The organism is Marinococcus luteus (genome assembly GCF_900106595.1).
In the GTDB taxonomy this organism is placed as follows: Bacteria; Bacillota; Bacilli; order Bacillales; family Marinococcaceae; genus Marinococcus; species Marinococcus luteus.
Genome location: NZ_FNNC01000002.1, coordinates 1 through 114624 on the forward strand (window position 1 = coordinate 1; position 114624 = coordinate 114624).

Genomic DNA, 114624 nt, shown 5'->3' on the forward strand with positions numbered 1-114624 from the left:
GCACGCCGCCAGCGTTCGTCCTGAGCCAGGATCAAACTCTCCGTAAAAAGTTTGATGCTGTGGCATCAGTGATGCCCTAAATAAATGGTTCTTTTGATTGGGGCTCTGGCTTGTCTTTCCTTTTCAAAGAACGATCTGCCGCTCAAAAAAGCAGCTTAAACAATTTAACATGGTGCGTTTAAACTGTCAATGCCTTTTAAAGAGACACGTAAATTATAACCTATGATCAACGAAATGTCAATGGAAATAATGGTGGGCCTGAGTGGACTTGAACCACCGACCTCACGCTTATCAGGCGTGCGCTCTGACCAACTGAGCTACAGGCCCACAGGCACAAAAAAATAACTTAAAGCAATTAATTTTTTTGTAATAATGGAGCGGGTGATGGGAATCGAACCCACGACATCAGCTTGGAAGGCTGAGGTTTTACCACTAAACTACACCCGCAAATAAATGGTCGGGAAGACAGGATTCGAACCTGCGACCCCTTGGTCCCAAACCAAGTGCTCTACCAAGCTGAGCTACTTCCCGCAGATGCTGCTGAAAAATATAAGTAAATGGTGCGCCTGAGAGGACTTGAACCCCTGGCCTTCTGATCCGTAGTCAGACGCTCTATCCAACTGAGCTACAGGCGCATATTATGGTGCGGTCGAGAGGACTTGAACCTCCACGGGATAAACTCCCACTAGGCCCTCAACCTAGCGCGTCTGCCGATTCCGCCACGACCGCGTACCGATAAATATATAATGGTGCGGGTGAAGGGACTTGAACCCCCACGTCACAAGGACACTAGATCCTAAATCTAGCGCGTCTGCCGATTCCGCCACACCCGCGTGTTGTTGGCTGGGCCAGCTGGATTCGAACCAGCGCATCACGGGACCAAAACCCGATGCCTTACCGCTTGGCTATGGCCCAATATATTGGGTAAAAAAATGGCGGGCCTGACGGGATTTGAACCCGCGATCTCCTGCGTGACAGGCAGGCATGTTAACCGCTACACCACAGGCCCTCAATTGTATAAAGAAAATGGTGGAGGATGACAGGATCGAACTGCCGACCCCCTGCTTGTAAGGCAGGTGCTCTCCCAGCTGAGCTAATCCTCCAGGTTGGTGACCCGTACGGGATTCGAACCCGTGTTACCGCCGTGAAAGGGCGGTGTCTTAACCACTTGACCAACGGGCCATAGTAAATGGCGGAGAAGGAGGGATTTGAACCCTCGCGCCGTTTACACGACCTACTCCCTTAGCAGGGGAGTCCCTTCAGCCACTTGGGTACTTCTCCAATGGCTCCGCAGGCAGGATTCGAACCTGCGACCAATCGGTTAACAGCCGATTGCTCTACCACTGAGCTACTGCGGAATGTAAGTATTTCTTTTTTGAGACAAAGAAAATTCTACAAGATCTATTATGTAATGTCAATACGCTTTTAAAAGGGAATTTACAGCTTTTTTTGCCGTTTTTTGAAGCGCCTCTCTCAAGCGACTTTTATAATGTATCACATCGAAAAAACACTGGTCAAGGTTTTTCTATATTTTTTTTAATCTACCTCTGCAGGCTGCACAAACATATTTTTGTGTGTCCAGCTGCCTTGTTCTTTTAAAAGAAATGCAGCAGCTTTCACAGGCATACTGATAACGTTTTTTCTGTTTTATCCGGTATTGTTCCAAAGAACTACAGTACATGGTGCCTTCCACCTGCTTCAGCAGCTCCTGAAATTCCCTGTCTTTATGTTTGTACCCTTTCCCTTCCAAATGTAAATGATAATGGCACAATTCATGATTTATAATATCAATGATTTCCTGATGCCCATAATTGTTCATCGACTTTGGGTTTACTTCGATGTTCCCTGTAGAAAGCACATACCTTCCCCCGGTGGTCCGCAGCCTTTGATTAAACGAGGCACGGTGTTTAAACACCTTTTGAAAATTTTCCATCGATATCTGCTGCGTCAATGCTGTTAATTCTTCATCAGTCATTTTTTTCTCCCTTAAAAAAACAGAAGGTACGGGCGCCCTCTGTTTTTTCATTTTCTATTTAGTTTACCATCGTCAGTGCTACCCGTCCCCGTTTTTGATCAATATCTTCCACCCATACCGTAACTATCTCCCCTACCGAAACTACCTCCATCGGATGTTTGATAAAACGGTTGGCGAGCTTTGATATGTGCACGAGACCGTCTTCTTTGACACCTACATCAATGAAGGCCCCAAAATCCACTACATTACGAACCGTCCCCTGAAGCTCCATTCCCTTTTCCAGGTCCTCAAGAGTCATGATGCCTTTTTTCAGGAGAGGCTTCGAAAACGTGTCACGGGGGTCCCGGTTCGGTCTTTTTAAATCCTCTATAATATCCTGGAGTGTAGGAACACCTACCTCAAGGGCTTCAGCAAGCTGACGCACCTCCTGGTCTTTCAGGACCTCCTTCATTTCTTTCGTGCCGGCCTGTGCTGCTTCAAGCTCCAGATGGCTGAGCAGACGTTCCGCCGTCTGATAACTTTCCGGGTGAATAGCCGTTCGGTCGAATGGATTCGAAGACTCCGGCACCCGTAAAAAGCCTGCTGCCTGCTCATACGTTTTCGCTCCCAGTCTCGGTACCTTCTGCAGTTCTTTACGGCTCGTAAAGCCTTCGAGCGCTTCTCTTTGTTTTATCACATTGTTTGCCACCGCTTTAGAGAGACCGGCCACATATTGAAGCAGACTGCTCGAGGCACTGTTCACATCTACCCCCACCTGGTTCACCGCTGTCTCTACGACAAATGTCAGTGACTCATTCAGCCTCGTCTGCGAGACGTCATGCTGATACTGCCCCACCCCAATGGATTTAGGGTCTATTTTCACAAGTTCCGCCAGCGGATCCTGGAGCCTTCTTGCAATGGAAGCTGCGCTTCGTTCTTCCACCTGAAGATCCGGAAATTCTTCGCGGGCAACTTCCGAAGCAGAATACACGCTCGCCCCGGCTTCGTTTACAATAATATACGAAACGTCTTCTTCCGCTTCTTCAACCACCCCTGCAATAAATTCTTCTGTTTCCCTCGAAGCCGTACCGTTGCCGATGGCTATAACCTGTATATTGTACTTTTCAATTAAAGCAAATACCTCTTTTTTCGCTTCGGTTACTTTATTTCTAGGCGGAACCGGATAGATCACCCCCACCTCAAGCAATCTTCCATTACCATCTACGACCGACAATTTACAGCCGGTGCGGTATGCCGGGTCGACGCCAAGTACTGTTTTTCCCTTCATTGGCGGCTGCAGCAGGAGGTTTCGAAGATTTTCGGAGAATACAGAAATCGCCTGCGTTTCCGCTTCTTCTGTTTTGACTTTCCGAAGCTCCCGCTCGACTGCCGGACCAATCAAACGTTTGTAGCTGTCTTCGATCGCTTCGTGCAGCTGCGACACAGCAGGCGATCCGAAGCGTTTCACCACTTTCTTTTCCATAGCCGAAAGAATTCTGTCTTCCGGTGCCTGCAGGGAAATTTTCAGTACTCCTTCACTCTCTCCACGGTTCATGGCTAACACGCGGTGCGAAGGGGCCTTTGCCAGTGCTTCTTCATGGTCGTAGTACATGCTGTAAATACCACGTTCATCTTTGGTTTCATCTTTAGCTGCAGCCTGAAGCCTTCCCTGCTTGTAGCTGAGCTCGCGCACACTATGTCGGATGCCGGCATCATCGGCAACCTGTTCAGAGATAATATGCCTCGCGCCTTCAAGTGCCGCTGCGGTGTCTGCCACTCCGGCCTCTTCGTTCACATACGCCCGCGCCTGTTCTTCCGGCACACCTTCCTTTGGCTGTGACATGAGCCATTCCGCTAACGGCTCAAGCCCTTTCTCTTTCGCTGCCGTCGCCTTCGTTCTTCTTTTCTGTTTATAAGGGCGGTACAGATCTTCTACTTCCTGAAGCTGTACAGCTCCATTGATGGATTGCTTTAACTCCGGCGTTAATTTTTCCTGTTTATCAATCAGCCGCAGTACTTCTTCCTTTCGCTCGGCCAATTGATTTGCGTAATTCCAGGCCTGCTGAACATCCCGGATCACCATTTCATCCGAGGCACCGGTCTGTTCTTTACGGTAACGGGCAATGAAAGGAACCGTATTGCCCTCTTCAATCATATGTATAATGTTCGTGACATGCTTTTCCCTTATCTGAAGATTGGAAGCTATTTGGGACGTGACCCCGCTCATCTCTTTTTCCATTTATATTTCCTCCTATCCAGCATACAATCCATTGAAATCTACACTTATTATATTATAACGCACGCATGCATATGTAAGGGGCAAATTTATTATAATACCAAAACACCTGGTCTGCTTTCGCTCGTTATACACAAAAAACCCCTTCCATCACCGGTAGTGATGAAAGAGGTTTAACTTAATGCGCCAACCATTAAAGTGACATCATCGTTTTCATTTTCAGCTTTTTCAGCAAGCCTGTTTTTGTATTCCTCCACCGAACGCATGTACGGCAAGGTGCGTTGGTCTTCAGAGGATACAGTCATGCCGTCCGAGTGAAGAACAAAAGAGACCCCCTTATCAAAAGGAACATACTCGAGCCGATATTGAAATTTCCTGCCCGAAAGATACCCCTTTGTTGGAATCGGCCGAAAAATCTCTTCATTATCAGCACTGATATAGCACGTAATATTACCGATGCTTCCATAGGTCAATTCCCGCTCCCGGTAGCAGACTTTAATGATCGCAAGGACCACTCCCCGTTCAGAAACAAGCGCCCGGTTACAGCGCTCCAAGAGCATCGGAATGGAATCATGTTTATGGGCCCGGATAATATTCATGGCTATCTCTGCGGACTGCCTGGCACCTTCGCCGCTCCCCAGGCCGTCCGTCACAGAGCAAAGAAAAAAGTCCTCTGTTTCGATTACGAGATAGCTGTCCCCACACACACGGTTGCCCGGCTTCGTCTTTTGAAAGACCGCGGTATTCACTTGTATATTCGAGATGGAGTCCGTCATTACAGGCACTCCGAAGGCTCCACTCTTATGGATTCACGCAGCTTCTGCAGAGCCCTTCGCTGCAGCCTTGAAACGTGCATCTGAGAAATGCCCAGCTGCTCTCCCGTTTCTTTTTGGCTTAAGTTTTCAAAATACGTGCATCTCAGAATCTCTTTTTCTCTGTCCGTTAAAACCGCAAAAGCTTTTTGAAGCAGCAGCTGCTGATCTGTTTTTTCATATCCTTCTTCATTGGCACCAACAAGGTCCAGCAGCGTGACAGCACTGCCCTCCTGATCGGCTTCTATGGAACGGTCCACAGATAAAGCCTGATAGCTTTTGCCCATTTCCATGGTTTCGAGTACTTCTTCTTCGCTTACTTCGAGATACTCGGCAATTTCATCTACATATGGAGAACGCTGCAGACGGGTTGTCAGCTCTTCCACGGCTTTTTTAATTCTCGGTCCTAATTCCTTAATACGGCGCGGCACGTGCACACTCCACGTTTTGTCACGGATAAACCGTTTGATTTCCCCTACAATCGTTGGGACCGCGAACGACTCAAAACTCCTGTTAAAAGAGTCGTCAAAGCGGCGCAGAGCTGCCAGAAGCCCGATCATACCTACTTGATAAAGGTCATCATCGTGATCCTGTCCCCGTGAGAACTTTCTCGACAAAGACTGCACAAGCGGTTCATAATGCTGTACAAGCTTAGTCTGAATTTCTTCAGTCGGGTCTTCCTGGAACTGGCGGATCCATTCATAAACTTCTTCACTCGTGCCATTATTTTTGTTCTTGCGCGTTTGTTTCGGTTGAGACTCCGTCGACATTATTTTCCACCTCGTCTCTTTGCAGAAACTTTGTCATAGAAATAGCCACTCCGTTTTCGCCGCTGATTTCTACTTTATCCATCAATGTGTCTATGAGGAACAGTCCAAGTCCCCCCTCTTTCAGTTCATCGATCGGTTTCCTGCTGTCTACGGGCCCGAGGTTTTGATCCAGTTCTTCAAGAACAAAGCTTTGGCCTGTGTCTGCCACGACCATTTCCACCCGGTCTTCGAACACATTACAGGACAGGTGCATATTCCCGGTTTCTTCGTACGCATGGTTTACAACATTTGTGCACGCTTCTGCTATCGCAATTTTAATGTCCTCAATATCATCGTAGGAAAAACCGAGGCGGTTTGCGAGTCCTGAAACTGTCAGGCGGGCGATTCCAACATATTGAGGCTTGGCCGGAAGGGTCATTTCCAAATAATCTGACTGGCGTTCCATTATTTGGCCTCCTCTGTATTTTCATCATCAATAGTGATTACTTCATCAAGTCCGGTAATGGTAAACAAACGCTTCACACGTTCATTCAGTCCTGTCAGGCGAAGGGTAGCGTCATGATTTTCCGCTGACTTCAAGGCACCGATAAATATACCGAGGCCGGTGCTGTCGATATAGCTTACCTCTGTCAGGTCCACTACCACTTCTGCGCCTTCTTCTTCTGTCAGCGGGTTCAGGTTTGCTTTCAGTTCCGGAGCTGTATAAGCATCCACTTCTCCGGCTACTTTCAAAATTTTCTTTTTATCCGATTTCTCTATCACTTCTGTCGATAAATTCATTTAGTAAACCTCCTCATAACCATGCTGCTATATATAAATTACGATTTTTTAAATGTGCATCCTTTTCATGTTTCCCAAATTACAATCTGGTTAAACATTTCTGCGCAGTATAATCAATGTAAAGTCATCACGAAGCTGAAAGCCCTGGGCTCTTTCGAGTTCATAAAATACGTGATTTACAATCTCCTGGGCAGGCAGATGCTGATACGTGCGAATGAGGCGCGTAATAGCTTCACGCTCAATAAAGCCGTCATCTGTGCGGCATTCGGTGACACCGTCTGATAAGAGCACAACAAAATCTCCCGGCTCCACCGTGAGTTGATATTCCTTATAGTCAGTGTTCCGCTTAATTCCAAGAACGATGCCTTTAGCATGAAGCTCTTCAAACGTATCTTCAGCTGCCTTATAGTAGAAACCGGGTTCATGCCCCGCTCCTGCATAGTTAAATTGATGGGTTCGTGAATCATACGATCCGTACATCATCGTAATGAACATGTTCGAAGCAATGTTCTGCTCCACCACCCGGTTTACATTTTCAAGTAAAGCCCCGGGCTGCAGACGCTGCTCCGGATAACTGTCCATCGTGTACTTGATCATCGACATACATAAAGCGGCTGGGATTCCTTTACCGATAATATCAGCAATCGCAAGACCGACACAGTCGTGGTCGTCTTTAACGAAATGGTAATAATCACCGCTCATTTTCGACGCAGGGACACTTAGAACCCCTACATCCAAACCGTTCACGTGTGGAATTTCATCCGGAAGAAACGTCTGCTGCATATTCGCAGCCACGTTAATTTCTGCTTCCAGTTCCTTTGTTTTATCACGAAGGCTCTGGTGTTCCCGGTAGGCCAGCCCGTAGCCCATCATTACCTCGAGAAGAAGCTCAAATGATTCGTGGGCTCCTTTAGGGAGATCCGGAAAGAACTCTTCCAGCACCTCTAAATGAAGGCTGACCACTTCCTCCGGGGAAATCTGTTCCTCAAGCACTCTCTTACTGAACTGCTGGGCATAATAAAGCCCCTGTTCGCTCTGCTCTTCTAAATACGCCCGCAAAATATTCGCGTATTGGTCATGTAACAATTCTTTCGACTCAGCCAACGTTTTTCCTCCTTAACGGAGCCATTTGATTGCCGTTATCGTTGTACCCTCTTCCATCACGGAGTCAACGTCAAAATCATCCATTAGTCTTCTCACTCCTGGAAGCCCGGCTCCTAAACCACCCGAAGTAGTATATCCGTCTTCCATTACTTCTCTTATGTTCTTAATGCCGGGACCGCGGTCCTTGGCCGTAATCTTTATGCCCTTCTTTTTCTGGGTCCCCCGGGTTTCTTCCACCGCTTCAATAACGATTTCCCCTTTTTCAGCGTACAGGTAGATGTTTCTTGCCAGTTCTGAAATGGCTGTCGTTATCCGCGCCTGGTCCACACCGCCAAATCCTATTTCCTTAGCTAAATTCCGTCCGGCCTGCCTTGCTGATACGATTCCCCATTCGGTCTGCACTTCAACACTGGATTGGATACTCATGCTTACCCCTCCAATTCCTGTTGAAGTTTCTCAAGTCCCTGCTCAAGATCCAGCGCTGTTGGTACTTCTTCAAGCATAATGCCCATATCTATCAAAGTGATCGCCACCGCCGGCTGAATTCCCGTCAGAACAACTTTTGCTCCCATTAAATTGGACATTTCCACGACGTCGCCCAGCACTTTAGCGATAAATGAATCAATCATATCCACGGAGGTTAAATCAATCACTACGCCTGTAGAGCCTTCTTCGTGAATTTTGCTCAACAGGTCTTCCTGAAACTGAAGAGCTGTTTGATCATCTAGATCTACTTGCACTGAAATTAATAAATAATGACTTAGTTTTAAGATTGGAATCCGCATCGACTTATGCCCTCCATTCTGCTCCATTCTCTACCTGAACCATTTTGCGCTGCGTCAGCTCAAGCGCTGATTCAATGCCCTTGCGCAGGCTGCTCTTCGTCGGGAAGGTACTCAGATCAATACCCAGATTCACAATTGTCTGGGCAATTTCCGGGCGGATACCGACCAGAATGCACTCCGCCCCTACCAGCCTCACTGCTTTAGAGGCCTGAATAATATGGTTTGCCACCATCGTATCCACTACCGGCACACCGGTTATATCAATCAAAACCACCTGGGAACGATGCTGAATAATCCCGTCGAGCAAATTCTCCATAATAAGCTTTGCCCGCTCGGTGTCAATCGCCCCAATTAATGGCATGACACTGACTTTTTCAAAAACAGGAATAAGCGGAGCAGAAAGTTCGTTTAGAGCCATCTGCTGAAGTTCAAGTGTTTTTATCCACGAATCGGAATAGTCATCAACCAGCTGGTTCACGATCGCATCCACCCATTCTTCCACTTCTACACTCAAGCGCACACTGTCTTCCTCTGCATTATTAATATATGGAACAATGCAGGCAGTGACGATGCGCCGAAACGCCTGCATGCCCTGCGTAAAATAGCTCAGCGGCCAGTCGGTCTGGATAAGCCGTTCCGCAAAATGCTTAATTTTACCTTCGGCTTCCGACCGCTCTAAACGGACAGAACTGTACAGCACATCAATAAATTCTTCGTTGTTTGTGAATACTAAATCATCAGGAAGGGAGTTTTTAAAATACTCTTCCTGAACCCGGGCCATCTCCTCTTTCCATTTGGAAACCAGCTGTTCCTGATGGTCATTGATGGCCTGCACTACAGATGAATGCATCTTGAATTCCTCCATCTAGTCTGTCCATTTCCGTTTACGGGCGGGAATAATTTCATGTATTAATACCCGGACTGGTGCATACTTTATATTATTGTATTATTTGTTAACAGCACACCTGTACACTATCATACTCTATTTAGTATTATTCCATGTATAATACTTTAGCGCAAACAATTATGGCTGCAATAACATATATTCCTGAATAAAATTTATTACAATAAAAAAGCTGCCCGCCTTTCACAGACAGGCAAGCAGCTTTTTTATTCATCTCTGTTTCTTTAAAAGAAGAAATATAATTTCGAGTGTTTCAGATTCCGCTAAGCAATCGGCGATTCAAAGAGTGATCCACTTCTGTTTCTGCCTGAAATGACTCAGCAGCAATATTTAAATTGATACTGCTCATTTCTTCATACCCTTGCTTCATCGCTTCTTGAAACTCCAGACGTTGGCGTTCTTTTAAATACATCTCCGTAGCTTGATGAATAAATTCGTTGCGGTTTGAGCTCTGCTGCCCCTCTTCAATCATTCCATCAAGTTCGTCAAGAAGATAGTCAGGCAGGCTGACCTTAATCTGCTTAGTGCTTTTCTGATGCACTCCACACACCTCCAGGTTGACCCTTTTAGATTACCATCCCTTAATCATTACTTAATTCATCATAGCATTTCTAGATGCTGTTTGCAAAGCGCGTTTTTCATAAAATCAGGGTTCAAACCTGTTTTCGGGAGTATATACCCGGGGGACCCGTTTGCTGATGGTACAGGGAACTTCGTATGTAATCGTTCCAAGGCGGCTGGCCACTTCCGTGACGCTGATTGTTTCCTCTTTCTGGCTGCCGATCAGTGTCACTGCTGTATCCACCGGAAATTCATGCGGCAGCCGGACCATCATCTGATCCATGCAGATGCGGCCTACAATAGGTACACGATAGCCCCCTGCCAATACTTCCCCCTGATTGTCAGCATGCGCTCTCAGCCAGCCATCTGCATAACCGATAGGGACAGTACCGATCCATTCATTTCCTGTGGAGGTGTACGTTGCTCCGTAGCTGATACTCGTGCCCGGCGGCACTTCTTTCACCTGAGTCAGTCGGCTGTGAAGCGTGAATGCTTCCTTCAGTGTAAATGGAAGATGCCCGGTAATATCTGCTGCAGGAGTCAACCCATACATCGAAATACCGAAGCGGACCATATTAAAGCAGCGCTCCGGAAAACGCATAGCTGCGGCGCTGTTACCGCAGTGAATCAGCTGGGGGGCGTTCCCCATCTGCTGCACCAGAGCAACGACCCGGGAAAAACGGGCATACTGCTGTTCAAAATAAGTAGTCTCCAGTTCATCAGCAGTAGCGAAATGCGTGTACATTCCTTCCATTTCTATAGAGGGTATCCGGGTTACGGCGTTCAGAAAAGAAATAATTTCTTCGTCATTTATCAACCCTAACCGGCCCATACCGGTGTCCACTTTCATATGAATTAACAGCGGGTCTCCGGCTGTATACCGGGAAGCTTCTTTTAGCCATTCTTCCTGAAAGACCGTGAGCCGGATATCATGGCGGGCAGCCACCGGGGCGTCCTGCGGCCGCGTTCTGCCAAGCACGAGGATGGGCAGGTCTATGCCGGCCTCCCGCAGTTCGAGTGCTTCTTCAAGCAGCGCCACCCCAAAATAGGAGGCTCCCGCCTCCGCTGCCGCCACAGCAGTTGCCGCTGCTCCGTGTCCGTAGCCATCCGCTTTAACTACGGCCATCACAGCTACGTCCTCTGCATGAAGCTTCCTCACTTCACGGATGTTGTATTTAATATTTTCTGTGTTGATCTCCACCCACGTGTCCCGGTAGGATTCGCTGGAAAACGCCATGATGACTCCTCTTTTCTATCATTTCTTTTGTGCCTGAATGAAAGCCAGGGCTTTCGGCAGATAATCAATCAAATTGGAGGCAGTAAACGAATAATCCGATATGCCTTCTCTTATCGCAATTTCTGCAGCCAAACCGTGCGCGTAGACTGCATTACAAACTCCCTCTTCCAACGTTGGGCCCTGGAGCATCATGGCAAGCACAATACCGGTCAGTGCATCCCCCGATCCTCCCTTGGCAAGGGCACTGCTGCCACTAGTACTCACATACTGCCTGCCTTCAGGGGTGGTAATAATCGTATTTGGCCCTTTCAGCACGAGGTAGCAGCTGAACTTACGCGCATATTCGCGTGAAACTGTAAACCGCTCTGCGTTGATCTCCTTTGGTGAAAGGCCTGTCAAACGGCCCATTTCACCGGGGTGCGGGGTCAAAATCAGCGGGTGTTCTCTGTTTGCCATTTCCGCCTCCAGCTCCGGCAGAAAATAAAGTCCGTCGGCATCCAGCACGAGCGGCGTTTGTGTCTCTGTCAAAAGCCGCTTCGTTAATACTCTCGTACTTTCTGTCCGGCCAAGACCGGAGCCGGCTGCAACACCGTCCATCCCGTCCCACGGGAAAGGCGTTTCCTGTAAATCGGCCACTTGACCGTCCTCCGTTTCAGGCAATGGAAAGTAGGTTGCTTCGAGCACATGAGAAGCGACGGCGCTCAATGCAGACGCCGGTACGCTTGTGGTCAGAAGACCGATGCCGGCATGCAGGCAGGCGTTCGAAGCGATGGCCGGAGCGCCGGGCATATTATAGGCCCCTGCTATCAGCAGCCCTTTACCGTTATCACCCTTGTGCGACTCCTGTGTCCGTTCCGGAAGACTTTTGGCTGCATCGGTTAAATCCCACGTCTGCCTTTTCTGATCTAATGCGTTCCACGAAGCTCTTGGTACGCCGATCGGTACAATCCGAATTTCACCGTAATAGTGACTCGCCGGATACAGGTACGTGCTCAATGTAGGAGCTTCAAGAATTACCGTGGCATCTGCATTCACCGCCATGCCGGGAAGTTCTTCCTCATTCGCAGGGACTCCGGTGGGAATATCTACAGCTACAACCGGTGCGGTTACGCTGTTCAGCCACTTTGCGGCAGAATAAAAAGGCTCCTTCAGCTCTCCGTGAATCCCGGTACCAAGCATGGCATCAATATAAATGATCCCTTCTTCCGGCGATTCTGGTTCAGGAACGCCGGTACCTGCTGTCAGTGGAAGCCCGCAGGCACGGTACAAGTCTTTATGGTACAGCGCTCCTCCGGAAAGGGCATCCTCTTCCGCCAGCAGATATACATAAACATTCCATCCAAGAGACGAAAGTGTTCTGCCGATAACGAAACCGTCACCCCCGTTGTTTCCCTTCCCTGCAAAGATAACAGCTGTATGAGCTTCAGGATACATATCATAAATGTCACCTGCCGCTGCCCGTCCCGCGTTTTCCATTAGCAGCTCTTCTTTCATTCCAAGTGTTTCAATAGTGTATTGATCGAGCTGCTGCATCTCTTTACTTGTTACGACCTGCATCCTATTCGCCGCCCCTTTCTTCAATAATAACCTGTGCCACAGCACTGTCCCGCGAGTGACTGATGGAAACATGAATAGTATAAGCCTCGTAGCCTACGCAGCGGAGCAGCGGTTCCCCCCGCTTTCCATTGCTCACTGTAATATCGTGAAAACCTGTCTGCGAAGAAATGCCGGTGCCTGCTGCCTTTACAAACGCTTCTTTGGCAGCAAATCTTCCTGCTGTGAATTCTATCAGCCGTTTGCCGGAAAAACGCTCGCAGGCCTGTAATTCATCTTCATTTAAAATTCGCGGCAAAAATCTTTTCTGCTCTAAAGAGCGCTCAATCCGCTCTAATTCAATGATATCAATGCCGATTCCTTTAATCATTACTTTCTCCCTTCCCGCAACGCTTTTCGTGTATTCCTTTATTTATTCATGCTACACTGACCGTACATACTTATACACTTTAGTATACCCGTCACCAGAAAGGGGACTAACCCACTTGTTTATCCGCCACGAGACTTTTTCTACATTTTTAAGACGCTATCCTGTAATTTCAATTATATTAGCGGTCCACCTGCTGTTGTTTTTCTGGGTGAACCTTTCGGAATTGACGAACGGGCTGGTTCCGTTCGGGGAAGTTATTTATTATTTGATGGTCGGCAACAACTTCGCTATTCAGAGCGGGGACTACTGGCGCCTTCTCACTCCAGTGTTTTTACATACGTCTTTTGGGCACGTACTTTTTAACTCCTTTGCTCTGCTGCTTTTCGGGCCGCCGCTTGAATTCATGCTCGGCCGCCTCAAATTTCTAGCATTCTATTTAACAGCCGGAGTCATTGGAAATATTGCTACGCTGTTTTTCGGTTCACTTTACCTGTCCCACCTCGGTGCCTCCGGAGCTATTTACGGCCTGTTTGGCGCTTATGTATTTATTATGATGAACCGCCGGCACCTTATTGATCCTTCAAGCGCCCAGATAGTTGTCATTCTTCTTGTGATAGGCATGGTATTCACTTTACTGAATTCCGGAGTCAATATATGGGCGCACGTATTTGGATTTGTCGCCGGCTTCGGGCTGATTCCTTTGTTTTTAAAAAACGCAGTTCCTTTTTATTTCTCCCAGGGATTCGGACCTTCTTCCGACATTCGCAGGCCGCGCCGGAAAGTACGCGCGGTGACTGCCCAGAAAATAGGAAGACGCATCGCCCTAATTGCCGCCTACGTCATTGTCGGCGCCGTGCTTCTCCGGGTGATCCAGCTCGTCATCGCAGCATTAATGTAAAAAGAAAAGCGAAGCCCCGCGGAACAGGAGCCTTATCCGGCTGGCCTGGCCCTGGCTGGACTTGGCCAGAGCCAAGGAAGCCAGGGAGGCCAACGGAATAAGCGACTGCGGGGCGTAGCTGGACAAAGAAAAGCGGAAATGCCCTGGTAGCCGCGAAGGGTACTTCCCGACCGCGCAGAGCAGCCTGCTGCTCGAAGTCGGACGGAAAGTAATCCCGAGAGGCTGGGCATTGGAGCTGGACAAAGAAAAGCGCAAGAAGCCGGATAGTGACGCGGGATCTGGAAGCTCTTTTGACAAGTGGCTTTTTCACTTGAAAAAAGAGCTGAAGAGACCTGCCGTCACTGGCTTCTGGAGCTGGACAGAGAAAAGCGCAAGAAGCCCGGCAAAAACATGCTTCCATCTCTATATAATAACCGCTTTCCCCGGATAGAAAAGAGGCCCTTCCCGCAGAAGTGGCCTCTTTTTCGTTTATCTGCTTTTTACGAGCAGATTGATAGCTTCCTGGATAGATTCATTGGTGTCTTCCCCGCGCTCCATCTGTTCCCGCATGCATTGTTCCAGATTTTCACTGACAATGACGCCGATCGCACGGTCCATCGCAGAACGCGCAGCTGACATCTGTCCTACAGTATCCCGGCAGTCCTGTCCCTCTTCCATCATCCGAAGAACGCCACGCACCTGCCCTTCGACACGGCGAAGTCTGTTTTTAATATTTGCATCATATTCCATGAATTAAGCGGCCTCCAATGTATTCAAAATGTACATTGTCATTATACATGAAATAATTGGGAATTTCCTATACCCTCTAATAAATTTTCAATCAGCTTGCTTTCCACTCAATTGTATTTGGTGCTGCAGGGACTTCCCATCTTTGGTTGAGCGGCACTTCTCCAAGTGAATCACTGTTCTCAGAGATAAACTTTATCGATTCATATCCAAAATCAGCTGCTGCGAGCCCAACCGCATCAACCATCGCCTGCTGCCCCTCTACAGACGTATCTTCGAGAGAGCCAGCCAGACTGATAGTTACTGATTCACCTTCGCCTTCCACATTCCCTACAGTAAGAGAGCCGGGGATCGGAGCTCTCACTTCAGAAATTTCAGGTCCTTCAGTCATTTTCACCAGTGTTTCCTCTAAAGAAAGCAGATCCCCGTTTTCATTCGTAGTGGAAACACCGGCTCCTTCACCGGTCACTAAATAAGAAGCATCATTTACATCATATAAATAATAGCCTCGATTCTCATCAATATCCCGAAGATCTATTTCTTCTTCACTTTCATTGCTTTCATCAGGTGTATTTGATACTTCTATACCTTCTTCACCTAAATAACGGGCAAGTTCTTCGATGCCGCGCTCGATCCGGCCGGCTTCCACAGCCCTGGTTTCGGAAGACACTGCTGCTTCGAGACTGCCATTATCTGCATCTTCCCAGGATACCTTTTCGGTCACAGCAGGACCGAGTCCGAATTCATTGCCGTCTACTTCTTCAGTAATAAAGTTCAAAAGCTCTTTCAGGCTCGTTTCTGCTACAAATGTTAAAGGGACAATGACCGATCCCTGTGCACTCTCAAAAGGGATAGTCACAGCGTTCACACTGCCACTTCCTTTTTCCTGTGTAAGCGCGGATACATACCCGCCCGGCATTTCCGCGTTCTCTTCTGTACCTTCCTGAATCTCCGGAGGACTTTCTTCTTCGGTATCGCTTTCTGCCGGCTCAGATTCTCCAGATTCTGTGCTGTCTGAATCGTTTTCAGATGTATTTTCCGTTTTTTGCTGTTCGGCTGACTCTGAATCTCCGGCCTCATTCTCGTCTTCAGCGTTCTCTTCCTGAGAAGGGGAAGCCGTTTGATTCGAAGTCCACCATATTCCCGGAACGATAAGTATCGCGAGTAGGAGAACTGCCACCGAGGTAAAAACAGGAGCCGGCCAGCGCCGGTGCGCACGGTGTCTCTTTTTTGAGTCCAGCCGGTCCTGAATATTATGATAGATTTCATTTTTGGACCGTTTATCCTGCACCCGGGGCATTTGCTTTAATGAATGTTCAATCCGTTCCCTGGAACGATTATGCTTCTTCAATCTCCTGCCCTCCTTTCTTCTAATTTTTCCCTGCTTTCCATTAATTCCTGTATTTTTTTTACGGCCCGGTGCTGTGTCGTTTTCACCTTACTCTCCGACCACCCGAGCACTTCGGCTGCTTCTTTGATCGAGAGCGATTCCACATAACGCAGCATAAGCACCTGCCGCTGGTCCGGGGAGCACCCTTTCATGCATTCATAAATTTCACGCACATCGTCTTTCGCAGTGAGAATCTCGTCTGGAAGAGGCGCCGGGTCCCGCATTTCCTCTTTTGATAAAGGCCCCAGTACCCCCAGCCATTTCCGCTTCTTTCTATTCTGCTTGCGAATCCAGTCTATGCCAACATGTCTGGCGATAGAATAGAGCCAGGTTTTTTCACTGCTTTTACCTTCAAATGTTTCAAAGGAATGCAGCACTTTAATGTAAACTTCCTGGACCAGTTCCTCTGCTGTTTCCCGATCTCGGACCATATAAAATAAATATTGGAAAAGGGAGTGATGATATTGTTCATATAGCCTTTCAAACTCATCATGCATGATGAACACTTCCTTAATGTAGACGTTCCCTGTCTTTATTAGTTACACCGGTAATTTCATTACTAGAAAACGGAAAAAGAATTACGTTTCCATCCGTTTTCTGTTTATGTATATTCAAAGTTTAATTCTTCTGCCGATGTCTCATAAGATATTAGCAAAATACTTCGCACTATTATAGCACTTTCACGGTTTTTTCTGAAAAACCCCCCACGGCTTTCACATTCTGATTTAACATTAGTAAAGTCCTGTTTATGTTCATTTGAGGGATTTGAACCTTTCTTTATTTTGAAACATGGTATAATTATGTAACAACATTGTATTATTTGTAAACTAAATTTAATATTCGACCTGGGGGGATTCCATGAAAAGATTCTCATTTTTAGCAGTTGCTGCCACAGCCATTATTACTCTCAGCGCCTGCGGCACCGAAAATAGCGAAAACAAGGAAAACAGCGAAAAAGCAACTGAAACAGCATCTGTTGAAGCCAACGGAGAAGAAAAAGAAGAAACTGACAGTGCAAAGAATGACAAGCAGGAAGATAAAGATACGGCATCCGAAACTGATGAAGCGTCAGAAACCGACGCTTCCTCTGAAGAAAGCACCTCTATAGAAGAAACTGCCACAGAAAATGAAGAAGAGAGCACGGACTCCGCAGACACTGCCAGCGAAGATGCTTCCTCAGAAAATGCTTCACCGGAAGATGACGCGGCAGGAGAAAATGCTTCTGAAGACACAGCCGACAGCGAAGAAGAAGCAGCCTCCGAAGAGTCTACTGAGGCTGCTGAAACTACAGATACAGAAGCAAACAGCACCACAGCTTCCGAAGAAGAAGAGGCTGTAACAGAAAAAGTGACTGTTTACTACCTCGACGGCGATTTAATGAATACAATTTCTGAAACCCGAAGCCTCGAAGCAGCATCTGAAAATGATCTGCCGTTTGAAGCTGTGCAGGCATGGCTCGACGGTCCTGAAACCGAAGATGCTGTCAGTCCGCTTCCAGTGGAAACCGAAGTCCAGTTTGTCGAATTTAAAGACAACACTGCCTATGTTTCTTTTGAACCTTCCGTCCTTGACGCCACTACAGTTGGAAGCACTCTTGAGCTCGCATTTGTAGAACAGCTGGCGGTGTTAATGGACCAGTTTGGATACGGGCAGACCCAGATTCTTATTGACGGCGAAGTTGTCACAGACTTTTACGGACACCGTGAAATCGACCAGCCTATCGAAGCGACGGATCCTTCGGAGCTTTACGGCAGTAACTAACGCCAGGTATATAAAAAAGCGCCCGCACATGCGGACGCTTTTTTTGTATTCTATTAGTTGCTCAGCTTTTCTGCCACTTTTGCCACGCGGGCACCTAAACGGCCGCCCATTGTCAATTCGCCTTCGCTTGGCATCCGGGTGCCATCCGGACCAGCAAGCGTAGAAGCACCGTATGGCGTTCCGCCGACAAAGTCACGTTCAGTCATTTCCGGATTCTCTCCATAAGGAAGACCAACGAATATGAATCCGAAATGAAGAAGCGGTACAACCGACGTGATAATTGTTGTTTCCTGACCGCCGTGAGCTGTATTTGTGCTCGTAAAGATTCCTGCTACCTTGCCTTCAAGTGAACCGTTTGCCCACAGGCCGCCGGCAGCATCCATAAACTGCTTCACCTGAGCCGGCATGTTGCCAAAGCGTGTTGGGATACCCCAAACAACGCCGTCAGCCCATACGAGATCGTCTGTTGTAGCTTCAGGAATATCCGCCTGTTGATTTTGTGCCTCTACATACGCTTCCTGCGTAGACATACCTTCCTTAGCCATCTGCGATTCGGGGATTCTTACGATCCGCACTTCTGCTCCTGTTTCTTCCGCGCCTTTCGCTACTGCTTTTGCCATTTCGTGTATATGTCCATAAGAACTATAAAATGGTACCAATACTTTACTCAATTGAAAACACTCCTATTACTTATATTTATAAAGTTACTTACTTTTCGAAAGTACATGAAAATATTCGTACTGTCAACTCACCCTCCAAGCTATACCCCAGCCCCTCCTCTACGAAACAAGGATTTTGTGGTACTATGTTCATAAAGAGGTGAACTATTATGCAGAAGACTTCCATCTGCCCAAAATATGAATTTGCAGCGGAACTGCTCGGCAAAAAATGGACGGGCCTGTTAATCCTTGTGCTTCTCCAGGGACCGCTCCGCTTCAAAGATATAAAAAACGAAATCCCGGATATGAGCGACCGGCTGATTACAGAACGGCTGAAGGAGCTTGAAGAAAAAGGGATTGTCGAACGCAGCGTTTTTCCGGAAAAGCCCGTGCGTGTCCAGTACCAGCTGACGAGTAAGGGTAAGGATCTCGAGCCGGTCATTAATGCGATTCAGGATTGGGCTGAGGCATGGGTTTAATAAGAAGCAGGTACTTTTCATGCAGGAAAAGCCTGCTTTTTTCATGATTTAAACACAAAAAAAGCGCCTGCCTTCAAGCAGCCGCTTTTCCCTGATTATTTATTTTTCCAAAAACATCTGTGTCCAGTACTGACCATATTCTCCGCCTTCTTCATAGCCGATGGCGATATGCGTGAAGTCCGGATTGAGAATGTTATCACGGTGCCCCGGGGAATCCATCCACGCATCGACAACGTCCTGCGGCGTATCCTGTCCAGCTGCAATGTTTTCGCCGGCACCCTCATAACTCACGCCGAATTCTTTCATCATTTCAAAAGGACTGCCGTACGTCGGGCTCTCATGGGCAAAATAATCATTCTCAATCATGTCCTGGGACTTCGCGTCCGCTACGCTTTGCAGAGAACTTTCTGCTTCCACCGGCGCAAGTCCATTTTCTGCCCGCACTTCATTTGTCAGACGAACCACTTCCTGTTCAAACTCAGACTCACTCTGGGAAGAAACCGCATCTGAAGTTTCAGCTGAACTGCTTTCTGAAGAAGAATTGCTTTCGCTTCCCGGAATAGCAATACTCTCGCCTACGCTAATCATGTCTGGATTTTCAATGCTGCTGTTTTCTTCCATGAGCGCGTCCACACTTACGCCGTGATCTTCAGCAATCGTGTATAAAGTATCTCCTGACTCTACGGTGTATGTATCCTGCCCTAGAGCGGTCAATGGGAAAATAAGTGTTGCTGACAGAGCACCGACAACGGCTGTTCTTTTGAATCTCATGTCATTCACCTCTTATAAAAGATAGATAGATAATTAAATATATAAATGATAACGTTATATTAAAATTTTACCATTAATTTCTTGAAAATAAACATTTCAAAGGAATTTTACAAATTTTTGCGGCTATTGTCCTATATTTTACATTAATTAAATCTAAAACTTTACTTATCAAAATAATTACTATGGTACTTTACCCTCCTTGTTGTTGCCGAAAACAAAGATTATCTATTAAGATAGGAAGAGTGCTTACGAACGCGGGCAGATTATCAGCAAATTTAAACGAAGGATGGATATAACGAATGGCTACATGGAAAAACGAAATCGAATCCCGAAAGACGTTTGCCATTATTTCGCACCCGGACGCCGGGAAAACGACCTTAACGGAAAAGCTCTTGTACTTTGGAGGCGCGATCCGCGAAGCCGGAAGCGTTAAAGGAAAGAAAAACCAGCGTCACGCCACGAGTGACTGGATGGAAATCGAAAAGCAGCGCGGTATCTCTGTCACAAGCTCTGTCATGGAGTTCAATTACCAAGGACACCGCATCAATATTCTCGACACTCCCGGCCACGAAGACTTCAGTGAAGATACGTATCGTACGCTGACTGCAGCCGATTCGGCAACCATGCTTATTGACGCGGCCAAAGGGGTCGAGGCACAGACCAAAAAGCTGTTTAAAGTCTGCAGCATGAGAGGCATTCCTATCTTCACATTCATTAACAAACTGGACCGCCAGGGGAGGGACCCGTTCGAGCTGATGGAAGAAATGGAAGACATTTTAGGTATCCGTTCGTACCCGGTCAACTGGCCGATTGGCATGGGCCAGGATTTTCACGGCATCTATGACCGCCATGCCAAAAAAGTAGAGTGGTTCAACCCGGATTCCCCGTCCCAGACAGAAGTCGTTTACGTAAACGGCACCGATGATCCCAAGCTGAAAGAACGTATTGATCCGCAGCTCCTGGCTGCTTTTCAGGAGGAAATTGAACTTCTCGATGTAGCCGGGGATGCGTATGATGAAGAACGTATTAAAAGCGGTGAGCTCACCCCTGTCTTTTTCGGCAGCGCTGTTTCGAACTTCGGGGTACAGAATTTCCTCGAGTATTTCATGGAATGGGCACCGGCTCCTGTCGGCAGAGAAAGCGATCAGGGGTTCGTTTCCCCGCTCAGTGACAATTTTTCCGGATTTATTTTCAAGATTCAGGCTAACATGAATCCAAAACACCGCGACCGGATCGCCTTTATGAGAATTACTTCAGGTAAATATTCTCCGGGTATGCAGGTCAATCACGTCCGTATCGGCAAGAACATGAAGCTTCACCAGCCAACGCAGTTTCTTGCCAAGGACCGAAGCATCGTTCAGGAAGCATACGCCGGCGATATTATCGGCCTGTACGATCCGGGCACCTTCCGAATCGGCGACACGCTTGCAGAATCAGGCACATTTTCTTTTGAAGAAATGCCTCACTTTTCTCCTGAACATTTTGCTGCCATTTCTGTTAAAGATGCGATGAAACACAAATCATTTGAAAAAGGACTGCAGCAGTTAACCGAAGAAGGAGCCATCCAGCTGTTTAAAACCTATCAGCGGGTGCCGGAGCAGCAGATTGTCGGCGTTGTTGGGGTGCTTCAGTTTGAAGTACTCGAGCACCGGCTGAATAATGAGTATAATGCTCATATTAAAATGGAAAATCTTCCATTGTCAGTCGCCAGATGGGTCGACGGCCCAGCGGAGGCAATGAACACATTCACCAGAAAACAAAAGAATTTGGCTCTGGACCGAAATGACCGTTTAGTTGCTCTTTTTGAAAATGAATTCCAGTTAAACATGGCCAAAGATAAATATCCTGATATTTCCTTCCACGAAAATTCTTATTTCGTTTCCAGCCAGACGACGTAGGAAGATAGCAAAACGGACTGCCTGTTGAAAAGGCAGTCCGTTTTTTACGTTGTACAAAGGATTTTCATTTCATGCCTTCGGCGGGCATCTACGCTTTTCTTGATGTCCAGCTTCGTCCCGCAGTCGCTTATTCCGTTGGCCGCCCTGGCTTCCTTGGCTCTGGCCAAGTCCAGCCAGGGAACAGGCCAGCCGGATAAGTCTCCTGAAATGCGGGACTACGCTTTTCTTGATGGCTGTAGTTCTTTGATGAATTTTTTGTCGATCCGGTGCTTAATTTTAAACGGCGCTTTGCCTGCACGAGTTTTGTCACCGTAAATCATCAGCCCCTGCTTGCCTCCAAGATTCAGGATCGCCATATAATTTTTTTGCGGCGAATACTTGGTCAGCTTTTTGCCTTTCAGGGAACGCTTGATGTTTTCAAGAAGCACCGGAGCTTCTTTAACAGCTGATATTCCGTTTTTCGGAATGTCTTCATGTCCGGCGATGGTAACGCAGTCTCCCACTCCGAATATTTGCGGATATGCTACTGACTGCAGGTGTTCGTTTACGAGCAGATAGCCTTCGCTGTCGACCGGCAGCCGGGAGGCTTCAAACCAGGCCGGCGCTTTCGGTCCGGTCATCCACAACAGCTCTTCATACGGGAAGGACAGCGAATCAGTTTCCACCGTCCGGTCTGTCACCCGGTGCACCTCTTCGTTTTCAAAGTATTCAATCCCTCTCTTATCAAGAAGATCGTACACCTGCTGCCGTGTTTCTTCTGTGTCCTCCGGAAGCAGTTTACTTCCGGAAATAATTTTCACCGGAGACTGGAACTTGTTTTTACTTCTCCATGCCTGTGTGGTAAATGCCATCTCGACTCCAGCATAGCCGCCGCCGACAACAACCGGGTGATGGCTTGTCCGAACACTTTCCACCGCTTCGGAGAAGTTTTCGTTAGCTTTTAAGACCTCCGCATGCTTTTGCACATGCGGAATTTCAAGCCCTTTCGGCTGGGCGCCGATATCTACGGACAAATAGTCAAAATGCATAACTTTACCTGCATTGGTGAGTACAATATTCTGCTCCGGATCAATGGAAGTGACCTTGGCCGAAACAAATGTACCGCCGTTTTCGTTACAGAATGACCGAAGCGGGACACGGATGTCTTCGATTGCGTAGCGCCCTTCCATATAGCCTGAATACATACCTGAATAATACTGGTACTGTCCCGGGGAAATAAGAATCCACTCTACGTCTTTTTTCTTTTTCTTCCATTCTTTTATTACGGAAAGATGGGTATGGCCTGCTCCAACGAATATTACTCGTTTAGTCACTATATTTCCTCCTCTGTCTCTTCAATTACCGAAACCATGCTACATACTTTTTAAGTACCTTGTTGACGGGACTGTTAAACAAAGCCTCCCGCCAGTATTCATCCGCTGCTTTTTTCACGATATCCCCGTGAGCCGGATACGGATACACTACACTCGAAAATGACCGCAGCTTCTTCTTCCATGTTTTTGCTGCGGTGACCTGCTGCATCCAATCGGCCGCATGGCGTCCGACAGCATGGGCCCCGATAATGTTTCCTTTTTGATCGGTAATAATTTTCACTAAAGGAACCGGGTCGCCTTCAGCCAGAAAACGGTCCACCTGTTTTCCTTCAATACGGTAAATACGGGCATCTACGCCGTCAAGACGCTTTGCTTCTTCCTCGGTGATCCCCAGATGAAAAATTTCCGGCTCGGTATAATACGCCCAGGGGAGCGCATTATAATTAATTTTCCGGCGCAGCCCGAAAACAGCGTTGGAGACCACAGTCTGACCTTCCATACCGGCCGCATGCGTGAACATATAGCCTCCGCTTGCGTCACCCACGGCGTAAATATGCGGCACAGACGTCTGCATTGTATTCGAAACGTCGATGCTCCTATCTTTCTTTACCCTCACACCTGCTTTTTCTAATCCTATGTTATTTGTGTTTGGCACACGCCCTGCCGCAAGCAAAAGCGCGTCCGCTTCGATCTTCTGTTCGATTTTTCCCTCTGTGACAGCATACACGCGTCCATTTTCTTTTTCGAGTCTTACCACCCGGCTGTTGGGAATAAAATGGATTTCCTTCTCTAATTCCTTCTGCGCCCGTTCAGCAATTTCCTTTTCTTCTTTTGAGAAAATGCGATCGTTCGAGTCTACCGCTGTCACGGAAGAGCCAATTCGTGCGAGCGTCTGGGCAAGCTCCATACCCACGGGGCCGCTTCCAACACACACCAGTTTTTCCGGCAGCTTCTCTGCCTCGAAAATCGTTTCATTCGTGTAGTAAGGCAGAAACTCCAGATTTTCAATTGGAGGCACGTTCGGACTCGAGCCGGTGGCGATGACGATTCTTTTTCCGCCGATGACACTTCCATCTTCAAGATACAAATGATGGGGGTCCATGAATTCCCCGCGCCGCATGTACACGTCAATTCCGAGTGCTTCGAATTCGCTTATGTCATCAAGCTCCTGCACGTCAGCTACTGCGTCCTGCACTCTTTTTTTCACCTGTTCAAAATCAGCGTCTCCGTCCAGCTGCAGACCAAATTCTTCTGCCGCTCTTCTCGCATTTTGGATTTCTCTTCCGACAGTTACAAATGCTTTCGACGGTATACATCCGGCATGCAGGCATTCACCTCCAAGGTTTTCCCGGTCATCGACCAAAGCGGTCTTCATGCCAAACTGCGCTGCTCCTGAGGCAACGGTCAGTCCGCCGGACCCGCCCCCAAGCACTATTAAATCGTAATCAATCTGCGGCATTCTCATCCTGCTCCTTTAATAATCGTTTTGCTTCCAGCAGCCTCTGCAGGCCGGTAAATGTTTCGACAAATAAAAATAAAGCAGTGGAATACAGTAAAAAAGATGGAAAAAGCATCATGAGGGAGAACAAAATAAATCCTTCAGTTCGCTCAGCCAGTCCCGCCTGGTAGTAAAACGATTTGACTCCGCTTTGTTCCGACATGTTTCCCACTGTTAAAAACACGGTAATCGAAAACAATATGGAAACACTTAATAGAAGAAGCAGCCACATTAAATCCGGATACCGGAAGGCGAGCCCGAGCAGAACACTCGCTTCCACAAGACGATCAAACGTAATATCAAGCACCGTCCCAAACGCAGAAGGCCTGGTTTTTCTCGCCATAGCCCCATCCACTGTGTCTAAAAATCCTGAAATCCAGAGACAGACAAATGCTGCCCATGCGGCGTCAAAATAAATGAGCGGACCTGTAAGCACCCCGATTCCAAATGCCAGAACCGTTACCTGGTTGGCTGTCCAACGCCGCTTCAGAAACCAGTCGGCTGTTTTGTCTATAACCGGATCTGCCCATTTCCGGGCATGTGTATCAATCATTGCAGATCCCCATTTACGTTGTTTATATTATTTTCATACCCTTTTTTCCGTAAAATGACAACTACGATTAAAAGAGCTGCAAAAACGCTGACTGCGCTCACTATATACCTCCATTCCCCGGTTAACAGCCCCGAGCCTAAAAAACTGTAGCCAATGGCCCCCGGGAGCAGCCCAATAACGGTGGCTGCTGTATAGGAGGACAGGCGCACCCTGGACAGCCCGCACACGTAACTGACAAGGTCAAAATTCAACACGGGCAGAAGCCGCATCAAAAGCGTTGCCCGGAAGCCTTCCGCTTCGAGCTTCCTGCGCCAGATTTCCATCCGCCCTTTAATTTTTGTCTGAAACAATTCTTTCCCGAGCAGGCGTCCGAGCCCGTATGCAAGCAGGGCCCCGCTCGTCCCGCCAATTAAAATGTATATCACGCCTGCAGCCGGACCAAAAGCGAGACCACCGGCAAGCGACATGATCGACGCTGGAAATAAAATAAGCGGCCGGAGCATACAGGCGGCTATGTACATAACAGGAGCCCATGCACCGAGTATTAGAATTTCATCCCTTACCGCCTGCGGCGAGAATCGGAACACTTCAGCGTTCAGCCAGGCGATTGTCACGACAGCTGTCAGAAAAACAACATATTTTATAATGCTTTTAGTACTCATACGCTGCCTCCTTTTCAAACCGGGATTATAAACGTTCTTCCACGAAACGGCTCATTCACAGCCAGAGTAACGGACTGGACGCCCCCGACTTCATAAAATGTCTGAATCCACAGGCCGTACTGTTTTTTCACAGGCCCTGCCTCAGCAGCGAAATAATCCTTCCCCGCTTCTTTTGAAACCCGCAAAGCTTCGGCCGGTACAAAGCCTTTCTCCGGAAACCACCATCCATCTGCGAGCAGCGAAGCGGTCTCTTTTCGCTCCGGCGCCCGCATCAGTTTTTCCCTGTCACCTGTTTCTATAACTTCTCCTCCGGCCATCACACTGACGCTCTCTCCCATATCGAACGCCTCCTCCCGGTCGTGCGTTACAAACATTGAAGTGATGTTTTCCTGCTCAAGTATTCCTTTTACCCAGCGGCGCATCGTTTTACGTAAAGAACTGTCCAGACTCGAAAATGGCTCATCAAGCAGCAGTACTTTCGGCGTTACAGCTATCGCCCGCGCAAGGGCCACACGCTGCTGCTGGCCTCCGGAGCATTGATACGGGTACAGTGCTTCAAGCTCCGCTATCTCCATTTTTTCGAGCAGCTGCCTGCCGGCTTTCGTGCGTTCTTTTTTGGGTATTCGTTTCATTTTCAGCCCGTACGTAACGTTTTGCAGAATCGTTAAATGCGGAAAAAGCAGCGGCTGCTGAAACATTAAAACGACAGGACGCTTCTCAGCCGGATTTTCATTTACACTTGTCCCGTCAATCATCACCGTACCGCTTGAAAACGTATCAATCCCCGCAATACAGCGTAAAAGCGTCGATTTTCCCGTGCCGGATTTCCCGACCAGGCTTCTGTTTTCCCCCTCTTTAAGCTCGAGGTTTATGTTCCGGAGCACCTGGTTTTCCTGATATACCTTGCTTCCATTCTGAACTGACACATATGACATATTTCCCTACTCCTACCACGATTTTAAAATTTTCGTACTGACTCTGAGCACTACGTCAGCAAAAAGCGCAGCAGCCGCCGGAAGCGCTGCTGTCATTAATGAAAAGGCGCTGACGGCTGAAGGTGCCGCACTGTTTGTATACGGATAATACAATACCGCCATAGTCGTCACTGTTCCTCCTCCTATAATAACAGTCAGGGCGAACTGGCTGACAGAAATAACGACTGCAAAAAAGACAGCTGTACGCACAGAAGCAGTCATCTGGGGAAGCTCAATCAGCAAAAACCTGGCGGCTGCCCCGCCACCGAGGCTTCGCGATTGTTCATACTGGCTTCTTCCTACCCGCTCGTAGCCGGCACGAATGATACGAATCGTGTACGGAAGTGTCGGCAGCAGATGAAAAAAGGCGACTCCGTACCATGTATTTGCTGTACCGCTTTGCAGAGCAAAAATGTGCAGCCCGACAGCAAGGGCGGTAATGGGAAGAAGCACGGGAACTAAAAGCATCGCATCTATCAGTTCCTTTCCCCTGAATTCCCGGACAACAAGCGCTTTAGCTGCCGGAATGCCAATTACGAGATTCAGAGCCGCCACACAGAGGGCAATAAGAATCGTCCGCCCCCAGGCCTCTGCAAGCAGTGGATCGCCAAATGGCACTCTCCAGCCATCGAGCGTCCATACCAGCGGCCAAATTTCCCCAAACGGCCATTCCGCAGCGAAGCTCTGCACCACGAGCGCAAGCAAAGGGACTGCAAAGCAAAGCGCAAAAGCGGCTGCCGCTGCTTTTCTTTTCATGCTACTCCCCCCTCCATATCCGGATACGCAGCCGGCGGGTATACCACATCAAAAGTGCGCTGAGAATGATGAACACCACGCCTGTCCAGGCCGATACTGCGTAGGCATAAGGACGTTCCTCCCAGTTTCCGCCGCTGTACCATTCAAAAATGGTAACACCAATCATTTCCGGGCGGGTTGCCCCCACCAGCCCCGGCACTTCAAAGGCACCGAATACAAACGCAAACAGGATTACTCCCGTTTCCAAGGTTACTGCTTTTAAATAAGGCCATTCCCCGTCTTTAAATTTACGGAAGGACCCGCCGCCAAGCGTTGCCACCGCATGCTTCACCGAATTGTTCATCTCAAGGTAGACCGGGGCTGTCATCAGCACCACGAAAGGCACCTCTTTCCATACGTAGGATAAAACAATGCCTATGCCGCTTGTATCATTTGTCAGGATAGGGAACTCTGTTCTATTGTCAATCCAGCCCAGCTGCTGCGTCAGAGACGCCGCCCATCCGCTTTGTGAAAAAAACCAGATGACAAGATAGGCCCCCACAAAATGAGGAACAGCCATCGGGATCCAGAACAGCGCACCGGCACCGGCGCTCCGTTTTTTCCCAAACAACAGTTTAGACGCCGCCACCCCGATCCCTAAAGAAAGCACGGTGGAAACGGCCGTCACTCCAAGACTGAAGCTGAGGCTTTCCCAAAAAGAAGGCAGCGATGCTACGTCATTAAGGACAACTAATGGATTTCCTTCTGCGCCAAGCCGCGTCCATAGTACTGCAACCGCGTAAAATGAAAGCCCTGCCGTAACAAGAAGCGCCGGCAAAAGCATAGCTATCATGCTTTTACCTTTGAACAATTTCATTTTCCCACCGGTCTTCGGTCCACTCTGCATAGCCTGCATCCATTTCCGGCTGATAAGCATCGTTCAGCACTTCGGTATCCAGCACGGAATCCCCGCGGTCCTGTTCAATAAATTTTTGGCGCATCTCCTCTGAGAGCGTATCAAGATCAAGCACGGTGCTGTCCCCCCACATTGACGGCGCCTGTTTCTGCAGCTGCGCTTCCGGAGATACTAAGTAATTGATCGCAGCCATCGCTCCCGGTACATTTGTGCTGTTAAAAGGAATGGACAGATAATGGGTGTTTCCTATCGAATTGTCGTCAAATACAAACGTGTCCGTTGTTTCCGGAAATGTGCCGTCCTGGATGAGGCTTTCTGCTCTCGCTTCATTGTAGCCCATGGTCATAGACACTTCGCCGTCCCGGTACAGCCGGTCAAGCTGGCTGAGCGACGATGGATACGTCTCCCCGTCTCTCCATAGATCCGGCTCCATTTCCCGCAGGGTCTCCCACATACTGCCGCTTTGTTCATCGATCCATTCTTCATCGTATCCCTGTTCAATGACTTGTTCGGCTTCGACATTGTTATAAATAAAATGGCGCAAAAACGCGTTGCCGGTAAAATCGGTCGCTTCCGGATACGTAAACTCTCCCGGGTTGTCCTCCACCCAGGCGGCAAGCTCTTCAATACTGTTTGGAGGCGTATCAACCTTTTCGGTGTCATACATGAAGGTAAACTGTACCGACCCCCACGGCACTTCCATCCCTTCAACCGGTGTACCGAAATCATACGCGTTTGTATCGGCCTCCATATCAATATGATTTTCCACGTTCGGGAGAGCGTCTGCGAAGGAACCGTATAAAAGCTCGTTCTCCTTTGCGTTACGGAAATTCTCTCCGTTCAGCCAGACGATATCCATCGTCCCTTCTTCCGTGCCCGCTTCTTTTTCAGAATAAAGATTTTGCAGTGCATCTTCGGTTTCAATCGGATTCCGGTTCAGCGTAATATCGTACTGCTCCTCCAAACGCGGGGCCACCCATTCGTCTATGTATTCATTGGTTCCCTGGTCCCCGCCCCACATATGTAATTCCACGGTCGTTCCTGCGGCTTCTTCCTCAATATCCTCCCACTCCTCTTCCTCCCAGGACGTCCCGCTTTCCTCTGAACCTCCGGAGCACCCTGCAGCGATAAGCATCGTCCCTGCGGCTGCGATTATTTTCCAATTCATCTGCTTTACTTTCTCCTTTCACTTGCGCTTATTCCATGCTTTTTTCTTTTCCCTTTTATCAGTATCTCATACATACCATGTCTGGCGCCCGGACACAAAAAGACTGCCCTCTGCAGGACAGTCTTTTTAAAAATAAATGCTACGCTTCTTCGCGGCGGCGCTTCGTTACAGCGATACCTGCCAGAATGAGCGCCATGCTGCCGGCAGCAATCCCCCAGGGGCTCACGTTCTGTTCAGAGCCGCCAAGGCCGGTCTGTGGCATTTCTTCCGGCATTGCTTCATCAGAAGAGCTCTCTTCAAAATTCTCCGGATACTGAGCCACAATGGCGCCGGAAAGACCTTCACTCACGCCAAACATATGGCCGTAAGCTTCGCGTGTATCTTCATAGGCACTGTCGTACTCTTCCATTGTATAGCTGTCAAACGCCCCGATTAACTGATCCACGTGCATCCCGAGGCCTTCAGAAAGTCCTTCTGCTTCCAATTCACCTTCGGTAGCCCCTGCCAGGAATTCAGAGAACTCTGTCTGATAGTTTCCGAGGTTGTCGAGCGCTTCCTGTTTTGCTTCCTCGTCCTCCGCTCCCGTCGCTTCCACGTAATCAACAAAGTAGCCGATGTGTTCGCTCCACATTTCTTCAAACTGTTCTCCGGCTTCCTCTCCGTAGACGGAAGCAATCGTATCAGAGAGCTCCTGCGTATTCTGGTTCAGGATTCCTGCTGCTGCTCCGAAATCCTCCGCTCCGGCTCCGCCCTTCTGCATCGTCGTTACAGCGAGTGCTGCGTGTTCTGAAAGCAGGAAGTTCAGATCCGAACGAAGATCAACCGCCGGAGTATCTGGTGTGGTGTTGTCATACTCTTCCGGAAACTGGGCGGCAATAGCTCCTGATAAGCCTTCGCTGACTCCATACATGTGCTCAATGGCATCGCTTGACATGCTGTAGGCTTCCTCGTAATCGCCTGCAACGTAGCTGTCAAAAGCACCGATCAGCTGATCCACGTGCATCCCGAGACCTTCCGCAGCTGCGTCGGCTTCAAGTCCGCCTTCAGTAGCGCTGTCAAGAAACTCCGAAAACTCTGTCTGATAATTTCCGAGGTTGTCGAGCGCCTCCTGCTTTGCTTCCTCGTCCTCCGCTCCCGTCGCTTCCACATAATCAACAAAGTAGCCGATGTGTTCGCTCCACATTTCTTCAAACTGTGTACCCGCTTCTTCCCCGTAAACGGATGTGATAGTACTTGAAAGATCCTTCGTATTTGCTTCTAATGCAGCGGCGGATTCTTCAAAATCATCTGCTCCGTCCGCCCCCTTCTGCATCGTCGTTACTGCCAGATATGCGTGTTCTGAAAGGTAATGGTCCAGCTGGGCCCTGAGGTCTCCGGCCGGCGTAGCTGCAGAAGCCATCATTTCCTCTGACATTTCCATATCGTCGTGGCCGTCGTGGCTGTCGGCTGAAGCGACTCCCGGTGCTGCCGGAATAATAACGGCGGCAGATAACGGCAGGGCTATGGCGGTGCGTTTCCAGTTGATGTACATGAATGAATCCCCCTTATATTTAGTTTCAGTCAGCTAACGAAACAAATACACGGCTGGATCATATTTTGTGAATATTTTGTGACTTTTTATTTAATCCATTCTTCCAAAACTACTGGTGTGAAGGTAATTTATTATGCAAAAAAGACCGGAAAAAATTTCCGGTCTTTTCGTGTCTTTAGGAAAACGGAGCTTCGAGCACCACTTCACCCTCAGGTGCTTCGTTGTCCGGCTCCGGCTCTCTCGTAATCGCCACGGCGTTCCAATCTTCATTCACTGCATCCGACGGGAAGACAAGCGAACCACTTCCGTCTTCATTGGTTGTAAATGATCCTGCCGGCACCATCTGGTTGCCGTCACCAACCATCCACACCTGATAGACTTCACTATTATCAAGATTTTCGAGTCCCTCTACGTGCACAGCCATTTCTCCCTGCTGCTCAGCATTAAGAAGCGTGACTCTTCCGCTTCCCTGGGAGTTTTCTGTAGGGGCAAACTCCTGTGAAGCAATTACTTCGCCCGTTTCCTGTGAAGAATCTTCAAGCTCTGAAAGAGCCGTTTGCATTTCTCCAAGGTCTCCGGCGAGTTCTTCGCGTTCTTCTGCTGCCTGCTGCCACTGCGTGCCAAGATAAATATTGGTGCCTATGGAAGCAAGCAGTACTGCGGCCAGTGCGCCTGCCACAGCGCTCCATTTCCTTTTTGGTTTTGCCGCCGTAATTTTCTCTTCCGGCTCTTTTCCGACGACATGCTCCATGACCCGGCTTTTCATACCGGCCGGTGGATCCTGTGGTTCGATGTGTTGGGGCAGCTCTCCCATAATCGCCTGCATTTCTTCAAGCTCCTGCCTCGTCTCCTCATCCGTTTCGAGCCAGGCTTCAAACTCCCGCTCTTCTTCTATGGTTAATAGACCATTTATATAATCAAACAACCAGTCTTGTTTATTACTCGCCATAATCAACCCTCCGTTCCCTGGAGAGGTGTTCTTTTAATTTCTTTAGGGCGAGCCTGATGCGGCCCTTTACAGTACCGAGCGGTATATCGCAGGACTCTGCAATCTTACGCTGGGACAGCCCCTGAAAATAAAACAGGCGGACAATTTTTTGTTGTTCCTCTGAAAGAAGCGCGATTGCCTGTTCGAGCTCTTCGTTGCTTTCTTTCAGCTCCACCTGCTCTTCCACCCCTGTCATTTCCTCTTTCGAATCCCTCGGATCCCATTCCACTTCCGGCTTTTTTCTCCGGATGGCATCAATCGAGGCGTTGCGTGTAATCGTAAGCAGCCAGGAAGAAAGTGAGCCTTTATCTTTCTGGTAGACAGCGCTTCCCTTCCCCTGCCATATTTTCATAAAAACATCTTGCATGATCTCTTCGGCTATTTGCTGATCCTTAGTCATTCGGTAGGCGAATGAATAAAGCAGCCGTTCGTAACGATCATACAGAATTTCAAGCGCTTCTCTGTCACGCTCTCGTATGCGCTCATATAAATCGTTATCCGATAACTTCGACATAGGTCTTCTCCTTTTTTCAAAATGCGTGGGAAAAGAGGTATGTAGTCAGCTTACGCAGCAGACCCCCGTATTGGATCTCTTTTCCTCGAAAAAATGTATGTAATTCTATGGTGTATGCATCTCCTTTATCTATCGTAAGCGTTTTTACCGCTTCTGCCAATAAAAAAATCCCGCCCGGGAGGCGGGAATTACACCATGTAGGTAAATACATAATGAAGGAAAAAAAGAAACGAAATAGCGTACATCACCGGCGAAACTGCCCGGGGGCTTCCAAGTGCCATCTTCAGCAGCGGATAGGCTATAAAACCAAAGGCAATGCCGTCGGCAATCGAGTACGTGAGCGGAATGATCCCAATGACAAGATAGGCCGGGAACCATTCAGAGGCATCATCAAAGGAAATATGGCGGATTTCCTGCACCATCATCCCTCCAACAATAATGAGCACAGGAGCAATCGCACTTTCAGGAATAAATCCTAAAAGCGGCGTGAACAGAAGCGCCACCAAAAACAGCAGGCCGGTTACGACCGCCGTCAGCCCTGTTTTCCCTCCTTCTGCCACTCCCGCAGCGCTTTCTGCAGCTGGAATTGTCGGTGACGTGCCGAGAAAGCCGCTGCCAAACGCCGTGACCGCTGCCGCCTGGTAGGAACGGCCAAATTTTTCTTTGCGTTCAAGCAGTCCGTGTAAGAGCCCCATGCTTTCAAATACGATAATCATAGTCAAAGAAAAGACCGCCGTCCAAAACGGAATAGACGACCAGGCGGAAAAGTCAGCTGCAGTAAATACCGAAGCGTAGGCTCCGGTAGTTTCCGTCGCTTCTCCTGCGCTGCCGCTGCTGATTCCAAACAGTCCTGCGGCAAGCGATATAACAGCAATGCCGATCAGAAAAGCACCCTTCACTTTACGGACGACAAGCATCAGCATTATTACGAGACCAAAAAGCGTCAGCATCGCAGCCGGCTCTGCCAGATTGCCAAGAGCCACAAATGTTTCCGCGTCTCCCTGCACTAGCCCGCCCTTTTGCAGGCCGATAAAGGTTAAAAACACTCCGATCCCGACTGTAATGCCCTGCTTGAGCGACAGCGGCACCGCTTTTGCCAGCTTTCCTGCGAGCGGCGTCAATGCCGTTATTAAAAACAGCACACCCGAGAGAAGAACAATCGCAAGTCCCTGCTGCCATGTCCAGCCCATTCCAATCACAAGCGTATACGCGAAAAAGGCGTTCACTCCCATGCCCGGGGTCAAAATGATCGGGGCATTACCCCACAGCCCGATGAGCAGACACCCAAAAGCTGTCACGAGTGCTGTCGCCAGAAGGGCAAATTCGTACGGCATTCCTGTATCAGATAAAATAGCCGGATTGACGATTAATATATAAGCAATGGTAAAGAAGGACGTTAAGCCCGCCGTCCATTCTTTTTTTACCGTCGTCTGGTGGTCCTCCAGCTGAAACAATTTTTTTAGCATGATTCATTCTCCTTTGTCTTCCCGTATATGATTTTTAACCATAAAAAAGTGCCCCTGCGTGAAGGATCACGCAGAGACACGTAGTCGGGAAAATCGGCTCCCGGTAGAAACATCGGACCCAGTTCGTCCGATTATACGAGTCATTTTTGTTTGTCAGTTTTTCTTCCAATTATGGAGTATAGCTTCTTCTGTCCATTTCGTCAACTATTATTAACTTCCATTTGTGATTTCGTGTTATTCTGAATGTATAATTCAGACGCCACGGGCGTTACATAAGAGGTGACAGAAATGAACGTAGTAGCAATTGATATGGACGGCACCCTTCTCCATTCGAAAAAATATATATCTGAACAGAATGCCAAAGCACTAAACCGGATGCGGGCAGAAGGACATAAGCTCGTGATTGCGACCGGCAGGGGAATTGAGGATGTGGAGCATCTGCTTGAAGACGCCGGACTCAAAGCTGATGGCATCGTTTCGCTGAATGGAGCCATCGTAAATCAGGGCCGCTCCGTCGTATACGAAAACGTCATGGAAAAGGAAACAGCGATCCGTGTCGTGCAGTCGCTTGAAGACTTTGGCGTCTATTTTCACGTTTACACAAACAAGGGTATGTTTTACATGCCGAAGGGCTGGCAGTATTTCATGGAGGACGCCCATGAGCTCGTGAAAGAAGAGAACGATTATCACGGCCGCATGGCAGAATTCAAGCGCAAGGAGGAATACAACACCGGGCGTTTTCACATGCATCAGCTCCGCTCACTCGAAGATATTGAGGGGGAGGACGTGAGCATTTATAAATTTTTGATGCTTTCCCCGCTCGAGGATAAGCTTGATGCCGTCCGAAGCGCCTGGAAAATCCGCCAGGACGTTTCCATTACGTCTTCAGGAAGGGAAAACCTGGAATTTATGCATCCAAATACTGAAAAAGGGTCCGGTCTCCATCACCTGCGCATCCAGGCAGGCTGGGAGGATGCAGTCACGTTTGCGATCGGGGACAACTTTAACGACGTAGCCATGTTCCGCTACGCCGATACTGCCATCGCTATGGAAAATTCCGAACAGGAGGTAAAGCTGCTTGCGGATGAAGAAACGAGTCATAATGATGATCACGGAGTTGCTCAGGCTGTATATGACTACATACTCTCTTCCACGAAACGAAAAGCAGAGCCTCGCTAAAAACATTCAATAAAAAAACCGTCTGCTGCGGCTTTCTGCCACAGCAGGCGGTTTTATTTTACTACAAGCACCGGACATTGCACGCGCTTCACCACTTTGTGGCTGACGCTGCCAAGTACCATGGTCTGCAGCTGGTTAAGTCCCCGGCTTCCGATCACAAGGCAGTCATAAGCTCCGCTATTCGCGAAGGAGACGATGGTCGGCCCCGGTTCCCCGTGCTCGATATGAACCTCATAAGAAATACCCGCTTCTTTCAGGTCACTTTCTAGATCTTCAAGCTGCTCCCGGCGCTTCATCTGAATAATTTCTTTGTTTCCGTAATGCAGCACATCCGATTTGGATTGATCTTTATCAATAATATAAATGACGTCCAAATGCCCGTCCGGCACATTTTTTAATAGCTTTACCGCATGCCCTGAAGCACGGCGGGCATGGTCGGACCCATCTGCTGCGAGTAACACTTTTTGGTACACAGACATTCCCCTCTCCATTAACAATTCTTTCTCCTGTACCTACTTCTTAATGTCCGGAAGACATTCCTTCAAGCTTGCGCATTAATTCCGAGCTTTCTTCGTTAATGCTCGTAAAGTGTACTTTGGTGCCTTCCTGTTTAAACTTCAGTCTGACCTTTTCAATTGCTTCGACCGCAGAGTCATCCCAGAGATGGGTTCGTGATAAATCAATTTCCACTCTCTCGAAATTCTCTTTGTAATCAAAGCTCTTCACAAAGTCAGTTACCGAAGCGAAAAACAACGGCCCGTCCACATGGTAAACCCGTGTCGTTTCGTCCTTAACGGTTTTACTCACGTGAACCTTTGAAATTTTAGCAGCAAAGAAAATAGCACTCAAAATAACACCGGCCACCACGCCGATCGCAAGGTTATGCGTGTAAACGACTGTAGCTACCACTACAACCATTACAGTTGAATCCGTTTTTGGCGCTTTTGCCATTGTCGGCAGGGAGCCCCAGTCAAATGTACTGATTGAGACCATGATCATGACTCCTGCCAGTGCCGCCATCGGGATTTGAACTACGAGACCCTGCAATACAAGAATGAGAAATAGAAGTACTACCCCTGCGGTCATCGACGAGAGCCGGCCTGTACCACCCGACTTTACGTTAATCACTGATTGGCCAATCATGGCACAAGAAGCCATACCGCCAAAGAATCCCGTCACGACGTTGGAAATCCCCTGTCCACGTGATTCCTTATTTTTATCACTTTCCGTATCCGTCATGTCATCAACAATTGTCGCGGTCAGCAGTGATTCAAGTAAACCTACAACAGAAAGCGATAAAGCGTATGGAAGAATGATCATAAGTGTTTCAAAGTTTAATGGGATATCCGGAAGCAAAAATACCGGAAGTGACGATGGAAGAGTTCCCATATCACCTACGGTCTGTGTATTAATGCCTCCAAATACAGCAATTAAACTCACAACAATTATGGCTACCAGTGTAGAAGGAACCGCCCCTGTAAGCTTCGGAAATAAATAAATGACGAAAAGGGTAATTCCCGCTAATACAAACGGCCAATAGCCGTTACCCTGAAAATATTCCAGCTGGGAAGTGAAAATCAAAATTGCCAAAGCGTTAACGAAGCCCACCATTACCGATCTGGGAATAAACTTCATCCAACGGGCAAGTCCGCTGAAGCCTGCAATTAACTGAATTATTCCAGTTAGAATTGTTGTTGCGAGCAGATACTGCAGTCCATGCTCAGCTACCAGGGTAACCATCAATAATGCCATTGCCCCTGTAGCGGCTGAGATCATGCCCGGGCGTCCACCCACAATTGCAATCATTACCGCCATGCTGAAAGAAGCATAAAGCCCTACTTGAGGGTCTACACCTGCCACCAGGGAGAATGCTATTGCTTCCGGAATCAGAGCGAGTGCTACTACAATACCTGCCAGCACATCACCCCTAATATTTCCGAGCCACTCCATTTTCAGTTTTGAAAAATCCAAACCTTTTTTCTCCTCTCTTTTTTTATACTCTTTATCCTTGGTGCATGCGGGCATTCCGGCCTGTTGCGCGCCTCACATGCTTTATTTTTTCAGGCTTTCATCTGTATGAAAACCAACGTCACGAACCATCAAAGTGTAGCATATCACATCAATTTTTCAATAGATTACATGAAAGTTTTTTATGTAAACGCTCTCTCACACCGGGCTTTTTTCCGTTGATTGAAAACCGGAAAACTCGGGAAAACCAAGTAGCGAGATATCTATTAGGAGGAGTCAATATGTACGGCACTTTTGTTTTTGATGTAGATGGAACGCTTATTAATACTGAGGACGCTATTATTAAATCACTGAGGCGTGCTGTGGAGGAAACCACGGGAGAAGTTATTGAGAACGAAAATCTGCGCCCGCTTCTGGGCTTGCCCGAGGCGGACGTCTTAAACCGGCTGGGGCTGCAGGATGACGAACGCCGCACGGTACAGGAAAAGTGGAGTATGTACCTTGAAGACAACCGGTTTTTGATTGATACGTTCCCCGGCATTCAGGAGCTGCTCGAAGGACTGAACATTCAAGGCTACCAGGTGGGAATCGTCACTTCTAAAACACGCGAGGCTTTTGACCATGAAATGAAACCTTTCGGACTGCAGCAGTTTGCTTCTTACATTATCAGCGCCGACGACACTACCCATCATAAGCCTTCTCCGGAGCCACTCCGTGCATTTATGGAAACAAGCGGAGCAGAGGCCTCCAACACTATCTATATTGGCGACACGCAGCATGACAGTGAAAGTGCCGAAAAAGCGGGCACTGCTTTTGGTTTAGCCGGCTGGGGCGCAGTTCACCCGGAAAACACGTCGCCGACGCTTCGTTTTGAACGCCCCGAAGAAATTTTGGAATATGTCACAAACGCCCCTTCATCCTAATTAAAAAAGGGCTGTCCGTAAAACCGGCCAGCCCCATTTTTATGCCTTTCTTTCCCATTCGCTGTAAAATTCCTCCAGGTAACTGACCATAAAACGCTGGCGCTTTGTAGCAATTTCGAGACCTGTTTTTGTGTTCATCATGCCCTTAAGCTTCAGCAGTTTATCAAAGAAGTGCTGAATCGCGCTGTTTCGCTCATTCCGGTATTCCGGACGCGGATCATGAAGCGGCTGATGAATGTGTCCTGTAAATGCAAAAGTCCGGGCAATACCGATGGCTCCCAGCGCATCAAGACGGTCTGCGTCCTGCACCACTTTTCCTTCCAGGGTCTCTGGTGCCCGGTCTTTATGATGCCGGAAGGATATCGAGGAAACGATATGCATAATATGATGCTTTAATTCTTCATCGGCTTCATTTTGCTCAAGCCAGCGCATGATTTTTTCTTCTCCGTCTTCGCCTTCTTCGAGAAGCTTTTCATCCCCTATGTCATGAAGCCAGGCTGCCAGGATACATATATCAGGGTCGGCCCCTTCTTTTTCAGCGATGTCCCCTGCAAGCGCTGCCACCCGCTCAGTGTGCCAATAGTCATGTGCGGGATCTGTATGGGCAAAAAACGCCCACGCCTCCTGTTTCGCTTCATGAATCAGCTGCCTGATATCCATAAGAACCTCTCCTTCCGACTATCTCTTTCTTTATATTATACCTGCTGCAGGCGTCATTGTATGTACTTTTTCCCTTTTTCAGGTAGTAATATGCTAAAATACGGGCAAGGAAAAACGTACGGAAGATAGAATTTCCAGCGTTGCAAGGAGGATGAAGATTGGCTTTATTTGCCCCGGACGCTATACGCCAGATGACAGATGAAACTACATACTTAGAAGGAAAGCGCCTGTATGATTTATATAAAATTGCCCACATGACAGAAGAAACCCTGATGCAGACCAGGCAGGTTGAAGCAGTAGTAAAGGACACTCCTTTTCCGGAGGACGTTTTTATTGCTGTTGACGGGAGTCATACCATTCAGGAAATGTACTGTTCCTGCGACCGTTTTTATCATTCTTCGTCTGCCCCCTGCCGCCATCTCATTGCCCTGCTGCTCGAAGCACCTGCCTTCACCGGTCCGCCGGCTTCGCCCGGCTCCGCTGCGCCAGCCGTCAACGACGCAGTGAAAGACCAGTTCCTGGAATACTTTTCGCCCTTTCAGTCACGGGTTGAGGATGTAGGTACGCAGATACATGCTGACTTTTTAATCTCTTTTCCTGTCGATAACCGCAGGCCCGACGTTTTATTTCCAGTCGTCCAGGTGAAAATCGGGGAAAATAAGCGATACACTGTGAAAAACATTTATCAGTTTATTGAAGCAATGAAAAACGATGCTCCCTTCCGTCTGGCTCCTTCTTTAACATTTGATCCTGTTTCCCACTATTTTTCGGAAGAAGATCTTCATGTCCTTCAGCTGCTTGCTTCTGTGCTTCGGGACTCGGAATGGGGGCCTTCCTTTCAGGAGCAGTGGATAGCAAGAAGCGGAGCGAAAAAGGAAATCGCGATACCACCTTATGCGGTCGAAAAGCTTTTCGGCCTGCTCGACGTCTGCTCAAATGCCTATATAACAGATACATACGGAGAAAGACCCTGGAACGTAACAGAAAATTGGCCGTATTCGTTTTTTCTAAGTTATGAAAAAGAATTGGATGCGCTGATTTTTTCCACTCCGCAACAGGAAACGCCGTTTTTTATCAGCGACAGCAAATACTGTCTGTGGGACGGACAGCTGTACTGCCCGGACAAGGAACTGGCGCGAACCGCAGCCGCCGCCCAGCGAATGCTCATGCAGGCAGAAGGACAGCGCCTCATTTTTTCCCGCCAGGAATTTCTCGATACCTTTTTACGCTGGGGCGCTCCGTTAATGAACCATCGCTGCCTGGACATGGATGAGAAGCTGCAGGAAAATCTCCACACAGAGCCGCTGCAGACAGCCCTCTATCTTTCAAAAGGTCCCGGGGGAAAAATTACCGGAGAATTAATCTACCGTTACGGATTTAAAGAGTACAGTGCATGCCGGACAGATACCGTCCCATCTTTCGAAGATGCTTATTTTATGCCCCGGGACCGGCAGCAGGAACAACTGCAGTTCCAACGGCTGCAGCAGAAAGGGTTCCTTCAGGAAAATGACCGGTTTGTCCTCTCTTCCCCTAAAAACATTATTAGCTTTTTATCGAAGGAGCTGGCAGCTCTGCGGCCGTATATGGATATTTTCATGAGTGAAGAAATTGAAAACATGCTTATCCCCGGGGACAGCCTGTCGTTATTTTCCGACATTCATGCCGATGAGGGATGGATGGAACTGTCGCTTACCTCGTCTGTAACAGACGCTTTAGAAACACCCGGGGTCTGGAAGGCGCTCCAGGAAGGACAGGAGTTCTATAAAACAGATGACGACCGGTACCTTCCTCTCGATGATGAACTGCTGCAGCGCCTCGCCCACGCCCTACAGCAAATGCCGAAACCGGCTCAGTCCGCAGAAGGCGATTCAGTGCGCTATCCGGCCCATCAGGCGTTCAATCTGGATAAACACCTCTCCGGCAACCGCCGCTGGCAGACGACCCTTGATGTCGATGACATGCTTGAAAACATCCGGCGTGCTGCTGAAAACCATACAGTACTTGCCGAGCCATGCGGTGTAGATCTTCGGACGTATCAGCGTGAAGGAATTCAGTGGATGAAGCAGCTAGCTACCTACCGCTTTGGCGGTATTCTGGCAGACGATATGGGGCTTGGAAAAACGCTGCAGGCGCTGGGCTTTATTGCGACAGAATGCCAAGAGAATCCCGGAGAGGAACCGTTTGTTATCGTCGCTCCCTCCTCACTTCTTTATAACTGGAAAAAAGAAACCGAGCGCTTTTTTCCCTCTTTAAGAGTGACCGTCGTGTCTGGCAGCAAAAAAGAACGGGAGCAGCAGATTCAGCAGCAGAGCGATATTTTTATTACCTCCTATCCTTTGATCCGCCGGGACGTTGAATGGTACGGAGAAACATTTTTCCGCGGCATTCTGCTCGACGAGGCCCAGGCGGTCAAAAATGCCGGGTCTAAAACGGCAAAAGCCGTGAAGCAGCTCCGGAGTAAATACTGCTTTGCCCTGAGCGGGACCCCGGTGGAAAACAGGCTTGACGAGTTGCGGTCGATATTCAGCGTCGTGATGCCGGGGCTGTTTCCAAACAAAAAGCTGTTTTCTTCCTGGAGTCCCGAAGAGGTGAGAGACAGAGCCTCTCCCTTTATTATGCGCCGCACGAAAAAAGAAGTTCTTCAGGAGCTCCCTGAAAAGGTTGAAACGACCACTTACTGTGATCTGTTAACGAATCAGGCGGACATATACAAAAAAACGCTGGAGAACGTGCAGCAGGAAGCGGGCGCTCTTCTTGAAGAAGGAGCAGACGCCAACCGGATGCATCTTCTTTCCCTTTTGACCCGTCTGCGGCAGATCTGCTGCCATCCCTCGCTCGTAGAGCCCGAATATCAAAGCTCCTCCGGAAAGCTTGAAGAACTCGTGCGTATTCTTCATGAAGGTGCAGCAGGCGGCCAGCGGATCCTTATTTTTTCCCAGTTCACCTCTATGCTTGCTCTTATCAAAAGCCGTCTGACAGAAGAAGGCATCGATTACTATTATCTTGATGGGAGCACTCCGGGAGAAGAACGGGTACGCCTTGCTGAAACCTTCAACGAAGAAGAAGGCCCGGACGTCTTCTTGATTTCATTGCGTGCCGGCGGCACCGGCCTCAACCTTACCGGGGCAGACACCGTAGTTTTGTATGACCTGTGGTGGAATCCGGCGGTGGAAATGCAGGCAGCTGACCGTGCCCACCGTCTCGGCCAGACTAAGACAGTTCAGGTAATCCGTCTGATCACTCATGAAACCATCGAAGAAAAAATCCAGCACATGCAGGAGGAAAAACGCCACCTGTATGACCAGGTCATCACCGACGAACAGACCAGCCTGAACACGCTAAGCGAAAACGACATCCGCCTGCTGTTAACCGGAAAAGCGCAGGAAACCTGACCAACGGCACGAGATCTGGAGGAGGTTTGCCCAAAGGGGCTCTTTCCCGTTGGCAAAGCTTTGAAGAGCACGATGCCGTTGGTTTCCGGAACTGGACAAGGAAAAGCGCAGGAAACCTGACCAACGGCGCGAGATCTGGAAAAGATTTGCCCCATATAAATTAAAGAAGCAGAAGCGCCCATTTGGACGCTTCTGCTTCTTTAGTTATTGTTATTGCTCCGGAAGATATCCGGCAACCAATTCAATCAGCGGGTGATGAACAGGAAGCTCAGCGTAATGGCTCAAAGCCCCTTTGTATCCTTCCCGGTCAATCGTGTTCTGAAGCTCTACGGCTTCCCCGTCCTCGGTTACATTAAACTGAAGAGCGGCGGCGATAACAAAAGCCAGTGCCTCCGGGCGCTCCCCGGCTTCCTGCAGTTCCACCGCAGGACGGACTAAACGATCCTTCGGACCGAGCTTTCGGATTGGCCCGCGGCCCACCCGGGTCACCGGATCAGAAAGATATTCGTTTGAAAACCGTCCTTTGATTTTTGCCTGGTATTCGTTCTGCTCTTTTTCCCCGAACCCGTGCTTAATTTGAAGCAGACGGCCAGTTTCCCGAATCGCCGCTTCAAAGGCACCCGACACCTCCGGGTGATCCATCGCTTCTTTCGTCGTCTCACACCCGTATAGAAAACCGACATAAGCAAGGGCTGCATGGCCGGTATTTACCGTGAACAGCTTCCGCTCAATATAAGGGGTCAGGTCGTCCACGTACGTCACAGCCGGGATATCCGGCGTTTTCCCCTTCAGCGAAGGGGCTTCCACCGCCCATTCCAAAAATGGCTCGACGACTACCTTAAGTCCCTGGCCCTCAGGCTGGTTTGGGACAATGCGGTCTACTGCAGCATTGGCGAATCCGGCAAAATTGGAGGCTTCCGATTTTTCATTCTCCGTCAGCTGCTCCCAGACATATTTCTTTAATTCTGCCGTCCCGGCTACCATATTCTCGCAGGCGATAATATTGACCGGGCTCGCGTTGCCTTCAGCGACTTTTTGTTTTAATGCTTTTGCAATAACGGGAGCTACATGCTTTAATACTGCCGGTCCGACAGCCGTTGTAATCAAATCAGCTTCAGCCAGCTTTTGTACAAGAGCTTCTTCCTCTTTCGCACTGTGAAAGGCCTTCACCCCTGAAATTGTCTGCGCAGAAGCTCCGTCTTCGGCGAGCTCTACCACATATTCACCTTTCTCCTTCAGCTGATCGATCAGAGTATCATTTACATCAGCAAAATACAGCTCGTACCCGGCATCAGACAGCACCTGCCCGATAAAGCCACGGCCGATGTTACCAGCGCCTATCTGTACCGCTATCATGAGAGTTCAACCTCTCCGATCACTTCGAGCAGCTCTTCTTTGGATGAAGCCTGAACCATTTTTTCAATGTTATCTTCATCGGAACATACAATCGCAATCTTCGATAAAATGTTCAGGTGTTCATCGCCTTTGCCGGCAATACCAATCAGAATTCTTACATTGTTGCCATCAAAGTCCACCCCGTCCGGCACCTGAACCACTGACAAACCGGAATGGTCCACCCATTCACGCGAATCTTCCGTACCGTGCGGAATCGCAACGCCGTTCCCCATGAAAGTCGATGTTACTTTTTCGCGCTCGAGCATGCTGTCAATATAGTTTTGCTGCACGTAGCCATTGTCGACAAGAACGCCTCCTGCTTCCCGGATGGCTTCCTCTTTTCCTCCGAGCGATACATTCATTTTTACGTTTTCCTTTTGCAGTACTGGTTTAGTCATATGATTTCTCTCCTTCTCCTTAATTTATTTTCCGTTTCAACCATTCCCGAAAAACTTCATCAATATGCTTTTGAATGTCATTTTCTTCCCCACTCCTGAGGACATCCAGCCGCTCGGGATTCATCAGCATCTCTTCACTGATGGTACTCATCAGCTCAAACACTTCTTTTCGTTCCTGTTCCGGTGCAAGCATGAGCAAAATACGGTCAACGTCTGTTGTACTCCCGTCCATGGCTGTCAGTGCCTGTGGTGCTTCGAGCTCCCACAGCGTCAGGGACGGTTCATTCACCAGAGCGCTCCGTGTATGAAATAACGCTACATTGGCGCCAGGGATCGCAAATCCCTTTGCCTGCTTTTCCCAGATTTCTTTTGCGACACTTCCGGCATCCTGAACGATATTTTCTTTCTTTATCTCGTCCATGATCCAGTGAACTGCCTGTTCCGCGTTCTGTCCGCCCGCCACTTTTCTCATATAAAAGCGGTGATACATCTGTACGGTTAAATCTACGCAAAGCTGTATTTCATATAAATTGAGCGGCGTTTCATGCGCTTCCTTCCGCTTCACCGACACCCCGGCTCTGCTCTGCTGACGGTAGATCGAGTCCGCTGCCCGAAGGACTGCTTTCGTATCTTCTTCGTTTAAAAAAGGATGAACAACTAAATGCGGAAGCGGCTGAGGATCCAGGGGAATCGTAGAGATAATCAAATCATAGCCGTCCATATTCATTTCTTCGAGATCGAGAAGACTCACATTTTCGAGATCTCCGAGCACAGGAACTTCTTTTCGCAGCCGGCTTTCAAGCAGCTTCGAGGAGCCTATGCCGCTCGAGCATACGACAAGCGCATGCAGGGGAGCGGCAGCTTCTTCACGCTCTATTGCTGTTCCGAAATGAAGGACCAGAAAACCAACCTCTGCATCCGGAAGATAACTTTCCGTAAATACGGCGTCCGTTGCCTGACGAAGCTTTGTAAACAAATCAGCATAATTTTCTTTAATAGATTCCATCAGCGGATTATGGATTCTCATATTTTCACTAAGCCGGTACAGTGCCGGCTCGAGATGGGCGACCAGCCCTTCATACAAAGAATGATTCTTCCCAAGCGGTTCTCCCATTAATTTCTCCATCTCATGAATCAGTGCTTTTGCTTTTAAGGCCACTGGGAGGTGATCCACCTCCAGCTGATTTTCCACCGGCGTCCGAAGCTTTGCTCCCCGCAGGTGCATTGTAATGTAGCCAATTTCCGCTTCAGGAATGGACAGTTCAAGCACACGCTCAAGCTTTCGAATGATGGCCTCCGCAATCGCAAACTCTTTTGTGTCCCGCAGGTTATCCATGTAGTCCGCATTAATATCAATGCTCTCTCCTACAGAGATGCGCTCAATCGCCAGGGTTAGATGGACAATCAGCCCGATGTAAGCACTGTCGGCAAAATTCTGCGGAAGCTGATCCTGCATGTTCGACAGCACCTGCTCCACCGTAGACCAGTGGTTTTCTCCAACCATATCAAGCAGGCGTTCAGCTACACGACCCTGTTCGGTCTGCACATTTCGCTCGTAAATGTGGTGGCGGATCGAGCTGAGCAGTTCCTTTTCTTCCACATTCTCTGCAATCAGACTGCTCATCGCCCGGCGTTTAGCTGTTTCCGCTCCCTGCACTTCCACCCCGTAGCCCCTGCGTCTCACAAGCGTGAGTGAAAATAGCTCAAGCCAGTCTTTGAGTTTATCCAAATCCTGGCTGATCGTTGCTATAGTTACTTTTAATTCTGCACCAAGCGCCGTTAATTTCACGGGCCCGTCTGATTCAAGAATGAGACAGATCAGCAGGGTACGGCGTTCATCCGGCGTATATTCAACAACAGCAGGACGCTGGAGGCGGAGTTTGATTTCTTCGATATCTTCTTCCGCCCCCTTAAGCCGCACACCACTTCCTGTCCGTCTTTCGAGTTCAACCTGTTCGCCGGCAAGCCAGTCTGCCAGCTTATCAAGGTCCCGATGGATGGTCCGGGAGCTTACATTAATTTCTTCAGCTATTTCAGCCACTGGCTTTAGTTCCTGATGATGCAGAAGATGCAACAGTAGTTCCCGTTCCCGGCCTGTGAGGTATTCCATCGGTTTCCCCCCTTATTCTCTTGTTTTCAGATCCTCAACCACTTCGTCATACTTGTCGCTTCCGAGGAAGTTTTCCACCGAAACATGTTCCGCGTCCGGCCGTTTCTGCCGCGCCCGTTCGGTTAAATCCTTGTGCGTAATGATCAGGTCAGCGTCGTCCGGAATGTTCGAGATCGATGTGTTCGATACACTGATATCGAGTCCGGCCTTTTTCACTTTGTCCTTCATGACCGACGCTCCCATGGCGCTTGAGCCCATACCGGCGTCACAGGCAAAGATGATTTTGTTAACCGGCGCCTTTGCTGCTGCCGCTGTTTCAGCTGAAGAGCCTTCTTCCACGCCTTTTTTCTGCTTCAGATCTTTAACCACCTCATCATACTTATCGCTTCCGAGGAAGTTTTCCACCGAAACATGTTCCGCGTCCGGCCGTTTCTGCCGTGCCCGTTCGGTTAAATCCTTGTGCGTAATGATCAGGTCAGCGTCGTCCGGAATGTTCGAGATCGACGTGTTCGTCACGCTGATATCAAGCCCGGCCTTTTTCACTTTGTCCTTCATGACCGAGGCTCCCATGGCACTCGATCCCATACCGGCGTCGCAGGCAAAGACAATTTTGTTAACTTCTTTATCCAAATAAGCACCGGTGCCTGCTTCAGCTGCACCTGCATTGGAATGAAGCGCAGACGCTGCAGAGCTTTTCTTGCCTTTCATGCTTTCCATCTTCGCTGTGGATTCTTCAAGAGTTTCTCCTTCATTGGAGCTGAACTTCAAAATCATGGAAGCGATAATGAATGATACGGCGGCTGAAAGCACTACGCCCAGTAAGACTCCAAAGAAATCTCCGGGGGCTGCAAGGCCAAGTACCGGGAAAATACTACCTGGTGACGGAACGCTTGTAAGGCCAACGTTGAACAGGGAGAACGTGAATACCCCGGTCATGCCGCCTGCGATAGCTGCAAGAATAGTGAGCGGCTTCGACAATACGTACGGGAAGTAAATTTCATGAATACCGCCCAGGAATTGAATAACCATAGCACCCGGAGCGGAAGCTTTCGAAATGCCTGTACCAAATATTGCAAATGCAAGCAGAATTCCTACACCGGGACCTGGGTTTGGCTCAAGCAGATACAGAATTGATTTTCCGGCGGAAGCCACCTGTTCTGCTGCAATAGGACTCAGAACCCCGTGGTTAATAGCGTTGTTTAAAAACAGCACCTTCGCCGGTTCAATAATAATACTCGTTAACGGCAGCAGGCCTGAGTTGACCAAAAAGTCTACCGCTCCGCTTAAAACATTCGTTAACCATTCCACAATCGGCCCAATGGCAAGAAGGCCGAAGATAGCCAGGAAGAAGCCGATAATCCCAGCAGAAAAGTTGTTTACAAGCATTTCAAAGCCCTGGCGGATCTTTCCTTCGACCAGCCTGTCGAATCCTTTAATGGCAATACCGCCAAGAGGACCCATCGCCATGGCTCCGAGGAACATCGGAATGTCGGCACCTGCAATAACACCGATGGTTGCCACCGCGCCAACGACCCCGCCGCGCACGTCATGAACAATTTTACCGCCTGTGTAACCAATCAAAAGCGGAAGCAGATAAATGATCATCGGGTCTACCAGTGCTGCCAAAGTTTCATTTGGCGCCCACCCCGATTCGATAAACAATGCCGTAATCAGTCCCCATGCAATAAAAGCACCGATATTCGGCATAATCATGCTGCTTAAAAAGCTGCCGAACTTTTGAATCCTTGAACGGATGCTTTTTTTCTGCGGTGCATTTTCTGTTGATGCACTCATTGTGTTTCCCCCTTTTTTTGGTCCAAATATATTGATGACAATAATGAAATAATTTCTCGATGAATTATGGACCGTTCCTTTTTTAGTATTCGCTTACATCTTTATTTTATGGGGATTTCTGCACGAACACAATTAAAGGAAAATACAAATACGACAGGAGCAATGTTGACACAATTAAACAAACTGGTTCTGTAACCATTCGCTGATCTTTCCCCGGACTCCTTTATTTCATAAAAAAATGCCACGCCCGGGCGCAGCATTTTTATTTTTTTATCTGGTCGGAGGAGCCATAAATTCAGGCCCTACCGGGTCTTTTACATGCTTATTTACAATTTCGTTCACGGCTTTTATATCTGTCTGGTCGAGCTGCCAGTTCATAATTTCTTCAATGCCGTTCATCTGGGCCGGACGGCGCCCTCCCCAGAGGGCTGTACTTGTGCCAGGCTGGTCCAGCACCCAGCGGACAGCCAGATGGATCACTCGCTTGTCATATTTATTCCGCACGTATTGATCGAGTTCATTTACCGCCGCAATATACTGCGGAAAACGATCCTCCTGAAACTTCGGATCCCCGTTGCGGAGATCGTCACCTTCAAATGTGGTGTTTTCCGTCATTTTACCGCTTAACAGCCCGCGGCACAGTGAACCATACAGCAGTGTGGAAACGTTCTGCTTTTCGGCATAGGGCAGAATATTTTCTTCGATGCCCCGTTCGAAAATATTATACGGCGGCTGAATAACATGAACCGGTGCTGTGCTTTGAAACGTTTCAATCTGTTCGACCGTGAAATTACTGACCGCTATCGCGCGGATTTTTCCCGCATCGAGGATTTCTTTCATCGCTCCAGCCGTTTCAGCCATATCTGCTTTAGGATCCGGCCAGTGCACATGATAAATATCGATATGGTCTGTCTGCAGCCGCTGCAGGGAATCATCAATTTCCCGGCGGATCCGGGCAGCCGTGCCGTCCCGGAAGACACCGTCGTCGTTCCAATTCATGGCACACTTGCTGGACAGTACGACGTTTTGCCGTTTATTATCCTGTTTTAATGCCTTTCCGACGATTTTTTCTGATTCTCCGAACCCGTAAGCAGGAGCAGTATCCACAAGGGTGATGCCTTTATCAAGCGCTGCATGTATCGTTTCAATCGACTGCTTTTCATCCGTTCCGCCCCACTGCGTGCCGCCAATCGCCCACGTTCCGAGCCCTATCCGGGACGGACGCAGATTCGTGCCGGCAATTGAAGTATGTTCCATGTTGAAAGTCTCCTTTATATGATGCGTAGTCGAACATACTTTTCCTCCTATGCCAGCATTTTAAACCGTTTCGCTTTTTAACTCCTCTACGATAGATGTACCCTTTTCACTGCTTTCATCCTGCCATTGCCACTGTTCGTGCAGTCGGATCCTTCCGTCTTCCAGCACTTCCGGGACCGAGTAACATTTGCCGCCGCGGAGGCTCCAGTCCTCGTTTACGTGATTGTAGCGGAATTCCAGATCGCCATTGGCATACACTTTTCCAATTAGAACACCGGAAACGACTTCGCCTCCAGAATAACGGGCCTTAAGCACTGACCCGTCCTGCTCGTAATGAAAAACGGTCTGCCCTGATACCTCTCCGCCTGCGCTGTTCTCTATGCCTGCAAACTGTCTGCCGTGATAGTTCACTGCTTTTCCTCCTTCACTGCCCGAGCGAACGGGCTAACTGATTTGAAAACATGATGACCGCCAAAAAAAACGGGCCGGACCCTGCCATGATCCAGGCAATCGTCTGTGCCTGTACAAACTGGGAAATAAAAAATGACATGGAGGACGCCATCGTCACAACGACAAAAAAGCCGTCGAGCTGGTAGGCGTAAATAATCGATACGCCGTAAAAAATGCCAAGAAAACCGAAAAAAAACGTACCCAGAACTGGATACAGAATATGATACTGATACGGTTCCACGAGCTTAAGCAGCAGCACACCGACGATCGAACCAAGGTACGTGCATACTGCTAAAAGAAAGGCCAGATTGGGAAAAAGCTGCACCTCTCCCAGTATAATTGTATAAAATATGAATAACAGCAGGGTCACCGTACAGGCCGCTCCGCTGCCCTTTAGATACTCCCTCAGCATATCTGTCGATGTCTCCATGTAATCCTCTCCCTGCTTCTTCCTTCTTTTCACATTATATCAGACAAACCCGTCCCCTTGGCGTTTCTTTCTTTTTCCTATTATGCTAAGATAGTATCGGTAAATTCCAGGGAGGTGTTCATCGTTGGAGAGGGGTAAACGTTTAGCAATTATGATAGAAACAGCATTCATGGCTGCTCTCTCTTTTATTTTAGGATTTCTTGAATTCGGCGGACCGTGGCTCGCCGGCGGTTCGATTTCTTTTATTATGGTTCCTATTTTTCTGATGGCTTTTCGCCGCGGATGGAAAGCGGGGCTTGCGACAGGGTTTCTGGCAGGAATGCTCCAGCTTCTGCAGGGAGCGACCATCGTCCATCCTGTTCAGCTCGTTCTTGAATACCCGATCGCCTATACGGTGCTCGGCTTTGCTGCAATTTTTACGACTCACGCTGTCTTCCGCGAGCGGATTCCTTATCTTTTGATGCTTATCGGCATTGTCTTCGGGGCGCTCCTTCGCTATATCGATCACTTTGTCTCAGGCGTCATCTGGTTTGGAAGCTATGCACCGGAAGGCACACCTGTTGTGGCATATTCGGCACTTTACAATGCTTCGTATTTAATTCCGCAAACCATTATTACCGTTATTATCCTGTTTGTTATCGCAAAATACCGTCCGAAATTTTTTGATCAGCCGAAATGGAAATAGCATGTTCATACGAAACCCTTTAAAGCGGCAGGACGACTGCCGCTTTTTTCTGTGGTGGCGACGTTTCCTTTTCCGGGCGGAGGGGAAAAGTTCATTAATAACTTTTGAGGAGGTCGTCAGTTATGCAGCCAATCAATACTGCTATTATCGCTTTTGGTTTTTCAGGATCTGTGTTCCATACACCTATTATTGAAAAAAGCGATCACTTTAATATCCGTCTCGTGTCATCCTCGAGTGCGGAAAAAGTACATGAACGGCTTCCGGATGTTGAAGTCACCGATGAAGCAGAAGAAGCCTGCCGGCGCGAGGATATTGATCTTGTTGTCATTACCAGTCCGAACACGACGCATTATCCTTTGGCTAAAGCTGCAATTGAAAACGGCAAGCACGTTGTTTTGGAAAAACCATTCGTGCCTACATATGAGGAAGCCGTGGAGCTGACGGAGCTTGCCGAAGCAAATGATGTCGTTTTAAGCGTGTATCACAACCGCCGCTGGGACGGTGATTTCCTGACAATCCGCTCCTTGATGGAAGCAGGGGCGCTTGGCGACATTCATACCTTTCAGGGTACGTGGAACGATTACGCACCGGAGGTGGAGGGCCTCTGGCGCGAACAGGACCTGCCTGGCTCGGGCAGCTGGTTTGACTTAGGCGCCCATTTCATTGATCAGGCGCTTGAACTGTTCGGTATGCCGGAAACCATTTTCGCTGACCTTGAAATGCAGCGCCCGAAGACGAATAATACCGATTATTTTCACGCGATTCTTGGATATCCAAACCAGCGGGTTATTTTACAATCAAGCTTTCTTGCTGTCGGAGAAGTCCCGCGGTATATTGTGCACGGAACAAAAGGCAGCTTTGTAAAATACGGGTTTGATCCCCAGGAGGATATGTTGATTAATGGGAAAACGCCCGGGGATCAGGGATGGGCTATGGAAGATGAAGCTTACTATGGTACATTTACTGACGCCTACGGGGGAACTGAAAAAATTCCTACGCATCAGGGATCGTATGAATCCTATTATGAAAAGATCGCCCAGGCTATCCAAGAGGATGCTAAAAATCCGGTGACCGCTATTGAAGCGAGCAGAGTCATCCGTCTGCTTGAGCTCGCCGAGAAAAGTGATTGGGAAAAACGTGTCATTCCAGTTTCTTTTAATAAATAAAAATGTTTTGGGAGCTCCCCCGTGCTTATGGGTTTTTATCACACCTGTCTGCATGGGGGGTTTTTTATTTTTTGGAAAGGAGCTGCAGAAAAATTTCGCCGGCCTCACCACGAATGTATGGAAAAATCCAGGTCCTTTTTCAAATGGCTTTTCATCAATGATTCTGCCTGGTCCTCCTCATGATTCTGGATTGCTTCAAGTATGGCCTCGTGCTCTTCAATCAAACGCGGCCTCTGGTGATACACTACTGTTCTCCGGAATAAAAAAATAACTGACTGCATCCGCTCGATGGTATCGATTAATACATCATTATTGCTCGCCCTGACAATAATATCGTGAAATTCCTTGTTTGCTTCCATTATTTCTTCCGTGGTTCCCTGCTTCCCTGTCTCTACACACCTCTGCAGACCTTCTATCCGGTCAGGTCCCATATACCGGGCAGCCTGGCGGACAGCGAACCCTTCGAGCAGCATCCGCACATCAAACGTATTCATTAAATCTTTAATAGTCGGATTAATTACCCGCTTATCTTTAATTAAGCCTTCCTCTTCAAGCTTGCGCATCGCGTCTCTTACAGGGGTCCGGCTGACTCCAAGTTCCTCTGCAAGTTTTACTTCCGTTAATTTTTCCCCGCGTTCATATTTTTCCTCAAATATGGCATCCCGAATTTTTTCGTATGCCGTATCTGAAGCAGAATGCTGTTGATTCATCGTGTCCCCATCCCTTCTCGTGCAGTCTTCTGTCCTCATTTCATATTCTCATTATACCTATCTCATAGAAATTAAAACAACTCGCCAGTTAATGTATACAATAATTATAAAATTGTGTACAATTGTTTTTGTTGAAAGCCTTATCAATTTTAATGAAAAACATTTTCTATTTAATAAACTGAAGGAGTGGAACCATATGAATATTGGACAAATTGGTCTAGGCATTATGGGAGGGCCGATGGCCGAAAATCTTCTGAAGGCCGGTTTTGCACTGAAGGGGTTTGATATTCACCCCGCAGCCAGGCAGCGGGTAACGGAAGCAGGTGGAGAAGCCGTCGATGCCGCCGGAAAAGCAGCCGAAAACAGCGACATTATTATCACCATGCTCCCCACGACAGCCATACTCGATGAGGTAATAATAAATGACATCCTGCCGGTCGTGAAAAAAGGAGCAGTCGTTATTGATATGAGCTCTGTATCCCCCGTGGATTCCAAGCGCTGGGCAGAGAAGCTTCAGGAAAAAGAAGCAGCCTTTCTGGATGCACCGGTGAGCGGCGGTGAGCCAAAAGCGATAGACGGTACACTTTCCATCATGGCTGGTGGCGACGATCACTCCTTTGCCGCTGCCTATCCAGTTCTACGCGCTGTCGGAACAGACGTCACACACGTTGGCGAAGTGGGAGCCGGGTCCACCACGAAGCTTGCCAATCAAATATTAGTAAATGTCACGATGGCTGCCATGTCGGAAGCCGTTCTCCTTGCTTCCAAAGCAGGGGCAGATATTGATAAAGTATATGAAGCCATCCGCAACGGACTGGCCGGCAGCAGTGTGCTCGACGCAAAAATCCCGAAAATTCTCGAACGGGACTTTACTGCAGGCGGACGGATTGACATTAATTTAAAGGATCTCTCCAACGTACTTCAGACCGGTAAATCCCTCGGGGTCCCCCTGCCGCTTGCGTCTGACGTAGCTGAAATGTACGAATCCATGGTCGCACACGGCAAAAAATCCGACGATCACAGCGGGGTGCTCCAGCACTACGAAATGCTCGCGAACTATTCGGTGCCAAAAGGAGGAAAACACGGGTGACACAGATAAATAATTATATTAACTCTTTGCCCACTTATGATGAAAAGAAGGTAGATGCTTTATTCACAGAAGCAGCCAAAGACATGCCTCACAAAATCATCTCCCTCGATGACGATCCAACGGGTGTACAGACTGTCCATGGTGTACCGGTATATACAGACTGGGAGGAGGATACTATCCGCGAGGCATTTGAAGACGCGCGGCAGCTGGTGTTCATTCTTACAAATTCGCGATCCTTCTCTGAAGCCGAGACAACGAAAGTTCACACCGACATCGCAGAGCGCATAGCCCGCGTGGCTGAAGAAAAAAATCAGCCGTTTCTGCTGATCAGCCGGGGAGACTCCACCCTGCGGGGGCACTACCCGCTGGAAACAGAGGTTTTAAAAGACACACTCGAGTCCCGGACAGGCAAAGCAGTGGACGGAGAAATTCTTCTTCCCTTTTTTGAACAGGGCAACCGGCGCACCGCTTTCGACGTGCACTACATTCAGCAGGGAGAAACCTTTGTACCCGTGGCGGAGACGGAATTTGCCAACGACCGGATGTTTGGATTTGCTTCAAGTCACTTAGGTGACTATGTGGAAGAAAAAACAAACGGCAGGTTTAAAAAGGAAGACGTTATTTCCATTTCCATCGATGAGCTCCGGGCCCTCAACTTCGAAGCGATCGAGGCTAAACTCGAACAGGCGGCTTCCTTTCAAAAAATCATCGTCAATGCTGTCAGTGAAACAGATGTAAAAGTATTCTGCACTGCCCTGTTCCGGGTCGTGCAAAATCGGAAAAACTTTCTATTCCGGACAGCCGCGACGTTCACTAAAGAAATTGGCGGCATCACCCGCAAACCATATTTAGACGCAGGCAGCCTCTTCGAGCACCAAAGTGACAACGGCGGCCTCGTTATTATTGGCTCCCATGTGCAAAAATCGACGGAGCAGCTTGAAGCTCTAAAACAGCTGACCGATATTCAATTCGTGGAATTTTATTGCCCTGCCGTGATGGATGAGGAAGCATTTCAGAAGGAAACCCACCGTGTTCAGCAAATCGTTGATAACTCCATCGAGCAGGGAACTACGGTGTGTGTCTACACTTCCCGGGAGCGTATTGACTTAGGGGAAAATAGGAAAGAAGAAGAGCTGGCGCTATCCGTAAAAATTTCCGATGCAGTAACAAAATTTGTGAAGAACGCTGCTTCTCAGCCGGCATTTGTCATTGCCAAAGGCGGTATTACATCAAGCGATGTCGGCACGAAGGGGCTGCTCGTTAAAAAAGCAGAAGTTCTCGGACAAATCGCCCCTGGCGTGCCCGTCTGGCAGACCGATGCCAAAAGCCGTTTCCCGGAAATTCCTTATGTAATATTTCCGGGGAATGTAGGAGAAAAAGAAACATTAATGCACGTCGTACAAACCTTACAGAAGCATATATAACGCAAAGAACCGGCGGGTCAGTTCATCAAACTCCCCGCCGGTTCTTCTATTTTTCCTGTTTTTCTGTTGGTCCATTCAAACGGCTGCGAAGCTCCCTTGCAGCCTTCTCGGGCGCGTCTGCCAGGCTGATGGCGGAAATCAGCGACACTCCGTCAGCCCCCGCCTCCACAATATCAGCGGCGTTGGAGGCGTCGATGCCGCCAATACCTACAATCGGAAGGGTGATTCCTTCAGCCCGGAGCCGGCGAATACCTTCAAGCCCGACCGGAGCTTTGGCATCTTCTTTAGTATCAGTCGCAAACATCGGACCCACGCCCAGGTAATCTGCCCCGTCTGCAGCGGCCTGGTGTGCTTCTTCAATAGTGCGCACGGATACCCCGATCACCATGCGGGCAGGACAGCGCTCTTTGACTTTGGAAGCCGGGTCGTCCTCCTGCCCGATATGAATTCCGTCTGCTTCGAGCCGGATCGCCATATCCACATCGTCATTAACAATAAACGGAACATGAAAGGCAGCACATTGAGCCTTCAACTTCCGGCCAAGCTTCCATTTTTCTTCTTCAGGCAGAGCCCCCTGGCCTTTTTCACGGAACTGGAAGCACGTAATGCCGCCCTGAAGAGCTTTCTGCAGGACCTGTTCCGGATTTCGGTCCCCCGTATTATTGCTTCCCATAATAAAATACAGCTTCAGCATTTCTTTATCCATGATTTCAGCCCCCTATGATTCCTGTTTGACGCGGATATAGTGGCGCAGATCCATTTCCTGTGTTGCATGGAGGGCGTTCAATAATTCAATTTGAAAGGAGCCCGGGCCTTCCCTCGTCGTTAAACTGCCTGCAATTTCCGCTGCCGCCCCGTAATAAGCAAGTGCGGCCGCCACTGCTCCAGCAGAATGCTGGACGGTTAAAAATGATGCCGCGATCGAGCTGAGAAGGCAGCCGGTACCGGTTACTTTTGTCAGCAGTGTATGGCCATTCTGCACGATAAATACTTCGCCCTGATGAGCGACTGCGTCTTCTACTCCAGTCACCGCTGCAATTACTTCAAACCTTCTTGCGGCTTCTTTGGCAAGCTTTGGATTATCTGCTTCCCCCGAAGCGTCCACACCCTGCACATTCCCGCTTTCGCCAAGCAGCGCGGCCATTTCTCCTGCATTTGCCCGGATCAGCGCCACATCCAGCTCTTCGAGAAGCGCCAGCGCCGTTTCCGTCCGGTAAGCCGTCGCGCCTGCCCCTACAGGGTCCAGGATGACGGGGATGCCCTTTTCATTGGCTGCTTTGCCGGCTATCCGCATCGCCTTCACCTGTTCGCGGTTCAGCGTACCAATATTGAGTACAAGTGCATTCGCCGCTTTGGCCATTTCTGCTGCTTCCTCCGGCGCATTTGCCATTACCGGGGATGCGCCCATGGACAGCAGCCCGTTTGCGGTGAAATTGGTTACTACTGTGTTCGTAATATTATGAATCAGCGGCCGTGTTTTTCGTACTTCCTCCAGCAGACCTATAACTTCCTTTGCTTTCATGCCGATCCCTCATTTCTTTATTTTAGTAGTTGATCGAGTGGGACGCGCGCCCCCCAGTGATTGACCGGTCCATTGCCTTTACCAATCTCAAGGGGATGTGAAATCGCATTGGTAATATATTCCTTGCTTTCCTGCACAGCTAAATAAATGGATTTACCCCGTGCAAGCTTTGCGGCAATCGCCGCTGATAGTGTACAGCCCGTGCCGTGCGTGTGCTTTGTATCCGTCCGCGGCGAACGAAAATAATGAATTTCTCCATCGACGTACAAAATATCGACCGCGTCTTCTTTCATATGACCGCCTTTAACAAGCGCTGCCCGGGCCCCCAATTCATCAACAATTTTTTTTGCAGCTGCTTCCATCTCTTCGAGGGATTCAACCCGAAAACCTGTTAAATTCGCGGCTTCAGCCATATTCGGGGTGACGACCGCGGCCAGAGGAAGAAATTCATTTTTCATTACTTCAAGCGTCTCCTCCTCAGCCAGGGAGTCTCCGCTTGTGGCAACCATCACCGGGTCAATAACCACCGGCAGGTCATATTTTTTCAGCATGTTCACCGTCGTCCGGATCATATCCGGCGTTGCGATCATCCCGGTTTTTACTGCATCCGGCATAATGTCATCAAATACGGAATCCAGCTGGGCCTGCAGCAGACTGGTGCTCATATGCTCCACCTGCTGGACCCCGGTCGTATTTTGTGCGAGCACGCTCGTAATAGCAGACATTCCATAGGCTTCACATTCCTGAAATGCTTTCAAATCAGCCTGAATCCCCGCCCCGCCGGTAGGATCTGTTCCGGCAATGGTTAATACTTTAGGTACTTGTGGCATTCGTTGTATCCTCCTTTAAAAGGAATCCTGCTTTAGGTTCAAAAAAAGCTCACTCCCTGAAGTAGAGAGTGAGCTTTGGCGTATACGTACGTATTTGTATAAAACGAAGCTCCACTTCCCTACGCTGGTACTACCCAGATCAGGTTCGAAGGGACCAAGAATGGTTCTTGTCTCAGCGCAGGCGCCCCTAGCGGATTCCTTACTATTTTTCTTAATCGTACGTGACGCACAGTCCTAATGTCAATTTTTTTCATCATGACCGGAATTTTTATTTTTGTCCGGATTCTTTGATGCACGGTTTTGTTCCTCTTGTTCCGAGTTACCGACGATACGTTCGAGAAGGTACAGAATCTCATCCCGCGATAAATCTTCGCGTTTTTTATCTTCTACATTCTGAGGTTCATTGCTCTCTTCTGTAGTTTCATTTTTCTGCTGATCTTCTTTGTTATTCTGCTCTTCCTGTTCTCTCTTTTCCCGTTCCTTACGCCGTTCTTCTACTTCCCATCCGTACATGTAGCCGCCGTCCGGCATGGCGAATTTTTTATTCATGCTTCTTGTTTCTTTGGTAAACAGAGTGTAGAGCGTTGGAATAATAAACAGGGTCAGGAACGTACTGCTGATGAGACCGCCGATAACCGCAATACCCATCGGCTGCTGAATTTCTGCTCCTTCCCCGAATCCGAGGGCGAGCGGCAGAACACCAAGAATGGTTGTAAAGGCCGTCATCAGTATAGGCCGCGCCCGCTTTTTCACAGATTCAATGACCGCTTCTCTTACCGGCATGCCCCGGTTCACCAGCTGATTCGTATAATCAACAAGGACAATCGCGTTGTTGACGACAATACCTGCAAGCACTATCAAGCCGATAAACACGGTAATACTGAGCGGTGTCTGGGTTGCAAACAGCGCCAGCATAACACCGATCACGACCAGCGGTACGCTGAACATTACCACAAATGGATATTTAAATGATTCAAACTGCCCGGCCATAACGAGATAAATGAACACTACCGCCAGCAGGAAGGCAAACACAAGACTTTGAATGCTGTCATCGAGAAGCTCTTGTTCGCCGGAGAAATTTAATGTGGTCGCCGCTCCGGTATCCACGTCGTCAATCGTGTCTTCAATTAACGTAGAGGTGTCATTCAGGCTCGTACCGGTACCGTATGTGACTGTAAATTCAGTACTCCGTTCCTGATCGAGCCGGTTAATGACCGCCGGGCCTTCTCCTTCTTCAATATCAGCCACGTCGCTTAAGCTGACGTATTCTCCCTGGGGCGTAGCGAGCTGCAGGCTTTCAAGGTCTTCCTGGTTTTCAAGGGAATCCTCTGCATACTGCACGTTCACGTTCAGCGGACCTTCGTTATCCGTCTGAATCGTCGACGCCACTTCCCCGCTTGTCGTGCTGTTCACCGTCTGGGCGATTTCAGCAGGCGTCAGGCCATTGTCCTGAGCATCTTCTTCATTAATCTGCACCTGGATTTCCGGAGCAGTCTCTTCATCTGATGTTTCTACATTGCGAATCGTGTTTTCACTTTCAAGCTCCGACTGCACTGCGTCTGCATCTTCAGCGAGCCGCTCTTCATTTTCGTTTGAGAGCGTAAATTCCACGGAGTTTGCTTCTCCCCCGCCGATGGCTGCAGAAGACGATAGCGAAATATCTGCCTGCTCGTCAGTGTTTTCCACATCGGATTCAATTTCTTCAATCATTTCCTCTGTCGATATATCCCGGTCTTCCAGATCCTCCATCGTAACTGTAATAGAAGCTTCGTTGGATCCCGAGCTTCCGCCGCCTCCGGCTCCAATTGCGCTGCCGCCCGAGCCGACCACTGACATATAGCTTGCAATCTCATTCTGATCTTCAAGCACGCTTTCAATTTCGTCTACCGTTTCCCCGGTCGTTTCCAGGTTTGTGCCATTTTCTTTTTCCACATTAACCGTGAAAAAACCCTGGTCTGTCGTCGGGATAAAGTTAATCCCGGTCTGGGCGATACCGCCGGCTCCGCCAAGCAGCAGGAGAAGCGTCAGCAACAGAGCAACTGCACGGTGGCCGAGGACCCAGCGGATTGAACGGTCCAGAAATCTCATTGGCCGGGATTTTTCACGTTTTACTTCCCTGTCTTCCGGCAGCGGCTTCAGCACACGGCTTGCAATCATCGGCACTACGGTGACAGCTACAAGCAGGGAAGCAAGCAGACTGAAGGCTACCGACAGGGCAAAGGCCTGGAAGATCTCACCGACAATACCGGAAATAAAGACGATTGGCAGAAAGACAGCGACCGTCGTCAGGGTCGAAGCTGTAATCGCACCGGCCACTTCCTTCGTACCGTCGAGAGCTGCCCGTTTAGGGAGCTTTTTCATCGATAGATGCCTGTAGATGTTTTCAATAACAACAATAGCGTTGTCGACAAGCATCCCGATACCAAGGGCCAGACCGCCCATCGTCATTAAGTTTAAGCTCACATCGGTAAAGTAAAGAAATGCGAATGTCACAATAACCGAAAACGGTATCGCAATACCAATAATGAGCGGTGTCGTTAAGTTTCTTAAGAAGAAGAAAAGAACAACCATGGCGAACACGCCGCCGGCAATTAGCGCAAGCGCTACGCTGTTAATCGACTGTTGGACGTAATCCCCTTCATCGTAAATAATCGTAGTGTCGAGATCATTGTACTGATCTTCTTCAAGCAGGTCGTCCAGTGTCTCGTTAAAGTCCGTGGATACCTGGGCCGTGTTGGCATCTGACTCCTTCAGCACTGTCATTTGAATGCCGGGCTCCTGGTTCACTTCGGTGTAGGCTGTCTGTTCCTCAGTCGTACGCTCTACTTCTCCTACATCACTGACAGTAACCGTATCGCCGGATTCATCCTGGCCTACCGACACTTCTTCCAAATCTTCAGCCCCGTTCAGTTCATTGACTGTGCGGGTCGTTAATGTGCGCTCTCCGGAGTTAATCGTTCCCCCGGGCTGCGTAATATTATTTGCCTGTACAGCATTTGTGACGTCAGACTGGGTCACATTATTGTCTTCAAGCGATTCCTGATCCAGTGAGATTTCGAATATTTCATCCAGTCCACCGCTTGTATCAACACTTGCGACCCCTTCGGTCCGTTCGAGTTCGGTTACAATGTCTTCCACCTGGCTCTGGGTTTCAGCCAGGCCGTTCCCTTCGGAGAAGGCAGCCATTTGAATCATGCCCTGAGCATCCGGGTCAAACTCGATAAACGAAGGATCCCCGGCATCATCCGGCAGGTTGGCATTATTCATGGCATTGTTGATCTCCTGCTGCACGTCCTCCACCGAGGTGCTCCATGAGAGTTCAAGCAGTACAAGGCTTGTGCCTTCCTCTGACTGTGAGGTCATGCGGTCCAGTCCTTCGATAGTGGAGAGCTGCTCTTCCATCGGCTCTGTGACGCTGCTTTCAATTTCTTCCGGGCCGGCACCCTCATAGTTTGTCGCTACAGCAGCGACCGGCGGTTCAATCTCCGGAAACAGCTGCAAAGGCAGATTCGTCAGCGATACGAAACCCATCATGATAAATAAAATCATGCCGACAATGGTCAGTTTCGGCCGCCGGATAGATGTGCGGGTAATTTTCATGCATCGTTCCTCCATTGGTATGTATATTTCGATGGTTCAGCGTCTAAACTGTTAAGTAACTTAATTACACAAACAACCTTAAACGACTGTCTTATTTCCGTCAATGAAGATGCATGGGCGGCCTGACTCATTTATTTTTTATAGGCTTTATTGATTTCTTCCTCAAGCCGGTGTATGACCTGGTTTGCCTGCTTTAATTCTTCAAGCGGTATTTTGGCAATATACTGATCAACAATATTTTGTTGGAAAATTGTCAATTCTTCTTTCAGCTTCCGGCCTTTCACCCCATAAACAAGATGCGTCTCTCTTTTGTTTTCTTTATTGGCGGCACGGTAAAGAAGATCTTCTTCTTCGAGGCGTTTCATTGCCTGGCTTACCGCGCTTTTTGAAATGCGCAGCCGGTGAGCCATCTCTGTCAATGTCAGACCTTCATGCCGCAGGTTCATAAAAAACAGCGCCTCCTGGCGGGTGGTCAATTGCAGTTCCCCGAGCATCGGAACCTCCGGCTGCAGCAGTGTACTAATATTTTCAAGTGTATTTACCGCCTGTTCAAACAGCTCTCTGTGTGTATATGGTTCCATTTCGCTCATCTCACTCATCCTTTTCTTTCAGCTTTCTTTGCAGCAATCTGCGGCTGTTCATGCATATAAGCACCTACGGCTCCACTGAATTCTCCGTATGGAAGAAAGCAGGGTTCTTTTCCGCGGAGTTTCGTATAGCCGCCAATAATTTCTTTTAAATTGTCGTGCTTATCAAAGGTGGAGCCAATATACACTATGGAATCGGTGTTCAGCCGGTCGGCCATCTGTACACTCATCGTCGTAATCGTCTCACCAATCATGCGTACAACAGCAGCAATATAGTCTTTATTTTCATATTCATTGTTTTTCATATTCATAATATTTCCGAAGTTACTGGCCGTAAGGTCTCCGGAAATCGGCGGCTCTTCATCAGTATAAATATCCTTCACCTTGACGTTCAGCGACCGTCCGTCCCCTTCTTTTCCAAGCTGCAGGATTTCTTCATACGTCTCTATGCCAGTGAGAAGGTAGGAAAGACCGATAAGCGTTCCTCCTCCCATCCCGCTGCCGCCGACGCGTTCGTATTCTTCCGGGCCGGCAAAATGTATCGAGGTGCCGGTCCCGACATTTGTAATAATATACGTATCCCCGTAGGTATTGTCTTCATTAAAATGTTTCCGCAGATAGGAAACACCTTTACAGGTGGCTTCAAACTCACTGATGAGCTCTGCAGGCCAGGGCAGAGACTTCCGCAGCGTTTCCGCCTGCCCTCCTGTAATGTGAATAACTGGATTGTCGATCCGGTCTTCAATCCATTCCTGCACCTTCTCCATGTCGGTTAAAGGTATTTTCTGCAGTTCCCATTCGTCGTTCACACGATAAGCAATTTTAATCAGCGTACCTCCTGCATCAATACCGACTACTTCGTTTTCCATTATTCTCCCCCTGTCCCGCGTTCAAATAGTTATATCTTCTGTCGTCTCTTCGTATTTTATCCTACTTCCTGACGAATTGAAAACGATGCAGCATGCCGGCTCTTCCTGTTTTTCTCAAAATTATAGGTTTCCTGCTTCGCAATGGCGTTAATTTTGTTAAAATAATACTACTGCCTCATACGCAGGTGTCTATAAATTTAACAAGGTCCTCCGTTTCAGCATAGAGGAAGAATGGGGAAAGCAGATGGGCTTCGAGATACTATCCATTTTCTTAGCAATATTATCGATTTTTAATTTATTTTTCGCCTTTGTAATTATCTTTATTGAAAAACGGAACGCCACCGCCATCTGGGCCTGGATTATGGTGCTGTTTTTTATTCCTTTTTTAGGATTCGTGCTTTATTTAATTTTCGGGCAGAACCTGACCAGAAAACGGCTGTTTGACTGGGCGGACATTGAAAAGATTGGAATTGAAGAACTGATTAAGGAGCAGATGCATACACTGCGCAACGGCACTTTTCAATTTTCGGATTCTGTTTCCTCCAAGAACCGGGACCTGATCTATATGCAGCTCGCAAACGATGGGTCGGTGCTTACGAAGGAAAACGACGTTCGTGTGTATACTGACGGCCGCGAAAAGTTCAATAACCTGATTGAGGATATCGAGAAGGCTCAGGATCATATTCATCTGCAGTACTACATTCTTCGAAGTGACAACCTCGGGCGACGGGTTATTGAAGCACTCAGGAAAAAAGCAGAAGAGGGAGTTGTCGTACGGCTGCTCTATGATGACATGGGTTCGAGAAAAATGCGTAAAAAAGCACTTCAGGGACTTGAAGCAGCCGGCGGAGAAGTGGCGGTCTTCTTCCCGAAGCGCCTGCCGATTATTAATTTGCGCCTCAATTACCGCAACCACCGGAAAATTGTTGTGATAGACGGAAAAACCTCCTACGTCGGCGGCTTTAATATTGGCGATGAATACCTCGGACTCAGCAAAAAGTTCGGGTACTGGCGGGACACACATCTGCGCCTGGAAGGGCAGTCCGTCAAAACGGCGCAGACCCGGTTTATTCTCGACTGGAACCAGGCTAATTCCAGAAATCCTATCCATTACGAAGAGCGTTATTTTCCAACTCTCGCAGAGCCTGGGGATGCAAGCATGCAGATTGTCTCAAGCGGCCCGGACTCCGAGTGGGAGCAGATTAAGAACGGGTATATAAAAATGATCAACTCCGCCAAGCATTCGGTTTATATCCAGACCCCCTATTTTATTCCGGATGAGAGTCTGATGGATGCCATACGGATCGCCTCTTTATCCGGGGTCGACGTCCGCATCATGATCCCGAGTATGCCCGATCATCCGTTTGTCTACTGGGCCACGTATTCCCATGTGGGCATTGCTCTTCGTACCGGCGCCCGTGTTTATATTTACAACAATGGCTTTATTCATGCCAAAACGATCATGGTGGATGACGAAATCAGTTCGGTGGGCACAGCCAATATCGACGTACGCAGCTTCCGTCTGAACTTCGAAGTGAACGCTTTTATTTACCATGCGGAAACGACGAAACAGCTGACCGATACCTTCCTGTACGATATGAATACACATTCCTCCGAGCTCACCCTCGAGGCGTACCGGCAGCGCTCGCTCTGGATCCGTATCAAGGAAGCAGTATCCCACCTTTTATCCCCGATTTTATAAACGATGCAAAAATCCGCTGCCTCCCACAGAGAAGCAGCGGATTTTTTATGTTTTCCACAGGCCGCCGAGACTCCGGGCCCAGTTTTCGATGTAGCGGGCGCTTTCCTGCATTGCCTCTTCGAGTGAAACGATGCCCGGTACCATACTGAAAGCAGCATCAATGCCCGCTTCATACACCTTTTCATAACCATCGCCAAGCTGGCCGGCAACCGCGACAACCGTGCTTCCTTCCGGGGAGGCTTTCGCTACTCCGACGGGCGTTTTGCCAAATACGGTCTGGGCATCGATTTTTCCTTCGCCGGTAATAACGAGTGACGCCCCGGCACTCCGTTCAGCGAAGCGGCTCTCTTCAAGCACAATGTCTATGCCTGGCTCAAGAGAAGCATTTAAAAAAGCTATCGCACCGGCCCCCAGGCCTCCCGCTGCCCCAGCTCCTTGTTCCTGAAGCACCGGTTTATGCAGATCCCGTTCGATCACTTCCCCGAAGGCCTGCAGCGCTTGGTCCAGCTCCTGAACAGCTTCATTCCCTGCCCCCTTCTGCGGGCCGTAAACAGCACTCGCTCCCTCCGGACCCGTCAGCGGATTCGTAACGTCACAGGCCGCACGCACGGTTACTTCATGGATTCTCTTGTCGAGCCCGTCGGTATCAATGCGGTGCAGATGCTTCAGCGCCCTTCCGCCGGGCTCAAGTTCATTGCCGCTCCGGTCCAGAAAGCGAACGCCCAGCGCAGCAGCCATCCCGGCCCCGCCGTCATTGGTGGCACTCCCCCCGAGACCTAAAATAATTCGCTCCGCCCCTTTATTGAGCGCTTTCAAAATCATCTGTCCTGTACCATGGGAGGTGGCCGTTAACGGGTTCCTCCTCTCTTTGGCCACGAGGCCGATGCCTGAAGCTTCTGCCATTTCAATAACCGCTGTGCGGGATTGCTGGATGTAGACAAATTCAGCCTTCACGGCACTTCCGTCCGGGCCGGAAACATCCACTGTATGAACCTCCCCGCCAAGACCATCCCGAAGCGACTGTGTGGTTCCTTCGCCGCCATCGGCCATAGGGATCAGTTCTGTAACGAGGTCGTCGGGATTTCCAATACCCTTGCGGAATCCCCTTTCGATTGCCTGAGCAGCCTCCATGGCTGTCATGCTTTCCTTGAATGAATCCGGTGCAATCACTACTTTCAATTGCGCCTCCTCCTTTACGCTTTACGACTGATTGGGATAAATAGAAGATGCGTGCTGCTCCAGCATTTTTTCAAACAGCCATTTTTTCTCCGGGAGCGGCAGCATACAGTCAAATTGTGTCATGTCTTCGTTTTTAAAAAAGCCGAGCGTTCCCTGGCAAAAACCGCAATAGGACGTTTGGTGAGTCAGCGGCTGCTCATCCGGGAACCAGTCATTTTCCGAAGGCACAAATTCACCGCTCATATTCCAGCCGGTTCCATCGGTTAACTGTACAGAAGCCAGAAGCTTGTACGCCTTCTGTCCTTCCTCTTTGTCTGCGGCTGCCATCTGCACGTAGGAATCCTCCACCTGAAGCAGGCGGGGAATTTCATTTTCCCGAAGCTCCCGGAAGGACGGAGTTTCCTGGCCTGTCTGACGCAGGTAGTTCATATGCTCCTGGTACCTCGATAAGTATAAATGGATAGGTTCCAAATCGTTTCCCCCTTTTTTTCAGTATAGCATGAGTATTCTTTTGAAATAATAAAAGAACATCCCGCTCCGCTGCGGCAGCGGCTCTGAGATGTTCTTCTACTGGTTTTCTTCCCGTGACGATTGTTCACGGTTTGGATACCGGCGGTTAAAGTCTTTAAACACAAAGTATTTCATCATAAAGAAACTCGCCGTGAACGAAGCCAGCATTGCCAGCCCCTTAGCCAGGTTCTGGCGGATCCATGTCGGTACTCCAAGTGCCTGAAATAAAGCATTAAATCCTAAAAATACGGCGTTATTAATACCAAGGCTGATCAGCCCCTGCACAATAAAAACTAACCGCTGGCGGGTACTTCCTTTCGCGGAATCCCGGAATGTAATAAACACGTTCCAGATGTAACTGTTAGTTACCGCCAGCGCGTAAGCAATCGTATTAAAAAGTGTTAAAGTCATCCGCTCTTCACTTGGAAAAAGAAATAGAAGCAGATTCAACGCTCCTATATCGACTACAGCATTCGTTACACCAATCGCACTAAACTGAAGCGCTTGAAGAGGACCACGCCGCTTTTGATTCTTACCCATAGAACCCCTCTGTTCTTGATGAAATCTCCGCTTATCGGCGTTCTTCTGAAACTGTGTCACTATTTTCCGCCGTTTTTGAAACCTTCACTCCGGCTGCTTCTTTGTATAAATCCCGGATCTGCTCTGCTGCCGCTTCCCAGCCGAAGGCAGCAACATCTGTAAAGGCCTGGTCAGCCAGACGTTTACGGAGGGTTTCATCCTCAAAACGGCAGACAGTATTTTTAAAGTCATCTTTAATTTGTGGATCATACAAAAGGCCATTACGTTCGGATGTAAGCTGTTCCTTTGTCGGTCCGCTTTCGGCAGCAACAAGAGGCAGGCCGGAGGCCATTGCTTCCATAATCACAAGTCCCAGCGTTTCCGTCGTGGAAGGAAACACAAATACGTCGGAGGAGGCAAACGTAGAAGCCAGTTCATCTCCGTGCATAAACCCTGTAAATACAGTATCGGTACCTTCGAAATGCTTTTCCAGCTCCTCACGGTGGGGACCGTCGCCTACAATGGCCAGGCAAAACTTGTCCGATTCTTCGAGAACATCACGGATTTTTTCGATTTCTTTTTCAGCCGCAAGCCGGCCTACATACAGCAGCAGCGTTCTGTCGGTTTTCCCACCTGAAAGCCGTTCCCGCATTTTTCTGCTGTGATGTCCCGGATGGAATTGCTCGGTATCTACTCCACGTTTCCACAAATGCATACGTTCAAATCTTTTTTCCTGGAGTTCTGTCTGGACGGTCTGCGAGGTGCAGAGATTAATGTCCGCTTTATTATGCAGGCGCCGCACATACCACCACATCAGCCATTTCAGCATGCCCAGATTATAGTAGGACATATACTGGGCCAAATTTGTATGGTAGGAGGCAACCAGCGGAACGCCAAGCTTTTTCGCATAGTTTACACCCGAATAGCCTACAACCGCCGGGTTCACGACGTGCACGACGTCAGGATCGAAATCCTGTATATACTTCTTGACTACCCGGTTCGGGAGAGCGAACTTCTTTGAACGATAAAAAGGGAGGGCGCGCGCAGGCACCCCTTTCACTTCTGCTCCATCAAATTCATACACACCCAGATCCGGGGCTACAATCTGTACTTCATGACCATCACGATGCAGCCAGCGTATGCAGGCTGTTAATCGTGTAACAATTCCATCTGTAGAAGGCAGAAAAGTCTCGGTGATGATCATTATCTTCATAGAAGACAACTCCCCGTTTTTATTTCCAGCTCACACTCGGCAGTACGTTCTCTTCGATTACCCGCTCTTTATGTTCAATCACCGCTTTTAAGATGTGGCGGATAACGTCGTCTGTTAAAAAGTGCGGCTCCAGTCCCAAGTCTAAAAGATTGGTGTTTACCGCTTCAAGGAAATGCTCTTCAAGCTCCACCCGCGGGTTTTCCAGATGGTCCACATCTACGTGGTATCCTTCTTCTTCAGCTACCTTTTTCACCCGTTCAGCGAGTTCGAGTACAGAGAAGTCTTCAGTGAACTGGTTAAACACACGGAACTCCCCGGGTTCAGCCGGTTTTTCTGCTGCAATTTCCACACAGCGGACTGTATCTTCGAGGTTCAGGAAACCGCGGGTCTGGCCGCCTTTTCCGTAAACTGTCAAGTTCCGTCCAATCGCGGACTGAATGATAAAACGATTCAGCGCTGTTCCAAAAACCCCGTCGTAGTCCAGACGGTTGGTAAGCACCGGGTCCATATTGGTTTCATTTGTATCCAGGCCGTAAACAATGCCCTGGTTCAAGTCTGTAGCACGGATCCCCCACACACGGCAGGCAAACATAATGTTATGGCTGTCATGCACTTTTGATAAATGGTAAAAGGAGCCCGGCTGCTTTGGAAACGGGAGGCGGTCCTTGCGGCCTTTGTGTTCCACTTCCAGATACCCTTCTTCAATTGGAATATTCGGCGTGCCATATTCGCCCATCGTGCCAAGCTTAATCAGGTGGCAGTCCGGCGCCATTTCTTTAATAGCATAAAGCACGTTCAAATTCCCTACTACGTTATTCACCTGCGTATAGACTGCGTGCTCGCGGTCTATCATCGAATAAGGAGCAGAGCGCTGTTCCGCAAAGTGAACGAACGCTTCCGGTTTTTCCTGTTCCATAACCTGCTGCAGGAAATCGTAATGCTGAAGATCACCTTCGTATGTACGTATTTCTTTTCCTGTCAGCTCTTTCCATTTCGCTACCCTGTCCTCAAGGCTTGCAATCGGGGTAATCGAGTTGGAATGAAGCTCATCATCAATTTTTCTGCGTACCATACTGTCGATAATTGATACGTCATGACCCTGCTTTGATAAGTAAAGCGCGGTCGGCCAACCACAAAATCCATCTCCACCTGCAACAATAATTTTCACGTCAGTTACCTCCACATCATTTAATACAATCTGATAATTCAAACAAGCATAATTCTATGGGTATCTATAAGGTAATTCCTACCTCGTAGAGTGCAAGTTGCCGTCGTATATGTACGTCCGAGTAGAATTCCCATCGAAACAATACCACTCTCCTTATATTAACGCAACTATTTGTCCATATACCACCGTTATTCTATCATACTAACTAATCATTGCAGCTGTCACAGCAATAATTCATAAAAATTACATAAAATTTTATCGAAAAGCGAAGGAAGCCTGTTCAGCGGCGCGGGCCCTGGAAGAGCTTTGGATAAAGGGGCTTTTTCCCTTTATCAAAGATCTGAAGGGACACGCCGCCGCTGGCTTCCGGAGCTGGACAGATCGAAAAGCGGAGGGTGTTATTTAAATGATGTTCGATTAAAATCGCTACATCCTGTAGCAACACCGAACTGACCCGCCTCGTGCGGGCCCTAACACTGAATAAAATCCGGAAAAGATTCACTTTTCAAAAGAGAATTTTTCCGGATCTTCATCCACGGCAATTAGTATATTATGTTCCTTCAGCTGCTCGCTCAGGTCACGTGCTTCTTTATCACTGTATCCAAGCTTTGTTAATCGCTCATAAATATCGGATGCACCGTTTCGAAAAAACTGTTTTACGAACTCCATCGGACTTTTAACGTCTGCTTCTGTATCACTTACTTTTAATTCTTTCGCAGTCGCTTTTTCCGACTCCAGAGCCAAAGCATAAATCTGTTCCCTCTGGATTCCCTGCATCTTTAATTTATTTACAGCCTTCTGTGCTTCTTCTACGGATATAAAAATACGAGCGGTAGACAATAGTTCCCCCTCCTTGCAAGGAATATTACCACTCCGCCCGTAAAATGAAACAAGGAATATTTATCCTCCAATATATCTCTGATACAACGACCTTGCCTCCACTTCCCCGGAAACTCCGTGAATGATGGCTCTTCCGTCTTTAAAAAGCACCAGCCGCTTATTTTCAATATTCAACACCAGCAGATGCTGATTCGCTTTGGAGAGGTGCTGCTTATGAACGTCCGCCGTCTGTTCGAGCGATACCTGCATATCCGGAAGAGGCTTCACCTGCACTGCATCTCTGCCGCATAGTGTCTCAGCCTTGCTTCTCCCGCTCCATGCGAGTGCCGGATACGCCGGGGACTCCCCGCAGGAAGGACAATCCTTATCCTGCAGTGAATCCACATAAATGGATGAGCTCTCGTTCGACCATACATCAAACGACCACAGCGTTCCGCGCAGTTGTTCAAAGGAATGAGTGAGCAGCTTCATCGCTTCGGTCACCTGAGTGGCGCTTACGAATTGAACAGCCGGAGCAATAATTCCCACCGTGTCACACGTTTCCCCTTCCATCGGAATGCCCTTCATCAGACAGCGCAGGCACGGGCCTTGTCCCGGCCTCACTGTATAGCTCAGTCCGTAGGCGCCTACACAGGCTCCGTAGATCCAGGGAATCTGGTGTTTCAAGGCTGTATCATTAATCATCAGCCTCGTCTCCATATTATCGAGTCCGTCGATAATAAGATCTGCAGGCATACAATTTTCGAGCAGGGCCGGATCCGCTTCCCCGACAATGATTTCAATAGAAGCATCACTCCGAATATCGAGAAGCCGCTTTTTCGCCGCTTCTGCTTTTGGTGTACAGGCCTCGGCGTCTGCTTCCGTATAAAGCTGCTGACGCTGCAGATTACTTTCTTCCACATAGTCCCGGTCAATCAGCGTTAATTTTCCGACACCCGCGCGTACGAGAGTTTCGGCTGTTAAACTCCCAAGAGCTCCGGCACCCACCATTATGACGTGAGCCTCCTGCAGCCTTTCCTGGCCTTCCCAGCCGATTCCGTGAAATAATCGCTGCCGGGAAAAACGTTCTTCCGTATTCAAATGCTGAGGCCTCCTAAAGGACTGCTCGCCTGGGCGTAGAATTTTTTATCTATGCGCCCTGCTTCTGCGCCAAGCGCCCCGGCCCTCACTGCCAGTTTCATCGCCTCTGCCATTTTTACAGGATCGCCCGCTCCCGAAACGGCCGTATTCAGCAGGATGCCATCAGCGCCGAGCTCCATTGCATAAGCAGCATCCTTCGGACTGCCAATGCCTGCATCTACAATCACCGGAACCTCCGCCTGTTCGATAATGTGGGACAGGTTGTACGGGTTAATGATCCCAAGCCCCGTGCCTATAGGGGAGGCCCCCGGCATCACTGCATGAACCCCAAGCTCCTGAAGCTTCCTGGCAAGCACAACGTCATCAGACGTATACGCGAGGACCGTAAACCCTTCGTTCAGCAGCTGTTCCGAGGCCCTGAGCGTTTCCACCGGATCCGGCAGAAGCGTTTTGTCGCATCCGATCACTTCTACTTTAATCATGTCACACATGTTGGCCACCTCTGCCAGCTTCGCTGTCCGTACTGCCTCTTCAGCCGTTTGGGCCCCGGCGGTATTTGGCAGCAGCCGGTACTTGGAGACGTCCATCTGTTCAAAGGGATCTGGCTGGCTGCTGTCAAACAGGTTCATTCTTCGAACGGCGAAGGTCAGCACCTCTGTTTCCGATGCTTCTACAGCCTGCAGCTGGGTCTTAGCATCTTTATACTTTCCGGTACCGAGAAATAAATTCGATTCAAACGTCATATTGCCAATATTAAGCATTCGTTCATCCGCCTCCTACAAAATGAATGATTTCGATTCTATCTCCGTCCATTAAACCTTCCTGCTGATGAAATTCTTCAATCACAATAGTACCGTTGCGCTCCACTACTGTTTTTTTGTGAGCAATCTGAAGCTCTTCAAGTAAATCGGCTACCGTTTGGCTGTTCTCAATATTCTGTAATTGACCGTTAAGCGTGATCTGCATGAATGACTCCTCCCTTTCGTATTTGAGGATCTACGGCAAACAGGTGCTTCCAGTCTTCGCGGACGCTTTTTCCCCCGATCCGGGCAGCCATCCAGCTCCCACTCAGCGCTGAAAGCAAAATACCGTTTCTGTAATGGCCGGTCATTACCCACAGGCCCCGGTCGGTCTGTCCCATATACGGCAGCCCGTCTCCTGTCTGCGGCCGCACACCGCTCCAAAACCTTTCAATATTCGCATCTTTAAGCTCCGGCACTAAATGAACAGCTGCTTTCATCAGCTCCTGTATCGAGGCTACAGTGACTCCTGTACTCGAGTCCCCGGGTTTTTCTGAAGCGCCGATAAAGATTTCCCCGTCTTTTTTCGGAACAATATACACCTGCGGAGTGTGCAGTGTGTACCTCAAATTCCCCTGGGGCATGCGTACGGACAAGCACTCCCCTTTCACCGGGTAGAGCGTGAACTCCTTTTCATTAAGCAGCGCCGCTCCGGCACTCCCACCGGTAAAAACAACTTCTTCCGCTTCAACAACTCCTTCATTTGTTTTCACGCCATAGACCCGCCCGTCAGCTTCTAAAATACGGTCAACTGAAGTGTTTTCCCGTATGATTGTTCCGCAGGCCTTTGCTGCTTTGGCAAGAGCCGTTGTCCATTCATAGGCACGGAGCTGTCCGTCTTTCGGAATGGACCAGACGCCCCGGATGTTTTCGGAAAGCGCCGGTTCTCTGCGCAGTGCTTCACGTGCCGGAAGCCACTCCGCTCCATAGCCGTGCCCCGCAGCACGCTGGTATTTTACTTCTTCCGTCTTATGCCATACAGGCTTCAGCATCCCGTTGTTCACGTAGGAGACGTCCATTCCACTGAGCGCTTCCACTTCAGGGACCAGCTCTTCAAACAGCGCCCGGCTTTCCAGGGCGAATTCCTGAAAAAGGCCAGTCCCCTCCCATTCGGACTGTGCTCCGAGCATGCCGGCAGCCGCTTTTGATGCTCCGGAAGCGATGGTTTCTTTTTCGATAACCATTACACGATGGCCGCGTTTGCTTAACTGATACGCAAGCGAGCACCCCTGCACGCCTGCACCTACAATAAGAACTTCTGTATCAGCCTTCATTGTCATCACTCCTTAACCGGGTTCTGAGCTCTTCGGCTGCTTTTCCAGGTTCTTCCGCCTCATAAAAATACGCAATGGCTGCCACCCCGGACGCTCCGCAGTTTATACACTCCGCTGCTTTGCCCGCATCAATTCCCCCAATGGCAATCACGGGGATGCGCACACTTTCCGCCACCGCTTTTAACGCCCGGACTCCGCGCGGCGCTTTCCCCGGTTTACTGCCGGAGGCAAACACATGACCAAAATACAGCCATGATGCCCCCTCCTGTTCGCTTCTTTCCGCTGCCCCTGCAGAGTGTATGGACTGCCCCCAGCCTACAGACACCGGATAGACCGTACGACGCTCGGGCAGGTGAGTACCGGCCAGCCCATACGCAGCGGCAAGCTCCGGTTCATCATTTATGATCAATTGTTTCGGGGCGGTCCCTTCTTTTAGCGCCCACTCCACAGCCCTTTCTTTTTCACGCTTCGTCCATTCAGGTGCCCGTACGTGCACGTAATCAACAACCCCTGTCAACTCCCTCGTTTTTTCCCACCAAGTGTTCACCGTTATATCCGGCGGCGATACTGCATGTATGCGCGGCTTCGATTTGTTATCCATAAAAAAACCTCCTTCCAGAAGGAAGGAGGCTGCCCGTTAAAAGGTTCAACATGGCTGCTTCCCTCCGCTGGCTCTCCAGATCAGGTTCAAAGGGTTCCGGATAGTTCTCCGGTCTCAGCCTCAGCAGGCACCCCCAGCAAATATAATATTTTCCCACAAAAAACCCCGCCTTCGTTAGAAAGCGGGGGAGATAGTAGTATCAGCATCTCTTCCCCACTTCCCTCCGCTGGTATAATCCAGATCAGGTTCAAAGGGATCAGCTTTACGCTGTCTCAGCCAACAGGCACCCCTAGTGGTTCGATATTACTTATATCATAACGCGGTACTCCTCTTCCGTCAATTCGCCCCGGAGTTTTAAGCCTGGAAAATCGACAGCACCACCCACAGGGAGGGGACGCTTAAAATAGTCGTCACCAGGGTAATACTCGAAACAAGCTGGGGGTTGGAATCAAACTGTACGGAAATCATTGCCATGGTTGCTGCACTCGGCATCGCTGTTGAAACAACCAGCACGGTGGTTAACGTGTCGCTGGTCTGCAGCAGCAGAGCAATCACGTAGGCAAGAGCCGGCGCAAATACAAGCCGTAAAAACGTACCTGCACTCACAAGCTTCCAATCCATGCTTTTTACGGATATGCGTGCAAGCTGCATGCCCAGTATAATCATAACTACCGGAATCGCAGCGCTCGCGAGCATGTCCAGGGCTTCGTAATAGGTCGCTCCGACAGGTATTCCGGTCAACTGGAAGACGACGCCGGCGATCAGTGCATAAAATACCGGCATCCGCAGTACCGTTCGAAACGCGTCGGCCGCATCCATATTGGCACTGTTTGCGATATAGACACCTACAGTATTCATCAGCATCGTCTGAATAACCATAAAAACGATAGAGTAGGCAAAAGCTGTATCACCAAACGCAAAAGCAATTAAGGGAGCACCGTAATTGCCTGCATTCATAAACACGGTGGAGAGCATCATGCCGGTTTCATTAGCTTTCGGCCATTTACGAACATATGAAACCAATTTGATCACCCCGGTCATGACCGCTAAAAATACCAGGGAAAACAGAGCCATCGACAGCATATCGCTGTTCAGTTCTCTTTCATAGAAGGTCCGGAAAACAAGCGCAGGCGTCAATACATAAAGAGCGACAGCCGACACCGGCCGAATATCCACTGCCTGTCTTTTCTGCAGCAAATAGCCAATCGTAAATATTAAAATGATTGGGATCAATACATTGATCAGTACACCCATGTGGAGCCCTTCCTTCTTTCCTCAAATTTAATGCATCTTAACGCCGACCGCTTTTTGTTAGTAATCGTGTCGCAGCATCTGCTTTAAAATACGCTTTTCTTTACGTGATACAAGAATATACAAATAATCACCAGCCTGGATTACTGTCTCACCCACTGGAGTAACCAGTTCATCGTCCCGGACAATCGCGCTGATCAGCGCGGATGCCGGAAATTCAACACTTTGAAGCGTCTGGCCGACAATCGGCGTCGCTTCATTCGTTTGAAATTCCATAATTTCTGCATTCGCTTTTCCGAGTGAGACAATCTCCAGGGAATGAGTCGGTGTTTCCCGGAGCGGGCCGGACAGATGAAGCCATTTCGCTAATGGAGCTATGGTTGCTCCCTGGATCAGTGCAGATGTCAGCACAATAAAGAAGACGACATTAAAAATCTGGCTGCCCGATTCTACACCGGCAACGATCGGGTATGTAGCCAAAATGATTGGTACTGCCCCCCGCAGGCCCGCCCATGATAAAAATACATTCTGCTTCGGTTTATATCCGAAAAATGAAGTAGACAAAAATGTGGCGAGAGGCCGTGCCACAAACATTAACACTGCCGACAAAGCGAGCCCCATGGAAATGTTTGACCATGTCAAAATATCTCTCGGGAAAGCAAGCAGACCCAGGATAATAAACATGCTTATTTGAGACATCCACGCCATTCCCTCATTAAAACGGTAAATCGGCTGACGGTAGATCAAATCAGAGTTCCCTATCAAAAGCGCCGCTACGTAAACTGCCAAAAACCCGCTCGCGCTCATGCTCGAAGTCACGCTGTAGGTTAACAGTGCAAAAGCAATCGCAAACAGGGGATAGAGCCCACTCGAATCCAGATTAATACGGTTAATGGTCCATGAGGCTACCCATCCAAACAGGCCGCCCATCGCAAAACCGGCACCCATCTGCCAGAAAAAAGCTCCGGATAACAGCCAGACGTTCGGCGAATCTGCCAATATTAATTCAATAAAGAAGAGCGTTAAAAACACGGCCATCGGATCGTTGCTTCCCGATTCCGCTTCTAGGGTGGATCCCATTTTTTTATCAATGCTCCGCCCCTTCAAAGCGGCAAAGACGGCGGCGGCGTCTGTCGAACCGACTGTAGCCCCGAGAAGCATCGCTTCGAGCCAGGTCAGATCGAGCAGCTGCTTTGCCACCAGCCCCATAAGAGCAGCCGTAAACAGAACGCCAAACGTGGCGAGCGTTACGGAAGGCCCCACCACTGGTTTAATATCGCGCCACTTTGTCTGGGTGCCCCCTTCAAATAAAATAATGATCAGGGCTATAATTCCGACGGTCTGGGCAAGCTGGACATTTTCGAAATCAATAATTCCAAAACCATCATTTCCCATCAGCATACCTAGAATAATAAACAAAATAAGTGAAGGCACGCCGAGCCGTGTCGAAAATTTTGTCACGATGACACCTAAAATAAGCAGAAGTGCTCCTAATAATATAAATGAATCCACATTTGCGTTCCCTTCAAACAATGCCCGCTTCCTCCTTTCCCCTGCCGCAGCTGTTTCCCTGGCTTCTTTATGTATTACTTGCATGATACATGTAATTTTCGTTTAAAAAATACTGCCATTCAGGCGCTTTGGTCTATCTTTTCTATACCCAAAAATGCCTGCATATAAAAAAGCATGCTGTTTTTGCAGCATGCTCTCTGTATTACCCAATCACATCGTAGCCGATGGATAAGATAATTGCGAATAAAATGATCCATATAATCCAGAACATAGCGTGTTTTTGGCCTGCCCGGCGACGCACAAACATCATTTCCATTACCCCGATAAATATCAGGGCCAATACCCCTTTGAAAATGGACAGGAGCGGGAATCCGTACAGCACCACCATGCCTGCACCAGAAAGAATCATGATGACTACAAACAGCCGCTCAATCATCATTGTCACTTTTTGTTTTGGGAACAGGTAGCTGATCAAAAAGAATATGATCAAAAACGCCCATGAACCCGAATGTGCTTCGTACAAAATACTTTGAAGATCCATATGTTTTCCTCCTTTCAGATTTCGTTGCTTTGCTGCTCCAAATATTTCACCTGAATGTAACTATAATCAAAATAAAGCCTGCGCTCAAGGCATAACGGCTTTTGTTTTTGAACGTTTTATGGCGCAATCAGCTTCAGACCTACAACCGAAGCAAGGATGACCGCAATACTTATAAGTCTTCCCGTGTTTGCCGGCTCTTTGTACCAAAGCATGCCAAACAGCGCACTTCCTGCTGCCCCTATTCCCGTCCAGACAGCGTAGGCAGTGCCCATCGGCAGGGTCTGCATCGCAAGGGAAAGAAGAAAAAAGCTTGCTCCAAAACCGGCAGCGATCATGAACAGCGGCCAGACGACCCGCTTTTGAATCCATTCGTTAATCATAGAAACGCCAATCATCTCAAAAATACCGGCACCGATCAAATACAGCCACGTCATCACTATCCACTGCCTCCTTCATTTGCTTTTGCCCGCCCGGAGGCTGTATGAAGCCCGGCGATTCCGGCAATCAGCATGAAAATAAAGACCAGCTTGATCCATTCGAACGGCTGGCCGAAAAAGATCATATCAAGAATCGTCGTCCCGATTGTCCCAATGCCGACAAAGGCCACATACGATGTACCTACCGGAAGGTATTCACCCGCCCGGATTAAAAAGAGAAAGCTCAGTACAATAGCTACAAGCGTTCCTGCCCATTCCCATCCAGCCGACGCATGCTTCAAACCAATGACCCAGAGAATTTCAAATGATGCTGCTACAGCGACGTTGATCCATCCCATTACAGCCCCTCCTTACCGGCGCTTGCTTAATTATTTCCCGGAAATATTTATTTCAGCTTTTAACCGCGAAAAAACCCGGGAAGTCTTCGCAGCGAAGATCTCCCGGGTTTTTATCCCTCCGTGGCGCAAACTATTCGTTCGCGGGTTTTCTCTCGGACCAGGCCGGCGCTGCCGCGGAACCCTAGAAAACATTCTGCCTCCCAGTATATCAAATTTCCGGGTATTGTCTACGAGGGTGCATTATCTTTAGCCGGAAACACAAATTCCACGCCATTTTCTTTTCGTTTTAATTTGGCGTCGAATGGCTTTTTACCTTTAAATCCCTTGATCACCTGGGTCTCCCCTTTTTCACACAGCTTTTTAACCTGAGCCTGGGTAATTCTTTTCTTCAATAACGTTTTTGGCACAGTGAACTTGCAGCCATTCGCATATTCACTGCAGCCATAAAAGGACTTCCTCTCCATCAGCTGCCCCTTTTGGCATACAGGGCAGAGAGCGATTGGCTCTGCGCGCTGCGGCTGTTTTTTGGACGCGGCCACCTGATCCGGATTCGTCTGCATGTTCGTTATGCCTGCCGGCGCTTCTTCGACCAGTTTTTTTGTAAAAGCCTCTGTCTGCTTTAAAAAAGCTTCCTTATCCGCTTCCCCGCTGCCAATCTGCTTCAGAAAGGCTTCCCACTTCGCGGTGAGCAGTGGTTTGGACAAAAGCGTTCCCTCCACTACTTCGCAAAGCGCCCGGCCTTTGGAGGTCACTTCCACAATGTTCTTTTGAATCCGGATATATTCCTGTTTTTGCAGTGTTTGAATAATGGTGCTTCGCGTCGCCTCGGTGCCAAGACCCTCTGTTTCCTGCAGTACTTTTTTAGACGTTTCATCATCCTCGATCCATTTGCCGCAGGATTTCATCATGTTGATCAGCTGGCCTTCAGTGTAAGGCTTTGGCGGCTGGGTTTCTTTTTCAGCCGCCTGGACGTATGCTTCAACCTGCTCTCCCTCAGTAACTGGAGGAAGGGTGTTGTCCTCCTGGTCTTTCTTCTTCTTTGGCGCCGGAAAGAGCTCCTTCCAGCCCAGCTGCTTGTCCACCCGGCCCTTACTTTCAAAAACAAGTCCCTGGACGTCCGTTTCAATCGTCGTTTCTTCGTACACATAGTTTCGGTGAAACATAGCGAGTACGCTGTTCATAACTTCTTTATACACCTGCTGCTGGGCCCGGTTCAGCTTTTCAAACTGGGTCTGGCTCAGCACTTTTTTAGTCGGAATGATCGCATGGTGCTCCTGGACTTTGCTGCCGTCTACAAACCGCTTTGAAGGCGTAGTGGACGCAGGCTCGAAGGAGGCGTTCATGCACTCCTGCATCCGGCCCAGATTTCCTTTTAAGTAGTTAAATTCCCCTGACGTAATGTGCCGGGTGTCCGTTCTCGGATAGGATACAGCTTTTAAGGGTTCGTCATACAGGCTCTGAACCGTTTTCAGCACGGCAGACGGACTCATTTTATACTTTTTGTTCATCGTCGTCTGCAGACTCGACAGCGAATGAAGAAGCGGGGGCTTTTCCTGCTTCTCTTCTTTTTTTATGCTGCTGATCGTGCCTTCGGTATCCTTTTTCAATCCGTGCTCCTTCCAAATCCGGAGCACCTCTTTCTTCGAGCCGAAGCGTTTTTTATACTTTCCTTTATACTCTCCTGCTTCCGCCCGGAAGGTTCCTTCAAGCTCCCAGTAAGGCTCGGGCTCAAACGCCTCAATTTCCTTCTGCCGGTCGTAAATAAGCTTGAGCGTTGGTGTCTGGACCCTGCCGACGCTGAACACTTCATTGATGCCCTTCTGCTTTAACAACAGTGTATACAGGCGGCTCGCATTCATCCCGACAATCCAGTCGGAAAATTGGCGGGCCCGCGCTTCTTCATAAAGAGGGAGATAGTCTGCTCCTTCGCGGAGCTGCTCGAACCCTTTATACACTTCATCCTTTTCCAGACTGTTGATCCAAAGACGCTGCGTCGGTTTATGGGATGTTTTCGTGTAGTCGATGACGCTCCGGGCGATGTTTTCGCCTTCCCGGTCGCAGTCGGTCGCAATAATAATGCTGTCGGCTTCCTGCAGCATCTGTTTGACGATCTTCAGCTGCTTGAACGCCCGCGGGTTAGGCTTAAAGCGAAAATGGGCGGGAAGCATCGGGAGTGTGTCGAGCGACCACTTTTTCCAGGAGGACTCGTAATCGGCCGGAGCCCGGAGCTCGAGCAGATGGCCAAATCCCCAGGTAAGCACCGCCCCGTCCGGAAACAGACTGCACGGCTTCAGCCGCATATACCCGTCTTTTTTCTCCTGTATTTGAAACGCGGCCGCATAGGCTTTTGCCTGGGACGGCTTCTCCGCTAAGATAACTGGCATAAAGAAATTCCTCTCTTCGCTGATTTCTTTGAATTTAAGAACATTTGTTCTTTAATTATAATGAATCTGTCACAAAAACGAAAGATGGAGCCCGTCTTTCATATACTCAACTTCGGCCGGGCGTGATACACTGGCATTTGTGAAAACAATGGAAGGACGCTTCCACTCGAAGAAACCACCATTCGGGAGGAGAAATAGACAAATGAAGCCTTTAAAACAGCAAGGATACGAATATTACGATTTAGCCGATATACTGCATGACAGCTACAGCGAAGCAGATCTTGCAGCTCTCACTGCAGCCTTTGACGACCTTCCGGCCGATGACTACGCCCCGGATCTGAATCGTTACCGGCAGTATGGGCGTGCCGTTATTTTTCCGGGCACCCACCGGATCGAATGGCTGCCGGAAACAGTTAAAAACGGCAAAAGCTACTACGATTATTTTCAGGGGTCGTTCAACCCCGAATATCCCGATGCGAGCCGCCGCTTCCCTGCGATTCCCGAACACGTCAGGCATAACCGGCTGCTTGAAGCACTGATCGCCTTTAATTTCCGCCAGACATTCTGGACGCGCGAAGATGCGCTGATGCCTTTTCATGCGGGAGTCCACTTTGTGAAGCTTCACGTTGAATCGGAGGAGGACGAAGCTTTTTCTTCACCAAACACGCTGCATCAGGACGGCGAGCCGTTTACCTTTGCCCACCTGATCCGCCGGCGCAATATCGAGGGCGCCCGGAACGTCATATCTGTCCCGGAGGTCCGCGGGCGGATGCCGGAGGAAGTTGAAAAGGGGAAGATAACTGATTCCTTTTACATGACCCGCCCGCTTGAATCCTACGGAGTGTACGATCCGCTGGTCACACATTACGTCGGCTCCGTACGTAAGGGACCAGAGGACGGGCCTGGGGAGCGTTCCGCCATCTTAATCGACTATCAGCCGACCGTCGTTGCCAATCCGGATGAAATCCGCAGCATGCACGGTGACACAAACAATATGGATTACGTATAACCTTATCGTTTTACTAAAAAAGCTGCGCCAACTACTGGTGCAGCTTTTTTTGTTCCTTGCCAGCCTCATTTTTCTATTTGCCCTTCCTTGTAGGAAACGTATTTCCGGAAAAGCGTCTCCAGCGCTATCGAAAGTGGTATAAATGACACAATTTCCTCTCCAGACTGGGAATAAGACGTACTTGTTGCGGCGTAGATGCTGAAAGGAGACTTTTGAGCAAGTTTATTGTTTTTTAAATTAGTTACGGAAATGAATGTAATCCCCCGCGCTGTGAGCTGATGTACATGAGGGAGCAGACTGGGAGTATCACCGGAAAGGGAAATGATGATTACCACGTCCTCCGGCGCCATCGCCTTCAGCATCGATTCAAACTCCGCCTTATCGTAGATGATCGTCACGAAAGTCTGCTGCAGCGCAAACAACCGCTGGATTTCCCGCGCACAGGTCAGTTGAGCTGTGCCTGTACCATAAATGAAAATCCTTCCTGCTTCATAAAGTCTTTCACATATCGGTTCAAAGTGCAGCGAGGCCAGATTTTTCAGTGTAGCCCCAATATCATTCTCAAGCTGCTGCATATGATTGCCGGTTTCCTCACTTTTAACATTCTCCCATTTCAAGAAAACTTTAAATTCACTGTAGCCGCTGAACCGAAGCTTCTTGGTAAGCCGGTGGATCGAGGAACGGGAAGCTAAAGAGGCATCGGCCAATTCATTGATCCCCATCTCCTGGCAGGCTTCTTTATGATTCAGTATGTACTTAAGTATATGCATGTCGTTGTCATTCAGCTCATCGTAATAGGTGTTAATTAATTCTTCAAGCGCCATGTAAACGCCCCCTGTTGTATTTGAATACATATCCTCTTCAGTATAGCACCCGTCTGCACTTCTGGGAAAATTCCCACATTTTGAAACGATGTCCGATCTTTTTATCCCTTTCCCTTCATTGCCTGATTCTGTTGAGTGAGAGAACTTTCACGCATACACTCGGAAAAGTAAATGAAATCGTTATCAAAAATACATTATGCAGAAAGCGGTGGAGAAATATGATGAACGCTGTGCGCAGGTTTGGCGGTGCCATGATCGTCCCGGTTCTGTTGTTTCCTTTTTTCGGGATTGTTGTCGGTCTGGCTGCGCTGTTTAAAAATGAACAGATCATGGGAGGGCTGGCTGACCCGGATGGTCTGTGGTATCAGATATGGACATTTATGGAAAATACCGGGTGGACCGTCTTTGACCATATGGAACTCATCTTTGTAATTGGACTTCCAATCTCCCTGGCAAAGAAGGCAGTCGGCAGAGCAACGCTTGCCGCAATCGTTGCCTACCTTATGTACAACACATTTATTAATTCCATCCTCGACATATGGGGGCCGGCGTTCGGCGTCGATATAAGCGAAGGAGCGGATGAGTCAACAGGGTTAACAGAGATCGCAGGTATTTTGACACTCGACACTAATATTATGGGTGCGATAGTTATTTCAAGTATTACCATATGGCTTCACAATCGTTATTACGACAAGAAGCTGCCGGATTCCCTTGGTATTTTTCAGGGCGGGCCGTTTATCGTCATGCTTTCTTTCTTCGTTATGATTCCGCTGGCTTTTTTAACCGCATGGGTCTGGCCGACTGTGCAAAATGGGATTGCTTCCCTGCAGGGCTTCATGGTTTCTTCCGGCTATGTCGGCGTCTGGCTTTTTCACTTTTTAGAACGGATTCTCATCCCAACCGGGCTTCACCACTTTATCTACACCCCGTTCCAGTTCGGTCCGGCGGTCGTGGACGGAGGTATCACAGCCAACTGGGTTTCCCGTCTCGGTGAGCTTGCGGCATCTGACACACCGCTCCGGGAGCAATGGGAAGGCGGAGCATTCCTTCTTCAGGGGAATATTAAAATATTCGGATCCTTAGGGATTGCAATGGCTATTTACAGCACAGCACGCCCTGAAAAGAAAAAGCAGGTAGGATCCCTGCTGCTTGCAGCAACACTAACTGCAGTAGTGGCAGGAATCACAGAACCACTGGAGTTTACTTTTCTCTTTATTGCCCCAATGTTGTTTCTTTTACACGCCCTGCTTGGAGCAACCATGGTCACACTGCAAAGCGCATTCGGAGTCGTGGGCAACCAGGCCGGCGGACTGATTGAGATGGCTACCACCAACTGGATTCCACTGATGGGGAACCACTGGGAGGTCTACATTGCCCAGATTACTATTGGCCTCATCTTTACCGGGATTTACTTCTACCTCTTCCGCTGGCTGATTGTAAAATTTGATTATGCTCTGCCAGGACGTGAGAAAGACGAAAACCAGGAAACGAAGCTGTACACAAAAGCTGACTACCGGGCAGAAAAAGAAGGCAGTAAAACAGAACCGGCAGCGTACGCAAGCGACTATGACAGAAGAGCAGCTGCTTTCCTTGAAGGACTTGGCGGATCGGAAAATATTTCCGATGTTACAAACTGCGCAACACGCCTGCGCGTAACCGTAAAAGATCCAGAGCAGGTAGAAAACCAGGAATACTTTAAAAACAACGGGGAAGCCCATGGACTCGTCAAAAACGGACAAAGCGTCCAGGTTATTGTCGGACTGTCCGTTCCACAGGTTAGAGACTCTATTGAAGGCTTTATCGACGAAACAAATAAATCAAATTAGGAGGCTGCTAGTTATGAAAAAATCTTCGATCACCATTGCAGGCGGAGGGAGTACATTTACACCGGGCATCGTGTTGATGCTGTTGGATAACCTCGAAAAATTCCCCATTGAGGCGATTACTTTTTTTGATAATGACGAAGAACGTCAAAAAACGATTGCCGGGGCGTGCCGGATTATTTTGAATGAAAAAGCCCCAGATATCCAGTTTACAGAAACGACAGACCCGGAGGCAGCTTTCTCCAACACTGATTTTGTAATGGCACACATCAGAAGCGGGAAATACGCTATGCGTGAAAAAGATGAAAAAATACCTCTAAAATACGGCGTAGTTGGTCAGGAGACTTGCGGGCCAGGGGGCATCGCCTACGGCATGCGCTCGATCGGCGATGTACTCGAGCTTGTGGATTTCATGGAAAAATATTCACCCAACGCCTGGTTTTTGAACTATTCCAACCCGGCAGCCATTGTTGCTGAAGCTACCCGCAAGCTTCGTCCAAATTCAAATATCTTAAACATCTGCGACATGCCAATTGGAATTGAAGAGCTAATGGCTTCTGCCATCGGTCTTGAGAGCCGAAAAGAAATGGAAGTAGATTATTACGGGCTGAACCACTTCGGCTGGTGGACTGGAATCCGGGACGAAGAAGGAAACGACCTCCTTCCTCGAATTCGCGAACACGTCGCCAATTTCGGCTATGTCACAGAAGATCAGTCACTGCAGCATGCGGACGAAAGCTGGAACAATACATTTGCAAAAGCAAAGGACGTTCAGGCGCTCGATCCGGCAACCTTGCCAAATACGTATTTAAAATATTACTTCTATCCGGATTACGAAGTCTCTCATTCAAACCCAGAAGTCACACGTGCCAATGAAGTAATGGAAGGACGAGAAACTTTTATATTCGGCGAGTGCCGTAAAATTATCGAAAATAACACAGCGGCATATTCCGAGTTGCATATCGATGAGCACGCCTCCTACATCGTAGATCTTGCGCGCGCGATTGCCTACAATACAAAAGAGCGAATGCTTTTAATCGTGGAAAACAACGGCGTGATCAGTAACTTCGATCCGACTGCGATGGTGGAAGTGCCGTGTATAGTCGGCAGCAAAGGTCCGGAGCCCCTCGTGCAGGGAGAAATTCCACGTTTTCAGAAAGGGCTTATGGAACAGCAGGCTGCTGTGGAAAAGCTTGTGGTGGAATCATGGCACGAGCAATCCTATCAGAAGCTGTGGCAGGCCCTGACGCTTTCCCGCATTGTACCAAGTGCCCAAGTCGCAAAGAATATTCTCGAAGACCTCCAGGAGGTCAATAAAGACTATTGGCCGGAGCTTCATTAAAACTATAAAAATAAAAGGCCTGTCCCGTCGATATTGTCGATGGGACAGGCCTTTATCATTCTTTTAGTTGACCGAGGTTAAGGACACAAGCTCATATTCAATTGTCGTACGGTGGGATTCCCATTCCACGCGGTGTATAACCGCCTTGCCAAATGGCACTTTTTCAGCAAAGGTGTGAATTGGAAGTGGGTGATCGAGTGGAAACATTTGATAATTATCTTTAATCAGCCGGAAATTTCTTTCATCGAGGCGCTCGGCCTGCTTATTCGTAATAATTTCCCAGTTCATCTCTACAGAAAAACCCATATGTGTCCCTCCTGCTCCCTTGTCTCTATAATTATAACGCTTACTTTTCTATTTCCATTATGGCAGATTTTTAAGCGATTGTAAGATTAAATCCCAAAATTTATCATTATCTACTTTGACTGCGACCTGTACCGGTCCTTCTGCAGCGGAAGCATCAATGACTGTTTCCCCGTACGTATGCTTTCCTGCTGTTTCCACCTTTACATCGGCCGATTCAAATGTAAACAGGGACGGCTGCAGGCATACCGCCACCGCGCAAGGGTCATGAACCGGCGGAAGTTCCAGATCAAAACGCTCTTCATAGGCACGCTGAAAGTGATCAAGCAGTTCATACGTAAACTGGGCCGCCATTGTTGGTATCTCTTTAATCCGTTCCACCACGGCCTGGGACGATAATGCCTGATGAGTAACGTCGAGGCCGCACATCGTGATTGGGATACCGCTGGCAAAAACAATTTCTGCTGCTTCTGCATCTGCATAAATATTAAACTCTGCCGCCGGCGTCCAATTGCCAAACGTTCCGCCGCCCATAATCGACAGGTGGCGGATACGCCCGGCTGCCTTCGGATTTTTCCGGCATAACAGGGCAATATTTGTGAGCGGACCGGTCGCAATAACGGTAACCTCTTCCTCCGAATGGAGCAGTATGTCTTCCATTACGTCCACCGCATGTCTTTCCTCCACCATATGTGTAGGCACTGGAAGCTCCGGCCCGTCGAGGCCGGACTCCCCGTGAATAGAAGGAGCGTGCTCCGGCCTGCGGATCAGGGGCCTTCCCGCACCTTCTGCCACCGGTACTCCGTCCAGCCCCGCAGTATCAGCGGCCACTAAAGCGTTCCTTGTTGTTTTTCCTATATCAGCGTTGCCTGAAACAGTCGTCACAGCCCGGATATCCATGTCCGGATGACCGGCTGCGAGAAATAATGCAATGACATCGTCGTGTCCCGGGTCCATATCCATAATTACTGGTATTTTCATCTGCTGCTTCCTTTCTGTGCCTGACTATATGCTTATTCAAACCAAAAGCACCGCCGGCCGGCGGTGCTTTCCTGCTTTCGGGCTCTGGCGTTTAAAGTCCTGCTTCATAGTTCAATTTTTTCGACATTTCCCGGAACTGCTGCTCGTCAAACCCCGGCGCAAATTCCTCCGGAATGTGGTCGAGGTTCGGAATTTCCCCGCCCTCCGGAGTCGGCATGTCGCTGACTACTTCGAGTTCGCCTGGCGGTCCGACTGGTGTCGGACCGTTCCAGATCCGGTCAAGCATTGTGTAATCGTTATCGCTGAAGCGGTAGAGCTTACGGTGCGCGCCCTTCGCTTCATATTTCTGGGCGTGATCATATTTACTGTTATCAAGGTCCGGTACCGGAAGCATTTTCGTTACATCCACGCCTGTTAATTTCTCCAGCGCTTTAGCATAGGCCACTACGTGCACGCCGCCGCGCACAAGCAGGTAGCCGGTCAGCTCACGGGCGGTTTCATTATCAGTCATTTGATACACCCGCATCTTGTGCGTCCTTGCTCCGCATTCGAGGTAAAAATTGTGAAGCAGGTCGTTTACGAGGTTACCGCTTGTAAAGACGTTGTCCCCCGTCCACGGCGCCCCCATCGAATCCTTCGGCACAGCGTTCTGGCCGGCAAAAATAAAGCTCTGCGGGTTTCTCGAATCCATGGCTTCACTGAGCGGTGTACTGTCCGGATTGGCCGGGTCCTGTCCGCTCTGGCTCGTGGAACCCTGCAGGCATAAATTTATTGTATTGGCAACCAGCTCTACGTGTCCGAGTTCCTCAGCTGTAATGCTTGCGACTAAATCATAAAATGGGCGTAGCTGTTTTTTGCTGCGAAAATTAAACGACTGGAATAAATAGTTATTGAGCGTTGACATTTCACCGAATTTCCCACCTAAAAGCTCCTGCACGACGTTGGCTGAGTTAGCGTCTGGATTACTGGGCGTTGGGAGGTCGATCTGCAGTTTATCAATTCTCTTAAACACAATGATTCCTCCTATAGGTTTAAATTCGTATTTCGCCAGCAAAATACACTTACCTATTACCGCTCTCCTAATAAAACAAACGCTCGATTTCTTTATATTAACAATATTCATTTTTTTTACACAATTGATATTACCTATAAATTTTCCTGTTATCCCGGCTTCGAACCCATGTTTAAAAGTAGGTGGCGGCAGGAATAATGATAATTAGTTTCACTACGAAAGGAAGGATTATCCATGGATAAAAACGAAGCAAAGAGACACGCACTCGATATCATTGACAGCAATAAAGTAGGCGTCCTTGCGACGATTGAAGGCAACAAGCCCCACTCCCGCTATATGACGTTTTACAACGATAATTTCACCCTTCTTACACCGACAAGCAGCAAAACCCACAAGGCAGAAGAAATCGAAAAGAATTCCAATGTGCATATTCTGCTCGGTTACGACGGAGAAGGATACGGGGATGCTTTTGTTGAAATTTCCGGCAAAGCAGTAATCCGCCATGATCAGGAGACCAAGAAAAAGGTTTGGACCGACAGCGTGCAGTCCTGGCTCGGCTCCCCGGACAATCCGGAATATATTGTCCTCGAAATCCAGCCGGAGTCTATCCGCCTGATGAACTCCAAAGGAGATACTCCCGAGGAAATCGATTTTTCCTCTTAAGCAAATAAAAGTCCCCGCCGGTATGCATTCCGGCGGGGATTATTTTATAAAGCCTTCCAGGCTTCGTGAATATCCGTATCTCCTGCAAGCAGTTCGACCGTTTGCCCCCGGGCGTTTTCAATGTCGAGGGCTGCGACCATCGTGCGGGCAACGTCCTCCCTGGAAATATCTCTTTCTTCGGGGCTCGAAAGCTTTTCTGCCAGCTCGATTTTCCCTGTGCCCTTATCAAATGTAAGTTTTCCTGGACGGACAATCGTATATGGCAGCCCACTGCTCTGCAGATGCTTATCTGCGTTCAACTTTGCCTCCGCATAATGCTTAATGGGTCCCTGCGGGTTGTCGACGCCAATCCCGCTCAGCATAACGTAGTGCTGCACGTCCTGCACTCTTGCCGAATCAATGGTTTTCTTTGCTCCTTGCTGGTCTACGCTCACTGTTTTTTCAGGCCCGGTCGAGGAACCGGAGCCAGCGGCGAACATAACAGCATCCATGCCCTTCAGAGCGACCGCCGTATTTTCTTCAAGGTCTGCAAGAATTGTGGATGCCGCACCCAGTTTTTTCAGCTCATCGGCCTGGGAGACTTCACGTACCATAGCATGCGGAGTATGCTCCGGATGGGCTGCAAGCTGTTCCACCAACAGCCGGCCCGTATGCCCATTCGCTCCTATGACTAATACATCCATTTTAATGCCTCCTTTTTTACATTTGTTCCCTGCAGTCCTCAGTTTAAACGTCTCCTCCGGGCTTCTTTTCCCACTCGTTTTGCGATTTTCTCCGGCGGTTCCCACGCTTTTTCCGGAATTTTCCCGGTCTTGAATAGATGGAAAGAACGACCGCCGAAAAAATCAGAACGATACCAAGCCCCTGCCAGCTGCTCAGCCTGTCCCCAAAAGCGAATACGCCGATCACAATGGCCACCATCGGCTCCACGGTTGATAAAATCGCCGCTTTGCCCGATTCAATATATTTCAGCCCGATCGTAAACAGTATATACGCAGCAATCGTGGAAAGAAGAATTCCCCCAAGACCGTACATCCACATCATCGGCTCCTGTATAGCCTCTTCGTTTGCCAGAAGACCGCTGAAAGGGACCATTACCACTCCTCCGGCGAGCATCGTGTAGGCAGTGATCGTAATGGAATGGTATTTCGGCGTCACAAATTTACCAAGAATACTGTACAGGCCACAGCATAAACCGGACAGCAGCCCGATCATAAGAATCGACAGCGACATTCCGCCGGCGCCGCCGGGAAGCAGACCGGCCACCAGCGCACAGCCGGCAATCGTAAGCAAAATAGCTGCCAGCTTGTTCATTGTTATTTTTTCTTTAAATACAAATCTCGAAATGAGCGCTACAAACACCGGGCTTGTGTAGAGAAGCACCACTGCAATGGAAAGCGAGGCTTCATTCATAACAGTGAAATAACACCAGTTAAAGAGGGCAATACTGCCGACGCCGAGCCCGATAAAGTGCGGCAGATCGTACCACCGGACCTTTAGAAGATACGGCCGGACCAGGGCTACAGCCAAAAACAGGATCAGGGCCGAACCGGCCATGCGCAGAGCCACTACCTGGTCGGGTTCGATATTGTACCGGTACATGTTCTGTACGAACAATCCTGTAAACCCCCAAAACGAAGCACCGGCGACGGCAAATAAATAGGCAGTGGATGGTTTCATAGCTGCTCCCCCTTTATATGAATCTTTTTCCTTCAGCTCCGCTATCATCTCAAATTTTCCTGTCCGCTTTCTATATATTTTTAATTATTCTTAAATAGTATTGACCTTCCCTGATCTTAAATGTTTGAAAAAATACAGCGCGAGGTATATCATACATTGCTACCGGGTTTTATCCGGTAATTACGAAAGGATGGTTGCTATGCATACCGATTTTACAAAGCAGTATATTAACGGCTCCTGGGTGAGCGGCTCATCCAGCAAAACAATCGAAAATACTAATCCTTATAACGGCGAATCGCTGGGGACAATAGCTTCCGCAGACGCCAATGATCTTGACCGCGCGTATCAGTCGGCCAGTGATTATCAGAAAACGTGGGACGCCCACAGCCCCGCCGAAAAGCAACAGTATATCCACCGGCTGTATGATGTTATGCAGAACCAGAAGGAAACCATTGTGGAATGGCTGATCAAGGAATCCGGAAGCAGCAGACTGAAAGCAGAAACAGAGTTCAATACAGCTTCCAACATTGTTTTTGAATCCACGTCCTTCCCTAACCGGATTCACGGCTCGACCGCTCCTTCGAACACTCCCGGCAAAGAAAACTATACCTTCCGCTCGGGCAAAGGAGTTATCGGTGTTATCGGCCCATGGAATTTCCCGTTCCACCTGGCAATGAGAACAATTGCACCGGCAGTGGCAGCAGGTAATACTGTCGTTGTTAAGCCAGCCTCCGACACACCGGTTACATCCGGACTGCTGATTGCAGCATTGTTTGAAGAAGCCGGATTTCCGGCAGGCGTAATTCACGTTACGGCCGGACGCGGCTCTGAAATTGGCGATGCCTTCGTCACTCACGAAGTACCAGCTCTGTTATCATTCACCGGCTCCACTGAAGTCGGCACGCACATTGCTGAGCTTGCGGCGAAAAACTTAAAAGAAACCGCTCTTGAGCTTGGCGGCAACAACGCCATGGTCGTTCTTAACGATGCTGAAGTGAAAAAAGCTGCCAAAGCAGCAGTATTCGGGTCCTTTCTTCACCAGGGACAGATTTGCCTCGCATTGAACCGCGTGATTATTCACGATGACATTTACGATGAATTTGTCGAAGAGTTCACCCGCGTAGCGAAAACGTTAAAAGCTGGTGACCCTTCGGATGAAAATGTCATCGTCGGCCCGATCATTAATGAAGAACAGGTCAACAATATCGAGAAGCTGGTTCAGGGTACGATCGATGCCGGGGCTAAACTTCAAACAGAGTTTGAAATCAACGGCCAGGTTATACCGCCGGTGGTTCTTTCCGAAGTAACTAACGACATGCCGGCCGCAAAGGATGAAGTCTTCGGTCCTGTTGCGACATTAATTCGGGCATCGAGCGAAGATGAAGCAATCCGTATTGCCAACGACTCTCCTTATGGCTTGAGTGGCTCGGTCTTTACCCAGGACCGTTACCGCGGCATGCAGGCGGCGCGCCGTATTAATTCCGGCATGGTTCACGTGAACGACCAGTCTGTAAACGATGAGGCCCACCTGCCATTTGGCGGCGAGAAGCAGTCCGGTATCGGACGCTTTAATGGCGAATGGGTCTTAGATGAATTTACGACCGAGCAGTGGATCAGTGTACAGGCACAGGACCGCCCATACCCATTGTAATTTCTCCGGAAATTTGAAGCTGAATTTGTTCTGTTTCCTTTTATTACCTTGCGGCCTGCCCTAAAATTGATTACTCTATAAAGAGAGGGGTAAGGAGGTTTGGAAGTGGAACAAGAAAAAGACGTAAAAATATTTGATAAAGACGAACTTTTGTATTTTGATGGAAAAGAGTGCAGGATGATCGCGGAATATGAACGTACGATTTGTGTCGAATACGTTAATTACCCGTTCGCCGGCCAGGAGGAAGAATTTCCTTATCCACGCGTTATTCTTCGTAAAGGAGAAGTCGAACGCGCAGCTGTCTAAACGAAAAGTTTGCTTTAAAATAACAGCAAAAAACAGGGACTGTCCTTTTCCGGGGCAGTCCCTGTTTTAAATTCATCTACCTTCTTGCAGGAGACACTTTTGCTCGTTGCTTCATACGCTGTCTGTCGTTCTTTACAGCAGCTTTGCCATAACTACGACGCCAAACGGCGGCTGGCCTTCTTTTTCTGCAGTATATTCCCTTATATTTTCGTAACCCATCCGCAGATACATCTGGACATTTTGAGGCGTCGACGCCCGCACTTTACAGTAAACCCCTTCGAACTTCTCTTTTAAGGCAGCCTCCTCCACCCAGCGGACAAGCGCGGCAGCAGCCCCGTTGCCGCGGTAGGAAGGGCGGACCGACAGACGGTGGAAATAAATATAATTCTCCTCCGGCCGGAATCGGATCATCGCTGCCGCTTCCCCGTCCTTCCACCAGACGGCGGCTCGTTCTCCCTGCTCCATTTCAGCCTGAATGGCCTCTGTTGTTTCCTGAATGGCTCCTGACGGCGGCGACTCGTTCCGGTATTCCCAGAACGCTTCATACATAATGGCGTTAATCAGTGCTGCTTCTGACGGCCCTGCTTCTAATATTTCTTTCATTCTTTTCCTCCTGGCACCTTCCGAGTCCATGCTTATGATCATTTATCGTACCATATTTATTCAGGCACGAAAAAAGAACCTGCCGGTGGCAGGTTCCTGATTCTCATCATCAGCTTGCAAAAACGTGCTGGCCGATGGATAAATTCGGCGTCCGGGTCCAGATCCAGTCAGAGGTTACATCCTCCGGGTTGTAATAATACATCGAACCATTGGATGGATCATAGCCATTCCATGCCTGCCTGACCGCTTCGTACGCTGTCTGGTCCGGTGTCATGCTGTACTGTCCATCAGCTACTGCGGTGAAAGCATTCTGCTGCTGAATGACGCCGTTTACGTTGTTGGGAAATTCAGCAGATTCAAGACGGTTTAAAATAACCGCTGCCACACCTATCTGTCCTTCAAAGGATTCTCCACGGGCTTCCCCGTAGACCGCCTTAGCCACTGATGTAACTTCATCTATGCGGCTGGTTGTCTGCGGACCCGCCGCCCCGTCCACGATTAAGCCAAAATCACTTTGAAACTGTTCTACTGCCCGGGCGGTTGCCGGGCCGTAATAACCGGTCGCATTCGTATGTAAGTATCCCATCTGTATTAAATCCTGCTGAAGCGCCGTTACTTCCGGGCCCTGTGCCTCCGTTTCCAGCATAGATGCCTTAGTGGTATCCGGTGAAGCGAAAATAAAGATTGTAGCCATAATTGCAATAATAGTACTGAATAATAATTTCCTGTTCACTTTTTCACCTCCACACATATTGTATCCAAAAAATTCAATTTTCTAAACAATTTTCCTTCTTTTCAGGGAAAGTATATAACAAGGTACTAAGTGCTGGTGTTAAACAGTTCCAAATTTTACCAATAAAAAAGACCCCCATGAAAAATGGGAGTCCCGACATTCTTTTTATGAAGCTTTATCCGGTTTGTCTGTATCTTTTCGTTTATCCTTTGTTTCAATATCTGTTTCTTCCCTCAGCGCTTTAAACAGCGAGTATACCATCAGTATCATCACAATGGAAAACGGGAGCGCCGATATAATCATGACGTTCTGCAGGGCATCTATCCCTCCGGAATAAAGCAGTACGGCCGCTGTGGCTGAGAGCATAATCCCCCAGATAAACTTTACGACTGCGGACGGATTTAATGCCCCGTTCGACGTCTGCATGCCGAGCACAAATGTTGCAGAATCGGCAGACGTGATAAAGAAGGAAATAATCAAAAGGAGCGTGATAACTGACAACACAGCGCTGAGCGCATAGTTATCAAATACGCCAAAGATGGCCTCCTCAGCAGCCAGGGAGGAAATGTCTGCAAGACCAGTGCTCTGGACGTTTAACGTCGCACCGCCAAACAGGGAGAACCAGATAAAGCTCACAATCGACGGCACGAGAAGAACACCGATGGTAAATTCCTTCAGGGTCCGCCCTCTCGACACCCGGGCAATAAATATGCCCACAAATGGTGACCAGGACATCCACCAGGCCCAGTAGAAAATGGTCCACGCATTAATCCATTCCCTCGAGCTGTCGGACGTTGGCGCGATCCGGAAACTCATGCTCGGAAGCGACTGCAGATATGTGCCGATCGTATTCGTAAACAAATTCATGGAAAACAACGTCGGCCCGACAAAAAGCATTAAAATGAATAAAATGACCGTTAAGTATATGTTCGCGTTACTCAGGAATTTGATCCCTTTATTTAAGCCGGTATACGCTGATATTAAAAACAAAACAGTAATAACGACAATCACAATCAGCTGCACCGTATAATTGTTCGGTGTATCAAACAGATAAGCCATGCCCCCGGACACCTGCGCCGCCCCGACACCAAGGGTGGTCGCGATGCCTGACACCGTGGCAACCAATGCGACAATGTCCACTACTTTTCCGCCGATTCCTTTTTCGTTCATAATCGGACTGAGCATGGCGCTCACCATGCCGGGTGCGCCGCGCCGGAACGTAAAGTAGGCAAAACAGATGGCCGTGATGCCGTAAATCGCCCATGGGTGTATCCCCCAGTGCAGAAACATATAGCGCATGGAATCGACGAGCGCCTGGTCCGTTCCGACCTCTGCTTCCGGAGCGTTCGTTGCATAGTGCGAGACCGTCTCCGCCCCGCTCCAGAATACAAGCCCGACTCCCATGCCGGCACTGAACAGCATTGCAAACCAGGTTGGATAGCTGTATTCCGGCCGGTCCTCCGGCCTTCCGAGACGGATGTTTCCGTACCTGCTGAAAATAAAATAAATACATAAAAGCACAAATGCCGATACAATTAAAAGATAATACCACCCAAAACGGTTCGAGGCGAATGTCTGCACGGCGGAAGTGGCATTAAAAAACGATTCCGGGACCGCAACTCCGACCACCGCCATAATAAGTAGTATTACTAAGGCTCCGTAAAACACAAAGCCTACTCTTGGTTTTTGATTATCCACGATGGGACCCCTTCCTATTTTATGTATACTGAAAATTATTGAACTTTTGCATTATGCAGAATTAAACGAAAAATAACAAATACACTAATTTCATAGATTTTACCGTAATTCGCGATAATTTGTGATTACATAAGGTATCCTCATTATATAATCGTATCACCCTCTATATCACGGTTTAACTGTTTTTTTCGGCAAAACAATAAAATGATGTCAGATTTTCTCACGCGGTTTTTCTTTCTTTTAGCCTTGTGCCACCGCAAACACGCATCATTATCCTTTATTTTCCTTATTCAGGCTGTTTTTTTGCTTCCACAGAGGGAATATGATTTCATATATATGCGTATAAAAATCCGGCAACCCTATTCAAATAAAATTCCATCATTTTGGAGGCAGCAGTATGACTATGACCACCCTTTCCACAAAAGCCGAGCGGCTGCAGCAGCTCGAAGACACCTCCCGGACATTCGCCGGGAGAACGGAGGAACATGACCAAAACGGCACCTTCCCAGCTGAAAACATCGAGGCACTGAAAAGTATTGGCTACCCGGCCTTAACGGCCCCGGCTGCTTTTGGCGGTATTGATGCCGGTCTGCTTGAACTCGTGGAAGCCCAGGAACTTATCGCCCGCTACGACGGATCCACATCGCTTGCTATTGGCTGGCATGCCGGGATTGTTAAAAACTTAAACGAAACACGGCCGTGGGAGGAAAATTTGTACAGCCGTGTCATGAACGACGTCGTTGAAAACGGAGCCGTCCTGAACAATATCGCGACCGAAGCAGCAACCGGAAGTCCGACCCGCGGCGGCACGCCGGGAACTATCGCTGAACACCAAAACAGCGGATGGATCCTGAATGGGCGAAAAACATTCGCCACCATGTCGCCCGTGCTTGATTACTATATCGTAACGGCCCATATTACGGCAGAAGATGCTACAGCCTACTTTGTGGTGCCCAAAGAAGCTGCAGGAATATCCATTGTCGACACATGGGATTCGATTGCCATGCGCGCGACCGGCAGTCATGATGTTGTGCTTGAAAACGTCCGGGTGCCAAAGAACCACCTGGCCCAATATATCGTCCCCGGCAATAAACCAGCAGCCGGATGGCTTCTGCACATTCCGGCCTGTTACCTGGGAATCGCACAGGCCGCAGCTGATGAAGCTGCCCGCTTTGCTGCTTCCTACTCTCCCAACAGCATTAATGGAACGATCTCGGAGCTTCCGAACGTGCGGGAAAAACTCGGCCGGATGGAGCTTAAACTGCTGCAAAGCAGGCACTTCCTTCATTCCGTTGCGCTGAAATGGGATGAATCCAGTACTGAAACGAGACAGCAGATGAAAGGCGAATTGGGCGCAGCCAAAACGAGCATCGTTAACGAAGCCGTTGAAGTGGTCGACCTCGCTATGCGCGTTGCCGGAGCCAGAAGCCTTTCCGCTTCCAGTCCGCTGCAGCGGCATTACCGTGACATCCGCGCCGGGCTTCATAACCCTCCTATGGATGATATGGTAATTGACCAGCTCGCCGGCCGGCTTCTGGATTACCAGCCGCCTTCGTCCTAAGAAACCGCTCCCGGCGGTTTCTTTTTTATGCCGTTTTCTGTTGCCGCCTCCTCTATTGTACGTTTGTAATATGCATCCTGATGGTATAAATAACAATGTACACATGATTTCAATTTGAGAAAGGATGTTACACATGGATCCTAGAGATATGCAGAACGGAAGTACGCCAAGACAGCGCCAGGACAAACAGCCGGGCATTGAATCGAAGATGGAGCCGCTCCCGGCTCATCCAACCGATTATCAGGGGACCGGGAAACTAAAGGGAAAAGCCGCGCTTATCACCGGCGGCGATAGCGGTATCGGACGCTCGGTAGCTCTTCTTTATGCCAAAGAGGGAGCCAATGTCGCCATTTCCTACCTTGATGAACATGACGATGCTGAAGAAACGAAGCGCATGGTTGAAGCAGAAGGAGGCAGATGCCTGCTGCTTCCGGGAGATATTAAAGAGGAATCCCATTGTATCGATCTCGTGAAACAGACGGCAGAGGAGTTTGGCGGATTAAACATTCTCGTTAACAACGCAGCGATCCAGCACGTCCACGAAAACGTCGAGGATATTCCATCCGACGAATTCGAGGATGTGTTCCGTACCAACTTTTTCTCCCAGTTTTATTTAACAAAAGCAGCAATGGATTATTTAACTGAAGGCGACTCGATCATTTCCACCTCTTCGATCAACGCCTTCCGCGGCAACCCAATTCTCATGGATTACTCCGCGACAAAAGGAGCAATCACCGCCTTCATGCGAAGCATTGCCCAGAGTCTCGCTTCGAAAGGCATCCGGGTGAACAGCGTCGCTCCGGGACCTGTATGGACGCCGCTTATTCCTTCTTCATTTAATGAAGACGGGGTCGAGGATTTTGGGCAGGACACGCTGATGAACCGTCCCGGCCAGCCATCTGAGCACGCATGGCCATATGTGATGCTTGCTTCTGATGAAGCCTCCTATATGACCGGACAGACGATTCATATTAACGGAGGCGCCTACACGTCTTCTTAACGTTCAAAAAGGCTTCGAATCCACTTAGGATTCGAAGCTTTTTTTACTTTAGCTTGACCTGAATCGTTTCAACCGCATTGTAGCCGTAGCCCTTTTGATTCCAGAAGGCCTGCATAGGCTGCTGGCGTCCACCAGCATCGCGGGCCCTGGCCATTAGTGTATATTCTCCGGCCGCCGCTTCCGGCCACTCATAGAACCATTTTGTCCATGTGTACGGCGTATCGCTTCGAGGCTCAAGCTGTGCCTCCGCCCATGTCTGGCCGCCATCTGTACTTACTTCGACCAGCTCGATAACAGCTTCGCCCGACCAGGCAATGCCTTCTATTACCTGCGTTCCTTCTTTTGTAATTTCCATATCAGCCGGGGACTGAATAATGCTGTTTACATTCATGGTCGTCACCGGAAAGGCGTCTTTCCGGCTGTTTTTGTGCGGATAATAAACATAGTCAATCGCCTGAAAGGGACCTTCAAACGCTTCTTTACTCACGGTGAGCCGCTCAATCCATTTCATGGAAGCCATTGCGTACCACCCCGGTACAATTAACCGAAGCGGCGCTCCGTGTTTGAAAGAGAGCGGCTGGCCGTTGTATTCGTAGGCGATGATAGTGTCCGGGTCCATCGCTTTTTCTACCGGCAGGCTCCGAGTGTAGGCATAAACGTCCTTTTTATCGGGACGCTCTCCCGCGTCCCCTGCGGCAGTGATAACTTCCACGGCTGTTTCCTTATCCCACCCGGCTTTCCCGAGCAGGGCTTTCAGCGGCACCCCCTTCCATTTTCCCTGGCTGATGGCTCCCTTTCCCCACGGCTCTCCGAAGGCTTTGGGCTCAAATAAGCTTCTTTTGTTGCCCGCACACTCCAGCACTGTCTCTACTGTTCGTGAGGGCAGGGCCTGGATATCTTCGAGCGAAATAAATCCCGGGCTGTCCACGAGACCGTCAATCGTAACCCCTGCCGCCGGGGACTGAGGGTACGGAAAGTGATTGCGCCGGTAAAACAGTGAAGAATGCACGTGTTCGTTTCCGACAAATGGAATCGGCGTTTCCTGATTTTCCGGCTCCAGGCTTAACGTTTTTAGATACAATTCTTCCGGAACTTTTTTTGAACACATATTCTCTCCCTTCTTTTTCAGCCGCCAAACGAGTAGGTTGGCATGCCCGGCACATCGGTACGGATATGAAACAGTCCACCTGCATGCGGTTCTTCGCGGAGCTCCTCTTCAGAAAGCCCGCCTCTCGCAGTTGTAATGTACAGATCCTTTAAATCTTCTCCGCCAAACACACAGGAGGTCGTTCTCTGTGCCGGAACGGTCACTGTTTCCAGACGTTCACTCGTCTGTGGATTCCAGCGTTCAACTTTCCCCAGGCGGTGCAGTGCGATCCAAAGCATGCCTTCCTGGTCCATGCACATTCCATCCGGGGAGCCTTCCTGAAACGTAATCGCTGTTCGTTTACCTGTAATTTCCCCCGTAACAGCATTCAAATCATACGCCATCACTTTTTTAGTCGGTGTATCGATGTAATACATCATACTTCCATCTTCCGTCCAGGCCAGGCCGTTTGAAATAGTGACGCTGTCAAAAATCGTATCGAGACTCATATCTTTATTCAGGCGGTATAAAGCAGCTTCCCCTGTGCCGCGCTCGACCGCCATCGTTCCAGCCCAAAAGCGTCCGGACGGATCACATTTACCGTCATTGAACCGGTTTCCCGGCTTGTCTGCTTCCGGATCTATAATGGCTTCCTTCTCTCCGGATACGAGATCGTAGGAATAGAAGCCATCCCTCAAAGCAAGCATCATTCCTCCTTTTTCTCTCGGCACCGCAGCACATACGTGCTGATCGAGCTTACGTTCATAGTGCCGTCCTGAAGAAGGATGATATTCCATTAATTTAAAGCCATCAATATCCACCCAGTATAAAACACCGCGCCCGGCGTCCCAGCTTGGGCCTTCCCCAAGCTCTGCTTTCTGATCTATTACAAGCGATGCTTCTCTCATCCTGTTTTCCTCCTCTTCATTATTCTAATGTTCTTCTTCCCCGTCCTTTCCATGTTTAATGCCAACGAAAGCAACTTTCTTTACTTTTCATCAGTTTAAAGTTAAACTGATGGCAACCGTAAAGGAGTCAATGCGTATGAATAAAACCAGAATGGGCCTGCTGCTGTGGTTCCGGCTCGCCCGGGTCTATGAGCAGAACCTCAGCCGCTCGGCCGCTCATTTAAAGCAGGCGGGACTCAGCCCGCCGCAGTTCGATATTCTTGCCCAGGTGCACGCTCATCAGCCGATTACCCAAAAGGAGCTCGCGGGTAAGTTGTTTGTCACAAAGGGAAGTGTCACTTATCTTTTGAAAAAGCTCGAGGAAGAAGGGCTTGTAGCACGCAGACAGACTTGGAAGGAAAAACATATTACCCTGACCCCGCAAGGACTTGCTGCACTCGAAGCAGTCGCTCCCGGGCAGGAAGATTTTCAGGCCGCACAGTTTGACGGCCTGACAGATGCAGAAAAACGGGAGCTGCTCCGGCTGCTCCGCAAACTGCAGAAAACAACCAGGCAGGAGGAATCATCATGCAGCTGAAAGGTATTCACCACGTCTCTTCATTAACAGCAGATGCCCGCCGTAATGTCGATTTCTATACGAACGTTCTCGGCATGCGGCTCGTCAAAAAAACGGTCAATCAGGACGACACTTCTGTCTACCATTTATTTTACGGAGACGAACGGGGCAATCCCGGCACTGAAGTTACATTTTTTGAAATCCCAATGGCCGCCTCCAATAAGCGCGGCACCAACAGCATTACAAAGGTCTCTCTCCGTGTGCCCGGGGACAGCGCACTCGAATACTGGAAACAACGATTTGAAGAGCATTCTGTACAGCACGGTGATATTCAGAAGCAGGCGGGACGGCTCGTCCTTCCATTCGAAGACCCCGAGGGCCACCGGATGCAGTTCGTGTCTGATGAGCACGATCAGGGCGTGGAACCCGGAACCCCCTGGGAACATTCAAATGCCTCCCCGGCAAACGGAGCCACCGGTCTCGGCCCGGTCCGTTTAACCGTTAAAACGGCTGAACCAACGGCTGCCGTGCTGAAGGATATAATGGGTTTTTCCGAAATTCAATCCTATCCTCACCCAAATGATACCGATCTGCCGGACATTCGTGTATTTGAAACAGGAAAAGGAGGGTCCGGTGCCGAAATTCATATAGAAACCCGCAGTGACCTGCCGGCCGAACGTCAGGGGCGGGGCGCTGTGCACCATGTAGCTTTCCGGGTGGAGGACGCAGACGAACTGCAGCAGTGGATTGAACGCATTAAAAACGCCCGGCTTCCGAACTCCGGATTTGTGGAACGCTATTATTTTCAGTCGCTGTACTTTCGCGAACCAAACGGCATTCTTTTTGAACTGGCTACCGACGGCCCGGGATTTGAAGGGGATGAACCGTTTGAACACTTGGGAGAAAGCCTTGCCCTGCCGCCTTTTCTCGAACCCAGTCGTTCAGAAATCGAAGCACGTTTAAAGCCGATTGATTAAGTAATCAGGGACGGAGGAGAGGTTTGATGAAGCATATATTTCAACCAGGCAACAGCACTGCCCCGACTATTTTAATCCTGCACGGCACCGGGGGCACCGAAAAGGATTTCCTCGAAGCAGGACGGCTGATTGATCCGGAAGCAAACATCTTAAGTGTCCGCGGCAACGTTGTCGAAGAAGGTATGCACCGCTATTTCGCCAGGCTTTCCGACGGATCAATTGACGAAAAGGACCTGATTTTCCGTACCCAGCAGCTTCATCAATTCCTTGAGGAAAGCGCTGGCCGTTATAATTTTGATCTTCACCAAGTCATCATTTTCGGTTATTCCAACGGAGCCACCATGGGAGCGAGCCTGCTTTTTCATTATGCGCGCTCCGTCACCCGGGCTTTTCTCCATCACCCGATGGTGCCGAGACGGGACGTGCCTCTTCCGTCCCTCGCCGGCAGCAGCATTTTTATCGGCGCCGGTACTAACGATCCCATCTGCCTCCCGGAAGAGGCAGAAACCCTTTACCGCCTGTTTGAAGAAGCAGGGGCTTCTGTAGAACTCTATTGGGGGCATGAAGGCCATCAGATCACCACAGAGGAAGTAGAGGCCGGCGCCGCATGGTATCAGCGCGTCATACAGGAATAAACAAAAGAATATAAAAAAACTGCCTCCCGTTCAGGGAAGCAGTGCTGTTGTTACTGCGTTTCAAGCACCTGCTTGAAATCGTCATTTTCTTTGATTTTTTCTTCCGCATAAGGGCAGCGGGGAACGATTGTTTTGTTTTCCCCTTTTGCTTTTTCCACCACATTGCGGACTAATTCTTCACCTACGCCATTTCCTTGCTCTTCCTCGATTACTTTGGTACTATCGATGACAATGCTTTGTTCACCTTCTTCAAAAAATGAAATGTCACCAATAACCTTGCCATCCTGCTCGGCTGTGAATCTGTTATCATAATGTTTTATTTCCATGAAAGAAACTCCCTTCGTTTAAACGTTGTTACTAAATAATTCATTACCGTTTCCGGCGGATCATAAACATCGGAAACAATCAGAAGAAACCTTTACACATACCGAGGCAGCTGTTATGATGAAGTATGTGCTTAAAAATATGAATGCCACGAATATTATGAAAAGGAGTGAGAACTTTGGCTAAGCAATCTAAACTCGCAAAAGAGCGTAAGCGCGAAGAAACGGTAGCGAAATACGCTGAACTCCGCCGTGAGTTAAAAGAAAAAGGCGATTATGAGGCACTGCAGAAGCTTCCTCGTGACGCTTCTCCAACACGCCTTCACAATAGATGTTCGATTTCCGGTCGTCCACACGGCTATATGCGTAAATTCGGCATGTCCCGTATCGCGTTCCGCGATCTGGCCCATAAAGGTCAGGTACCAGGCGTGAAAAAAGCAAGCTGGTAAGCCGTTCTTACTAAAAAAAGCAGCCAACCGGCTGCTTTTTTTGTATGCTTTTATTCGTTACGTATTGCCTTTGGTTGGAATAGGATTCTCTTTTAAAATTGTTCCCACATGCAGCATGTTGTACGCCAGTTTAGGAATATGCTTTTGAACAAATTCGCTTTTAATGCCTTCCGCTTCAATAAACGAAGGCCCCGGCCCGGCTTCGCCGACCCAGTAGCAGTTCGGACGCGGCGGAAGCGTGAAGCCTAAATGGGACAAGCCAAAAACAATAGACTGAATGGCGTGTTTGGCACCGTCTTCGTTGCCTGTGGCTACTACTCCGGCAACCTTATCGTAATAGATCCCCTGCCCTTTTTCGTTTGTATGGCTGGCTGAACCATTCAGCCGTTCTATAGCTTTTGTAATCATGCTGCTTTTTTCCCCGAGCCACACCGGTGTGCCGAGCAGCACCAGTTCTGCTTCCTCAATCTTCGCCTGGATAGCCGGCCAGTCATCTCCTTCTCCGAGGTCATCTGCGACTCCATACGGGATATTGTAATCCGCCAGACGAATTTTCTCCACCTGCACCCCTTCCTCTTCCCAGATCTGCATGACTTCATCGGCCAATGCATCTGTGTTTGAGGTATGAGAAGAATCCTTTAACGATCCGTTTAAAAATACTGCTTTCATAGTTTCACCTCTTTTTATAGTAACTGCTTCTCTATGTACCCCGAAGTTTCCCTATATAATCTTCCATCACCCTCTCAATCGTTTGCTTCCTCCCCCTTACGGGTAAATAAAAGCAGACTACTTTATACATGGAGGAATACATAATGATGCCATTTGCTGAAAACGCACTGCAGAATGAACACGCCCTTGTGACCGGTAGTACCCGTGGGATTGGGAGAGAAACAGCTGTTACGCTTGCCCGCATGGGTGCTGATGTTACAGTGACCGGCCGGAACAAAGAAAAGCTCGAAGAGACCAAACAGCTGATCCTCGATGCACAGCCGCAGGCCCATGTATTTGTCTGGCCTGCAGACATCACTGATGCTTCGGCGCGCAGTGAGCTGGTGAAGGCAGCCGAAGGGGCGCATGGGCCGTTGAGCCTCCTGGTGAATTCAGCAGGCGTACTAAAACGTAAGTTTGTTGATGAGCTCGAAGAAACGGATCTGCAGGAAATGATGGACGTAAACTATACGTCCACCGTTCTTTTAACCCAGCTCGTGTACAAGCGCATGCAGGAGCAGAAGAAGGGAGCGATTGTGAATGTTTCTTCTCTTTCCGGTCTGCGTGGCACACCGGGTAACAGCGCGTATTCTGCTTCGAAGTTTGCAATCACCGGCTTCACCCAGTCCCTTGCGCTTGAAGCCATCGGGCACGGAATTCGGGTCAACGCGGTCTGCCCCGGCTACGTGCAGACGGAAATGGTGGAGCAGCTCATGCAGACTAAGGCTGAAGAAACCGGCAGAAGTCTCGAAGAACAAATGCAGGTATCCGCTGATAGTCTGCCGTCCAGACGGATGACCCAGCCGGAGGAGGTGGCCAATACTATCGCCTACCTGTTAACAGACGCCGCCTCCAACATTGTTGGGGAAGCCGTAAAAATCTCCGGGGGAAGCGTCGTCCACTAAATGTTTTAATGTTTTTTCGTGCACTGACCCGTTCCATATATACAAAAAAGCCTGCCCCGAAGCTTCGGGACAGGCTTTTTCTATTTAATGATCTGAATGTTCTTCTCCGGAGCCGCCGTTCATATCCATGTCGCTCATACCAAAAGACATTACCCAGATGGAACCTGCGATAACTACAGCTGCGATAAAAAATCCAAATAGGATATTTCCATACTGCGGTATAGGGTTTTTCTCGGCAATGTGCATGAACATGACAAGCTGAAGGACGGCCTGGATAACTGCGAGTATCATAATGATTGCAATAATCCATGGCACCGGGAGTCCGGACATCACAGTTGTGTAAGCAGCAACGAGCGTCAAAACAATAGAGGCAATAAAGCCGATAATGTGTTTGACGGGAATGCTGGACTCACTGTGTTCTGTGTGTTCACTCATTTAAACCACCATCCCTATCAGGTAGACGGCTGTAAAGATGAAAATCCATACAACGTCCAAAAAGTGCCAGTACAGGCCAATTACAAATGTTTTTCTGGCTGTTGTCGGCGTTAAGCCAACCCGGACCAGCTGAATGATAATCAACAGACACCAGGCGATACCAAGCGTTACGTGCAGTCCGTGCGTACCGGTAAGCGTAAAGAACGCTGACCAGAACGCGCTTGACTGAATCGATGCGCCTTCGTGAACGTAGTGTACAAACTCATAAATTTCAAAACCAAGAAATCCAAGGCCTAAGGCCAATGTGATGCTAAGCCAGATAAGAAGACCCTTTAAGGATTCTTTTCTCATCATATGAATCGCTATTCCACACGTAAAACTACTTGTTAAAAGCAGAAACGTCATGGCAAGCGCTATTGGCATTTCAAACAATTCCGGTGCCGGAGTAGCGTCGCCATAGCGGCCGAACAGCACGGCGTATGTGGCGAAGAGCGTGGAGAAGAGTACCACCTCGGCTGCAAGAAAGATCCAGAAGCCGAGAATGGTAAGCGTTCCTTCTTCTTTTCGGTACTCAAGAGGCCCGGTTTTTAATTCCGCGTGTTCACTCATTCTTTACGCCCCCTTGCCTGCTCCTCAGTACGTTTAATTTCCTCAATAGGGACGTGATACCCTTCATCATAGTCGAAGGAGCGGATAACCATGCATATAATAACCCCGATGAGCCCTGGAATTGCAAGCCAGAACCAGTGCCAGACAAGACCGAAACTTGCCACAAACATAATGGCTGACATGATAATCGGCATACCCTTGTAATTAGGCATATGAATAGGTTCAAGCTTCGATTCATCGTAAGTGGTCGCCCCTGTTTCTTTCATGTCCCAGTATGCTTCGTGACTGTTCACATAAGGAACGGTAGCGAAGTTGTAGTGAGGAACTGGTGTTGTCGTCGCCCATTCGAGCGAACGGCCGTCCCAGGCATCGCCTGTTTTTTCCCTCGGCTCGTAGCGTGCACTGAAATAAATGTTGTATACAAAGATGACGAAACCGCCGGCAAGGATAAACGCGCCAATGGTGGAAAGGAGGTTAAGCGGCATCCACTCCGGTTCAATCGTATACGTCCGGCGCGGCATACCCATAAGTCCAAGGAAGTACTGCGGTAAAAACGTAATATTGAAACCAATAACAGTCAGCCAGAAGCTGACTTTTCCGATCTTTTCGTTCATCTTATGACCAAACATTTTCGGGTACCAGTACGTGAGCCCTGCAAACATTCCAAACAATGTTCCAGCAATCAATACACCATGGAAATGGGCAATTAAGAAGTAAGTGTTATGATACTGATAGTCAGCAGCGGCCATGCCGAGCATTACTCCGGTTACGCCGCCAATGGTAAAGTTCGGAATAAAAGCAAGCGCCCACAGCATCGGCACATTAAACCTGATCCTGCCCTTATACATTGTCCCAAGCCAGTTGAATATCTTAATACCGGTCGGAACGGCAATCAGCATTGTGGTGATGGAGAAGAGAGAGTTAACTCCTGCTCCAGCGCCCATCGTAAAGAAGTGGTGGACCCATACGACAAAGCTGAGCCCTGCGATAACACACATCGCGTAAACCATTGCTTTGTAACCAAACAGCTGCTTTCTGGCAAACGTCGAGATAACTTCTGAGAAGACCCCGAACGCAGGAAGAATTACGATATATACTTCCGGGTGGCCCCAAAGCCAGAAGAGGTTGGCCCACATCATCGGCATGCCTTCACCGGCCAATGTAAAGAAGTGGGTGCCGAAAATACGGTCCATCGTCATCAGAGCCAGTGCAATTGTCAGAATTGGGAAGGCAAAGATAATAATAATGGATGTAATCAATGCAGACCAGGTGAAGATAGGCATCTTCATCAGGGTCATGCCCGGCGCACGCATCCGCAGAATCGTAACAAGGAAGTTGATCCCTGTGGCAAGCGTACCTATACCAGACAGCTGCAATGCTAATAAATAATAGTTCTGGTTAATCTCCGGACTAAGCTCCGGACCGGCCATCGGAACATAGCTGGTCCACCCGGCGCTAGGAGAACCCCCGATAACAAAGGAAATGTTAAACAGCATTGCGCCGAAGAAAAATGTCCAGAAGCTTAAAGCGTTCAAAAATGGAAACGCAACGTCGCGGGCGCCGATCTGCAGAGGAACAACGACGTTCATCAAACCAATAATAAACGGCATCGCCATAAACAGGATCATGGTCGTCCCGTGCGTCGTGAAAATTTCGTTATAGTGCACGGAATTTAAAAAGTTCATTCCCGGGAGCGCCAGCTGCGTCCTCATCATTAAGGCGTCTACACCGCCGCGGAAAAGCATTGCCAGGGCGGCAATAATATACATTATACCGATTTTCTTATGGTCCACCGTTGTTAAATATTCATCCCAAAGCCATTTCCACAGCTTGAAATACGTCAGGACAAACACAATTAATACTGTAACGAGGACAATGGAAGCCATCGCCCCGTAAATTAACGGCTCTCCGGTGACAAGAAAATCATTCCATATAAAATCCCACAAAGGATGTCACCTGCTTTCTATATTTATCATGCTAAGGGTGTTTATTCTTCTTCCCAAGGGCCGCCTTCGCCACCGTAAAGGTGTACGTCTTCGCCCAGGTCTCCGCTGTAGAGATCTGTGATATAGCTTCTTCCGTCATTTTCACCAAAATCAACGTACTCTAAATGCGTGCTCGAATATTCAGCCTCGTCAGCAAGGCCAGGCTCCAGGTACTGGTCAAAACGTTCTTTGGTCAGCTCAGGAGCGTTATTTTGAATGTCGCTCACCCACTCGTTGAAATCTTCTTCACTTTCAGAAGTAACAGTGAATGTATGCTCTGCAAACCCGGATCCGTTATAGTTCGCGTTACGGCCTGCAAATTCACCTTGTTCCTCTGCCTCCAGATACAGTGTATTCTGCATGCCGGCCATGTTGTATTTCTGGCCTCCAAGCGCCGGTATCCAAAGTGCTGTCATCGAGTCAGCACCCGACAGCTTGAATTCAATTGGCCGGTCTTCCGGTATGTGTAAGTAGTTAACCGTTTCAATGTTTTGCTCCGGATAACTGAAATACCATTTCCAGTTGGATGTATCCGCGTGAATGACTAACGGCTCCTGATCTGAGCCTTCGGGTGGTTCCTCCAGTGCATACAAGGAGGTTACTGTAGGTACTGAAAGAGCTGCTACAATAATAAATGGAATGACCGTCCAAATAATCTCGAGCGTGGTGTTTCCGTGCTGGTGAGGGTCATAATCCTTATCTGTCCAGTTTGGACGTTCCCTAAACCGGATAATCATGTAGAAAAATAGCACAAAAACAACAATGATAATGACAGACATCAGTGTAATAGAAAAAATGATGAGTTCCTGCTGGGTTCTGGCTACCGGACCTTTAGGATCCAAAACTGTAATACCGCTGCAGCCGCTGGCGACGAGCAGCAAAGCAAACAACCCTGGTACCATAAACAGTCGTTTGAACCAGGAAACTAAGTTTTTCAAGCGCTTCACGCTCCTTCCTTTTTATTACCGACTTCTGTGATGAATAACCCCTCTCTCCATCAGCCACGGTTCATTCCGTTCATATGCAGAGCGCACCATTATCGTAGCAAATTTTTATGCCTCTCGTCATTTTTTCTCCGGCAAAATTTCAAAATTGACGATTTTTAAACACAAATATGTCATAAAACGTTCACTTCTATGCGCCTGTTGCCTAGAACCTTTATCATCGTATCCTAACGCCTGCCAATTTTCAACCTGCGAAAGGCTGTTTTAGGACAAAATTACCGCATGCCTGCGTACAAGATTACACCTTATTTTTATTCCATATAAGCCCGGGAATTCTCTGCCTTCTCTGCACATCAGAAAGAACGAGCCGTCAGGCCCGTTCTTTTACTGCTTCAAGCAGCAGCATATTTGAGTTAATAAGCACTTTCCGGTCTTCCCGGTACGTCGAAAATGACTGTGCTTCACTCTCAAGCTTATGCACTGTCCAGCCTTCGTACCGGCGGGCAAGCTTTTGAATAATATCTTCTGTATCGAAATTCACTTCCATTTTTGCCGGAAGCTCCTCGTTCGTCTCCGCGTCTGTCTCATGAATCCCGGTGTTCATCAAAAACGCATGCACCCCGCCCTCGGCCGTGCCTTTCTGGAGTTTATCGATTAAATTCCAGAAGGTGTTTTCATCGGGCACGTGTTCGATGCTTGAAACTGCTATAATGCCGTCAAAATACGCCTCTTCCGGGGTGTACTCTTCTATTGCCTTTTTTACCGGTTTAATCTCTTGTTCGACGCCGTATTCCCCGGCGTACTCCATTAACTGGGTGATGGCTTCGTCCAAAAAGTCCACGCACGTAACCTCACAGCCCTGCTCCTGGAACTGCCTGGCGGCCGGTATGCTGTTACGGCCGATCCCGCAGCCAAGGTCAAGCAGCCGGACGTCTTCCCCTTTTCGAATTCGGCCCAGGGCATTAATAATACGGGAAGCAGGCTTTTTCATCCACGTGCCTTGTTCAAATAAACCGTGCTGCTTGTAGTACTGGCGATGATATTCTTTTTCCGATGCCCGGATTTCCTCTAAACTTGGTTCTTTCACACAAGCACCCCTCTTATTTTTTGTTTCCCTTACAGATCGCGCTGTTTTGTAGCCTCCCAAACCACGTGAGGCAGCTCAGGAATAATCAGTTTTTCCATCGCAAGCTTTACAGCCCCGGAGGAGCCTGGCATGGTAAACACCGGCTTGTGATCGATAATGCCGGCGGCAGCTCTCGATAAAATCGCCGAAGACCCGATATCTTCCACATAACTCAGGTAGCGGAACAGTTCGCCAAACCCGACAATTGCTTTATCAAATCTGGGCTCTACAGTTTCGATAGTAATATCCCGGTCGGCAATTCCTGTCCCTCCGTTAATCAGCACTGCTTCTGCCTCAGGATGGACGAGCGCTTCGTTCAGACAATTGGTGATTGATGCCTGTTCGTCTGTAACTATTGAATAAAAACAAACCTCGTGGCCGTGGGATTCGAGCAGCTCATGAATACGTCTGCCGCTTTTATCCGTTTCTTCGGTTCTCGTGTCACTCACGGTAATAACAGCACATTGAATCTTTTTCTCTGCCTGCTCTTTATGTTCTTCTGTCGCCATAGAAGTCCCCTCCTTTATTTTTCTCTTAAAAAAAGAAGCCTTTTTCAGGCTTCCTCTTTTCTTCCTATTATCCCCCAATATAGGACATTTCAATCCGCTTACGGTTGCGCGCCGTTTCTTCGGTCCGCTCTTCCGAGTAACGGTCTGTCCGTCTGCCCCATATGCCGGCAATATTATCAAATATCGTTTCATCTGAGTCCTCGGAACGGAGCTGATTCCGTAAATCGTATCCTTCGGTGGCAAACAGGCACGTAAACAGCTTTCCATCCGCAGAGATCCGCGCCCGTGTGCACGTAGAGCAGAACGATTCCGTAACAGACGAAATAACGCCGACTTCGCCGCTGCCGTCCTTATAACGGTAACGGTCAGCCACTTCACCGTAATAGCCCGGATCCACGGGCTCAATCGGAAACGTCTGGTGAATCGTGTCGATAATATCTTTTTTCGTCACCACTGACCCGAAGTTCCATCCGTTGGTGCTCCCCACATCCATAAACTCGATAAAGCGCAGATTGACACCGCGCTGTTTAAAATACATAGCCATGGGAAGAATCTGTTCCTCGTTCATCCCTTTTTTGACTACGGTGTTCACCTTTACAGTAAGGCCTGCTTTTTTTGCTGCTTCAATGCCTTTTAACACAGGCTTTGAGCCAGTTTTTCTGCCGTTGATGCTTGCGAACACTTCATCATCGAGTGCATCAAGGCTGATGTTCACCCGCTGCAGCCCGGCGGCCTTCAATTTTTCAGCCTGGGCGGGCAGCATGACCCCGTTTGTAGTCAAAGCGATATCTTTAATGCCTTCGATTTCCGTCAGACGACGGATCAGTTCAGGCATGTTTTTACGAAGCAGTGGTTCTCCTCCGGTCAAACGCAGCTTTTCCACACCAAGACCGGCAAACAGGCGCGACACCCGGACAATTTCATCGAAGGAGAGCCGCTCGTCCTGACCCATAAATTCAAAATCCGGGCCGAAAATTTCCGCCGGCATGCAGTAGGTGCACCGGAAGTTGCATTGATCTATCACGGAAATACGCAAGTCACGAAGGGGACGGTTTAACTGGTCAGTTACATTGGTCATTGTATTCCCCCTCTCTCTATTTTACCTTTCTGTTTAACTCCTCGAGCTGCCGGACAGTATTAATATTTTCAAATGCTTCGGGGCGACAGTACGCCTGATTGACGTCTACGACTCTTTCCTTACCGCTGAATACATTTTTCATCCGGTAATCCCCGGATTCGAGCTGGGCTTCTGCTTTTGAAAGCAGATCTGCGCGGAACCACCCACACGCCGGTGCCAGTCTTCCCCCAACCTCCGGGATGACCGCATCTGTTTCCGGGGTAATATAAGATGACAGAAAACGCACTTCTTCCGCAGTAATAAGCGGCATATCCACCGGAAGCATAAACACCCATTCTTCCTCTGTGTAGGAAAGTCCGGTGAAAAGGCCGGCCAGCGGTCCCTTTTCTTTATGAGGTGGAAGATCTTCCCTGACCTTCACCTGCTCGCCGGCTTGTATTCTCCCGGCAAACGACGGATGAGAAATCAGCCAGATGGTTTTCACTTCAGTCTGAAGGGCGTGGACGGCCCGTTCATAAAAATAGCTTTCTTTCCAGACGGCAAAGGCTTTTGGAGAACCAAACCGCTCCGACATGCCTCCGGTAAGAATGATTCCATCTGCCACAGTATTATCCTCCGCTGACCGGTGGAATCAGGGCTACTGTGTCCCCCTGGCCGACCGGCGTGCTTTCTTCAGCAAATTCTTCATTCACAGCGGTCATAATGCCGCTGATATCAGCATCATACGTGGCTTTCAGATACTCAAGCACATCCTCCACAGTAGCTATGCCACCACTGTTAATGGTAAGCTTTTCTCCGCCAAAAATGTCTTTCATGTGGGCAAAGCATAACACATTAATCACTATTTCCACCTCCCGGGGCCCCGTCTGGGTACCGCGTTTGTTCAAGCTGGTCTCCCACCCACTGCTCGCCGTCTTCCCAGTGTTCTTTTTTCCAGATGGGCACAATTTGTTTGATGCGCTCAATAATATATTCATTCGCTTCATAAGCGTCTTTCCGGTGCGGTGTCGAAACAGCAATGACGACTGCCGCGTCCGAGATCTTCAGTTCGCCGGTGCGGTGACCCACGGCTGATTCAGCATCCGGCCAGCGTTCCTTCACTTCCCGGCCGATCGCCTCGAGCTGCTTTTCCGCCATCGAATGATACGCCTCGTATTCCAGATAGACGGTCCGGCGGCCTTGGGTAAATTCCCGGACCGTGCCGATAAACTGCACCACGGCTCCTGCTTCCGGACGCGTGACCTCAGCAGCAAGCTCTTCCACAGACAGCGGTTCTGATGTCACAAAAAATCGTTTCTTCATAGTATACTCCTCATGTATTGTTCAAACCATTCATCTGTTTTTTCAGTATCCTGAAAATGATTCACTTCTTCTCCAGGACCAAATGCTGTTTGAATATTATCAAGATCCTCAAGGGATACTTTATCTTCTATGCTTCGGAGCAGAAGGACTTTAGGATGCGGTGCTTTTTTGTATCCTTCTATAAGAATAACATCAAGCGGCAGCTGTTGATAAATATTCAGCAGCGTGGAAAGGTCCGGCTCCTCCATATCCGCGAGGAACTGAAAGACTCCAGCGCCTTCCACACCGGAAACCACGGCGCCAGCATCCTTCAGCTCCAGGCTGTCGACTCCCTCCGGCTGAAGCGGCACGCTCCGGTGGCCGTGATGCTTTAATACGCCCACCCTCCAGCCGTTTGTCTTGCCAAGCGCCGTCCAGCGTTTAAGCAGGGTCGTTTTCCCACTTTCTTTAAACCCCGTTACCTGCAGTACCGGGGTGGTCATGAGAGCGGCTCTTTCTGGCCTTCGTTATCTTCAAGCAGCATGACGTCGACCACGTCCCCCTGCTGATATCCGCGGCTTCCCCCGGGAAGAACGATACACGCATTGGCACCGGCCAGGGAGGTTACCGCGCTCGACTTATTAAAGCCTCCCGGCTCTGCAAATAAACGATCCCCTTCTGCGCGGCAGCTGCCTCGCACAAAACGGGTGAACGGGTTCGGCTTGGAGAAATCCGCTGCAAGCTCCGCCTTTACCATCGTATGGTGCGGGTGCGCAGAATGCATCACGGCCTGAATCACCGGCCGCACGAAAAGCTCAAAGCCCATGTAGCAGGCGGACGGATTTCCTGAAAGGCCAAACAGCAGCGTACCATCCCAGCTGGCGACGGTCGTTACGCTGCCTGGACGCATTGCCACTTTATTAAAGAACACGTCTGCGCCGAGCCGTTCGTAAACGTCCGGGAGCAGATCATAGTCCCCGACCGACACCCCTCCGGTCGTAATGACCATGTCCGTTTCCTCGGCCGCCTGACGCACCGCCTCGTAGCAGGGACCCAGTTCATCCTTCAGCTTGCCGTAGTATACAGGCTCTGCCCCGGCGCGCTGCAGCTGGGCAATCATCATGTAGGCATTACTGTTTCGTATTTTGCCCGGCTCCAGATCATCAGAGACGTCCAGCAGCTCCGTGCCTGTCGCAAACACGCCGACGACCGGCTTTTTAGCCACCTTCACCGTGGCGTAGCCAAATGTCGCAAGCAGGGCCGTGACGCCGGGGTCAATCCACGTGCCCGCCGGAACGAGTTCGGCGCCTGCCTCCGTATCTTCCCCTTCAAAGGAAATGTTTTGATGCTGTTCAAACTCGCGCTTGATCGTCATGAGCGGGTACGTGCCGTCATGACCCTCCTGGGCAAGCTCGAGCATGACGACGGCATCGCACTGCTCCGGAATTTTTGCCCCGGTCATGATGCGTACCGCCTGCAAAGGCTTAAGTTCTTTTTTTGACACAAAACCAGCGCCGATTTCCTCAACTACCTGAAAGGTAACCGGCTGCTCCCGGGAAGCTCCGCGGGAATCCGCCGAGCGTATCGCAAATCCGTCATAGGGGGAACGGTCAAACGGCGGGACCGGATGAGCGGCCGTGATCGTCTCTGCCAGCCGGCGGCCGTAGGATTCCTGGATGGAGACCTCCTCCACGCCTCCTTCTTCGACATTCTCCATTACTCGCTCAATTGCTTCTTTTACAGGTACAGGCGTACGTTTTTCAACCATATCGATGCTCCTTTGTTATATTTGAATGTATGTATCCGTGCTATAATCGGTCAATACCATATCCAGGAGGGACATTTACCATGTCAGAATTTACGCATTTTAACGAACAGGGCCGGGCCAGAATGGTGGACGTCTCCGATAAGCCGGTGACGAGCAGAAGCGCCCTGGCAGGGTCAAGCATACGCGTTCCAGAAGAAGTCTACCGCGCGGTGACGCAGGGAGATATTAAAAAAGGCGATGTGCTCGCCGTCGCCCAAATTGCAGGAATCACCGGCGCCAAACAGACATCCACGCTTATTCCAATGTGCCACCCACTCCCTTTAAGTAACGTAGACATCAGCTTTTACTGGAAAACAGAAGAAGCGTATGAACTGTTTATTGAAGCGTTTGTTAAAACGAAGGGAAGCACCGGTGTCGAAATGGAAGCGCTGACTGCAGCATCCGCCGCTGCTTTGACCGTATATGATATGTGCAAAGCACTCGATAAGGGGATGGTCATCGGACCGACATATCTGCTTGAAAAAACCGGAGGCAAAAGCGGTGACTATCACCGGGAAACGAGCGATTAATATTTAACGTTCCCGGTTTAAAAGGTAAGTTAAACCGAGCAGCAGAAAGGAAACAAATATACTGATGCCGACGTACGTATACGCAAGGTTCATTTGATTCGACTCAATGGCCACGTAGATGGCCGTCGGCATCGTTTGTGTAACACCGGGAATATTCCCGGCAAACATCAGGGTAGCCCCGAATTCCCCCAGAGCTCTCGTAAAACTGAGCACAAATCCTGTCATAAGCGCCCGGCCTGCGAGAGGCACAGCAATATTTATAAACACACGCCACTCTCCTGCCCCGTCAACTCTTGCAGCGGATTCAATATTGGGGTCAATTGAACCGTAGCCGGTTTTTGCCGACTGAAACATTAAAGGAAACGCAACGACCGCAGCGGCAACAACAGCTGCGACCGGCGTGAAAATAATCGAATTTTGAAACACTTGTTCATACACGCTGCCGATCCAGCTGTTTGTTCCAAAAGCGATGATAAGTAAAAAGCCGGTAACTGACGGCGGCAGCACGAGCGGAAGCATCAGGCACGTTTCCGCCGCCAGCTTCCCCCGGAAATTTCTGACGGCAAAAACTCTTCCGAGCATCGCACCGGCAATGAAAACAAGGACTGCTGCAATGCTTGCGGTCAGCAGAGATAACTGTATTGGAAACCAAAACATCAGGCTCGCACGCTCCTTTTATTCCGGATCTGAAAAGCCGTGCGAGCGCAATATGTTCTGGGCTTCGCTGCTTTGCAGATATTTCATAAACTCCCGGCTTTCTTCTTCATTCCCGTTCCCCGCTACAGCCCCGCCGTAATAATGAATGGGAGAGTACAGGGAAGGATCAAT

At 49.0% G+C, this 114624-nt stretch carries 119 protein-coding genes, 12 tRNA genes and 5 riboswitches (1 of these 136 only partly in view); of the genes, 26 read left to right on the plus strand and 105 right to left on the minus strand.

From position 1 onward, the window contains the following. Positions 1-250 precede the first annotated feature (250 nt). The 26 genes from BLV22_RS05370 to acpS form a co-directional block, all read right to left on the minus strand. Positions 251-327 (minus strand) — tRNA-Ile (locus tag BLV22_RS05370). Positions 328-373: 46 nt separating this feature from the next. Next, a tRNA-Gly gene (locus tag BLV22_RS05375) sits at positions 374-447 on the minus strand. 7 nt (positions 448-454) lie between these two features. Then, positions 455-531, minus strand: a tRNA-Pro gene (locus BLV22_RS05380). Positions 532-558: 27 nt separating this feature from the next. Beyond that, positions 559-635 (minus strand) — tRNA-Arg (locus tag BLV22_RS05385). A gap of 6 nt (positions 636-641) precedes the next feature. After that, a tRNA-Leu gene (locus tag BLV22_RS05390) sits at positions 642-729 on the minus strand. Between the two features lie 18 nt (positions 730-747). Beyond that, positions 748-833: transfer RNA gene (locus BLV22_RS05395), tRNA-Leu, on the minus strand. Positions 834-840: 7 nt separating this feature from the next. Continuing rightward, positions 841-915 (minus strand) — tRNA-Gln (locus BLV22_RS05400). An 18-nt stretch (positions 916-933) separates the two neighbouring features. After that, positions 934-1009, minus strand: a tRNA-Asp gene (locus BLV22_RS05405). Positions 1010-1027: 18 nt separating this feature from the next. After that, positions 1028-1103, minus strand: a tRNA-Val gene (locus BLV22_RS05410). 4 nt (positions 1104-1107) lie between these two features. Beyond that, a tRNA-Glu gene (locus BLV22_RS05415) sits at positions 1108-1182 on the minus strand. 8 nt (positions 1183-1190) lie between these two features. Continuing rightward, positions 1191-1281: transfer RNA gene (locus BLV22_RS05420), tRNA-Ser, on the minus strand. A 2-nt stretch (positions 1282-1283) separates the two neighbouring features. Beyond that, positions 1284-1358 (minus strand) — tRNA-Asn (locus tag BLV22_RS05425). A 167-nt stretch (positions 1359-1525) separates the two neighbouring features. After that, the gene (locus tag BLV22_RS05430) at positions 1526-1975 is read right to left on the minus strand and encodes a SprT family protein (protein WP_091612329.1); all 450 of its coding nucleotides are present in this window, start codon (positions 1973-1975) and stop codon (positions 1526-1528) included. Between the two features lie 58 nt (positions 1976-2033). Beyond that, entirely contained in the window at positions 2034-4193 is a 2160-nt protein-coding gene (locus BLV22_RS05435; RefSeq protein WP_091612331.1) for a Tex family protein, read from the minus strand. Between the two features lie 170 nt (positions 4194-4363). Beyond that, positions 4364-4966 carry a PP2C family serine/threonine-protein phosphatase gene (locus tag BLV22_RS05440; protein ID WP_091612334.1) on the minus strand — a complete coding sequence of 201 codons (603 nt, stop codon included), beginning with the start codon at positions 4964-4966 and terminating at the stop codon, positions 4364-4366. Continuing rightward, positions 4966-5772 carry an RNA polymerase sigma factor SigB gene (gene sigB, locus BLV22_RS05445; protein ID WP_022792609.1) on the minus strand — a complete coding sequence of 269 codons (807 nt, stop codon included), beginning with the start codon at positions 5770-5772 and terminating at the stop codon, positions 4966-4968. The genes BLV22_RS05440 and sigB overlap by 1 nt, the downstream gene beginning before the upstream one ends. After that, complete coding sequence (gene rsbW, locus BLV22_RS05450) at positions 5726-6217, minus strand: anti-sigma B factor RsbW (protein ID WP_022792608.1); 492 nt, start codon at positions 6215-6217, stop codon at positions 5726-5728. Before rsbW ends, sigB begins: the two co-directional genes overlap by 47 nt. Continuing rightward, complete coding sequence (locus BLV22_RS05455; RefSeq protein WP_091612336.1) at positions 6217-6552, minus strand: STAS domain-containing protein; 336 nt, start codon at positions 6550-6552, stop codon at positions 6217-6219. The genes rsbW and BLV22_RS05455 overlap by 1 nt, the downstream gene beginning before the upstream one ends. A 90-nt stretch (positions 6553-6642) precedes the next feature. Continuing rightward, positions 6643-7656 carry a PP2C family protein-serine/threonine phosphatase gene (locus BLV22_RS05460; RefSeq protein ID WP_091612339.1) on the minus strand — a complete coding sequence of 338 codons (1014 nt, stop codon included), beginning with the start codon at positions 7654-7656 and terminating at the stop codon, positions 6643-6645. Positions 7657-7668: 12 nt separating this feature from the next. After that, entirely contained in the window at positions 7669-8082 is a 414-nt protein-coding gene (locus tag BLV22_RS05465; RefSeq protein WP_022792605.1) for an anti-sigma regulatory factor, read from the minus strand. A 2-nt stretch (positions 8083-8084) separates the two neighbouring features. Continuing rightward, entirely contained in the window at positions 8085-8441 is a 357-nt protein-coding gene (locus BLV22_RS05470) for an STAS domain-containing protein (RefSeq protein ID WP_022792604.1), read from the minus strand. A gap of 4 nt (positions 8442-8445) precedes the next feature. Continuing rightward, positions 8446-9291, minus strand: coding sequence for an STAS domain-containing protein (locus BLV22_RS05475; protein ID WP_091612342.1), 846 nt, complete (start codon positions 9289-9291; stop codon positions 8446-8448). Between the two features lie 307 nt (positions 9292-9598). After that, a complete protein-coding gene (locus BLV22_RS05480) occupies positions 9599-9886 on the minus strand; it encodes a CopG family ribbon-helix-helix protein (RefSeq protein WP_079475023.1) in 288 nt (95 codons plus the stop codon). A 105-nt stretch (positions 9887-9991) separates the two neighbouring features. Continuing rightward, positions 9992-11143 carry an alanine racemase gene (gene alr / locus BLV22_RS05485; RefSeq protein WP_091612344.1) on the minus strand — a complete coding sequence of 384 codons (1152 nt, stop codon included), beginning with the start codon at positions 11141-11143 and terminating at the stop codon, positions 9992-9994. Positions 11144-11161: 18 nt separating this feature from the next. Then, positions 11162-12700 (minus strand): NAD(P)H-hydrate dehydratase, encoded by a 1539-nt coding sequence (locus BLV22_RS05490; RefSeq protein ID WP_176967663.1) that lies wholly within the window; start codon positions 12698-12700, stop codon positions 11162-11164. Between the two features lies 1 nt (position 12701). Next, positions 12702-13067, minus strand: coding sequence for a holo-ACP synthase (gene acpS, locus BLV22_RS05495; protein ID WP_091612350.1), 366 nt, complete (start codon positions 13065-13067; stop codon positions 12702-12704). Between the two features lie 115 nt (positions 13068-13182). On the opposite strand from acpS, the gene BLV22_RS05500 reads away from it, so the two are divergent. Then, on the plus strand, positions 13183-13965 hold the full coding sequence (locus BLV22_RS05500) for a rhomboid family intramembrane serine protease (protein ID WP_176967664.1): 783 nt from the start codon (positions 13183-13185) through the stop codon (positions 13963-13965). Between the two features lie 468 nt (positions 13966-14433). Here the strand turns inward: BLV22_RS05500 and BLV22_RS05510 are convergent, their stop codons facing one another. The 3 genes from BLV22_RS05510 to BLV22_RS05520 all read right to left on the minus strand — a co-directional run bounded on the left by BLV22_RS05510 (position 14434) and on the right by BLV22_RS05520 (position 16578). Further along, positions 14434-14694, minus strand: coding sequence for a metal-sensitive transcriptional regulator (locus BLV22_RS05510; protein ID WP_091612358.1), 261 nt, complete (start codon positions 14692-14694; stop codon positions 14434-14436). Positions 14695-14785: 91 nt separating this feature from the next. Continuing rightward, positions 14786-16042, minus strand: coding sequence for a hypothetical protein (locus BLV22_RS05515; protein ID WP_091612360.1), 1257 nt, complete (start codon positions 16040-16042; stop codon positions 14786-14788). Beyond that, entirely contained in the window at positions 16039-16578 is a 540-nt protein-coding gene (locus BLV22_RS05520) for an RNA polymerase sigma factor SigX (RefSeq protein WP_091612362.1), read from the minus strand. The genes BLV22_RS05515 and BLV22_RS05520 overlap by 4 nt, the downstream gene beginning before the upstream one ends. A 361-nt stretch (positions 16579-16939) precedes the next feature. On the opposite strand from BLV22_RS05520, the gene BLV22_RS05525 reads away from it, so the two are divergent. Next, positions 16940-17842 carry a GerMN domain-containing protein gene (locus tag BLV22_RS05525; RefSeq protein WP_091612365.1) on the plus strand — a complete coding sequence of 301 codons (903 nt, stop codon included), beginning with the start codon at positions 16940-16942 and terminating at the stop codon, positions 17840-17842. 53 nt (positions 17843-17895) lie between these two features. Here BLV22_RS05525 and wrbA read toward each other — a convergent pair whose 3' ends face one another. Beyond that, the gene (gene wrbA, locus BLV22_RS05530; RefSeq protein WP_091612366.1) at positions 17896-18513 is read right to left on the minus strand and encodes an NAD(P)H:quinone oxidoreductase; all 618 of its coding nucleotides are present in this window, start codon (positions 18511-18513) and stop codon (positions 17896-17898) included. Positions 18514-18671: 158 nt separating this feature from the next. On the opposite strand from wrbA, the gene BLV22_RS05535 reads away from it, so the two are divergent. Beyond that, positions 18672-18980, plus strand: coding sequence for a winged helix-turn-helix transcriptional regulator (locus BLV22_RS05535; RefSeq protein WP_091612368.1), 309 nt, complete (start codon positions 18672-18674; stop codon positions 18978-18980). 99 nt (positions 18981-19079) lie between these two features. Here the strand turns inward: BLV22_RS05535 and BLV22_RS05540 are convergent, their stop codons facing one another. Next, positions 19080-19751 (minus strand): CAP domain-containing protein, encoded by a 672-nt coding sequence (locus BLV22_RS05540; RefSeq protein WP_091612370.1) that lies wholly within the window; start codon positions 19749-19751, stop codon positions 19080-19082. A 299-nt stretch (positions 19752-20050) separates the two neighbouring features. On the opposite strand from BLV22_RS05540, the gene BLV22_RS05545 reads away from it, so the two are divergent. After that, positions 20051-21649, plus strand: a complete 1599-nt coding sequence (locus tag BLV22_RS05545) for a peptide chain release factor 3 (protein WP_091612373.1) — start codon at positions 20051-20053, stop codon at positions 21647-21649. 215 nt (positions 21650-21864) lie between these two features. On the opposite strand, the gene BLV22_RS05550 is transcribed toward BLV22_RS05545, so the two are convergent. The 12 genes from BLV22_RS05550 to BLV22_RS05605 form a co-directional block, all read right to left on the minus strand. Further along, positions 21865-22962, minus strand: coding sequence for an NAD(P)/FAD-dependent oxidoreductase (locus BLV22_RS05550; RefSeq protein ID WP_176967665.1), 1098 nt, complete (start codon positions 22960-22962; stop codon positions 21865-21867). A 25-nt stretch (positions 22963-22987) separates the two neighbouring features. Continuing rightward, positions 22988-24421, minus strand: coding sequence for a dihydrolipoyl dehydrogenase family protein (locus BLV22_RS05555; protein WP_176967666.1), 1434 nt, complete (start codon positions 24419-24421; stop codon positions 22988-22990). Then, entirely contained in the window at positions 24408-25013 is a 606-nt protein-coding gene (locus BLV22_RS05560; protein ID WP_091612381.1) for a CDP-alcohol phosphatidyltransferase family protein, read from the minus strand. The genes BLV22_RS05555 and BLV22_RS05560 overlap by 14 nt, the downstream gene beginning before the upstream one ends. Next, the gene (locus BLV22_RS05565) at positions 25010-25675 is read right to left on the minus strand and encodes a TVP38/TMEM64 family protein (protein ID WP_091612383.1); all 666 of its coding nucleotides are present in this window, start codon (positions 25673-25675) and stop codon (positions 25010-25012) included. The genes BLV22_RS05560 and BLV22_RS05565 overlap by 4 nt, the downstream gene beginning before the upstream one ends. Before the next feature lie 14 nt (positions 25676-25689). Then, positions 25690-26610: an ABC transporter ATP-binding protein gene (locus tag BLV22_RS05570; RefSeq protein ID WP_091612386.1), complete on the minus strand. Its 921-nt coding sequence runs from the start codon at positions 26608-26610 to the stop codon at positions 25690-25692. A 12-nt stretch (positions 26611-26622) separates the two neighbouring features. Next, positions 26623-27405 carry an ABC transporter permease gene (locus tag BLV22_RS05575; protein WP_091612389.1) on the minus strand — a complete coding sequence of 261 codons (783 nt, stop codon included), beginning with the start codon at positions 27403-27405 and terminating at the stop codon, positions 26623-26625. Position 27406: 1 nt separating this feature from the next. After that, positions 27407-28291 carry an ABC transporter permease gene (locus BLV22_RS05580; RefSeq protein ID WP_176967667.1) on the minus strand — a complete coding sequence of 295 codons (885 nt, stop codon included), beginning with the start codon at positions 28289-28291 and terminating at the stop codon, positions 27407-27409. Continuing rightward, positions 28242-29468, minus strand: coding sequence for an ABC transporter substrate-binding protein (locus BLV22_RS05585; protein WP_091612393.1), 1227 nt, complete (start codon positions 29466-29468; stop codon positions 28242-28244). The genes BLV22_RS05580 and BLV22_RS05585 overlap by 50 nt, the downstream gene beginning before the upstream one ends. A 139-nt stretch (positions 29469-29607) precedes the next feature. Next, entirely contained in the window at positions 29608-30999 is a 1392-nt protein-coding gene (locus BLV22_RS05590; RefSeq protein ID WP_245724024.1) for a copper amine oxidase, read from the minus strand. Between the two features lie 175 nt (positions 31000-31174). Next, the gene (locus tag BLV22_RS05595) at positions 31175-31948 is read right to left on the minus strand and encodes an anti-sigma factor domain-containing protein (protein WP_091612396.1); all 774 of its coding nucleotides are present in this window, start codon (positions 31946-31948) and stop codon (positions 31175-31177) included. Next, positions 31938-32501, minus strand: a complete 564-nt coding sequence (locus BLV22_RS05600) for an RNA polymerase sigma factor (protein ID WP_091612398.1) — start codon at positions 32499-32501, stop codon at positions 31938-31940. Before BLV22_RS05600 ends, BLV22_RS05595 begins: the two co-directional genes overlap by 11 nt. Positions 32502-32689: 188 nt before the next feature. Then, positions 32690-33967 (minus strand): NCS2 family permease, encoded by a 1278-nt coding sequence (locus BLV22_RS05605; RefSeq protein WP_091612401.1) that lies wholly within the window; start codon positions 33965-33967, stop codon positions 32690-32692. Positions 33968-34028: 61 nt separating this feature from the next. Then, positions 34029-34126, minus strand: a riboswitch (purine riboswitch). A gap of 129 nt (positions 34127-34255) precedes the next feature. Between BLV22_RS05605 and BLV22_RS05610 the strand changes: the two genes are divergently transcribed. Beyond that, complete coding sequence (locus BLV22_RS05610; RefSeq protein WP_091612405.1) at positions 34256-35146, plus strand: HAD family hydrolase; 891 nt, start codon at positions 34256-34258, stop codon at positions 35144-35146. 53 nt (positions 35147-35199) lie between these two features. On the opposite strand, the gene BLV22_RS05615 is transcribed toward BLV22_RS05610, so the two are convergent. Both BLV22_RS05615 and BLV22_RS05620 read right to left on the minus strand, forming a co-directional pair. Beyond that, on the minus strand, positions 35200-35619 hold the full coding sequence (locus BLV22_RS05615; RefSeq protein WP_091613337.1) for a universal stress protein: 420 nt from the start codon (positions 35617-35619) through the stop codon (positions 35200-35202). A 46-nt stretch (positions 35620-35665) separates the two neighbouring features. Further along, a complete protein-coding gene (locus BLV22_RS05620) occupies positions 35666-37117 on the minus strand; it encodes a SulP family inorganic anion transporter (RefSeq protein ID WP_091613339.1) in 1452 nt (483 codons plus the stop codon). Between the two features lie 278 nt (positions 37118-37395). Here BLV22_RS05620 and BLV22_RS05625 point away from each other — a divergent pair, with 278 nt between their 5' ends. After that, the gene (locus BLV22_RS05625; protein WP_176967668.1) at positions 37396-38037 is read left to right on the plus strand and encodes an HAD family hydrolase; all 642 of its coding nucleotides are present in this window, start codon (positions 37396-37398) and stop codon (positions 38035-38037) included. A gap of 39 nt (positions 38038-38076) precedes the next feature. Here the strand turns inward: BLV22_RS05625 and BLV22_RS05630 are convergent, their stop codons facing one another. Next, on the minus strand, positions 38077-38697 hold the full coding sequence (locus tag BLV22_RS05630) for an HD domain-containing protein (RefSeq protein ID WP_091612410.1): 621 nt from the start codon (positions 38695-38697) through the stop codon (positions 38077-38079). A 158-nt stretch (positions 38698-38855) separates the two neighbouring features. On the opposite strand from BLV22_RS05630, the gene BLV22_RS05635 reads away from it, so the two are divergent. Next, positions 38856-42089: a DEAD/DEAH box helicase gene (locus tag BLV22_RS05635; protein ID WP_091612413.1), complete on the plus strand. Its 3234-nt coding sequence runs from the start codon at positions 38856-38858 to the stop codon at positions 42087-42089. Positions 42090-42299: 210 nt separating this feature from the next. Here BLV22_RS05635 and BLV22_RS05640 read toward each other — a convergent pair whose 3' ends face one another. The 7 genes from BLV22_RS05640 to BLV22_RS05670 all read right to left on the minus strand — a co-directional run bounded on the left by BLV22_RS05640 (position 42300) and on the right by BLV22_RS05670 (position 49923). Next, positions 42300-43445 (minus strand): mannitol-1-phosphate 5-dehydrogenase, encoded by a 1146-nt coding sequence (locus BLV22_RS05640; protein ID WP_091612415.1) that lies wholly within the window; start codon positions 43443-43445, stop codon positions 42300-42302. Next, the gene (locus BLV22_RS05645; RefSeq protein WP_091612417.1) at positions 43442-43882 is read right to left on the minus strand and encodes a PTS mannitol transporter subunit IIA; all 441 of its coding nucleotides are present in this window, start codon (positions 43880-43882) and stop codon (positions 43442-43444) included. Before BLV22_RS05645 ends, BLV22_RS05640 begins: the two co-directional genes overlap by 4 nt. A gap of 19 nt (positions 43883-43901) precedes the next feature. Further along, positions 43902-45992 (minus strand): BglG family transcription antiterminator, encoded by a 2091-nt coding sequence (locus BLV22_RS05650; protein WP_091612419.1) that lies wholly within the window; start codon positions 45990-45992, stop codon positions 43902-43904. A gap of 12 nt (positions 45993-46004) precedes the next feature. Further along, on the minus strand, positions 46005-47786 hold the full coding sequence (locus tag BLV22_RS05655; RefSeq protein ID WP_091612426.1) for a PTS mannitol transporter subunit IIBC: 1782 nt from the start codon (positions 47784-47786) through the stop codon (positions 46005-46007). Positions 47787-48056: 270 nt separating this feature from the next. Continuing rightward, the gene (locus tag BLV22_RS05660; RefSeq protein ID WP_091612429.1) at positions 48057-49043 is read right to left on the minus strand and encodes an aldo/keto reductase; all 987 of its coding nucleotides are present in this window, start codon (positions 49041-49043) and stop codon (positions 48057-48059) included. Between the two features lie 60 nt (positions 49044-49103). Then, positions 49104-49454, minus strand: coding sequence for an avidin-fold protein (locus BLV22_RS05665; protein ID WP_091612431.1), 351 nt, complete (start codon positions 49452-49454; stop codon positions 49104-49106). 13 nt (positions 49455-49467) lie between these two features. Continuing rightward, positions 49468-49923 (minus strand): hypothetical protein, encoded by a 456-nt coding sequence (locus BLV22_RS05670; RefSeq protein ID WP_022792564.1) that lies wholly within the window; start codon positions 49921-49923, stop codon positions 49468-49470. A 124-nt stretch (positions 49924-50047) separates the two neighbouring features. Here BLV22_RS05670 and thiT point away from each other — a divergent pair, with 124 nt between their 5' ends. Next, the gene (gene thiT / locus BLV22_RS05675) at positions 50048-50608 is read left to right on the plus strand and encodes an energy-coupled thiamine transporter ThiT (RefSeq protein ID WP_244897352.1); all 561 of its coding nucleotides are present in this window, start codon (positions 50048-50050) and stop codon (positions 50606-50608) included. A gap of 122 nt (positions 50609-50730) precedes the next feature. Continuing rightward, positions 50731-51774, plus strand: a complete 1044-nt coding sequence (locus BLV22_RS05680; RefSeq protein ID WP_091612434.1) for an oxidoreductase — start codon at positions 50731-50733, stop codon at positions 51772-51774. A gap of 104 nt (positions 51775-51878) precedes the next feature. Here BLV22_RS05680 and BLV22_RS05685 read toward each other — a convergent pair whose 3' ends face one another. Next, a complete protein-coding gene (locus BLV22_RS05685) occupies positions 51879-52484 on the minus strand; it encodes a GntR family transcriptional regulator (RefSeq protein ID WP_091612437.1) in 606 nt (201 codons plus the stop codon). A 91-nt stretch (positions 52485-52575) separates the two neighbouring features. On the opposite strand from BLV22_RS05685, the gene BLV22_RS05690 reads away from it, so the two are divergent. Both BLV22_RS05690 and BLV22_RS05695 read left to right on the plus strand, forming a co-directional pair. Beyond that, positions 52576-53574: an NAD(P)-binding domain-containing protein gene (locus BLV22_RS05690; RefSeq protein ID WP_091613341.1), complete on the plus strand. Its 999-nt coding sequence runs from the start codon at positions 52576-52578 to the stop codon at positions 53572-53574. Then, on the plus strand, positions 53571-54998 hold the full coding sequence (locus tag BLV22_RS05695) for a four-carbon acid sugar kinase family protein (protein ID WP_245724026.1): 1428 nt from the start codon (positions 53571-53573) through the stop codon (positions 54996-54998). The genes BLV22_RS05690 and BLV22_RS05695 overlap by 4 nt, the downstream gene beginning before the upstream one ends. Before the next feature lie 46 nt (positions 54999-55044). Here the strand turns inward: BLV22_RS05695 and thiE are convergent, their stop codons facing one another. The 6 genes from thiE to coaW form a co-directional block, all read right to left on the minus strand. Further along, positions 55045-55704, minus strand: coding sequence for a thiamine phosphate synthase (gene thiE / locus BLV22_RS05700; RefSeq protein WP_091612440.1), 660 nt, complete (start codon positions 55702-55704; stop codon positions 55045-55047). A 12-nt stretch (positions 55705-55716) separates the two neighbouring features. Next, entirely contained in the window at positions 55717-56520 is an 804-nt protein-coding gene (thiM, locus tag BLV22_RS05705) for a hydroxyethylthiazole kinase (RefSeq protein ID WP_091612442.1), read from the minus strand. Between the two features lie 17 nt (positions 56521-56537). Next, a complete protein-coding gene (gene thiD / locus BLV22_RS05710) occupies positions 56538-57350 on the minus strand; it encodes a bifunctional hydroxymethylpyrimidine kinase/phosphomethylpyrimidine kinase (protein WP_091612445.1) in 813 nt (270 codons plus the stop codon). Positions 57351-57449: 99 nt separating this feature from the next. Next, a riboswitch (TPP riboswitch) is annotated at positions 57450-57549 on the minus strand. 41 nt (positions 57550-57590) lie between these two features. Then, entirely contained in the window at positions 57591-60950 is a 3360-nt protein-coding gene (locus BLV22_RS05715; RefSeq protein WP_091612448.1) for an efflux RND transporter permease subunit, read from the minus strand. Positions 60951-61081: 131 nt separating this feature from the next. Then, positions 61082-61540 (minus strand): MarR family winged helix-turn-helix transcriptional regulator, encoded by a 459-nt coding sequence (locus tag BLV22_RS05720; RefSeq protein ID WP_176967669.1) that lies wholly within the window; start codon positions 61538-61540, stop codon positions 61082-61084. Positions 61541-61545: 5 nt separating this feature from the next. After that, complete coding sequence (coaW, locus tag BLV22_RS05725; protein WP_091612453.1) at positions 61546-62406, minus strand: type II pantothenate kinase; 861 nt, start codon at positions 62404-62406, stop codon at positions 61546-61548. A 244-nt stretch (positions 62407-62650) separates the two neighbouring features. Between coaW and cls the strand changes: the two genes are divergently transcribed. Next, complete coding sequence (cls, locus tag BLV22_RS05730) at positions 62651-64108, plus strand: cardiolipin synthase (RefSeq protein ID WP_091612456.1); 1458 nt, start codon at positions 62651-62653, stop codon at positions 64106-64108. Between the two features lie 45 nt (positions 64109-64153). Here the strand turns inward: cls and BLV22_RS05735 are convergent, their stop codons facing one another. The 18 genes from BLV22_RS05735 to BLV22_RS05815 all read right to left on the minus strand — a co-directional run bounded on the left by BLV22_RS05735 (position 64154) and on the right by BLV22_RS05815 (position 79755). Then, the gene (locus tag BLV22_RS05735; RefSeq protein ID WP_091612458.1) at positions 64154-65287 is read right to left on the minus strand and encodes a glycerate kinase; all 1134 of its coding nucleotides are present in this window, start codon (positions 65285-65287) and stop codon (positions 64154-64156) included. Positions 65288-65308: 21 nt separating this feature from the next. Continuing rightward, complete coding sequence (locus BLV22_RS05740) at positions 65309-65758, minus strand: hypothetical protein (RefSeq protein WP_091612461.1); 450 nt, start codon at positions 65756-65758, stop codon at positions 65309-65311. Positions 65759-65854: 96 nt separating this feature from the next. Further along, entirely contained in the window at positions 65855-66337 is a 483-nt protein-coding gene (locus tag BLV22_RS05745; protein WP_091612464.1) for a GtrA family protein, read from the minus strand. Positions 66338-66368: 31 nt separating this feature from the next. Beyond that, entirely contained in the window at positions 66369-67529 is a 1161-nt protein-coding gene (locus tag BLV22_RS05750; protein ID WP_091612468.1) for a glycosyltransferase family 4 protein, read from the minus strand. 19 nt (positions 67530-67548) lie between these two features. Beyond that, positions 67549-68697, minus strand: coding sequence for an NAD-dependent epimerase/dehydratase family protein (locus BLV22_RS05755; protein WP_091612471.1), 1149 nt, complete (start codon positions 68695-68697; stop codon positions 67549-67551). Between the two features lie 280 nt (positions 68698-68977). Then, positions 68978-69142, minus strand: coding sequence for a hypothetical protein (locus BLV22_RS15020; protein ID WP_176967670.1), 165 nt, complete (start codon positions 69140-69142; stop codon positions 68978-68980). 53 nt (positions 69143-69195) lie between these two features. Continuing rightward, positions 69196-69537, minus strand: coding sequence for a general stress protein (locus tag BLV22_RS05760; protein WP_176967671.1), 342 nt, complete (start codon positions 69535-69537; stop codon positions 69196-69198). A gap of 60 nt (positions 69538-69597) precedes the next feature. Further along, a complete protein-coding gene (locus BLV22_RS05765; protein WP_091612476.1) occupies positions 69598-70617 on the minus strand; it encodes a ThiF family adenylyltransferase in 1020 nt (339 codons plus the stop codon). Then, the gene (locus BLV22_RS05770; protein WP_091612479.1) at positions 70614-71378 is read right to left on the minus strand and encodes a thiazole synthase; all 765 of its coding nucleotides are present in this window, start codon (positions 71376-71378) and stop codon (positions 70614-70616) included. The genes BLV22_RS05765 and BLV22_RS05770 overlap by 4 nt, the downstream gene beginning before the upstream one ends. Before the next feature lie 4 nt (positions 71379-71382). Continuing rightward, positions 71383-71583, minus strand: a complete 201-nt coding sequence (gene thiS, locus BLV22_RS05775; RefSeq protein ID WP_091612482.1) for a sulfur carrier protein ThiS — start codon at positions 71581-71583, stop codon at positions 71383-71385. Next, positions 71567-72691 carry a glycine oxidase ThiO gene (gene thiO, locus BLV22_RS05780; RefSeq protein ID WP_176967672.1) on the minus strand — a complete coding sequence of 375 codons (1125 nt, stop codon included), beginning with the start codon at positions 72689-72691 and terminating at the stop codon, positions 71567-71569. Before thiO ends, thiS begins: the two co-directional genes overlap by 17 nt. Then, positions 72681-73292, minus strand: a complete 612-nt coding sequence (locus BLV22_RS05785) for a thiamine phosphate synthase (RefSeq protein ID WP_091612487.1) — start codon at positions 73290-73292, stop codon at positions 72681-72683. The genes thiO and BLV22_RS05785 overlap by 11 nt, the downstream gene beginning before the upstream one ends. Positions 73293-73334: 42 nt before the next feature. Continuing rightward, a riboswitch (TPP riboswitch) is annotated at positions 73335-73437 on the minus strand. A 56-nt stretch (positions 73438-73493) separates the two neighbouring features. Next, positions 73494-73593, minus strand: a riboswitch (TPP riboswitch). A gap of 53 nt (positions 73594-73646) precedes the next feature. Further along, positions 73647-74546: an AEC family transporter gene (locus tag BLV22_RS05790; RefSeq protein WP_091612490.1), complete on the minus strand. Its 900-nt coding sequence runs from the start codon at positions 74544-74546 to the stop codon at positions 73647-73649. 57 nt (positions 74547-74603) lie between these two features. Then, positions 74604-76076, minus strand: coding sequence for a potassium/proton antiporter (locus tag BLV22_RS05795; RefSeq protein WP_245724027.1), 1473 nt, complete (start codon positions 76074-76076; stop codon positions 74604-74606). A gap of 181 nt (positions 76077-76257) precedes the next feature. Next, positions 76258-76596 (minus strand): DUF1516 family protein, encoded by a 339-nt coding sequence (locus BLV22_RS05800; RefSeq protein ID WP_091612495.1) that lies wholly within the window; start codon positions 76594-76596, stop codon positions 76258-76260. Positions 76597-76712: 116 nt separating this feature from the next. Beyond that, positions 76713-77030 carry a DMT family transporter gene (locus BLV22_RS05805; protein WP_091612498.1) on the minus strand — a complete coding sequence of 106 codons (318 nt, stop codon included), beginning with the start codon at positions 77028-77030 and terminating at the stop codon, positions 76713-76715. A 2-nt stretch (positions 77031-77032) separates the two neighbouring features. Further along, positions 77033-77371 carry a DMT family transporter gene (locus tag BLV22_RS05810; protein WP_091612502.1) on the minus strand — a complete coding sequence of 113 codons (339 nt, stop codon included), beginning with the start codon at positions 77369-77371 and terminating at the stop codon, positions 77033-77035. Between the two features lie 97 nt (positions 77372-77468). Continuing rightward, a riboswitch (guanidine-I (ykkC/yxkD leader) is annotated at positions 77469-77567 on the minus strand. 31 nt (positions 77568-77598) lie between these two features. Next, positions 77599-79755, minus strand: a complete 2157-nt coding sequence (locus BLV22_RS05815; protein ID WP_091612504.1) for a type IA DNA topoisomerase — start codon at positions 79753-79755, stop codon at positions 77599-77601. A gap of 202 nt (positions 79756-79957) precedes the next feature. On the opposite strand from BLV22_RS05815, the gene BLV22_RS05820 reads away from it, so the two are divergent. Beyond that, positions 79958-80764 carry a 2OG-Fe dioxygenase family protein gene (locus BLV22_RS05820; RefSeq protein ID WP_091612507.1) on the plus strand — a complete coding sequence of 269 codons (807 nt, stop codon included), beginning with the start codon at positions 79958-79960 and terminating at the stop codon, positions 80762-80764. 65 nt (positions 80765-80829) lie between these two features. Here BLV22_RS05820 and BLV22_RS05825 read toward each other — a convergent pair whose 3' ends face one another. Continuing rightward, positions 80830-81588, minus strand: a complete 759-nt coding sequence (locus BLV22_RS05825) for a MurR/RpiR family transcriptional regulator (RefSeq protein ID WP_091612510.1) — start codon at positions 81586-81588, stop codon at positions 80830-80832. Between the two features lie 221 nt (positions 81589-81809). Between BLV22_RS05825 and BLV22_RS05830 the strand changes: the two genes are divergently transcribed. Then, positions 81810-83414: an alpha-glucoside-specific PTS transporter subunit IIBC gene (locus BLV22_RS05830; protein ID WP_091612513.1), complete on the plus strand. Its 1605-nt coding sequence runs from the start codon at positions 81810-81812 to the stop codon at positions 83412-83414. 13 nt (positions 83415-83427) lie between these two features. Beyond that, complete coding sequence (locus BLV22_RS05835) at positions 83428-84753, plus strand: 6-phospho-alpha-glucosidase (protein WP_091612516.1); 1326 nt, start codon at positions 83428-83430, stop codon at positions 84751-84753. Between the two features lie 63 nt (positions 84754-84816). Here BLV22_RS05835 and BLV22_RS05840 read toward each other — a convergent pair whose 3' ends face one another. From BLV22_RS05840 to BLV22_RS05850, 3 genes are all read right to left on the minus strand, one after another. Continuing rightward, positions 84817-85059 carry a DUF2584 family protein gene (locus BLV22_RS05840; RefSeq protein WP_079474957.1) on the minus strand — a complete coding sequence of 81 codons (243 nt, stop codon included), beginning with the start codon at positions 85057-85059 and terminating at the stop codon, positions 84817-84819. 57 nt (positions 85060-85116) lie between these two features. Next, positions 85117-86037: a nucleoside hydrolase gene (locus BLV22_RS05845; protein ID WP_091612519.1), complete on the minus strand. Its 921-nt coding sequence runs from the start codon at positions 86035-86037 to the stop codon at positions 85117-85119. A 91-nt stretch (positions 86038-86128) separates the two neighbouring features. Then, on the minus strand, positions 86129-87049 hold the full coding sequence (locus BLV22_RS05850) for a manganese catalase family protein (protein ID WP_342706669.1): 921 nt from the start codon (positions 87047-87049) through the stop codon (positions 86129-86131). A gap of 234 nt (positions 87050-87283) precedes the next feature. Here BLV22_RS05850 and BLV22_RS05855 point away from each other — a divergent pair, with 234 nt between their 5' ends. Continuing rightward, on the plus strand, positions 87284-87712 hold the full coding sequence (locus BLV22_RS05855) for a pyridoxamine 5'-phosphate oxidase family protein (protein ID WP_091612521.1): 429 nt from the start codon (positions 87284-87286) through the stop codon (positions 87710-87712). 44 nt (positions 87713-87756) lie between these two features. On the opposite strand, the gene BLV22_RS05860 is transcribed toward BLV22_RS05855, so the two are convergent. Both BLV22_RS05860 and BLV22_RS05865 read right to left on the minus strand, forming a co-directional pair. Then, positions 87757-88395: an SDR family oxidoreductase gene (locus BLV22_RS05860; protein ID WP_091612522.1), complete on the minus strand. Its 639-nt coding sequence runs from the start codon at positions 88393-88395 to the stop codon at positions 87757-87759. A gap of 43 nt (positions 88396-88438) precedes the next feature. Beyond that, positions 88439-89392: a DMT family transporter gene (locus BLV22_RS05865; protein WP_176967675.1), complete on the minus strand. Its 954-nt coding sequence runs from the start codon at positions 89390-89392 to the stop codon at positions 88439-88441. Positions 89393-89591: 199 nt separating this feature from the next. On the opposite strand from BLV22_RS05865, the gene BLV22_RS05870 reads away from it, so the two are divergent. Both BLV22_RS05870 and BLV22_RS05875 read left to right on the plus strand, forming a co-directional pair. Continuing rightward, positions 89592-91043: an aldehyde dehydrogenase family protein gene (locus BLV22_RS05870; RefSeq protein WP_091612527.1), complete on the plus strand. Its 1452-nt coding sequence runs from the start codon at positions 89592-89594 to the stop codon at positions 91041-91043. Positions 91044-91148: 105 nt separating this feature from the next. Then, positions 91149-91349 (plus strand): hypothetical protein, encoded by a 201-nt coding sequence (locus BLV22_RS05875; protein ID WP_091612530.1) that lies wholly within the window; start codon positions 91149-91151, stop codon positions 91347-91349. Between the two features lie 132 nt (positions 91350-91481). Here BLV22_RS05875 and BLV22_RS05880 read toward each other — a convergent pair whose 3' ends face one another. From BLV22_RS05880 to BLV22_RS05890, 3 genes are all read right to left on the minus strand, one after another. Continuing rightward, complete coding sequence (locus BLV22_RS05880) at positions 91482-91952, minus strand: GNAT family N-acetyltransferase (RefSeq protein ID WP_176967676.1); 471 nt, start codon at positions 91950-91952, stop codon at positions 91482-91484. Between the two features lie 109 nt (positions 91953-92061). Then, positions 92062-92685 carry a cell wall hydrolase gene (locus BLV22_RS05885; RefSeq protein ID WP_245724028.1) on the minus strand — a complete coding sequence of 208 codons (624 nt, stop codon included), beginning with the start codon at positions 92683-92685 and terminating at the stop codon, positions 92062-92064. A gap of 165 nt (positions 92686-92850) precedes the next feature. Then, positions 92851-94383 (minus strand): BCCT family transporter, encoded by a 1533-nt coding sequence (locus tag BLV22_RS05890; protein WP_281241098.1) that lies wholly within the window; start codon positions 94381-94383, stop codon positions 92851-92853. Between the two features lie 397 nt (positions 94384-94780). Here BLV22_RS05890 and BLV22_RS05895 point away from each other — a divergent pair, with 397 nt between their 5' ends. Beyond that, entirely contained in the window at positions 94781-95944 is a 1164-nt protein-coding gene (locus BLV22_RS05895; protein WP_091612535.1) for an acyl-CoA dehydrogenase family protein, read from the plus strand. Between the two features lie 133 nt (positions 95945-96077). Beyond that, positions 96078-96944, plus strand: coding sequence for an SDR family oxidoreductase (locus tag BLV22_RS05900; RefSeq protein ID WP_091612537.1), 867 nt, complete (start codon positions 96078-96080; stop codon positions 96942-96944). A 43-nt stretch (positions 96945-96987) separates the two neighbouring features. On the opposite strand, the gene BLV22_RS05905 is transcribed toward BLV22_RS05900, so the two are convergent. Further along, a complete protein-coding gene (locus BLV22_RS05905) occupies positions 96988-98052 on the minus strand; it encodes a sulfite oxidase (protein ID WP_091612540.1) in 1065 nt (354 codons plus the stop codon). Positions 98053-98069: 17 nt separating this feature from the next. Next, complete coding sequence (locus tag BLV22_RS05910) at positions 98070-98939, minus strand: SMP-30/gluconolactonase/LRE family protein (RefSeq protein ID WP_091612542.1); 870 nt, start codon at positions 98937-98939, stop codon at positions 98070-98072. Between the two features lie 136 nt (positions 98940-99075). Here BLV22_RS05910 and BLV22_RS05915 point away from each other — a divergent pair, with 136 nt between their 5' ends. From BLV22_RS05915 to BLV22_RS05925, 3 genes are read left to right on the plus strand one after another with little or no spacing between them, the layout of a single operon-like run. Continuing rightward, positions 99076-99516 (plus strand): MarR family winged helix-turn-helix transcriptional regulator, encoded by a 441-nt coding sequence (locus tag BLV22_RS05915; RefSeq protein ID WP_091612545.1) that lies wholly within the window; start codon positions 99076-99078, stop codon positions 99514-99516. Further along, positions 99507-100472 carry a ring-cleaving dioxygenase gene (locus tag BLV22_RS05920; RefSeq protein WP_091612548.1) on the plus strand — a complete coding sequence of 322 codons (966 nt, stop codon included), beginning with the start codon at positions 99507-99509 and terminating at the stop codon, positions 100470-100472. The genes BLV22_RS05915 and BLV22_RS05920 overlap by 10 nt, the downstream gene beginning before the upstream one ends. Positions 100473-100498: 26 nt before the next feature. Next, positions 100499-101107 carry an alpha/beta hydrolase gene (locus tag BLV22_RS05925; protein WP_091612550.1) on the plus strand — a complete coding sequence of 203 codons (609 nt, stop codon included), beginning with the start codon at positions 100499-100501 and terminating at the stop codon, positions 101105-101107. A gap of 50 nt (positions 101108-101157) precedes the next feature. Here the strand turns inward: BLV22_RS05925 and BLV22_RS05930 are convergent, their stop codons facing one another. Further along, the gene (locus BLV22_RS05930; protein ID WP_091612553.1) at positions 101158-101433 is read right to left on the minus strand and encodes a GNAT family N-acetyltransferase; all 276 of its coding nucleotides are present in this window, start codon (positions 101431-101433) and stop codon (positions 101158-101160) included. Between the two features lie 176 nt (positions 101434-101609). Between BLV22_RS05930 and rpsN the strand changes: the two genes are divergently transcribed. Then, a complete protein-coding gene (rpsN, locus tag BLV22_RS05935; protein ID WP_022792513.1) occupies positions 101610-101879 on the plus strand; it encodes a 30S ribosomal protein S14 in 270 nt (89 codons plus the stop codon). 57 nt (positions 101880-101936) lie between these two features. Here rpsN and BLV22_RS05940 read toward each other — a convergent pair whose 3' ends face one another. Next, the gene (locus tag BLV22_RS05940) at positions 101937-102548 is read right to left on the minus strand and encodes a flavodoxin family protein (protein WP_091612556.1); all 612 of its coding nucleotides are present in this window, start codon (positions 102546-102548) and stop codon (positions 101937-101939) included. A 143-nt stretch (positions 102549-102691) separates the two neighbouring features. Between BLV22_RS05940 and BLV22_RS05945 the strand changes: the two genes are divergently transcribed. Further along, positions 102692-103492, plus strand: a complete 801-nt coding sequence (locus BLV22_RS05945; RefSeq protein WP_091612560.1) for an SDR family NAD(P)-dependent oxidoreductase — start codon at positions 102692-102694, stop codon at positions 103490-103492. An 84-nt stretch (positions 103493-103576) separates the two neighbouring features. Here the strand turns inward: BLV22_RS05945 and qoxD are convergent, their stop codons facing one another. The 12 genes from qoxD to BLV22_RS06005 form a co-directional block, all read right to left on the minus strand. Beyond that, entirely contained in the window at positions 103577-103927 is a 351-nt protein-coding gene (qoxD, locus tag BLV22_RS05950; RefSeq protein ID WP_091612563.1) for a cytochrome aa3 quinol oxidase subunit IV, read from the minus strand. Next, the gene (gene qoxC, locus BLV22_RS05955) at positions 103928-104536 is read right to left on the minus strand and encodes a cytochrome aa3 quinol oxidase subunit III (protein ID WP_091612566.1); all 609 of its coding nucleotides are present in this window, start codon (positions 104534-104536) and stop codon (positions 103928-103930) included. Next, on the minus strand, positions 104533-106482 hold the full coding sequence (qoxB, locus tag BLV22_RS05960; RefSeq protein WP_281241099.1) for a cytochrome aa3 quinol oxidase subunit I: 1950 nt from the start codon (positions 106480-106482) through the stop codon (positions 104533-104535). Before qoxB ends, qoxC begins: the two co-directional genes overlap by 4 nt. Before the next feature lie 41 nt (positions 106483-106523). Continuing rightward, positions 106524-107459 carry a cytochrome aa3 quinol oxidase subunit II gene (qoxA, locus tag BLV22_RS05965; protein WP_425433789.1) on the minus strand — a complete coding sequence of 312 codons (936 nt, stop codon included), beginning with the start codon at positions 107457-107459 and terminating at the stop codon, positions 106524-106526. 376 nt (positions 107460-107835) lie between these two features. Continuing rightward, a complete protein-coding gene (locus tag BLV22_RS05970) occupies positions 107836-108552 on the minus strand; it encodes a class I SAM-dependent methyltransferase (RefSeq protein ID WP_091612568.1) in 717 nt (238 codons plus the stop codon). Positions 108553-108581: 29 nt separating this feature from the next. Beyond that, positions 108582-109100 carry a MogA/MoaB family molybdenum cofactor biosynthesis protein gene (locus BLV22_RS05975; RefSeq protein ID WP_091612571.1) on the minus strand — a complete coding sequence of 173 codons (519 nt, stop codon included), beginning with the start codon at positions 109098-109100 and terminating at the stop codon, positions 108582-108584. Positions 109101-109167: 67 nt separating this feature from the next. Beyond that, a complete protein-coding gene (moaA, locus tag BLV22_RS05980; protein WP_091612574.1) occupies positions 109168-110178 on the minus strand; it encodes a GTP 3',8-cyclase MoaA in 1011 nt (336 codons plus the stop codon). Between the two features lie 16 nt (positions 110179-110194). Then, positions 110195-110782 (minus strand): molybdenum cofactor guanylyltransferase, encoded by a 588-nt coding sequence (locus BLV22_RS05985; RefSeq protein ID WP_091612576.1) that lies wholly within the window; start codon positions 110780-110782, stop codon positions 110195-110197. Between the two features lie 4 nt (positions 110783-110786). Further along, entirely contained in the window at positions 110787-111020 is a 234-nt protein-coding gene (locus BLV22_RS05990) for a MoaD/ThiS family protein (RefSeq protein WP_091612579.1), read from the minus strand. Beyond that, positions 111013-111480: a molybdenum cofactor biosynthesis protein MoaE gene (locus tag BLV22_RS05995; protein WP_091612582.1), complete on the minus strand. Its 468-nt coding sequence runs from the start codon at positions 111478-111480 to the stop codon at positions 111013-111015. Before BLV22_RS05995 ends, BLV22_RS05990 begins: the two co-directional genes overlap by 8 nt. After that, complete coding sequence (gene mobB, locus BLV22_RS06000) at positions 111477-111962, minus strand: molybdopterin-guanine dinucleotide biosynthesis protein B (RefSeq protein WP_091612585.1); 486 nt, start codon at positions 111960-111962, stop codon at positions 111477-111479. The genes BLV22_RS05995 and mobB overlap by 4 nt, the downstream gene beginning before the upstream one ends. Next, positions 111959-113227, minus strand: coding sequence for a molybdopterin molybdotransferase MoeA (locus tag BLV22_RS06005; protein ID WP_091612588.1), 1269 nt, complete (start codon positions 113225-113227; stop codon positions 111959-111961). The genes mobB and BLV22_RS06005 overlap by 4 nt, the downstream gene beginning before the upstream one ends. 80 nt (positions 113228-113307) lie before the next feature. Here BLV22_RS06005 and moaC point away from each other — a divergent pair, with 80 nt between their 5' ends. Next, on the plus strand, positions 113308-113796 hold the full coding sequence (gene moaC, locus BLV22_RS06010; RefSeq protein WP_091612591.1) for a cyclic pyranopterin monophosphate synthase MoaC: 489 nt from the start codon (positions 113308-113310) through the stop codon (positions 113794-113796). Positions 113797-113799: 3 nt separating this feature from the next. Here moaC and modB read toward each other — a convergent pair whose 3' ends face one another. Continuing rightward, positions 113800-114453: a molybdate ABC transporter permease subunit gene (gene modB / locus BLV22_RS06015; RefSeq protein ID WP_091612594.1), complete on the minus strand. Its 654-nt coding sequence runs from the start codon at positions 114451-114453 to the stop codon at positions 113800-113802. 18 nt (positions 114454-114471) lie between these two features. Beyond that, positions 114472-114624 carry the end of a molybdate ABC transporter substrate-binding protein gene (modA, locus tag BLV22_RS06020; RefSeq protein WP_176967678.1) on the minus strand. 624 nt of this gene lie beyond the right edge of the window, so the window shows 153 of its 777 coding nt (coding positions 625-777); the start codon falls outside the window, past its right edge — the gene reads right to left on this strand; its stop codon occupies positions 114472-114474.

Coding starts and splice junctions, on each gene's coding strand:
- thiS (WP_091612482.1), bottom strand. CDS start 71,583: ATGCAGATCACGCTTAACGGTCAATTACAGAATATTGAGAACAGCCAA.
- BLV22_RS05585 (WP_091612393.1), bottom strand. CDS start 29,468: ATGAATTGGAAAATAATCGCAGCCGCAGGGACGATGCTTATCGCTGCA.
- BLV22_RS05455 (WP_091612336.1), bottom strand. CDS start 6,552: ATGAATTTATCGACAGAAGTGATAGAGAAATCGGATAAAAAGAAAATT.
- thiO (WP_176967672.1), bottom strand. CDS start 72,691: ATGAAGGCTGATACAGAAGTTCTTATTGTAGGTGCAGGCGTGCAGGGG.
- BLV22_RS05465 (WP_022792605.1), bottom strand. CDS start 8,082: ATGAGTATCCAATCCAGTGTTGAAGTGCAGACCGAATGGGGAATCGTA.
- BLV22_RS05680 (WP_091612434.1), top strand. CDS start 50,731: ATGCAGCCAATCAATACTGCTATTATCGCTTTTGGTTTTTCAGGATCT.
- BLV22_RS05535 (WP_091612368.1), top strand. CDS start 18,672: ATGCAGAAGACTTCCATCTGCCCAAAATATGAATTTGCAGCGGAACTG.
- BLV22_RS05640 (WP_091612415.1), bottom strand. CDS start 43,445: ATGATAGCGGTACAGATAGGCGCTGGTAACATCGGCCGTGGCTTTATC.
- BLV22_RS05510 (WP_091612358.1), bottom strand. CDS start 14,694: ATGGAATATGATGCAAATATTAAAAACAGACTTCGCCGTGTCGAAGGG.
- BLV22_RS05940 (WP_091612556.1), bottom strand. CDS start 102,548: ATGAAAGCAGTATTTTTAAACGGATCGTTAAAGGATTCTTCTCATACC.
- BLV22_RS05570 (WP_091612386.1), bottom strand. CDS start 26,610: ATGTCATATGTGTCAGTTCAGAATGGAAGCAAGGTATATCAGGAAAAC.
- BLV22_RS05685 (WP_091612437.1), bottom strand. CDS start 52,484: ATGAATCAACAGCATTCTGCTTCAGATACGGCATACGAAAAAATTCGG.
- BLV22_RS05600 (WP_091612398.1), bottom strand. CDS start 32,501: ATGTCGAAGTTATCGGATAACGATTTATATGAGCGCATACGAGAGCGT.
- BLV22_RS05605 (WP_091612401.1), bottom strand. CDS start 33,967: ATGCTAAAAAAATTGTTTCAGCTGGAGGACCACCAGACGACGGTAAAA.
- qoxD (WP_091612563.1), bottom strand. CDS start 103,927: ATGAGTGAACACACAGAACACAGTGAGTCCAGCATTCCCGTCAAACAC.
- thiE (WP_091612440.1), bottom strand. CDS start 55,704: ATGGATAAAGAAATGCTGAAGCTGTATTTTATTATGGGAAGCAATAAT.
- BLV22_RS05830 (WP_091612513.1), top strand. CDS start 81,810: ATGAACGCTGTGCGCAGGTTTGGCGGTGCCATGATCGTCCCGGTTCTG.
- BLV22_RS05910 (WP_091612542.1), bottom strand. CDS start 98,939: ATGAGAGAAGCATCGCTTGTAATAGATCAGAAAGCAGAGCTTGGGGAA.
- BLV22_RS05475 (WP_091612342.1), bottom strand. CDS start 9,291: ATGCATTCATCTGTAGTGCAGGCCATCAATGACCATCAGGAACAGCTG.
- BLV22_RS05670 (WP_022792564.1), bottom strand. CDS start 49,923: ATGGAGACATCGACAGATATGCTGAGGGAGTATCTAAAGGGCAGCGGA.
- BLV22_RS05625 (WP_176967668.1), top strand. CDS start 37,396: ATGTACGGCACTTTTGTTTTTGATGTAGATGGAACGCTTATTAATACT.
- BLV22_RS05805 (WP_091612498.1), bottom strand. CDS start 77,030: ATGACGTGGCTGTATTTGATCGGTGCCGGTATTTTTGAGATGATTGGC.
- BLV22_RS05905 (WP_091612540.1), bottom strand. CDS start 98,052: ATGTGTTCAAAAAAAGTTCCGGAAGAATTGTATCTAAAAACGTTAAGC.
- BLV22_RS05870 (WP_091612527.1), top strand. CDS start 89,592: ATGCATACCGATTTTACAAAGCAGTATATTAACGGCTCCTGGGTGAGC.
- acpS (WP_091612350.1), bottom strand. CDS start 13,067: ATGATTAAAGGAATCGGCATTGATATCATTGAATTAGAGCGGATTGAG.
- moaC (WP_091612591.1), top strand. CDS start 113,308: ATGTCAGAATTTACGCATTTTAACGAACAGGGCCGGGCCAGAATGGTG.
- BLV22_RS05880 (WP_176967676.1), bottom strand. CDS start 91,952: ATGAAAGAAATATTAGAAGCAGGGCCGTCAGAAGCAGCACTGATTAAC.
- BLV22_RS05595 (WP_091612396.1), bottom strand. CDS start 31,948: ATGGCGAGTAATAAACAAGACTGGTTGTTTGATTATATAAATGGTCTA.
- BLV22_RS05820 (WP_091612507.1), top strand. CDS start 79,958: ATGAAGCCTTTAAAACAGCAAGGATACGAATATTACGATTTAGCCGAT.
- BLV22_RS05845 (WP_091612519.1), bottom strand. CDS start 86,037: ATGAAAATACCAGTAATTATGGATATGGACCCGGGACACGACGATGTC.
- BLV22_RS05655 (WP_091612426.1), bottom strand. CDS start 47,786: ATGAGTGCATCAACAGAAAATGCACCGCAGAAAAAAAGCATCCGTTCA.
- BLV22_RS05660 (WP_091612429.1), bottom strand. CDS start 49,043: ATGGAACATACTTCAATTGCCGGCACGAATCTGCGTCCGTCCCGGATA.
- alr (WP_091612344.1), bottom strand. CDS start 11,143: ATGGCGTTTTCCAGCGAATCCTACCGGGACACGTGGGTGGAGATCAAC.
- cls (WP_091612456.1), top strand. CDS start 62,651: ATGGGCTTCGAGATACTATCCATTTTCTTAGCAATATTATCGATTTTT.
- BLV22_RS05545 (WP_091612373.1), top strand. CDS start 20,051: ATGGCTACATGGAAAAACGAAATCGAATCCCGAAAGACGTTTGCCATT.
- BLV22_RS05865 (WP_176967675.1), bottom strand. CDS start 89,392: ATGAAACCATCCACTGCCTATTTATTTGCCGTCGCCGGTGCTTCGTTT.
- BLV22_RS05835 (WP_091612516.1), top strand. CDS start 83,428: ATGAAAAAATCTTCGATCACCATTGCAGGCGGAGGGAGTACATTTACA.
- BLV22_RS05610 (WP_091612405.1), top strand. CDS start 34,256: ATGAACGTAGTAGCAATTGATATGGACGGCACCCTTCTCCATTCGAAA.
- BLV22_RS05645 (WP_091612417.1), bottom strand. CDS start 43,882: ATGACTAAACCAGTACTGCAAAAGGAAAACGTAAAAATGAATGTATCG.
- BLV22_RS05630 (WP_091612410.1), bottom strand. CDS start 38,697: ATGGATATCAGGCAGCTGATTCATGAAGCGAAACAGGAGGCGTGGGCG.
- BLV22_RS05895 (WP_091612535.1), top strand. CDS start 94,781: ATGACTATGACCACCCTTTCCACAAAAGCCGAGCGGCTGCAGCAGCTC.
- BLV22_RS05440 (WP_091612334.1), bottom strand. CDS start 4,966: ATGACGGACTCCATCTCGAATATACAAGTGAATACCGCGGTCTTTCAA.
- BLV22_RS05435 (WP_091612331.1), bottom strand. CDS start 4,193: ATGGAAAAAGAGATGAGCGGGGTCACGTCCCAAATAGCTTCCAATCTT.
- BLV22_RS05490 (WP_176967663.1), bottom strand. CDS start 12,700: ATGCAGGTCGTAACAAGTAAAGAGATGCAGCAGCTCGATCAATACACT.
- BLV22_RS05900 (WP_091612537.1), top strand. CDS start 96,078: ATGGATCCTAGAGATATGCAGAACGGAAGTACGCCAAGACAGCGCCAG.
- BLV22_RS05825 (WP_091612510.1), bottom strand. CDS start 81,588: ATGGCGCTTGAAGAATTAATTAACACCTATTACGATGAGCTGAATGAC.
- coaW (WP_091612453.1), bottom strand. CDS start 62,406: ATGGAAAACGAAGTAGTCGGTATTGATGCAGGAGGTACGCTGATTAAA.
- BLV22_RS05975 (WP_091612571.1), bottom strand. CDS start 109,100: ATGGCGACAGAAGAACATAAAGAGCAGGCAGAGAAAAAGATTCAATGT.
- BLV22_RS05690 (WP_091613341.1), top strand. CDS start 52,576: ATGTATACAATAATTATAAAATTGTGTACAATTGTTTTTGTTGAAAGC.
- BLV22_RS05790 (WP_091612490.1), bottom strand. CDS start 74,546: ATGGGTGTACTGATCAATGTATTGATCCCAATCATTTTAATATTTACG.
- BLV22_RS05650 (WP_091612419.1), bottom strand. CDS start 45,992: ATGGAATACCTCACAGGCCGGGAACGGGAACTACTGTTGCATCTTCTG.
- BLV22_RS06005 (WP_091612588.1), bottom strand. CDS start 113,227: ATGGTTGAAAAACGTACGCCTGTACCTGTAAAAGAAGCAATTGAGCGA.
- BLV22_RS05785 (WP_091612487.1), bottom strand. CDS start 73,292: ATGGATAACAAATCGAAGCCGCGCATACATGCAGTATCGCCGCCGGAT.
- BLV22_RS05560 (WP_091612381.1), bottom strand. CDS start 25,013: ATGATTGATACACATGCCCGGAAATGGGCAGATCCGGTTATAGACAAA.
- BLV22_RS05860 (WP_091612522.1), bottom strand. CDS start 88,395: ATGGATGTATTAGTCATAGGAGCGAATGGGCATACGGGCCGGCTGTTG.
- BLV22_RS05575 (WP_091612389.1), bottom strand. CDS start 27,405: ATGAAAAGAAAAGCAGCGGCAGCCGCTTTTGCGCTTTGCTTTGCAGTC.
- BLV22_RS05520 (WP_091612362.1), bottom strand. CDS start 16,578: ATGCATGATGAGTTTGAAAGGCTATATGAACAATATCATCACTCCCTT.
- BLV22_RS05930 (WP_091612553.1), bottom strand. CDS start 101,433: ATGGAAATAAAACATTATGATAACAGATTCACAGCCGAGCAGGATGGC.
- BLV22_RS05580 (WP_176967667.1), bottom strand. CDS start 28,291: ATGCAGAGTGGACCGAAGACCGGTGGGAAAATGAAATTGTTCAAAGGT.
- rsbW (WP_022792608.1), bottom strand. CDS start 6,217: ATGGAACGCCAGTCAGATTATTTGGAAATGACCCTTCCGGCCAAGCCT.
- thiD (WP_091612445.1), bottom strand. CDS start 57,350: ATGCCACAAGTACCTAAAGTATTAACCATTGCCGGAACAGATCCTACC.
- BLV22_RS05590 (WP_245724024.1), bottom strand. CDS start 30,999: ATGTACATCAACTGGAAACGCACCGCCATAGCCCTGCCGTTATCTGCC.
- modB (WP_091612594.1), bottom strand. CDS start 114,453: ATGTTTTGGTTTCCAATACAGTTATCTCTGCTGACCGCAAGCATTGCA.
- BLV22_RS05840 (WP_079474957.1), bottom strand. CDS start 85,059: ATGGGTTTTTCTGTAGAGATGAACTGGGAAATTATTACGAATAAGCAG.
- BLV22_RS05715 (WP_091612448.1), bottom strand. CDS start 60,950: ATGAAAATTACCCGCACATCTATCCGGCGGCCGAAACTGACCATTGTC.
- BLV22_RS05540 (WP_091612370.1), bottom strand. CDS start 19,751: ATGAGATTCAAAAGAACAGCCGTTGTCGGTGCTCTGTCAGCAACACTT.
- BLV22_RS05770 (WP_091612479.1), bottom strand. CDS start 71,378: ATGCTTAATATTGGCAATATGACGTTTGAATCGAATTTATTTCTCGGT.
- thiM (WP_091612442.1), bottom strand. CDS start 56,520: ATGAAAGCAAAGGAAGTTATAGGTCTGCTGGAGGAAGTACGAAAAACA.
- BLV22_RS05945 (WP_091612560.1), top strand. CDS start 102,692: ATGATGCCATTTGCTGAAAACGCACTGCAGAATGAACACGCCCTTGTG.
- BLV22_RS05470 (WP_022792604.1), bottom strand. CDS start 8,441: ATGCGGATTCCAATCTTAAAACTAAGTCATTATTTATTAATTTCAGTG.
- sigB (WP_022792609.1), bottom strand. CDS start 5,772: ATGTCGACGGAGTCTCAACCGAAACAAACGCGCAAGAACAAAAATAAT.
- BLV22_RS05430 (WP_091612329.1), bottom strand. CDS start 1,975: ATGACTGATGAAGAATTAACAGCATTGACGCAGCAGATATCGATGGAA.
- moaA (WP_091612574.1), bottom strand. CDS start 110,178: ATGACCAATGTAACTGACCAGTTAAACCGTCCCCTTCGTGACTTGCGT.
- BLV22_RS05745 (WP_091612464.1), bottom strand. CDS start 66,337: ATGGGTAAGAATCAAAAGCGGCGTGGTCCTCTTCAAGCGCTTCAGTTT.
- BLV22_RS05750 (WP_091612468.1), bottom strand. CDS start 67,529: ATGAAGATAATGATCATCACCGAGACTTTTCTGCCTTCTACAGATGGA.
- BLV22_RS05800 (WP_091612495.1), bottom strand. CDS start 76,596: ATGGATCTTCAAAGTATTTTGTACGAAGCACATTCGGGTTCATGGGCG.
- qoxC (WP_091612566.1), bottom strand. CDS start 104,536: ATGAGTGAACACGCGGAATTAAAAACCGGGCCTCTTGAGTACCGAAAA.
- BLV22_RS05565 (WP_091612383.1), bottom strand. CDS start 25,675: ATGAGTACTAAAAGCATTATAAAATATGTTGTTTTTCTGACAGCTGTC.
- BLV22_RS05995 (WP_091612582.1), bottom strand. CDS start 111,480: ATGAAGAAACGATTTTTTGTGACATCAGAACCGCTGTCTGTGGAAGAG.
- BLV22_RS05815 (WP_091612504.1), bottom strand. CDS start 79,755: ATGCCAGTTATCTTAGCGGAGAAGCCGTCCCAGGCAAAAGCCTATGCG.
- BLV22_RS05915 (WP_091612545.1), top strand. CDS start 99,076: ATGAATAAAACCAGAATGGGCCTGCTGCTGTGGTTCCGGCTCGCCCGG.
- BLV22_RS05525 (WP_091612365.1), top strand. CDS start 16,940: ATGAAAAGATTCTCATTTTTAGCAGTTGCTGCCACAGCCATTATTACT.
- BLV22_RS05720 (WP_176967669.1), bottom strand. CDS start 61,540: ATGAGCGAAATGGAACCATATACACACAGAGAGCTGTTTGAACAGGCG.
- BLV22_RS05920 (WP_091612548.1), top strand. CDS start 99,507: ATGCAGCTGAAAGGTATTCACCACGTCTCTTCATTAACAGCAGATGCC.
- BLV22_RS05925 (WP_091612550.1), top strand. CDS start 100,499: ATGAAGCATATATTTCAACCAGGCAACAGCACTGCCCCGACTATTTTA.
- BLV22_RS05810 (WP_091612502.1), bottom strand. CDS start 77,371: ATGGGATGGATCAACGTCGCTGTAGCAGCATCATTTGAAATTCTCTGG.
- BLV22_RS05855 (WP_091612521.1), top strand. CDS start 87,284: ATGGATAAAAACGAAGCAAAGAGACACGCACTCGATATCATTGACAGC.
- BLV22_RS05555 (WP_176967666.1), bottom strand. CDS start 24,421: ATGCCGCAGATTGATTACGATTTAATAGTGCTTGGGGGCGGGTCCGGC.
- mobB (WP_091612585.1), bottom strand. CDS start 111,962: ATGACCACCCCGGTACTGCAGGTAACGGGGTTTAAAGAAAGTGGGAAA.